This is a genomic window from Paenibacillus sp. LT-B23 (assembly GCF_059417685.1).
In genome coordinates this window covers 1-115,343 of the sequence record NZ_JBSQBM010000022.1, presented here as the reverse complement: position 1 = coordinate 115,343, position 115,343 = coordinate 1, and the positions used below count along the sequence as shown (strand labels likewise).

General features: G+C 45.0%; 106 protein-coding genes and 3 pseudogenes. 36 read left to right on the top strand and 73 right to left on the bottom strand.

Annotated features, from left to right (window positions below):
* Positions 1-7 precede the first annotated feature (7 nt).
* The 4 genes and pseudogenes from ACWXW9_RS23445 to ACWXW9_RS23430 all read right to left on the bottom strand — a co-directional run.
* Positions 8-922: a MurR/RpiR family transcriptional regulator gene (locus ACWXW9_RS23445; RefSeq protein ID WP_494931399.1), complete on the bottom strand. Its 915-nt coding sequence runs from the start codon at positions 920-922 to the stop codon at positions 8-10.
* A 91-nt stretch (positions 923-1,013) separates the two neighbouring features.
* A pseudogene (locus ACWXW9_RS23440) lies at positions 1,014-2,363 on the bottom strand (6-phospho-beta-glucosidase); the annotation flags it as partial.
* The gene (locus ACWXW9_RS23435; protein ID WP_494931398.1) at positions 2,309-2,515 is read right to left on the bottom strand and encodes a hypothetical protein; all 207 of its coding nucleotides are present in this window, start codon (positions 2,513-2,515) and stop codon (positions 2,309-2,311) included. The gene ACWXW9_RS23435 and the pseudogene ACWXW9_RS23440, both read right to left, overlap by 55 nt.
* A gap of 77 nt (positions 2,516-2,592) precedes the next feature.
* Positions 2,593-2,985: pseudogene (locus tag ACWXW9_RS23430) on the bottom strand (transposase); the annotation flags it as partial.
* A 300-nt stretch (positions 2,986-3,285) separates the two neighbouring features.
* Between ACWXW9_RS23430 and ACWXW9_RS23425 the strand changes: the two are divergent.
* The gene (locus tag ACWXW9_RS23425) at positions 3,286-3,657 is read left to right on the top strand and encodes an iron chaperone (RefSeq protein ID WP_494931397.1); all 372 of its coding nucleotides are present in this window, start codon (positions 3,286-3,288) and stop codon (positions 3,655-3,657) included.
* Between the two features lie 178 nt (positions 3,658-3,835).
* Here the strand turns inward: ACWXW9_RS23425 and ACWXW9_RS23420 are convergent, their stop codons facing one another.
* Together ACWXW9_RS23420 and sigW are read right to left on the bottom strand one after the other, a co-directional pair.
* Positions 3,836-4,117 carry a hypothetical protein gene (locus ACWXW9_RS23420; protein ID WP_494931396.1) on the bottom strand — a complete coding sequence of 94 codons (282 nt, stop codon included), beginning with the start codon at positions 4,115-4,117 and terminating at the stop codon, positions 3,836-3,838.
* 261 nt (positions 4,118-4,378) lie between these two features.
* Complete coding sequence (gene sigW, locus ACWXW9_RS23415; protein ID WP_494931415.1) at positions 4,379-4,951, bottom strand: RNA polymerase sigma factor SigW; 573 nt, start codon at positions 4,949-4,951, stop codon at positions 4,379-4,381.
* Positions 4,952-5,054: 103 nt separating this feature from the next.
* On the opposite strand from sigW, the gene ACWXW9_RS23410 reads away from it, so the two are divergent.
* Entirely contained in the window at positions 5,055-5,177 is a 123-nt protein-coding gene (locus ACWXW9_RS23410) for a hypothetical protein (protein ID WP_494931395.1), read from the top strand.
* A gap of 415 nt (positions 5,178-5,592) precedes the next feature.
* On the opposite strand, the gene ACWXW9_RS23405 is transcribed toward ACWXW9_RS23410, so the two are convergent.
* Positions 5,593-6,198 carry a TetR/AcrR family transcriptional regulator gene (locus ACWXW9_RS23405; RefSeq protein WP_494931394.1) on the bottom strand — a complete coding sequence of 202 codons (606 nt, stop codon included), beginning with the start codon at positions 6,196-6,198 and terminating at the stop codon, positions 5,593-5,595.
* Positions 6,199-6,479: 281 nt separating this feature from the next.
* Here ACWXW9_RS23405 and ACWXW9_RS23400 point away from each other — a divergent pair, with 281 nt between their 5' ends.
* Positions 6,480-7,919 (top strand): DHA2 family efflux MFS transporter permease subunit, encoded by a 1,440-nt coding sequence (locus ACWXW9_RS23400; protein WP_494931414.1) that lies wholly within the window; start codon positions 6,480-6,482, stop codon positions 7,917-7,919.
* Positions 7,920-8,738: 819 nt separating this feature from the next.
* On the opposite strand, the gene ACWXW9_RS23395 is transcribed toward ACWXW9_RS23400, so the two are convergent.
* The 3 genes from ACWXW9_RS23395 to ACWXW9_RS23385 all read right to left on the bottom strand — a co-directional run bounded on the left by ACWXW9_RS23395 (position 8,739) and on the right by ACWXW9_RS23385 (position 11,974).
* Positions 8,739-9,719, bottom strand: coding sequence for an alpha/beta fold hydrolase (locus ACWXW9_RS23395; protein ID WP_494931393.1), 981 nt, complete (start codon positions 9,717-9,719; stop codon positions 8,739-8,741).
* Between the two features lie 216 nt (positions 9,720-9,935).
* Entirely contained in the window at positions 9,936-11,303 is a 1,368-nt protein-coding gene (locus ACWXW9_RS23390) for a sensor histidine kinase (RefSeq protein WP_494931392.1), read from the bottom strand.
* Positions 11,300-11,974, bottom strand: coding sequence for a response regulator transcription factor (locus ACWXW9_RS23385; RefSeq protein ID WP_137063941.1), 675 nt, complete (start codon positions 11,972-11,974; stop codon positions 11,300-11,302). Before ACWXW9_RS23385 ends, ACWXW9_RS23390 begins: the two co-directional genes overlap by 4 nt.
* Before the next feature lie 482 nt (positions 11,975-12,456).
* Here ACWXW9_RS23385 and ACWXW9_RS23380 point away from each other — a divergent pair, with 482 nt between their 5' ends.
* Both ACWXW9_RS23380 and ACWXW9_RS23375 read left to right on the top strand, forming a co-directional pair.
* The gene (locus ACWXW9_RS23380; RefSeq protein WP_494931391.1) at positions 12,457-12,855 is read left to right on the top strand and encodes a helix-turn-helix domain-containing protein; all 399 of its coding nucleotides are present in this window, start codon (positions 12,457-12,459) and stop codon (positions 12,853-12,855) included.
* Positions 12,771-13,607, top strand: a complete 837-nt coding sequence (locus ACWXW9_RS23375; protein WP_494931413.1) for an IS3 family transposase — start codon at positions 12,771-12,773, stop codon at positions 13,605-13,607. The genes ACWXW9_RS23380 and ACWXW9_RS23375 overlap by 85 nt, the downstream gene beginning before the upstream one ends.
* A gap of 136 nt (positions 13,608-13,743) precedes the next feature.
* Here the strand turns inward: ACWXW9_RS23375 and ACWXW9_RS23370 are convergent, their stop codons facing one another.
* The 10 genes from ACWXW9_RS23370 to ACWXW9_RS23325 form a co-directional block, all read right to left on the bottom strand.
* Positions 13,744-14,223: a PTS sugar transporter subunit IIA gene (locus ACWXW9_RS23370; protein WP_494931390.1), complete on the bottom strand. Its 480-nt coding sequence runs from the start codon at positions 14,221-14,223 to the stop codon at positions 13,744-13,746.
* A 57-nt stretch (positions 14,224-14,280) separates the two neighbouring features.
* Positions 14,281-15,297: a sugar kinase gene (locus ACWXW9_RS23365; RefSeq protein WP_494931389.1), complete on the bottom strand. Its 1,017-nt coding sequence runs from the start codon at positions 15,295-15,297 to the stop codon at positions 14,281-14,283.
* On the bottom strand, positions 15,290-16,045 hold the full coding sequence (gene dagF / locus ACWXW9_RS23360) for a 2-dehydro-3-deoxy-phosphogluconate aldolase (RefSeq protein WP_494931388.1): 756 nt from the start codon (positions 16,043-16,045) through the stop codon (positions 15,290-15,292). Before dagF ends, ACWXW9_RS23365 begins: the two co-directional genes overlap by 8 nt.
* Before the next feature lies 1 nt (position 16,046).
* A complete protein-coding gene (locus ACWXW9_RS23355; RefSeq protein WP_494931387.1) occupies positions 16,047-17,150 on the bottom strand; it encodes a DgaE family pyridoxal phosphate-dependent ammonia lyase in 1,104 nt (367 codons plus the stop codon).
* On the bottom strand, positions 17,116-18,228 hold the full coding sequence (locus ACWXW9_RS23350; RefSeq protein ID WP_494931386.1) for an amidohydrolase/deacetylase family metallohydrolase: 1,113 nt from the start codon (positions 18,226-18,228) through the stop codon (positions 17,116-17,118). Before ACWXW9_RS23350 ends, ACWXW9_RS23355 begins: the two co-directional genes overlap by 35 nt.
* Before the next feature lie 29 nt (positions 18,229-18,257).
* Positions 18,258-19,136, bottom strand: coding sequence for a MurR/RpiR family transcriptional regulator (locus ACWXW9_RS23345; protein WP_494931385.1), 879 nt, complete (start codon positions 19,134-19,136; stop codon positions 18,258-18,260).
* Positions 19,137-19,177: 41 nt separating this feature from the next.
* Complete coding sequence (locus ACWXW9_RS23340; RefSeq protein WP_494931384.1) at positions 19,178-20,233, bottom strand: DUF871 domain-containing protein; 1,056 nt, start codon at positions 20,231-20,233, stop codon at positions 19,178-19,180.
* A 183-nt stretch (positions 20,234-20,416) separates the two neighbouring features.
* On the bottom strand, positions 20,417-21,889 hold the full coding sequence (locus ACWXW9_RS23335) for a PTS transporter subunit EIIC (protein WP_494931383.1): 1,473 nt from the start codon (positions 21,887-21,889) through the stop codon (positions 20,417-20,419).
* A gap of 2 nt (positions 21,890-21,891) precedes the next feature.
* Entirely contained in the window at positions 21,892-22,803 is a 912-nt protein-coding gene (murQ, locus tag ACWXW9_RS23330; protein ID WP_494931382.1) for an N-acetylmuramic acid 6-phosphate etherase, read from the bottom strand.
* 130 nt (positions 22,804-22,933) lie between these two features.
* Positions 22,934-23,200 carry a hypothetical protein gene (locus ACWXW9_RS23325; RefSeq protein WP_494931381.1) on the bottom strand — a complete coding sequence of 89 codons (267 nt, stop codon included), beginning with the start codon at positions 23,198-23,200 and terminating at the stop codon, positions 22,934-22,936.
* On the opposite strand from ACWXW9_RS23325, the gene ACWXW9_RS23320 reads away from it, so the two are divergent.
* The gene (locus ACWXW9_RS23320; protein ID WP_494931380.1) at positions 23,190-23,420 is read left to right on the top strand and encodes a MerR family transcriptional regulator; all 231 of its coding nucleotides are present in this window, start codon (positions 23,190-23,192) and stop codon (positions 23,418-23,420) included. The two genes, ACWXW9_RS23325 and ACWXW9_RS23320, sit on opposite strands and share 11 nt — an antisense overlap.
* Before the next feature lie 126 nt (positions 23,421-23,546).
* Here ACWXW9_RS23320 and ACWXW9_RS23315 read toward each other — a convergent pair whose 3' ends face one another.
* Both ACWXW9_RS23315 and ACWXW9_RS23310 read right to left on the bottom strand, forming a co-directional pair.
* Entirely contained in the window at positions 23,547-24,548 is a 1,002-nt protein-coding gene (locus ACWXW9_RS23315) for a Gfo/Idh/MocA family protein (protein ID WP_494931379.1), read from the bottom strand.
* Between the two features lies 1 nt (position 24,549).
* Entirely contained in the window at positions 24,550-25,569 is a 1,020-nt protein-coding gene (locus ACWXW9_RS23310; protein WP_494931378.1) for a Gfo/Idh/MocA family oxidoreductase, read from the bottom strand.
* A 182-nt stretch (positions 25,570-25,751) separates the two neighbouring features.
* Between ACWXW9_RS23310 and ACWXW9_RS23305 the strand changes: the two genes are divergently transcribed.
* Positions 25,752-26,618 carry a MurR/RpiR family transcriptional regulator gene (locus ACWXW9_RS23305; protein ID WP_494931377.1) on the top strand — a complete coding sequence of 289 codons (867 nt, stop codon included), beginning with the start codon at positions 25,752-25,754 and terminating at the stop codon, positions 26,616-26,618.
* Between the two features lie 171 nt (positions 26,619-26,789).
* Here the strand turns inward: ACWXW9_RS23305 and ACWXW9_RS23300 are convergent, their stop codons facing one another.
* Positions 26,790-27,917, bottom strand: a complete 1,128-nt coding sequence (locus ACWXW9_RS23300; protein WP_494931376.1) for an NAD(P)/FAD-dependent oxidoreductase — start codon at positions 27,915-27,917, stop codon at positions 26,790-26,792.
* A 116-nt stretch (positions 27,918-28,033) separates the two neighbouring features.
* On the opposite strand from ACWXW9_RS23300, the gene ACWXW9_RS23295 reads away from it, so the two are divergent.
* Positions 28,034-28,240: a hypothetical protein gene (locus tag ACWXW9_RS23295; RefSeq protein ID WP_494931375.1), complete on the top strand. Its 207-nt coding sequence runs from the start codon at positions 28,034-28,036 to the stop codon at positions 28,238-28,240.
* A gap of 163 nt (positions 28,241-28,403) precedes the next feature.
* On the opposite strand, the gene uvrA is transcribed toward ACWXW9_RS23295, so the two are convergent.
* From uvrA to ACWXW9_RS23265, 6 genes are all read right to left on the bottom strand, one after another.
* Positions 28,404-31,235 carry an excinuclease ABC subunit UvrA gene (uvrA, locus tag ACWXW9_RS23290; protein WP_494931374.1) on the bottom strand — a complete coding sequence of 944 codons (2,832 nt, stop codon included), beginning with the start codon at positions 31,233-31,235 and terminating at the stop codon, positions 28,404-28,406.
* 72 nt (positions 31,236-31,307) lie between these two features.
* Complete coding sequence (locus ACWXW9_RS23285; RefSeq protein ID WP_494931373.1) at positions 31,308-31,814, bottom strand: hypothetical protein; 507 nt, start codon at positions 31,812-31,814, stop codon at positions 31,308-31,310.
* Positions 31,815-31,833: 19 nt separating this feature from the next.
* Positions 31,834-32,439 (bottom strand): pentapeptide repeat-containing protein, encoded by a 606-nt coding sequence (locus ACWXW9_RS23280; protein WP_494931372.1) that lies wholly within the window; start codon positions 32,437-32,439, stop codon positions 31,834-31,836.
* 473 nt (positions 32,440-32,912) lie between these two features.
* The gene (locus tag ACWXW9_RS23275) at positions 32,913-33,164 is read right to left on the bottom strand and encodes a hypothetical protein (RefSeq protein WP_494931371.1); all 252 of its coding nucleotides are present in this window, start codon (positions 33,162-33,164) and stop codon (positions 32,913-32,915) included.
* A 73-nt stretch (positions 33,165-33,237) separates the two neighbouring features.
* Positions 33,238-34,200, bottom strand: coding sequence for an alpha/beta hydrolase (locus tag ACWXW9_RS23270; RefSeq protein ID WP_494931370.1), 963 nt, complete (start codon positions 34,198-34,200; stop codon positions 33,238-33,240).
* 41 nt (positions 34,201-34,241) lie between these two features.
* On the bottom strand, positions 34,242-35,264 hold the full coding sequence (locus tag ACWXW9_RS23265; protein ID WP_494931369.1) for a peptidoglycan DD-metalloendopeptidase family protein: 1,023 nt from the start codon (positions 35,262-35,264) through the stop codon (positions 34,242-34,244).
* 222 nt (positions 35,265-35,486) lie between these two features.
* On the opposite strand from ACWXW9_RS23265, the gene ACWXW9_RS23260 reads away from it, so the two are divergent.
* Both ACWXW9_RS23260 and ACWXW9_RS23255 read left to right on the top strand, forming a co-directional pair.
* On the top strand, positions 35,487-36,239 hold the full coding sequence (locus tag ACWXW9_RS23260) for a response regulator transcription factor (RefSeq protein ID WP_494931368.1): 753 nt from the start codon (positions 35,487-35,489) through the stop codon (positions 36,237-36,239).
* Positions 36,236-38,035 (top strand): sensor histidine kinase, encoded by a 1,800-nt coding sequence (locus ACWXW9_RS23255; RefSeq protein ID WP_494931367.1) that lies wholly within the window; start codon positions 36,236-36,238, stop codon positions 38,033-38,035. Before ACWXW9_RS23260 ends, ACWXW9_RS23255 begins: the two co-directional genes overlap by 4 nt.
* A 102-nt stretch (positions 38,036-38,137) precedes the next feature.
* Here the strand turns inward: ACWXW9_RS23255 and aguB are convergent, their stop codons facing one another.
* From aguB to ACWXW9_RS23215, 8 genes are all read right to left on the bottom strand, one after another.
* Positions 38,138-39,013 carry an N-carbamoylputrescine amidase gene (gene aguB, locus ACWXW9_RS23250; RefSeq protein WP_134914184.1) on the bottom strand — a complete coding sequence of 292 codons (876 nt, stop codon included), beginning with the start codon at positions 39,011-39,013 and terminating at the stop codon, positions 38,138-38,140.
* Between the two features lie 30 nt (positions 39,014-39,043).
* Entirely contained in the window at positions 39,044-40,075 is a 1,032-nt protein-coding gene (locus ACWXW9_RS23245; RefSeq protein WP_494931366.1) for an agmatine deiminase family protein, read from the bottom strand.
* Between the two features lie 166 nt (positions 40,076-40,241).
* Positions 40,242-40,793, bottom strand: coding sequence for a phosphodiesterase (gene yfcE, locus ACWXW9_RS23240; RefSeq protein ID WP_494931365.1), 552 nt, complete (start codon positions 40,791-40,793; stop codon positions 40,242-40,244).
* Between the two features lie 204 nt (positions 40,794-40,997).
* Entirely contained in the window at positions 40,998-42,416 is a 1,419-nt protein-coding gene (locus ACWXW9_RS23235; protein ID WP_494931364.1) for a glycoside hydrolase family 1 protein, read from the bottom strand.
* A gap of 174 nt (positions 42,417-42,590) precedes the next feature.
* A complete protein-coding gene (gene treR / locus ACWXW9_RS23230) occupies positions 42,591-43,346 on the bottom strand; it encodes a trehalose operon repressor (protein WP_494931363.1) in 756 nt (251 codons plus the stop codon).
* An 86-nt stretch (positions 43,347-43,432) separates the two neighbouring features.
* Complete coding sequence (gene treP, locus ACWXW9_RS23225) at positions 43,433-45,385, bottom strand: PTS system trehalose-specific EIIBC component (protein ID WP_494931362.1); 1,953 nt, start codon at positions 45,383-45,385, stop codon at positions 43,433-43,435.
* Positions 45,386-45,482: 97 nt separating this feature from the next.
* A complete protein-coding gene (gene treC / locus ACWXW9_RS23220; RefSeq protein ID WP_494931412.1) occupies positions 45,483-47,210 on the bottom strand; it encodes an alpha,alpha-phosphotrehalase in 1,728 nt (575 codons plus the stop codon).
* A 194-nt stretch (positions 47,211-47,404) separates the two neighbouring features.
* Positions 47,405-47,692 carry a hypothetical protein gene (locus tag ACWXW9_RS23215; protein WP_494931361.1) on the bottom strand — a complete coding sequence of 96 codons (288 nt, stop codon included), beginning with the start codon at positions 47,690-47,692 and terminating at the stop codon, positions 47,405-47,407.
* A gap of 142 nt (positions 47,693-47,834) precedes the next feature.
* Here ACWXW9_RS23215 and ACWXW9_RS23210 point away from each other — a divergent pair.
* The 4 genes and pseudogenes from ACWXW9_RS23210 to ACWXW9_RS23195 all read left to right on the top strand — a co-directional run.
* A pseudogene (locus ACWXW9_RS23210) lies at positions 47,835-48,268 on the top strand (winged helix-turn-helix domain-containing protein); the annotation flags it as partial.
* Positions 48,265-48,603 carry a hypothetical protein gene (locus ACWXW9_RS23205; RefSeq protein ID WP_494931360.1) on the top strand — a complete coding sequence of 113 codons (339 nt, stop codon included), beginning with the start codon at positions 48,265-48,267 and terminating at the stop codon, positions 48,601-48,603. The pseudogene ACWXW9_RS23210 and the gene ACWXW9_RS23205, both read left to right, overlap by 4 nt.
* A 142-nt stretch (positions 48,604-48,745) precedes the next feature.
* Positions 48,746-49,126, top strand: coding sequence for a hypothetical protein (locus ACWXW9_RS23200; RefSeq protein ID WP_494931359.1), 381 nt, complete (start codon positions 48,746-48,748; stop codon positions 49,124-49,126).
* The gene (locus ACWXW9_RS23195; RefSeq protein ID WP_494931358.1) at positions 49,108-49,332 is read left to right on the top strand and encodes an ATP-binding protein; all 225 of its coding nucleotides are present in this window, start codon (positions 49,108-49,110) and stop codon (positions 49,330-49,332) included. The genes ACWXW9_RS23200 and ACWXW9_RS23195 overlap by 19 nt, the downstream gene beginning before the upstream one ends.
* A 136-nt stretch (positions 49,333-49,468) precedes the next feature.
* Here the strand turns inward: ACWXW9_RS23195 and ACWXW9_RS23190 are convergent, their stop codons facing one another.
* Complete coding sequence (locus ACWXW9_RS23190; RefSeq protein WP_494931357.1) at positions 49,469-50,686, bottom strand: MalY/PatB family protein; 1,218 nt, start codon at positions 50,684-50,686, stop codon at positions 49,469-49,471.
* A gap of 238 nt (positions 50,687-50,924) precedes the next feature.
* Here ACWXW9_RS23190 and ACWXW9_RS23185 point away from each other — a divergent pair, with 238 nt between their 5' ends.
* The gene (locus tag ACWXW9_RS23185) at positions 50,925-51,632 is read left to right on the top strand and encodes a helix-turn-helix domain-containing protein (RefSeq protein ID WP_014281621.1); all 708 of its coding nucleotides are present in this window, start codon (positions 50,925-50,927) and stop codon (positions 51,630-51,632) included.
* Between the two features lie 102 nt (positions 51,633-51,734).
* On the opposite strand, the gene ACWXW9_RS23180 is transcribed toward ACWXW9_RS23185, so the two are convergent.
* From ACWXW9_RS23180 to ACWXW9_RS23170, 3 genes are read right to left on the bottom strand one after another with little or no spacing between them, the layout of a single operon-like run.
* Complete coding sequence (locus ACWXW9_RS23180; protein WP_494931411.1) at positions 51,735-52,337, bottom strand: sugar O-acetyltransferase; 603 nt, start codon at positions 52,335-52,337, stop codon at positions 51,735-51,737.
* A gap of 15 nt (positions 52,338-52,352) precedes the next feature.
* Positions 52,353-52,952 carry a DUF1349 domain-containing protein gene (locus ACWXW9_RS23175; RefSeq protein ID WP_494931356.1) on the bottom strand — a complete coding sequence of 200 codons (600 nt, stop codon included), beginning with the start codon at positions 52,950-52,952 and terminating at the stop codon, positions 52,353-52,355.
* Between the two features lie 43 nt (positions 52,953-52,995).
* Positions 52,996-53,904 (bottom strand): ROK family protein, encoded by a 909-nt coding sequence (locus tag ACWXW9_RS23170; RefSeq protein WP_494931410.1) that lies wholly within the window; start codon positions 53,902-53,904, stop codon positions 52,996-52,998.
* Positions 53,905-54,295: 391 nt separating this feature from the next.
* Between ACWXW9_RS23170 and ACWXW9_RS23165 the strand changes: the two genes are divergently transcribed.
* The 4 genes from ACWXW9_RS23165 (at position 54,296) to ACWXW9_RS23150 (ending at position 57,387) form a co-directional block, all read left to right on the top strand.
* A complete protein-coding gene (locus tag ACWXW9_RS23165; RefSeq protein ID WP_494931409.1) occupies positions 54,296-54,622 on the top strand; it encodes a ribosomal protein L7/L12 in 327 nt (108 codons plus the stop codon).
* Positions 54,623-54,703: 81 nt separating this feature from the next.
* A complete protein-coding gene (ybaK, locus tag ACWXW9_RS23160; RefSeq protein WP_494931355.1) occupies positions 54,704-55,183 on the top strand; it encodes a Cys-tRNA(Pro) deacylase in 480 nt (159 codons plus the stop codon).
* An 88-nt stretch (positions 55,184-55,271) separates the two neighbouring features.
* A complete protein-coding gene (locus tag ACWXW9_RS23155) occupies positions 55,272-56,465 on the top strand; it encodes an oxalate decarboxylase family bicupin (protein ID WP_494931408.1) in 1,194 nt (397 codons plus the stop codon).
* 166 nt (positions 56,466-56,631) lie between these two features.
* Positions 56,632-57,387, top strand: a complete 756-nt coding sequence (locus tag ACWXW9_RS23150) for a COG4705 family protein (RefSeq protein WP_494931354.1) — start codon at positions 56,632-56,634, stop codon at positions 57,385-57,387.
* 564 nt (positions 57,388-57,951) lie between these two features.
* On the opposite strand, the gene ACWXW9_RS23145 is transcribed toward ACWXW9_RS23150, so the two are convergent.
* Genes ACWXW9_RS23145 through ACWXW9_RS23135 form a run of 3 tightly spaced genes read right to left on the bottom strand, consistent with a single transcriptional unit; the run spans position 57,952 to position 60,443 of the window.
* Positions 57,952-58,626 (bottom strand): response regulator, encoded by a 675-nt coding sequence (locus ACWXW9_RS23145; protein WP_494931353.1) that lies wholly within the window; start codon positions 58,624-58,626, stop codon positions 57,952-57,954.
* Complete coding sequence (locus ACWXW9_RS23140; protein WP_494931352.1) at positions 58,623-59,969, bottom strand: sensor histidine kinase; 1,347 nt, start codon at positions 59,967-59,969, stop codon at positions 58,623-58,625. Before ACWXW9_RS23140 ends, ACWXW9_RS23145 begins: the two co-directional genes overlap by 4 nt.
* Before the next feature lie 27 nt (positions 59,970-59,996).
* Entirely contained in the window at positions 59,997-60,443 is a 447-nt protein-coding gene (locus ACWXW9_RS23135) for a hypothetical protein (RefSeq protein WP_494931351.1), read from the bottom strand.
* A 278-nt stretch (positions 60,444-60,721) separates the two neighbouring features.
* Here ACWXW9_RS23135 and ACWXW9_RS23130 point away from each other — a divergent pair, with 278 nt between their 5' ends.
* Both ACWXW9_RS23130 and ACWXW9_RS23125 read left to right on the top strand, forming a co-directional pair.
* Positions 60,722-61,558, top strand: a complete 837-nt coding sequence (locus tag ACWXW9_RS23130) for a COG4705 family protein (protein ID WP_494931350.1) — start codon at positions 60,722-60,724, stop codon at positions 61,556-61,558.
* A gap of 279 nt (positions 61,559-61,837) precedes the next feature.
* The gene (locus ACWXW9_RS23125; protein WP_494931349.1) at positions 61,838-63,397 is read left to right on the top strand and encodes a hypothetical protein; all 1,560 of its coding nucleotides are present in this window, start codon (positions 61,838-61,840) and stop codon (positions 63,395-63,397) included.
* A 153-nt stretch (positions 63,398-63,550) separates the two neighbouring features.
* Here the strand turns inward: ACWXW9_RS23125 and ACWXW9_RS23120 are convergent, their stop codons facing one another.
* From ACWXW9_RS23120 to ACWXW9_RS23110, 3 genes are all read right to left on the bottom strand, one after another.
* Positions 63,551-64,408 carry an ergot alkaloid biosynthesis protein gene (locus ACWXW9_RS23120; protein WP_494931407.1) on the bottom strand — a complete coding sequence of 286 codons (858 nt, stop codon included), beginning with the start codon at positions 64,406-64,408 and terminating at the stop codon, positions 63,551-63,553.
* Positions 64,408-64,992, bottom strand: a complete 585-nt coding sequence (locus tag ACWXW9_RS23115; protein ID WP_494931348.1) for a TetR/AcrR family transcriptional regulator — start codon at positions 64,990-64,992, stop codon at positions 64,408-64,410. Before ACWXW9_RS23115 ends, ACWXW9_RS23120 begins: the two co-directional genes overlap by 1 nt.
* 193 nt (positions 64,993-65,185) lie before the next feature.
* The gene (locus ACWXW9_RS23110; RefSeq protein ID WP_025686422.1) at positions 65,186-65,905 is read right to left on the bottom strand and encodes a YebC/PmpR family DNA-binding transcriptional regulator; all 720 of its coding nucleotides are present in this window, start codon (positions 65,903-65,905) and stop codon (positions 65,186-65,188) included.
* Between the two features lie 225 nt (positions 65,906-66,130).
* Between ACWXW9_RS23110 and ACWXW9_RS23105 the strand changes: the two genes are divergently transcribed.
* A complete protein-coding gene (locus tag ACWXW9_RS23105; RefSeq protein ID WP_494931347.1) occupies positions 66,131-66,742 on the top strand; it encodes an undecaprenyl-diphosphatase in 612 nt (203 codons plus the stop codon).
* A gap of 66 nt (positions 66,743-66,808) precedes the next feature.
* Here ACWXW9_RS23105 and ACWXW9_RS23100 read toward each other — a convergent pair whose 3' ends face one another.
* On the bottom strand, positions 66,809-68,215 hold the full coding sequence (locus ACWXW9_RS23100; protein WP_494931346.1) for a HAMP domain-containing sensor histidine kinase: 1,407 nt from the start codon (positions 68,213-68,215) through the stop codon (positions 66,809-66,811).
* On the bottom strand, positions 68,212-68,883 hold the full coding sequence (locus ACWXW9_RS23095) for a response regulator transcription factor (RefSeq protein WP_431088985.1): 672 nt from the start codon (positions 68,881-68,883) through the stop codon (positions 68,212-68,214). Before ACWXW9_RS23095 ends, ACWXW9_RS23100 begins: the two co-directional genes overlap by 4 nt.
* A gap of 202 nt (positions 68,884-69,085) precedes the next feature.
* On the opposite strand from ACWXW9_RS23095, the gene ACWXW9_RS23090 reads away from it, so the two are divergent.
* Both ACWXW9_RS23090 and ACWXW9_RS23085 read left to right on the top strand, forming a co-directional pair.
* Positions 69,086-70,009 carry an alkaline phosphatase family protein gene (locus tag ACWXW9_RS23090; protein ID WP_494931406.1) on the top strand — a complete coding sequence of 308 codons (924 nt, stop codon included), beginning with the start codon at positions 69,086-69,088 and terminating at the stop codon, positions 70,007-70,009.
* Between the two features lie 27 nt (positions 70,010-70,036).
* Positions 70,037-70,801, top strand: coding sequence for a spermidine synthase (locus tag ACWXW9_RS23085; protein WP_494931405.1), 765 nt, complete (start codon positions 70,037-70,039; stop codon positions 70,799-70,801).
* Positions 70,802-70,910: 109 nt separating this feature from the next.
* Here the strand turns inward: ACWXW9_RS23085 and ACWXW9_RS23080 are convergent, their stop codons facing one another.
* The 3 genes from ACWXW9_RS23080 to ACWXW9_RS23070 form a co-directional block, all read right to left on the bottom strand.
* Positions 70,911-72,617, bottom strand: a complete 1,707-nt coding sequence (locus ACWXW9_RS23080; protein WP_494931345.1) for a proline--tRNA ligase — start codon at positions 72,615-72,617, stop codon at positions 70,911-70,913.
* A 495-nt stretch (positions 72,618-73,112) separates the two neighbouring features.
* Positions 73,113-74,156 carry a carbohydrate kinase family protein gene (locus ACWXW9_RS23075; protein ID WP_494931344.1) on the bottom strand — a complete coding sequence of 348 codons (1,044 nt, stop codon included), beginning with the start codon at positions 74,154-74,156 and terminating at the stop codon, positions 73,113-73,115.
* Positions 74,157-74,544: 388 nt separating this feature from the next.
* Entirely contained in the window at positions 74,545-75,834 is a 1,290-nt protein-coding gene (locus ACWXW9_RS23070) for a glycoside hydrolase family 27 protein (protein ID WP_494931343.1), read from the bottom strand.
* A 221-nt stretch (positions 75,835-76,055) separates the two neighbouring features.
* On the opposite strand from ACWXW9_RS23070, the gene trhO reads away from it, so the two are divergent.
* Both trhO and ACWXW9_RS23060 read left to right on the top strand, forming a co-directional pair.
* The gene (trhO, locus tag ACWXW9_RS23065; RefSeq protein ID WP_494931342.1) at positions 76,056-76,949 is read left to right on the top strand and encodes an oxygen-dependent tRNA uridine(34) hydroxylase TrhO; all 894 of its coding nucleotides are present in this window, start codon (positions 76,056-76,058) and stop codon (positions 76,947-76,949) included.
* A 218-nt stretch (positions 76,950-77,167) separates the two neighbouring features.
* Complete coding sequence (locus tag ACWXW9_RS23060; RefSeq protein ID WP_494931341.1) at positions 77,168-78,094, top strand: AEC family transporter; 927 nt, start codon at positions 77,168-77,170, stop codon at positions 78,092-78,094.
* Positions 78,095-78,170: 76 nt separating this feature from the next.
* On the opposite strand, the gene ACWXW9_RS23055 is transcribed toward ACWXW9_RS23060, so the two are convergent.
* The 3 genes from ACWXW9_RS23055 to ACWXW9_RS23045 are packed head-to-tail and all read right to left on the bottom strand — an operon-like array spanning position 78,171 to position 83,386.
* On the bottom strand, positions 78,171-78,395 hold the full coding sequence (locus tag ACWXW9_RS23055; RefSeq protein ID WP_025686429.1) for a hypothetical protein: 225 nt from the start codon (positions 78,393-78,395) through the stop codon (positions 78,171-78,173).
* 13 nt (positions 78,396-78,408) lie between these two features.
* Complete coding sequence (locus tag ACWXW9_RS23050; RefSeq protein ID WP_025686430.1) at positions 78,409-78,672, bottom strand: hypothetical protein; 264 nt, start codon at positions 78,670-78,672, stop codon at positions 78,409-78,411.
* 37 nt (positions 78,673-78,709) lie between these two features.
* Positions 78,710-83,386, bottom strand: coding sequence for a cation-translocating P-type ATPase (locus ACWXW9_RS23045; protein ID WP_494931340.1), 4,677 nt, complete (start codon positions 83,384-83,386; stop codon positions 78,710-78,712).
* 153 nt (positions 83,387-83,539) lie between these two features.
* Between ACWXW9_RS23045 and ACWXW9_RS23040 the strand changes: the two genes are divergently transcribed.
* The 3 genes from ACWXW9_RS23040 to ppk1 all read left to right on the top strand — a co-directional run bounded on the left by ACWXW9_RS23040 (position 83,540) and on the right by ppk1 (position 86,572).
* Positions 83,540-83,755, top strand: coding sequence for a hypothetical protein (locus ACWXW9_RS23040; RefSeq protein ID WP_025686432.1), 216 nt, complete (start codon positions 83,540-83,542; stop codon positions 83,753-83,755).
* A 91-nt stretch (positions 83,756-83,846) separates the two neighbouring features.
* Complete coding sequence (locus tag ACWXW9_RS23035; protein ID WP_494931339.1) at positions 83,847-84,239, top strand: glycine zipper domain-containing protein; 393 nt, start codon at positions 83,847-83,849, stop codon at positions 84,237-84,239.
* 194 nt (positions 84,240-84,433) lie between these two features.
* On the top strand, positions 84,434-86,572 hold the full coding sequence (gene ppk1 / locus ACWXW9_RS23030; protein WP_494931404.1) for a polyphosphate kinase 1: 2,139 nt from the start codon (positions 84,434-84,436) through the stop codon (positions 86,570-86,572).
* On the opposite strand, the gene ytfJ is transcribed toward ppk1, so the two are convergent.
* The 5 genes from ytfJ to ACWXW9_RS23005 form a co-directional block, all read right to left on the bottom strand.
* Entirely contained in the window at positions 86,566-86,970 is a 405-nt protein-coding gene (gene ytfJ / locus ACWXW9_RS23025; RefSeq protein ID WP_494931338.1) for a GerW family sporulation protein, read from the bottom strand. The two genes, ppk1 and ytfJ, sit on opposite strands and share 7 nt — an antisense overlap.
* Before the next feature lie 98 nt (positions 86,971-87,068).
* The gene (locus tag ACWXW9_RS23020) at positions 87,069-87,848 is read right to left on the bottom strand and encodes an ABC transporter ATP-binding protein (protein WP_494931337.1); all 780 of its coding nucleotides are present in this window, start codon (positions 87,846-87,848) and stop codon (positions 87,069-87,071) included.
* A gap of 217 nt (positions 87,849-88,065) precedes the next feature.
* Positions 88,066-89,091: a cupin domain-containing protein gene (locus ACWXW9_RS23015; protein ID WP_494931336.1), complete on the bottom strand. Its 1,026-nt coding sequence runs from the start codon at positions 89,089-89,091 to the stop codon at positions 88,066-88,068.
* A 95-nt stretch (positions 89,092-89,186) separates the two neighbouring features.
* Positions 89,187-89,894 (bottom strand): DUF421 domain-containing protein, encoded by a 708-nt coding sequence (locus ACWXW9_RS23010; RefSeq protein ID WP_494931335.1) that lies wholly within the window; start codon positions 89,892-89,894, stop codon positions 89,187-89,189.
* Between the two features lie 206 nt (positions 89,895-90,100).
* On the bottom strand, positions 90,101-90,925 hold the full coding sequence (locus tag ACWXW9_RS23005; RefSeq protein ID WP_494931334.1) for a YheC/YheD family protein: 825 nt from the start codon (positions 90,923-90,925) through the stop codon (positions 90,101-90,103).
* 211 nt (positions 90,926-91,136) lie between these two features.
* On the opposite strand from ACWXW9_RS23005, the gene ACWXW9_RS23000 reads away from it, so the two are divergent.
* Both ACWXW9_RS23000 and ACWXW9_RS22995 read left to right on the top strand, forming a co-directional pair.
* The gene (locus tag ACWXW9_RS23000) at positions 91,137-92,018 is read left to right on the top strand and encodes a DUF6492 family protein (protein ID WP_494931333.1); all 882 of its coding nucleotides are present in this window, start codon (positions 91,137-91,139) and stop codon (positions 92,016-92,018) included.
* A 20-nt stretch (positions 92,019-92,038) separates the two neighbouring features.
* Entirely contained in the window at positions 92,039-93,382 is a 1,344-nt protein-coding gene (locus tag ACWXW9_RS22995; protein ID WP_494931403.1) for a sugar phosphate nucleotidyltransferase, read from the top strand.
* A gap of 131 nt (positions 93,383-93,513) precedes the next feature.
* On the opposite strand, the gene ACWXW9_RS22990 is transcribed toward ACWXW9_RS22995, so the two are convergent.
* Together ACWXW9_RS22990 and ACWXW9_RS22985 are read right to left on the bottom strand one after the other, a co-directional pair.
* Positions 93,514-94,242: a succinylglutamate desuccinylase/aspartoacylase family protein gene (locus tag ACWXW9_RS22990; RefSeq protein WP_494931332.1), complete on the bottom strand. Its 729-nt coding sequence runs from the start codon at positions 94,240-94,242 to the stop codon at positions 93,514-93,516.
* 15 nt (positions 94,243-94,257) lie between these two features.
* Positions 94,258-95,283 (bottom strand): glycosyltransferase, encoded by a 1,026-nt coding sequence (locus ACWXW9_RS22985; RefSeq protein ID WP_494931331.1) that lies wholly within the window; start codon positions 95,281-95,283, stop codon positions 94,258-94,260.
* Positions 95,284-95,632: 349 nt separating this feature from the next.
* On the opposite strand from ACWXW9_RS22985, the gene ACWXW9_RS22980 reads away from it, so the two are divergent.
* Positions 95,633-96,109: a C40 family peptidase gene (locus ACWXW9_RS22980; protein ID WP_494931330.1), complete on the top strand. Its 477-nt coding sequence runs from the start codon at positions 95,633-95,635 to the stop codon at positions 96,107-96,109.
* An 82-nt stretch (positions 96,110-96,191) separates the two neighbouring features.
* On the opposite strand, the gene ACWXW9_RS22975 is transcribed toward ACWXW9_RS22980, so the two are convergent.
* Positions 96,192-97,568, bottom strand: a complete 1,377-nt coding sequence (locus ACWXW9_RS22975) for a sensor histidine kinase (protein WP_494931329.1) — start codon at positions 97,566-97,568, stop codon at positions 96,192-96,194.
* The gene (locus tag ACWXW9_RS22970; RefSeq protein WP_494931402.1) at positions 97,565-98,278 is read right to left on the bottom strand and encodes a response regulator transcription factor; all 714 of its coding nucleotides are present in this window, start codon (positions 98,276-98,278) and stop codon (positions 97,565-97,567) included. Before ACWXW9_RS22970 ends, ACWXW9_RS22975 begins: the two co-directional genes overlap by 4 nt.
* 146 nt (positions 98,279-98,424) lie before the next feature.
* Here ACWXW9_RS22970 and ACWXW9_RS22965 point away from each other — a divergent pair, with 146 nt between their 5' ends.
* A complete protein-coding gene (locus ACWXW9_RS22965; protein WP_494931328.1) occupies positions 98,425-99,030 on the top strand; it encodes an undecaprenyl-diphosphatase in 606 nt (201 codons plus the stop codon).
* Positions 99,031-99,184: 154 nt separating this feature from the next.
* Here ACWXW9_RS22965 and ACWXW9_RS22960 read toward each other — a convergent pair whose 3' ends face one another.
* From ACWXW9_RS22960 to ACWXW9_RS22945, 4 genes are all read right to left on the bottom strand, one after another.
* Positions 99,185-99,856, bottom strand: a complete 672-nt coding sequence (locus ACWXW9_RS22960; protein ID WP_494931327.1) for a phosphatase PAP2 family protein — start codon at positions 99,854-99,856, stop codon at positions 99,185-99,187.
* Between the two features lie 172 nt (positions 99,857-100,028).
* Positions 100,029-100,799, bottom strand: a complete 771-nt coding sequence (locus ACWXW9_RS22955; RefSeq protein WP_494931326.1) for a GNAT family N-acetyltransferase — start codon at positions 100,797-100,799, stop codon at positions 100,029-100,031.
* A 259-nt stretch (positions 100,800-101,058) separates the two neighbouring features.
* A complete protein-coding gene (gene yidC / locus ACWXW9_RS22950; RefSeq protein WP_483871611.1) occupies positions 101,059-101,895 on the bottom strand; it encodes a membrane protein insertase YidC in 837 nt (278 codons plus the stop codon).
* Positions 101,861-102,190, bottom strand: a complete 330-nt coding sequence (locus ACWXW9_RS22945; RefSeq protein WP_252361770.1) for a hypothetical protein — start codon at positions 102,188-102,190, stop codon at positions 101,861-101,863. The genes yidC and ACWXW9_RS22945 overlap by 35 nt, the downstream gene beginning before the upstream one ends.
* 226 nt (positions 102,191-102,416) lie before the next feature.
* Between ACWXW9_RS22945 and ACWXW9_RS22940 the strand changes: the two genes are divergently transcribed.
* Positions 102,417-103,775 carry an outer membrane protein assembly factor BamB family protein gene (locus tag ACWXW9_RS22940; protein WP_494931325.1) on the top strand — a complete coding sequence of 453 codons (1,359 nt, stop codon included), beginning with the start codon at positions 102,417-102,419 and terminating at the stop codon, positions 103,773-103,775.
* Positions 103,776-103,784: 9 nt separating this feature from the next.
* On the opposite strand, the gene nadA is transcribed toward ACWXW9_RS22940, so the two are convergent.
* Positions 103,785-104,891: a quinolinate synthase NadA gene (gene nadA, locus ACWXW9_RS22935; RefSeq protein ID WP_494931324.1), complete on the bottom strand. Its 1,107-nt coding sequence runs from the start codon at positions 104,889-104,891 to the stop codon at positions 103,785-103,787.
* Positions 104,892-105,058: 167 nt separating this feature from the next.
* On the opposite strand from nadA, the gene ACWXW9_RS22930 reads away from it, so the two are divergent.
* Together ACWXW9_RS22930 and ACWXW9_RS22925 are read left to right on the top strand one after the other, a co-directional pair.
* Positions 105,059-106,213: an IscS subfamily cysteine desulfurase gene (locus ACWXW9_RS22930; RefSeq protein WP_494931323.1), complete on the top strand. Its 1,155-nt coding sequence runs from the start codon at positions 105,059-105,061 to the stop codon at positions 106,211-106,213.
* Entirely contained in the window at positions 106,210-106,749 is a 540-nt protein-coding gene (locus ACWXW9_RS22925; RefSeq protein ID WP_494931322.1) for a transcription repressor NadR, read from the top strand. The genes ACWXW9_RS22930 and ACWXW9_RS22925 overlap by 4 nt, the downstream gene beginning before the upstream one ends.
* A 159-nt stretch (positions 106,750-106,908) precedes the next feature.
* Here ACWXW9_RS22925 and greA read toward each other — a convergent pair whose 3' ends face one another.
* The 4 genes from greA to ACWXW9_RS22905 all read right to left on the bottom strand — a co-directional run.
* Positions 106,909-107,388 carry a transcription elongation factor GreA gene (gene greA, locus ACWXW9_RS22920; RefSeq protein WP_134914260.1) on the bottom strand — a complete coding sequence of 160 codons (480 nt, stop codon included), beginning with the start codon at positions 107,386-107,388 and terminating at the stop codon, positions 106,909-106,911.
* A gap of 215 nt (positions 107,389-107,603) precedes the next feature.
* Complete coding sequence (locus tag ACWXW9_RS22915; RefSeq protein ID WP_494931321.1) at positions 107,604-110,639, bottom strand: endonuclease; 3,036 nt, start codon at positions 110,637-110,639, stop codon at positions 107,604-107,606.
* Positions 110,640-110,805: 166 nt separating this feature from the next.
* Positions 110,806-112,707: a serine hydrolase domain-containing protein gene (locus ACWXW9_RS22910; RefSeq protein WP_494931320.1), complete on the bottom strand. Its 1,902-nt coding sequence runs from the start codon at positions 112,705-112,707 to the stop codon at positions 110,806-110,808.
* Between the two features lie 263 nt (positions 112,708-112,970).
* Positions 112,971-115,343, bottom strand: a 2,373-nt coding sequence (locus ACWXW9_RS22905; protein ID WP_494931319.1) for a non-ribosomal peptide synthetase, incomplete at its 5' end; no start/stop codon positions are given.

Below are 115,343 nucleotides of genomic sequence, written 5' to 3'. Positions count from 1 at the left end.
TTTATATTTAAGGACTCTCCTTGATATTATTGAGAGTTGAAAATCTTTGTCGTTCTATTTCCTTCGCATTAAAGATTTTATGATCAATGTTTACTTGATAATTTTGCTTAAAGTAACAGGAAAACAAAACATTTAAGAGAAAGTGTACAGATTCTTCAGTTGCGAAATTGGATATTTTACTATATAACCTTTCTCTAGAAGACATGGTCAACACACAATCAACATGTTTTCTAATAAAATTATCCCCAACGCTAGTTATACCAATTATCTTTACACCACGTTTTTCCAGCGCACTTATGTGCGATATCGGTTCTAGAATTTCATTGTTTCCAGAATAAGATATTAAAATTGCACAATCTCTCTCTGTTAATACTTGTGCTGACAAACTTGCCTCAAGAGGATTAGCAATTTCAACAATCACCCCGATTGTTAACATTTTACGCCGGAAAACTTCTGCTAAATAAATATAGGGACTTATACAAAATAATGTTATTTTGTTGGCATTGGTCAAAATTTGCACTGCTTGATTTAGCATATTTACATTAAGTATATTGAGCGTATCTGAAATACTTTCGGCTTGTAAGACCCCAATATTATTCGCAATTTTTTCGTAGGAATCTTGTTCCTGGAAAGGGAAATTCGGGTCTACTTCTGCACGAGATCTTTCCTCATACAAAACTTCTTCCATAAACGCCGTGATAAACTCACGCCATCCAGAATACCCGATCGTCTGAGCAAATCTTACTAAAGTTGCTTTCGATGTATACGTCCCTTTTGCTACTTCATTCATACTCATATGGCGTAAATTCAATTTTTCTTTAAGTACAAATTCGCCAATGGCTCTTCTCGTATCATTATATTGTAAAATAACTTCTTCTATTTGTTGAAAAAGATACATAAATTCATCACAACCTTTTGTCAACTATAGCACAGTTCGATGTATCATTTACAATTAAATAACCACCTGCTCATAGCAGGTGGATTTGGGCCTCACATTTGTGGATTTTTAATGGTTATGATAAATCTTCTCCGTTGCTTTGAATAACTTTTTGGTACCAATAAAATGATTTTTTCTTACTACGTTTCAGCGTCCCTCCCCCTTCATCATTACGATCAACATAAATGAATCCATAACGTTTACTCATTTCGCCCTTACTAGCACTAACTAGATCAATACATCCCCAAGTTGTATACCCCATCAACTCAACGCCATCTTCTTCGACTGCTGCTTTGAATGCCTTAATATGTTCACGCAGGTAATCGATTCGATAATCATCTTCTACATAGCCGTTTTCATCTGGAGTATCTATTGCGCCAAGCCCATTTTCCACAATAAATAGTGGTTTTTGATAGCGATCATATATAACATTCAGCGCTGATCTCAATCCTAATGGGTCAATCTGCCACCCCCATTCGGAAGATTCCAAATAAGGATTTTTAATGGATTTATATATATTTCCAGCCGTTTCATTCGTAACAGATGAATCAGTGGCAACAACCCGTGAAGAGTAATAGGAGAAAGAAATAAAATCAACAGTATACTGTTTTAAGACTTCCTGATCCCCTTTTTCCATTTCGATGTGGATGTTCTCTCGTTCAAATTTTTTAATTGCATAATTCGGATAGGCGCCTCGAGATTGAATGTCAATAAAGAGATAATTTTCTCGATCTTTTTCGATTGCTTTGGCGTAATCCTCTGGACGACAAGAAAATGGATAATTATTTCCTCCAGCTAGCATACAGCCAATCATATTCTTTGGATCAACTTCATGCGCTATTTTAGTTGCAATAGCACTGGATACTAATTGATGGTGCATCGCTTGATATTTTACTTGCTCTTCATTCTCATCTGGTTCAAAACACAAGCCTGCGCCAATAAAAGGTGCATGCAGAATCATATTTACTTCATTAAAAGTCAACCAATATCTGACTAGCCCTTTGTATCGATTGAAGACGGTACGACAGTAATTTTCATAAAAAACGATCATTTTACGATTACGCCATGAACCGTACTTTTGGATAAGAGTAACGGGTACATCAAAATGAGTCAAAGTTACTAGTGGCTCGATATTGTACTTTCGTAATTCTAGAAATATATCCTCATAAAATTTCAAACCATCTTCATTTGCTTTTTCATCATCACCATTCGGAAAAATTCTAGACCATGATATCGACATACGATAGGTTTTAAACCCCATCTCTGCAAATAATTTGATATCCTCAAAATAATGATGATACATATCAATGGCTTCTTTGGCTGGATAAAAGTGTTGATCATCAAATTCAAGCATTTTAATTTTACCAGCGACTATTCCTGCTCGATCTTCGCCTGTAGGCAACAAATCAACATTTGCCAAACCACGTATACCAAGACTCGAGTACCGCCAACAGAAGTAGGAACGATGACTTCCTGCATTTGTAAGGAGATACTTGCACTAGGTTGCAGCGCGAAGCCAGTACCCACGACATTTTCATGCAATTTTTGTACCATTTCAAGTTGTTGCTTTTGATCCATTGTTTAACCTTTTATTTGATCTACACGTAGATAAATAGTAAGGATTACGGCTCAACCTCATAATCAGTGCTTGACAGCTAACCGAGCATCCGATAACAGTTACATTCGATGAGAGAATGCCTGCTTTATAGCGGCTGTAATTTCGTGTGAAGTAATGGCGACGTTGAAAGGCTTTAATACGACTATGGCGCACTTCGGACAGCAGCATGGTCAAGTTGATCGCCTCGCTCACACCAACGCTCAAATCCCAGTTTGGCAACGCCAAAGCTCGGCGAGCAGTCATACTAAGTCGTGAACGCTTCTTTCCACACCCATACGCTGTGGAGCAGCACAGAGTAGTTCAGCAGCAGTTCCAGCCGTTCTCTACTTTCTTCATCCAACGATTCCATAGGCGGATTTAGCAAGCGATGATGGGTTTTCAGATAGGTCTTCGCCCGTGGAGTTAGCGTGTTCTGGACGGTTTTTCGAATGGGCGTGTTTTTTCTTATCTTGATTAAATGGGGGTAATTGTTTTGTTTTTATTGTTTTTTTATCTGACATGTAGTTAGATACTTTTAGACAGACCAGTTATCGCTAGCGATACAAGTTAGATACTTCTTAAAGCCTCTAATGTGCGTTTTAAGCCATTTTGACTACCTAGGTTGTTAAATATGTATATTTGGAAATAGATGTTATTTAAGAACGTGTCTGAGCGATTCTAGGAGGAGTTTTAACGATGGGTTTGAGGAACTTCTATGAACGACATAATTTTTATTTTAGGAGGGAACAACATGGAAGTTTTCGCAGAATATTTATCGCATATTGATAGCCCGCAACATCGGGCCCGAACGGAAGAAGTTTTGGCTTGGGTAACCAAGAAATTTCCAAATTTAATGCCAAAAATTGCGTGGAATCAGCCTATGTTTACCGATCACGGCACATTTATTATTGGCTTTAGCGTAGCCAAGCATCATTTGGCTGTCGCCCCTGAAAGGGCAGGGATTAATCATTTTTCTGATGAAATTGTACAGGCTGGCTATGATCACACCAAGCAGTTGGTACGTATCCAGTGGGATAGTCCGGTTGATTTCTCATTACTTGAGAAATTGATCGAGTTTAATATTTTGGATAAGGCAGACTGTTCGACTTTTTGGCGGCAATAAAAAATAGGATAGCCCTTAGAGGCTCATATTTGCATTTTAAGGCCTTTTGGGTTTGTTGAAAAGGGTAAAGAAAGTATAAAATTAGGGGCTGCAGCAGTGCTCGCCATTGTGGCATTCCTAGGCCAGTTTCTTGACTTCATTCGCCACGACGGCAAATCCCGCTCTTGAGGCTTCAATATTAGCATTTAAGGTTTAATTCCTGAACCGTGGCCAATGAATCCGTTACCGTTGAGTTAATGATATTCATTTGTTTGCCCATTTGGAGAATTCGATCTGAGCTTTGGCGAACGACCTGACCGTTTTTTTCCGAGATGTTGGCGAGGCTATGTAACATTTGATGGATCTCGGACATTTTCCCATCGGCCTTGTTCACCATTTCACTGATATGTGTAATGCTTCCGAATTGATCGCGAATCCCTTCCGTCACTTCCTGTATGTTCGCCGTTATCGTGTTGCTCATATTCTTTAAGACACCAATATCGTTATTGCAGCTGGCAATATTCGTATTTAAAGTAGATGTGTTCTCGCGAATAACACTTCGATTCTAACCTAGTTGCTGCCAATGAAGAAACATGAGCCAATCCTTTCTAATATTCTTCCGTGTTTCTCTGCATAACATGCTCCGGCTTAGAAACTTTGCTCACTTTACATACCCTACAACGAGCAATATGTTCCACAAAAACATCTGTGCACGCACTTTCCAAGATCCTGAATATATGATTTACAGCTTGTGCTCCAATTTTTTGTGTAGAAAATCCCGGCCCCTGTGAACCCTTGTCTTAATGGTAGTGACCGGAAGATTAAGCACATCGCTAATTTCCTGCAAGGAAAGCTCCTGCAAGTAACGCAAAACCATAATCTTCCTGTATTTGTCTGGAAGGCTGTCAATGGCATTATGAATTAAGGATTGTGTCTCGGACAACAGCGTATGGCCTTCAGGTGTGAGCTCTTCGCTGGCGAGCACTGCATACCCATCCACACCTTCCTGCTCATTCATCTCAGCATCCAGTGAATATGTAGGCTTTCTCCTTCGCAGATGATCAATGCACAGATTCGTCGCAATCCGATAAATCCAGGTTGAAAACTTCTGCCCATGATCATATTTTTCCAAATTACGATATACACGCAAAAAAGTTTCCTGCACCAGATCCTCCGCCTCATGGCGATTACCTAGCATCCGGTAGGAAAGATGAAAAATCCGATCTTTATATAATTCGACTAACTCCGCAAAAGCTCGCTGATCCCCTTTCTGCACCAGCCTAACCAAGCGGCTTTCCTTATAAAGATGTAGCATATTTGCAAGAGCAAATACGGAGCCAGCCATGAACGCTGTTCCGACAATACCGATCGCATGGGCAACGGCAGAGGCACCCATGATCTTGGAACGTTCCAACGTTTTGATTTCCATAACACAGGCTTCAAACCGTCGTTGCAAAACGGGTCAGTTCAGCTTTATTGCGGATCTGGCGATCACGCTTGAACTTCATGGTCACGGAACCCATGTTCTGAAATGGAGTTGAAGTGCCTTCCAGCGTCCAGCCAAAATGGGTATAGCCATCGGCATACACCGACTCGGAGTCTTGGTTTATCGTAACGTCCTTGTACTCACAGCCTAAAATATTACAAAAAAATTAAAAATTCGAAATACTGGCTACAACAATGGTGGCTTCATGGATCAATTTCTTCCGAGAAAATAATGGGGGCGATCCTTGATTAGATGGATTGTGTGAGACAGATCTTTATCTGAACCTCAGCAAAATCCAGCACTTTCGAAGGAGACTACTCCAGAATTTCCAAACGTACGGTAAAAGCAGATCTAACCTCATTTAAAACAAATTAGGGGAGGATTCCAGATCACAGGCAATCTTTACTACCTTATAACGCGGTATTCTGCACATTTAACGTTATGAGCTGCGAATGACTTTTCGTATGTTTTTATATCAAATCATTGTACGCATGAGACCGGATTAAAGAGAACTGTTTGGCCAGAAAATGCGGTGTAAAGGGCATGTCATTTCGAAGCCAGGCTACAATGGTACCAATCAGGGATGATGAACTGTACCATATGGCAATTTCCTTATGAATACCTGCTTGAGCAAGTGCACTCGCTACTTCCATACTCTCGATCTTGGCTGTAACGATTTTCGTTAGCAATTTCAAGAGACGCTCTGTAAAAATTGGAGTTCGTTTTGAAGTTAGAACCACTTGATAGAATTTGGGATGTTCAGAAAAATGTTCAAGCAATTTAACAAGTACTGGCCAACCATCGTCTGTTACTGCATTTTCGATCTGAGGAGGATTTTCATCGAAAATCCGTTCAATGTGTTCAATCATATCATCAGCCATCTGCTCCATCATGTCTGTAATGTCACGATAATGCAGATAAAAGGTCACTCGATTTATAGTCGCTCGTTCGGCAATCCTGTTGACGGATAATTTTTCGATGTCAACTTCCTGCAGCAGTTCAACAAATGCATCCCGAATCAACTGACGTGTACGGAGTATCCGAGGATCTGTAGGAGACTTCCTTTCATTTTTCATGGGCATTCTCTCCTTAAAATTTGAAAACTACAATTTTAAATAATCCGTTGTTTATTTTTAAAATGAGCGACATAATTGGTTTTTGTGTCAAATAAACAACGTAAACACCTAAAATCGTAAATTGTAATCTTCGAGAATAAGTATATAATTCAATAAATACATTGTAAACTATACAACACATTGTAAATTTAGTCACGAGTGGATTGAAAGGATGGAATGGATTGAGCCAGGCCAGAGTAAAAGATGAAAAAGACGTAAAAAAAGGGCCCATACTGTTTATTATGATTTTGGGTGCATTTCTTGCGACGTTAAATCAAACCGTTATGAGTGTGGCGGTTCCGGAACTGATGGGTGATTTTAATATCTCGGCTACAACGGCCCAATGGTTAACAACAGGCTACATGCTGGTGAATGGGGTTCTTATTCCCATCACGGCCTATTTCATGCAACACTTTTCGACAAGACAGCTTTTTCAGGCTTCAATGTTCATTTTTCTGATCGGTACGATTGTATCGGCCCTTGCGACCACTTTTGGTACGCTGCTGACAGGACGTATGATACAAGCAGCAGGTGCGGGCATTATCATGCCTCTACTGATGCATGTAATTCTGACCCTGTTCCCTCCCGATAAAAGGGGAGCTGCCATGGGTATGGTCGGTTTTGCCGTCATTTTCGCCCCGGCGATTGGGCCTACCCTTGCTGGTTATATTCTTGAAAACTATTCATGGCAAACGATGTTTTATGGTATGATCCCATTTACCGTTATTGTCATTGGCTGCGCGTTTGTTTATCTGAAGAATGTATCGGAACGAGTCAATACCAAGTTCGACACGCTCAGTGTGACTTTGTCGACGATTGGATTTGGCGCATTGCTATATGGATTCAGCCGAGCGGGAAGTCTGGGCTGGTCGAGTGCAGAGGTACTCTTTTGCCTTACAACTGGAATCGTTGCTCTTGCCCTGTTCACTTGGCGGCAGCTCGTTTCCGCAACACCTCTGCTCGATCTGCGGGCTTTCAAGTATAATATGTTCTCACTAACCACGATTATCAATATTGCAATCACGATGGTCATGTACGCTGACATGATGTTGCTTCCTTTGTACCTCCAAAATGCACGTGGTTATACCGCTCTGGAGTCCGGGTTATTGTTGCTTCCGGGAGCGCTGGTCATGGGCTTTCTGATGCCTGTAGCTGGACGACTGTTTGATCGGTTTGGAGCGAAGTGGCTGGCCATTATCGGAATGGTCATCACAATCGTGACAACCATCGGCTTCATCGACTTAACCGATTCCACCAGTTATGGTTACTTGGTATTGATGTCAACTGGCCGCCGAATTGGAATGGCTTTACTTATGATGCCAATCCAAACTGCAGGCTTGAATCAACTGCCAGCAAGGCTTGCTCCACACGGCACAGCGATATCCAACACGGTCAGACAAGTAGCTGGCGCTGTAGGTACTTCATTGCTCGTGAGTGTAATGACCAGTCGCACTGCGACACACGTACAGGAAATGGCAGCGTCTGGCGCAGCAAAAGGTCTAACTCAGGAGCAGCTGATGATGGAGTCCATGATCCAGGGAATAAACGATGCTTACATTGTCATTATAGGCATTGCCGTCCTCGGATTAGTACTTTCCTTCTTTATTAAACGTACTAAACAAGCAACGGAGGAAGAATCCAAACTACCTGTGAGACAAAAAGTTTCAATGAATTCAAATTAAGAAAAAGCAATGTGCAGTAAGCGTACGATAATTAGTCTATGGTTTTTCATACAAAAAGCGACAGATCAGGACGTTACTTTCAGGTCCGATCTGCCGCTTTTTGTATTATCTTCAATTTGGCTTTTCCCCTATTGGACGATCTTTACCAGCAAATGAGTCAATGACTGGCCTGTGCGGAAGTCGACAGATTACTCCCCAGGTCAAATGATTCAACAGCTTCGATCCCGGCAATCTTGTCAACAAATGCGGTTAATTCCATTCTTGCCTGCGGTGCGCCCAGACAAAAGTGTGGACCTTTGGAAGGATCCGATAACTTTGTGTATCTGAAAGTTATCCCACTCAATTTCCGAAAAATGATGGAACATTTAAGCAAAGTCAACAAGATCATTGTGATGTCCGGAACATCCCTTTTAAAGTTTCTAAAGCCAACTGCCTGAAGGGTTTCAATTACGAGATGACTATTGTCTAAATACATCCAAGATTGTTAGCTGATTGAATAGCAATATGAATCCATGCTGGAGCAGATCGTATCCACAGCTTATACTATGACAATTATATATAACATCAATTCGGAATGCAGCTTGTATGATTTAATTGAAAATTATCGTTAGCCGATGCCCCTGCCTGTTGTTGTCTCTACTTTTATAACTGCCAGTGATTTCAATCTTAACTCAAACAGCGCGCACCGATTCAGTATCGGCACGCGCTGGCTGCATAGTTTTTTTCATCTGTCCACTTGACAGGGATATGACCGAAGTACGGTTTTTTATATCACTTATACATTTGTAGAAAATAGTGAAGGTGCCTTTTTCAGTGCACTTATTTTATTTCTTTCATAAAGCTCCTGAAGTTTTCAGCGATTTCCTTTGATTTGGTATGGTGTAAATAATGTTCTCCTTCAAGTGTCATTACTTTTCCATGAACAGAATCTTTGACTTGCTCTTCATGCAGTGGTATCCATCTCTCCACACCTGTATTATTCGCTTGTATAAAGAAAATAAGGGGCAGATTTTTTGGGAATGTTAAATTTTTAGCTGCTTTAAAATTAAGATAAATATTTTCCATTTCGTTTGAGGTGCTGGAATTATACATGTTTTTGAGAGAAAGAATTCTCATTTGTTCTTTTGTTTCATCATCATATGGTAGTCCAGCATATGGGTCACCAGTTAGTTTCATTACCAATCTGGCTAAACCTGATTTTTTGAGAAATTTAAACGTTTTTATTGGTAATTCAGCATCCATACCACCTTGTGTTGGAACACTGCTATCAATCCCGACAAAAGCACTCACTTCGTTTTCATATTTATTCACATAATCCAGTCCGTAAATGCCTGCAATGGAATGACCCATTAGAATATATCGGTCAATTTTAAGACTCTGTAAAGCTTCATGAATTTCACTTACAATATTCTCCGTGTTTCGTTCCTTTTCGGTTAGATCACTTAATCCATAACCAAAAGGCTCAATAACGACGACTTTGTAAAATGGAGATAGCTCTTCTACTAGCGGCATAAAATCAAGTGCTGGTGCTGCTGTTCCATAACCTGGTAGTAACACAACGGTCTCTTCGCCTTTTCCTTGAATCAAAACATTCATATTTTTCCCATCTACAGGTACGAACTGACCATAGGATTGTATTTTTCCTTGCTCTGATTTGCTGCTGATAATATTAACTGTATAAACAATGGCTAGAAAAAGCACGATTGCTATAATTATTGTTCCTATTATTTTAAGCAAAATGCTTCGTACTTTATTTGTTCTCGTTCCATTTCTCGTTTTCATTACCTCTCTTCGTTTCACGCTCAACTTCTCCTGTCCTCATCTGTTTGTTGGGCTACCTTAACGAGCCGCTAATGAAAGCTTAACCAAAGAAGATGTACTCCCTATGACGACAATATGAACGGAGTATGAACAAGCAAAAAAAATGCTACGTCGTCACATGCAAGGAAGCTGCACACAATGCTGTATCATGGAAAATGCGGTTTAGATAATCCGAATGATACCCTATGAATCTAACTAATCTGGTGGCGTTGTGATTGGCAAGGTAACAATGACGGTCGTTCCTTGGCCGGGTTCACTTTCCACTCGAATGTCGCCTTGATGAAGCGATACGATCTGTTTAACGATGGCGAGTCCCATACCGCTACCGCCATATTTACGACTGTGGGAACGATCAGCTTTAAAAAATCGCTCGAATATACGCTTCTGGTCCTCAAGGGAAATACCAATGCCCGTATCGGATATTCGGACTGTTACGCTTTTAATATCTTGCTTGATGCTGACGTTAACAACGCCGCCATCCTTGGAAAATTTGATGCTATTACCGAGTATGTTTGTCCATACCTGGTTTAATTGATCTTGATCCGCCAATAGGCGAACGGCCTTCAAATTGAGCTCGAAACGGATGTTGCGAGCCGACCATTGCGGCTGGATCGCGACGATGACTCGTCTGATCTGTTCATCAAGGCTGAACGTGACCAACCGCATCTGCTGTGACTGCGATTCAAGCAAACTCAGCTTTAGCAGGCTATCGCTCATCTTCGACATCCGATCTGCTTCCGCAATGATGATATCGAGATAACGGCTTCGCTCGTTATCTGCTATGTCTACTTGCTTGAGTGCTATAGCATAACCGGATATCGAGGTGAGCGGCGACTGAACTTCATGCGACACATTCGTGACGAACTCCCTACGCATCTGCTCAAGTTGCTGTAGATCATGCATCATTTCTTCAAAGCTGCGAGCCAAAGTACCTAGCTCACCCTTTTGCTTAATATTCAGCTTGACGTTGAAATCTCCAGCTGCTATACGTCTGGTCGCTTTTGTCAGCTTTTTGATCGGTCTAACTAGGAATATAGAGGCAACCAAAATCAATAGGCTTCCTGTTACCAACGAATAGGTCAAAAAAGTAAATAACCATTTTTGGGTAAAAGAGGCGGAAGGATACATAAGCGGCTCCACAAACATCGCTTTCATTCCCATTTCCGTTTTCAACCTCAGTCCCAAGAGGTTCGTTGAAACACTACTCGGATTAACTTGAACAACTTCTCCACCCAATACTTTCCTTACTTGATCCATCGTCACAGTAGCAGGATTTTGTCCGTTAAGCGTTCCGTAAGACTGGAACTGCCCCGTTTCATCGAAAATTCGAATATAATAGGAATCGAGTTGTTTCATTCCACTTACGAATAAGTCCGCTTCACGTAACGGAATGGTTTCGTAAACCCGGACAATGTCCTGACCAAAGTTAAATAAGGTGGTTTGCAAATTTTCGTTCAATTTCTCTTCAAACACCCAAAATGTTACAAAAAAAGCAATGATCGTGCCCGCGAGGACGGAGACCAGAAATGTCAGGACAACACGTGTATATAAGGATCTGATCATTCGTAAACCTCAAGCCGGTAGCCAAGCCCACGCACCGTCTCAATACGAAAATCGGGTGTAGTCGCGAACCGTTCGCGCAGGCGTTTAATATGTACGTCTATCGTTCGATCATCTCCAGCGTAATCGATCCCCCAAATTTGATCGATCAACTGCTCGCGCGTATACACTTGTCCAGGTGTTCCAGCGAGCTTATACAGCAATTCGAACTCCTTGAGCGGCAACGTGAGCGACTCCGTCCCTCTCATCACCTTATAGGTCTGCCGATCAAGGATGACGTTGCCGAACTGGATCGTCTGCGTGGTGCCAATCCGATAGCGTTTCAGCAGTGCTCTGACCCGAACTGTCAATTCCAGTGGATCAAACGGTTTCGTCAAATAATCATCTGTTCCAAGTTCGAAACCTTTCACTTTCTCCCATGTTTCGCCTCTCGCAGTCAGCATAAGTAAGGGAAGATCAGGATTGGCTCTTCTGAGCTCCTTGCATAACGTCCAACCATCCATTATCGGCATCATAATATCGAGCACGACAAGATCGACATGCGTTGTAGCGTAGACGGTCAGTGCTTCCTTGCCGTCTGCGGCTTCGGCTGTTGCAAATCCGTCGTTGCGTAGAAATAAACAGACGAGTTCGCGAATGTTGGCATCGTCGTCAGCAACCAGTATAGTAGGCATTCGTTTCCTCTTTCCCTGTTTTCCATCCCATATTGAAGTAACCATTATACTATAAATAAAATTGAATTACTCCTATTCTCCCTATAATCTTACAGTGTTATTCCTCCCGGTATCCGCGGGCCTCAAAGCCCTCATCATGGCCCTGTTGTCCTGACAAGGCGCGGAATTCTTCTGTAGGTTTTTGTTCAATAATTTTCTCTTCGATACCAAAATCGAATCTTTACCAATACCCAAAGGGCGGGCACTGCGGGACGTCTTAAATCCCTGCCCCGGTTATACCTTCTGTGTCATCAACCTCCTTATTCATCGCTTATAAGTGACCGGGTGAACATGGCGAAAGTATTACGAAAGAGCAAAATAGGGCTGCATAGAAACAGCAAAAAACACCCTGATCAAGGAAAGAAAACTGAAGTGCACCCCTTAGAATAGACATTGGAAAAACCCCCTGGTTTGTCCGATGAAATTCTAGGGGGTGTATTGTTATGGCGATTAAAGGACAGAAGTTTAAAACATACTCGGATGAGATCAAAAAAGAGGCCATTCGTTTACATGTGGAGGAAAGATGGACTTATCGGAAAATTACGGAGCATTTTGAGATTCAAGACCACGGGCGAGTAAAGAAATGGATGAAGAGATACCGAGAGCTAGGGGAATTTGGGCTACTGGATCAACGGGGGCGTCGTAAAGAATATATCGATCAGGATAGATATGTTCAAAAGCTCAAACGGGAAAATGAAATGCTAAAAAAGTGTTTGGAAATCTGGATGCAGGAGGTGAAACGTCTAAATATAGAGTCATTGAGAGCGCCGCAAAAGATGATGCCGTTAGCGACCTCTGCAAGCTCTTTGCTGTCTCCAGAAGTGGATATTACGCTTTCCTGAAACGTAAAGGAGTAGAACGGGGCCAGGCTGCGAAAGAACTCATTCAGAAGGTATATGAACGGTATAACGGAGTCTTGGGCTATCGCCAAATTCAACTGTTCTTGCTACAAGACCATGGGGTTTGGATGAATCATAAGAAGGTACTCAGAATCATGCAGGATCCAGGAATTCGTTCGAGAATCCGCCGAAAGCATCGTTGTAATTATGTTTCTTCTGAAGGAGGTCGGGTGGCAAAAAATATATTGAAACGGGATTTCAAGGCGGATGCCCCCAACCAAAAATGGGTGACAGACATTACGCAATATCGTGTAGGCGAGAAGTGGCTCTATCTCTCAGCCGTGAAGGATTTGTTCAATAACAAAATTATCGCTTATCAAATGAGCACTAGGAACGACAATGAACTGGTTCTCCGAACCTTTCAGCAGGCGTGGACTCAGCAAAAAGACGTGACCGGACTGATCGTTCACAGCAATCAGGGATTCCAGTACACCTCCCATGCATACCACGACATGCTGTCAAAGGTTGGCACCCGAAATCAGCTGTCTCGCCGAGGCAATTGTTATGACAATGCCTCCATGGAGAGCTTCTTCTCGCATCTCAAAACGGAAGGACTCTATCCTTATGATATCCGAGATATGGATGAGGCACAAAGGAAAATTGAAGATTACATTCGATTTTATAACCAACATCGGCCACAACGAAGGCTAAATAAACTGCCCCCGGTAGAGTACCGGAAGCGGCTTATAGCCTAGGTCTTTTTTCATTGTCTATAAAATGGGGTCTTGACCATTGAGAAATTGGGCTTTTTTCGTTTTCCTTATCGTTGTAAATTCGTGTTTTGCTGGTGGTACCCCTACCTCTAGTTGTCGTTTACTTTGGACTCATTTTCTAATAATAAATACGTAACATAGCTTCCGATTCCAGTAATCCTTCAATCCGCTGTACCTTCTCTTGACCGGAGGGTACAATTACTAAGGTGATATCGGATAACCCTGCTTCTTTAATTTTGGCGATATCAAATTCCAACAGCAGTTGACCCTGCTCAACCGTTTGCCCTGTTACGACATGGGACGTAAACCCTTCACCTTTTAACGATACCGTATCTACCCCAACATGAATAAGAATCTGAATGCCAGCCTCATTTTCCAGCAAAAGTGCATGCTTGCTTTTATTCATAATATGGGATATTGCACCTGAAAAAGGGGCCCTAACCTCGCCTTTGACAGGTCGAACAGCAAAACCTTCCCCCATGGCTTTGGTGGAAAACGCTTCATCCGGTACTTGCTCAAGACCCACTACTTGTCCGGGTACAGGGGATATAATGTCAAGGGTATTAGCTTCGACTTTCTTCTTTTTCCATCCAAACATATAATCCTCTCCTGTTTTTGCAAATATGCCGATTAACTATTGGTATAATTCACTTGATCATCTCTCAATATCCCTTATGGCTGGGGACATGGCCCGGATAATATCCGCTTCAGATGCCATTGGTGAATCACCAGGAATAGTATGGGCCAACATTCCTGCAGTGACAGCAAATTGCACAATCTCCTCCGTGGAATAACCCGCAAGCTCACCATGGATAACTCCGCTTGCAAATGCGTCCCCAGCGCCAATCCGGTCATAAACCGGAAATGTAAGCGTAGGAGAAAATACAAGGCTCTGATTTTTCCATATAAAACCTTGCAAAGAATGGGAGTTGTCCCCGTTAATCCCGCGAAACGTGCCCGCAATGACAGAGATATGAAACTGCTTGGCCACCTGTGGCATCAAGTCCGCAAGTTGATCCTCCCGCTTGGTCTCAACAGACTTCAAACCCAAGATAAAAAGGGCATCTTTTTCGTTCATCAGGACGATATCGGCCAACTCCAACATATCCTCATAATGTGGCTTCGCCTTGCGATGCCCATCTTCTCCCCACAAGGCAGGGCGATAATTCGCATCAAATATAACCAGTCCGCCTCGTCTTTTGACAGCCTGGGCTAATGTCTTCATTTGGCAGCGAACCTCTTCATTCATAGCTAGCGTAATCCCGCAAAAATGAATGACATCTGCTTGTTTCGCAATTTGTTCATAATCGTAAAATCCCGCGGGGGCACGATTAAAGCTGCTCTCAAGGCGATTGGTATAAGTGACTCGGCTGGGTCTTCCCCCGAATCCCTGTTCTAGGAAATACATCCCAAGGTATTCCCCGCCACGCATAACAAGCTCAGTCGATACCCCCAATTTTCTAACCTCTGCTATGGCTGCATCACCCAACGGTCCCAAGGGTAATCTGGAGATTAAATAACCGGCATGCCCCAAACGGACTAATGCAGCCAGAACATTAACCCCTGTCCCGGAAAATGAATAATTTAGGGAATTGCTTTGGGAAAGCAGGGCATAGCCCGGAACTTGAAGGCGCATCATCACTTCGCCAAAGGCAGCGATAACCTTAGGCATATTGATCCGCCAATCTTTTCATAATGGCCGTTAACTTACGCACTTGCTCAATATTGGTGTTTCCCGTATCCTTATCAATAATTGAGGAATACACGTGCGGAATTACCTGAGGCACGCCGGCTTCAAGAGCAATGTTCATAATCGTCTCGAAATTATCCATATCGATTCCTCCGGTTGGCTCCAGAGCAAAGCCAGCCGCTGCGCAGCTTTGGGCTACAGCACGGAACTCCTGCTCCCTGCTGAGGCCTTCCATCGGATAATATTTCAAGGCATTGCCCCCCATGTCACGAACCAAAGCAATCGCAGATGACACGGGAACGACCGCACTCTCCTGTTCGGCAGCGCTTATAGGGCCAGTCGAAATGTTTACTTTCCCCACTTGTCCGGTTGGAGATACCAAGCTGTTAATCCAGCTATCCTTCGTCCCCAAATTCGCCCAGGTTGCCCCTACTGCCGGAAACACCTGATTGATGTGACTACCGGAATAATATTTGGCAATCTCGGCTACAACAGCAGCCTGACGATTATCACCTGCACCAAGTCCAATGGATACGGCATCTTCCAACTCTTCACCATATTCACGCATTGCGGTTACGGCTTCCTGCACAGTGGCATAATTTTTGGAAAGGACGCCCACCACTACATAACCTTCTGCTGCTTCAAAGATTTCTTTGGCATTGGCAATATCCTTGGCCAATACATTTAGTGCAACGCGGTTTCTGTAAAATCGTTGTGAAATCAAGGACAAGTTAATTCCTCCCTATCAAATTCCGTATTTGTCTCACAATGATCGTCATATCATCACCAAGCAGTGGTCTTGGATCAATATCAAAATACCCTTGCCTTACTCCGTAATCACGCGTATAAATGGCTATTTCGTCTTGCCGGAGATGCTTAACAAGCTCTTCGGCTGTAATTCCAGCCTGTTGCGGATCGATATGCACCCGCCCGCGATAAATGCTTCTTCCCGCTTCATCCTGTACGATGGATATTTTGACACCGGCAATATCATTTAACTCAAGCAGTAATTGAAGGCTTTGCCGTTCCTCTTCGCTGCGATCGGGCTTATTCATATATTCATCCAAGGCTTCCAGCAGGCCAAAGGTTGTCTCCTTGCCTACCTTCATGCTTCTTCCAATGCCGGACAATTGCACCTTAAGCCATTCAATATAGCTTCGCCGCCCGGCTACGATCCCGGAGGTAGGTCCTTCTATCGCCTTGGAGCCGCTATAAATAGCCAGATCGGCATACTGGACATACTTGCGAAGATCTTCTTCCGCCGCAGCATCAATAATCAGCGGTACGCCATTACGATTGGCTATTTGCGCCGCTTCCTCCACCGCAATCATGTTTTTCTGGACAGCATGGTGAGATTTTACATACAAAATACCCGCCGTTCTATCGGAAATGGCGTCCTCAATATGCTCGCAGCGTCCCTCGTTGGCGTATCCTACCTCTACCAGCTTACCGCCTCCCAGATAGACCATCGTCTCTACAGGCGCACCATATTGAACATTGTGACCCTTCAGAATAATAATCTCATTGCGGACTATCTCCTCCTGATGCAACCGTTCGCTCAGTCGGCGATTCCCCTGCGTTACCAGAGCCGCAACGGACAAAGCAATGCCGCTTGAGGCAGAATTGACTATGACTGCTGCTTCCGCACCAAGAATTCGTGCTGTGTAATCACCAGCTTTGTTTACCAAATCGGCGATTTCCACATAGCTTTGCGCTCCCTGCCTCATCGCCTCCATTACAGTATCGCTTGGCGCGGATACACCAAGAATACTCATTCGCCCGCTGGCATTTATGACCCGTTTAAGCCCGTACTTCGCATTTAATGAATTCTCCACCAGTAACGACTCCTTCCGCTCTGATTATTTGATCAGTCACTCTTTGTTGACCTTGTGAATCACTGAATATCAACTGATTCGGACGCAGTGAAAATAATGTTAGATTGGCCGGTTCTCCAACCTGAATACGGCCCAGCTCAGGGCGCTGTAACCAACTGGCGGCTCTTGTCGTAACTGCTGCAATCGTGTCCTCCAGCGAATAACCCAAGCAAATAAATTTGGATAGGACACAAGACATACTGTATACGGGTCCATTTAGACGATTGCCACGGTAAATATCTGTGCTGATCGTATCCGGATGGATTCCGTGCTTTTTGGCAGCTTCAGCCACTCTGAAAGAGAAGCTCGCCGTGCCATGACCTACATCCAGGTGAACTCCTCTGGCAATAGCCTCTTCAAGAACCTCCAATGGCTCATCCAATTCATTAAACAAGTTATTGTTTTTGCCATTGAGATAGTGAGTAATGATATCTTTGTGACGTAATAAAGGAACGATTTCTTTTATATCCGGGGGAGCTGAGCCAATATGGACCATTAGAGGCAACCCCGTCTCATCCGACATTTCAAGCGCAATTTTAAGCGGTTTAATACCTTGATCGCCAACTACGCTGCTGCTGATTCTTGCCTTGAGTCCTACAATAAAACCTTCATCCTGCTGAAGAGTCTGGATTACCTTTTCCTTGTTAATCCATGCCAGAGAAGATAATTCATCGATTCGCTGCAGTCCAATTTCCGATATATTAAGGAATGCGAATACGCGGGTTTTGGATTGCTTGGCATGCGCCGCCAATTCGAAGATCCGTTCTGCACCGCAACTTCCCGCGTCTACAATCGTGGTTACCCCTTGATTCACGCCAATGAGATCAATCTCATCACCGTAAGGAGTGAATTCCTGGAAAGCATGGACATGCATATCAATCCAACCGCTGGACACGTATATACCTGAGCCATCCCATTCTACAGGAGCTTGGCCTTTGCCCGATTCAGTGATTTCTGCAATAATGCCATTATCTACAACAATATCAATTATTTCTCCGCCGATTTGCTTAAGATGACGGAGCACAAAGTTATTTTTCACTTGCCTCACCTTTTTCGGATGATGCCGAGTTATGTCTCCGGCTCCAAATTTTTTAATTCATAAGTCGCCTTACGAGTTCTCGTAATCTTATCGATCGAATCGTCAATATTAATTGAGGCATATACATAGTACAGCAGATCCACGATAAGAAACTGGCTGTGCTTGGAACTGGTCGCTGCACTTCTTACCTTTGCTTCAGGAGCAAGCGAGGTGAATAGATTAAAATCGCTTATATCCGATAATTCGCTGCGACCAAACCCCGTAAAGCTAACGGTGGTCAACCCACTTTTTTTGGAAAATTTCATCAATTGCAGCACTTCCTTGGTGGCGGCGCTATAGGAAATTCCGATAAATACGCTTCCTTTAGGTGCATTCGCCATGCTCATCGTCAATACATGGATATCATGAAACGCAAACACGTTTTTCCCCATCCGCAGCCATTTTTGGGCAATGTCCTCTGCAACCAATGCCGATGCACCAATACCGTAAGCAAATATGGCGGGTGCCTTGTACAAGCTGTGAGCCACCCGTTCAATCATTTCTACGTCAAGCTGGCCTACTGTATCCTTTAGAGACTGGATCACATTAGACAAAATTTTATCAACCAACTCCGTCGAATTTGAATTTTTATCCAGATCGAAATACCCTGTTTTTTGCTCCTGAGCCAGATCAGCCGACAAGGCTACCTTTAATTCGGGGAAACCCTTCAGGCCTATGGAACGGCAAAAACGTACAACAGATGCACTGCTGGAAAGAGAACGTGAAGCCATTTCCTGTACGGACATAAACATCACTTCATCCGGAGCTTCCAGTACAAAGCGAGCTACCTTTTGCTCGCTTTGTGTTAATTTTGGCATCAAATTTTCAATTCTTGATAAAATTTGACCCACTCCCATTCCCATTCCCATACAAACGCCTCCATTATCACGTGAACTATTAATTTTATATATTAATATAATTCACGAGAGGATGTTGTTGCAAGGAAACGGAAGGGTATACCACTACTTTGCAAGAACGTCAGGAGAGGGATATCTCCTTGTGTGACATACCCGATTACGTTAACCCGTTCATCGGCAGGCAAAGGATAGAGTACAATTTGAAATTCACCGGAATACCGCAAATATTTATCATTATCGATGGTCAGGGCTCCGACTGGACGTTCCACGGTATGCTCTGGAAGAATACTTCCTTTATAATCACGACGTGCATCCTCCGAACGAATAACGTCACGTGCTATATCAGGACGGTTATGGTGGACGGCATCCCATACATGTGATGGTCGTTGCTTCTCAACGCCCAATAACACTGTTCCTTCATTCCAGGCAAGAAATTGCTGCATCGTCCATGGGCTTATCGATAGATCGCCAATGAGAACATGATCCACAAAGCACTCTTGCACCAATTCCAAGTAGCTGGCAAATGGAGACATATGACGATGCTTCTCCAGGCTTGGCAACCCCTCATGCAGCGGGCCTCTTAAATCTCCGTCTCCCGGAATAAAGGCCGCAACGGTTAGGCCTTGGGATTGTAACCAGCGATTCTGGTTCTGGAAAACGGTCAGTTCAAGACCCGTCTCCGGTCTAGGGTAATAATTGTGCCAAGCCTCTAAGGAAGCGAAATTCGCCTGCTGCTCGCGCAAGCCGTCCAAAAATGCCTGATCGATCGTACTCGCATTCAAAGCAACGCGCCACTCGTGGGACAGCTCGGCAATTTCCGGAATCTCCATTCCGTTATCAATTCTTAATCCCGTAACACCGCTGGCCTTCAACTGTTGTAACGAGAAATGATTAAATGTTCTTGGAGACACATCCACCATGAAGAGCATATCGTGTCTGAGGGCAAACTCCCCGATCCGCGTTAGTGGCTCTAGCAGCTCCCGTGGGTCCTCCTCCGGAATCTGCAGAGAAGTAAAAATGGATTTGAATCCATTTTTTTGCATATAGTTCAAATATTCCATCGTCTTATCAAGACTCTGCTCAGTTAGTGACACCAATACTCCACTCATTTTACTAACACTCCTTTTCATCAAAAACGTTATTTAACTACATGAATCAAACTTGCTGGTGCAGCATAAGACTAAATCATAAGTCCGTTTGTCCATCTCCATCTGCTTCAAAACTCCAACAGCAAGACGAAATCTGCTCTTGCCAGCTTAAGAGAAGCGATAAAAAGAGTTTTGTTTGTTGTCTCAGGCTTCCTTTGGTTCACGTGCTTCCTTTGGCGTACCAAACACATAGGTGCAGCCAAATCCAAAGATGTACGCTGTAACTAAACCCAGCAGGTACACCCACCATTTACCGTCAGCAATCAGCAGCAGCATTTCAATGCCAGACGCACCAATGGACATGGCGCCTACATTGCCAAAATATCCAATCACTGCACCACCAAATGCCCCGCCCAGACACGCAGTTACGAATGGCTTGCCCAAAGGAAGAGTTACGCCATAAATCAACGGTTCGCCAATGCCAAGCACGCCTACAGGCAAAGCTCCTTTAATAATACCCGTAAGCTGCTTATTCTTACGACAGCGGATCCAAAGTGCCAGTCCCGCACCTACCTGACCTGCTCCAGCCATGGCCAGAATCGGAAGCAATATGGTCATCCCTGTCTGTGCAATCAATTCGATATGAATAGGTGTCATTATATGATGCAAGCCAAACATAACCATAACGAGCCAGATTCCACCGAGGAAAAAGCCTGCAAACGCCCCGCCTACAGATAATATCCAGTTAACGGCCATTAGCAGATTGTCAGCAACAAACCCGGCAAATGGCATGATCAAAAAGATGGTCAGCAATCCGGTTGCTAGTACACTCAGAAACGAAGTAACAATCAGATCGATGGAATTAGGCATAATTTTATGCAATCTTTTTTCAATCACGGATAAAATCCAAACCGCCAACACAACACCAATGATACCGCCTTGCCCGGCAATCAGAGGTTCTCCCGTAAATAAATTGTGGATAGGCAGTTCCGGCTTCATACCGGTGAGAAGAGTCGCACCGCCAATAACACCACCTAATGATGGGCTTGCACCAAATACTCTGGCAGAGTTGATGCCCACAAAAATAGCCATATAGGAGAAGATGCCGTTTTTGATGACATTGAGAATAAGGTTAAATTGCGCCCAGCCTTCACCGGACAGATGCCCCGCTGTAATGAAATTGCCAATAACGGAGGTAATCCCCGCCAAGAGACCAGCCGCAACAAATGCGGGTGCCAGCGGAATAAAAATGTTTGAAATCGATTTCAAGAAGTTTTTCACAGGAGTATTGTTTTTTTTCTTATACTTCTCCTTATTTTGAGCCGCAAGCTGCTCCGCCTTCTCCTTGTCACTTAATCCGCCAGTCTCACTTGCCGGGTTAGTCTGAATGGCATGGACATTCTGTAATGGAATCACTTCTCCCAAGTCCACACCACTGATGTCTGCAATCACCCGGGAGACCTTCTCCACCAAACCAGGGCCTACAATAATTTGCAGTGTTGATTCCTCAATCACGCCAAGCACACCGGGAATACGTTTCAATTCTTCAACGCTCGCCAAGCTTTCGTCTCTTAAAGTGATTCGGACTCGTGTCATACAGTGGGTAATCAATTCTACATTTTGAATCCCTCCCACTTTACCCAAAATGCCAAATGCCAAGTCCTTTTCTTTTGACATGGTTATTCCCCCTCGTGATGTTGTACCGCTTGACGAATAAATCCTCCCGATTCCTGCAATCTTTGCTGCGCTTCTTCATAACCAAGTCCCGCAAGCAGCATCACTACAGCTACTTTCACCTGATGATGGCTTTTTTCATAATAAATGGAGGCAGTATCCATATCGCAGCCTGTGATCTCACTGATGATCGATTTCGCTCTGAGCACCAGCTTCTCATTGGTTGGCTGCACATCCACCATCAGATTGCTGTATACCTTGCCTATGCCGATCATAGCTGCAGTGGAAATCATGTTCAGCACCATCTTCTGAGCTGTTCCAGCCTTCAAGCGAGTAGAGCCCGTTAATATCTCCGCCCCTGTCAAGATTTCAATCGGGTATTGTGCATATTTGCTGATCTCTGCATTCTGATTGCAGGACAAGCTGGCTGTAGACGCCCCAATCCGGGCAGCATATTTCAGGGCGCCAATGACGTATGGTGTTCGCCCGCTAGCGGCAATCCCTACTACAGTATCATTAGGCGTCAGATTTAGCTGCTTAAGATCGTTTTCTCCTTGTTCAATGGAATCCTCAGCACCTTCTACCGCCCGTCTGATTGCTGTTTCTCCACCTGCGATCAACCCCTGAACCATGTCCGGATTGGTTCCAAATGTAGGCACACACTCTACTGCATCGAGAATCCCCATTCTTCCACTAGTTCCTGCCCCGGTATAAATCAGGCGTCCGCCCTGCTTGAAGCTTCGGATGACAGCGGTTACCACCTTTTCGATATCTTCCAGCTTTTCTTTCACTGCCAAGGATACCTTCTCATCCTCCTCCTGCATAAGCTGAAGAGTAGAAGCAGTTGATAGCTGGTCTAACTCCAAAGTGCGTTGATTCCTTTTCTCTGTGATCAAATTTTCTAGCACATTATTCATCCTTTCTTCTAAACTAATCATTCATCCAATCGTCTTTGTACCTTGTGACAATTTTCTTTGTTCATGTTCTTGGTCTTATTATATCTCAAGTGTAATATTATTACCATATGTTTGTTTGATTCATGTAATATTATTTCAAAATATTTACGTGTCGATGATCTTCTCCAGAATCCTCACGAGCATAATTTAACAGATACGGTCGAGGGGCTTTGCCTTGCTCATAAACTGCCAAAGCAAGCAGCTCATAACCAAAACGCAGAGCAGCGACTCCCCCATAACGGAGAATCGCTGCTCTGCTTTCTTTTTTGACGTTTTTAGAATGATCCGCACTATTCAGTAGAAAAGTTACGTTTGGGGCAACCTCGTTCTTGCTAACGGTCAGCAAAGTGGAAAACATCAAAACCTATGTAGAACTATGTTTGGAAGGCGACTCTACTATTCAGAAACGCTATGAAATCATCCTGGAACAAAAAGCCGCTGCACTGGCTCAGTTGGAGGAAGCGAAGCTAAGGGCCGAATACATGGAAGACAAAGCAAATCACTACTTAGATATAATCAATCATATGATCCCGGATGATACGAATCCCGGAAAATGGAATAAAGCAGATATTCTATAGAGCTGTTTTGTATATGAAGCAGGAACTTTCTTCAATGATATTTTTAGTCTACATAAGCGTAAAGATATCCATCCTAGCTAAAAGTTAGTTAGGTTCTTTGCGCTTATGTAGCTCAAATGAAAAAAATTATCTGGAATGAAATGGTTTGTCGGGACCAAATACAAGATTGGCGGACTGCTTGGCTTTCTCAATGACATTCATGACCTTCTCGCTATGTTCAAGCATATCCGAGACTTTTTCCAAATCTTTTTCTCTGATAATACGGTCAAATTCAACGAATTCGTCATACATACGATGCGGATGATCTTTCAGGTCCACCCGAATTGGCGTTTCCTTATTCGCAGTGTAATCAAAGCAGTCGCATACATTAGCCGGACTTGCCATGTGTATATAGCCCTTATTACCTTGAATGTTCACTGCATTAGGGGCCGTACTGTCTTTTGAACCTATGCAGACACACTTGAAATCACCGTAATCCAGCAGCAGCATACCTGAAGTATCAATTCCACGCTCCATGTTTGCCCAATACTCCACCTTCTTAGGACTCCCGAAGAAACCAACAACCAAATGAATATTATATAAATTAATATCCATCAAGGCTCCACCAGACATTTCCGGATTAAAGGCAGGCCGGATTATTCCCGCTTTGAAAGCCTCATACCGAGATGAATATTGAGAATAGTTGCATTCAACCATTTTGATCTCACCCAGCTTAGGAAGATACTCCTTCATTGACAAATAATTTTTCAAATATTGATTCGTAATGGCTTCCACCAATACCAGTTTTCTTTGCTGAGCAATTTCTTTTAGCTCTAGAAATTCATGCAAATTGGAAGTAAACGGCTTCTCACAAATGACATGTTTACCACTCAATAATGCTTCTTTGGCATATGAATAATGAAGATGATTAGGCAGTCCGATATAGACTGTATCTACATCACTATTCATCAACATCTCACTGTAATCCGAATAAATCTGAGATATACCATATTTATTTTGCCAATCCAGTAATTTCTCCTCGTGGCTAGGTCTAGAACAAATGGCCTTTAATAAAATGGTGGGGATTTCCTGAATAAAGCTCAATAGATCCCCTACGATCATCCCTGCTCCGACAATTCCCAACTTCATTTTAGTTACACTCCTCTATACCTTTTTCTAGTATTTCCATAGAAGCTATCGTTTCTTCGTCTTTAATCACTTTTTCTTTGCCAAGTACGATCGACTGATAGATATCGTCATACACTCGGGCATAGTCTCCCTTTTCAGAAACGACTTTTTCTTCATGGTACTCGCCTTTATCATCCAGATATGTTAAGATGCCGTAATGCTCGGGCTGGTCGATGCCGAAATCGGCGTGTCCCTTAGGCAGATAGTATAATTTCAGATGCTCCTCCTGACGATCCTTCGTTTGCTTTATAAAAACGCCTTTTTTACCGTATACAACAAAACTCGGCCGCTCTTTTAAGCGAAAAAAGCTGGATTTGATGGATACCTTGAGCGAGGGATAATAAAAATCCAGATCAAAGTAATCATTCATTCTCCCAGCACCCAGCAATTGACGAACATCGTAATGGATTGTGTCCGGCTTCCCAAAATAGGAAAGAACCTGGTCAATGGTATGAACGCCATGTCCATATAGGTAACTGTTATATTTGGAAAAATGAGAAGTGGAGTTCGGGATCTCAGGGCGATAATAATCGTAATGCATCTCCACCTCCAGCAAATCTCCAAGCTTTCCTGATTCAATAACCTTCTTGGTAGTGAGGAAATCCGAATCGTAACGTCTATTCTGATAGCATTGTATAACCAGATTTTTCTCTTTAGCGTATTGGAAGATCGACACAGCTTCTTCTTTGGTTAACATAAATGGTTTCTCAACAAGTACATTTTTCCCGTGGTCAAGCGCCATTTTCGCATAAGAGTAGTGGGATTCTACAGGTGTACAGATAACAATCAACTGAATCTCCTTATCGTTCACTAGAGATTCAATATTATCTGTATACAGCACGCCAGGGATTTTTCCCCACTCCCCTTTATCTGGATTACGGGCGTATATGGTCTTCACTTTCAAATCAGCTCTGGTCAATGAAAAAGGAAGATGATAACGGTTCGTGCTTTTCCCATTCCCAATATAACCGATGGTAAGCATATTATTTCCCCCTTAGGCTCTTTTTCATTTATTATAGAAGAAGAACGTCGATCGTAAAGGATTTATCGCCAAAATGGTACATTCAACCGATTATTTTTAAAAATGGTTGTTTATTTTTAAACAAAATGTTTATTTCATATTATTTATCAAACGTTATATTCAATTGAGCCGGGGTGAACCTGTTGAAAATACTGATGCAATTATCAGAAATGCAAAACTTTACACCAAACGAAAAAAGCATTGCATCCTATATTTTGATTCACAAGGAAAGTATCCTACACTTAAATATTCAGGAGCTTGCAAAGGCTACGTATACTTCGCATTCCGCGATTAATCGATTAACGCATAAACTTGGGTTATCTGGCTTCAAGGAGTTTATAATCAAACTTGCTCGGGAGTTTCAGCAGAATACCCAAAACATTTCCAATGTGGACCCCAACTATCCATTCGGTTTTGATGAATCCCCACTTCAAGTGGCAAAAGAAATTGCAGAATTAATGAAGGAAACGATCGAAAAAAACTTTACATTCATGGATGACGACTTGCTGTCGCAAACAGCCCAGTTGCTGGATCAAGCGAAAAGGATCTTTATATATGCGTTAGGCGATTCACAAATCCGAGCGAAAAGTTTTCAAAATAAATTAGTAAAAATAAACAAGTACGTGGTTATAGCCACGGAGCTGTCTGAATGGGCTTACCATACGGCTAATCTTACGACACAGGATTGCGCTGTTTTTTTAACTTACCACGGAAAGTCGCCGATTTTTTTAAAAGCAGCACAGCATTTTACACATGAAAATATCCCTTTTATCACAATAACAGCAACTAATCAAAGTGAATTGGCCAAACTCAGTAATATCTGTATACAGGTGCCTAATGACGAAGTAAAACATGCCAAGATTGGTACATTTTCGTCGCAAATTGCCTTTGACTATGTATTAAATGTGATTTACTCCTGTATCTATAAAATCGACTACTCGAAAAACATGCAAACCACAACACAATCGTTGAAGAAATTCCATATCAATGACATGATGAATGACGTATAGAATGAATAGCTAGGCTTCTTCGGTGACTCCAGGCCATTAGTCAAGCTTCTAATCGGCTATGAATACATGTTCTTGTCCCACCCTAAGGACAAGAACTTATATCGCTAAAACAAAAAAAGCCGCCAATATGGCGACTTCTTAAGCATTTATGGTGTTGTCTGCAGGTAAGGATCAACTTTCATCTATTGCTTTTCGAATATCATAATCATTTATATCGATATCCAAAGCCATTCCAAGTGCCAACTTTGCCAGCTGACTTCCAATATATGGACCCATAGTCAACCCGGATGCTCCAAGTCCGTTTGCCGCTATAAGGCCATCCCACCCAGGAACAGCGCCTATCACCGGAAGAAAACCGGGTGTAAAAGGACGGAAACCAACTCTTACCTCCTGAAAATTGCTGTTTGCTAAACCAGGTGCCAATTCTAGACCTTTATTCAGAATTTCCTGCATCCCGCCTGCTGTTACTCTCGTATCGTAACCTTCGATTTCATTTTCGTGAGTCGCCCCTATTACGATCTTCTGTTTATCAAAAGCCAGCAGATATTGATCAGAAGGCGGCATGATCACAGGCCAGGTGCCTGTGTCTTGCCTATTAGGAACCTGTAAATGCATGATTTGTGCTTTTTGAAAACTAACCTTAAAGTGAATGCCTAAAGGCTGCAGCAGTTGATTTGCCCATGCACCTGCACAAACAATGACTTCGTCAGACGAGAAGCTTTTTGCACCGACTGCTACTCCTGTTACATGGTCGGATTCATATTGAAGCGCAGCATCCCCATGTACAAGGATGGCCCCGTTTCTTTGTGCTGATCGGAGCAACGCATCGCGCAGCGCACGACCATCTATACGGGCGGCACCACTAATATGAACAGAATGATAGCCTTCTACTAACAAAGGAAACCGTTCATGGGTTTCTTTTTCATTTAGGCGGGTAATTTCACCGATTTCCGGTGCATCCGCTTGTCGTATGTGTGCCCGCTCTTCCATCTTTCTGATTTTCTCCAAATCATCACGGATACTAAGAGCACCCACTTGAGCATAGCCTGTTTCTGTTTCTCCCTCGCTTTTGAGTTCTTCAATCAGTCCAGGGTAAAAACGTGCACCAGCTTTTGCCAGCCGATACCAAGCCTGATTGCGTCGCTGTGATAGCCAGGGACAGATAATGCCAGCAGCGGCATCAGTAGCCTGTCCTTTATCTTTGCGGTCTACAATAATGACATTAGCACCCATTTTGGCTAACTGATATGCTGTTGATGCCCCAAGAATCCCTGATCCAATTACGATGATCTTCTTCATAATTACATTCCTTCCCCAAATCACTGTATCCATTATAGCGAATACTGCATGAATGCATAATATTAACAATTTATTACAATTGAGATAAATGTGTTAGACGATCATTAACATCACCTATGAGTACAATCCTATCCGAAGTCGAACAAATTGTTGACCCTGTCGGCATCATCGCCGGAGTACAGCGAGATCAGGTTGATCGTGGAGACGGTGGAAGACCGTATTCGGTTCAGTGTCATAGACGAAGGCTGGGCATCACCAATTCCACCCAGACTGGAGGCGGACGAGTAAGCATTGAAATTCCGATCAGTTCATTACCGACATGAACGCCAACAAATATCAAAAATAAATCATCTACTATTCAGGTTGGTTCGATTTCATGAGGTACACACACCTAGACAAACAACTAATAAAATTCACAAGTCTATTTAGGAAAAAAATACAGGCACCCAATTTCGGGTCGCCCGTATCTCAGTCGAAATCATAAAATCAACTGTCTCTAAGTTCTTTACATAAATATTGCCCCGTGTAGCTCTGCTTAAAGTCGGCCACTTGTTCCGGAGTCCCCGTACATATGACGTTTCCTCCATTACTTCCACCCTCGGGTCCCAGATCAATAATATAGTCCGCATTCTTGATTACATCCAGATTATGTTCGATAACGACGACGGTGTTGCCATCATCGGCCAACACATGAAGAATGTTGATCAACTGCTGCACATCCGCCACGTGAAGCCCTGTAGTGGGTTCATCCATGACATATAGCGTCGAACCCGTAGCGGGCTTCAGCAATTCTGATGCAAGTTTCACTCGCTGTGCTTCTCCACCTGATAGCGTTGTAGAAGACTGGCCCAACTTCACGTAACCCAACCCCACTTTACAAAGCGCCTCGATTTTCTTCCGTATTTTTGGAACATTCTCAAAAAAAATAACAGCTTCATCCGCAGTCATCTCCAAAACATCTGCAATGCTTTTTCCTTTATAGTGAACTTCCAGAGTCTCCCGATTATATCGTTTCCCTTTACAGACGTCACAAGGCACATATACATCGGGCAGGAAATGCATCCCGATTCTCATCAGTCCATCTCCGGTACAGGCTTCACAGCGGCCACCCTTAATATTAAACGAAAACCGACCTGGGCCATATGCACGCACCTTGGCTTCGTTTGTCAGGGCAAACAGGGAGCGGATATTGTCAAAAAGACCTGTATACGTGGCCGGATTGGAACGAGGAGTCCGCCCAATCGGGCTCTGATCAATGTTAATGATCTTATCCAAATGCTGAATGCCATCGATTTGCAAATGTTTGCCTGCACGAGTGTGAGCTCGATTTAGTGTCGCCGCCAGCTTTTTATAAAGTATCTCGTTAACAAGACTGGACTTACCGGACCCGGAAACGCCCGTAACACACGTGATCGTTCCTAATGGGATAGATACATTGATGTCTTTCAGATTGTTTTCCGCTGCCCCTACTATAGTCAGATGATGTCCATTGCCTGGTCTGCGGTTCTCCGGCACCGCGATCCACCTTTGATGCGACAAGTATTGGCCGGTTATCGAACGTTCTTCTGCGGTGATCTGATCAAGTTCTCCCTGAGCGACCACTTCTCCTCCATGCATACCAGCGCCCGGACCAATGTCCACAATCCAGTCTGCTTGTCGGATCGTTTCTTCGTCGTGTTCCACAACGATAACGGTATTGCCCAGATCACGCATTTCCTTCAAAGCGGATATCAGCCGATCATTGTCTCGCTGATGCAAGCCGATCGAGGGCTCGTCGAGAATGTACAGTACTCCCGTTAAGCGGGATCCAATCTGGGTGGCCAAACGAATGCGCTGACTCTCCCCGCCTGAAAGTGTTCCGGCAGATCGGTATAACGTCAAATATTCCAAACCGACATTTTTCAAAAATATAAGCCTGTCGACAATCTCCGTCGTAATCGGGCCGGCAATCATTGCCTTAGCCAGGGCCAGATGCATGTTTTCGATAAAATGAAGGGCCTCGGTAACAGACAGCTTGCAGAAATCTGAAATGTTCATATCACAGACGGTTACCGCAAGCAGCATCGGTGCCAGCCGATCACCATGACAATCGTGGCAAGGCAAAGCGGACATATAGCCTTCAAGTTCTTTCCGCATCGTATCAGACTGGGTTTCCCGGTAGCGTCGGTCCAGATTGTTAACAATCCCTTCGAACGCCTGGTATAGCACCTTCTCCTGATGATTGTTCTCCCATCTGAGTTCAAGTTTTTCACCCTGTGTTCCATACAGGAGCATGTCGAATGCTGCCTGTGAAAGCTGATCAAGAGGGGTATCCAGATCAAATCCAGCCTTTTTCCCAATCGCTTCAAAATACATTTTGCAAAAGGAGTTGGTCTCGACATTCCCCCATCCGGTAGCCTTAATTGCGCCCGAGTTCAGCGATTGACTGCGATCGGGTGCGACTTTGATCGGGTCAACCTTAAGATGAAACCCAAGTCCCGTGCAAGTCGGACAGGCGCCGTACTGATTGTTGAAAGAGAACATGCGAGGAGACAGCTCCTGTAAGGAAAAGCCGCAACGGGCACAAGCAAAACTTTTGGAAAACAGCATGTCCTCTCCGCTATCCATCCGGTGAATCAATACGGTATCGCCAGACAAAGAAATGGCTGTTTCAATAGAGTCTGTCAGTCTCTGAGTATCTTCCTCTTTCACTACCAGTCGGTCCACCACAATAGCGATGGTATGTTTCCTATTTTTATCGAGCAGGATCTCTTCCGATAGATTCATAACGGTGCCGTCTACTCGCACACGCGCATAACCGTTCGTTCTCGCTTGTTCAAAAATGTGCTGGTGCTCCCCTTTTTTATCTTCTACTATGGGTGCGAGCACCATATATTTTGTGCCATTAGGAAGTTTATATATTTGATCTACAATTTGATCGACAGACTGGCGTGTAACTTCACCTTTACAGGCTGGACAATGTGGCGTTCCAACCCTTGCCCACAATAACCTCAAAAAATCGTAAATTTCAGTTACAGTGCCCACGGTGGAACGTGGATTGTTAGATGTCGTTTTTTGTTCAATGGCAATTGCAGGCGAGAGTCCTTCGATCGAGTCGACATCTGGTTTATTGATCTGCCCGAGAAATTGTCTTGCATAGGAAGATAGTGATTCGACATAACGCATTTGCCCCTCAGCATATAGTGTATCGAATGCCAGGCTAGATTTTCCCGAGCCGCTCACCCCGGTGATCACAACAATTTGGTCACGAGGAATTTGAATATCAATATTTTTCAGATTATTCTCCCGGGCTCCGTGAACGTTAATAAAATTTTGCATGTACTGCTCCTCCTACTTATTCCATCCAAATACATACTGAATATTCAACCTGTAATATTTCTGTTAAAGTTCCTATTGAAGACTGAACTCAAGCTGACGCTTTTCAATATCCTCTTTCAAATACCTGCCTGCATCGTCCGCTGAAATATTCAAAATATACATTAGTTCACTTACCAGCATCTCCCGAGCCATACTTAGAATGGACCTATCATGAGAATTCATTTTCAAATTGTAGGCTTTGGCGCAAATCATATCCCTGATGATGCCAAAATGATCATGAAGAAACCCTGACTCAATCTTGGCCTGCAAAAGGGAACGACGTTCAGAAGGGTTCAAAGGAAGTTGAGCATATTTTCCAAAAAACTGAGCTCTGGAACTCAATAAGGAATCCGCACTGGACAAAGGACGGATACATTTTTGCAATGCTCTCTGTTGCGGAATGAAAATGCGAAGTTCTTGTTTAGGAAAATACAAGTTATAAGAGCATTGCAGGTTTTCCAAGTCGTCTTCTTTCTCTACAGATTCGAGAATACATACACCATACATTGGATAAAAAAGAAGTTTTTTAGACTGTTCCATGAAAAGCCTCCACTTTACTTCAATCTACCTTTGCACCATAGGAGCGTACAAACAGGATTGCTTGCTCTCTATCCATTCGTGCACCTTTAATATTTAATGATTTCAAATCAATTCCTTCAAGATTGGCACCTCGCAGATCGGCTCCTTGCAAGTTGGCTCTGCTCAAAATTACTCTCGTTAGGTCACAGTCTCTCAGGTCAGCTTTTGCCAAATCCGTATCAGTAAAATCTGCTTCATAAAAACGAATCCTTCTCAAATCCTGTTTTCCCAGCTTAGTATGCCTTAGATTAGTGTAGGACCAGTCTCCTTGACTCAAAGTGACACCGTCCATTTGAGCACCCGCAAAGTCCGATCCTGTCATTTTACAGGAGCTAAATTTGGAGACAAAGAGGTTGGCACCATTAAAAGTACAATTTTCAAAAGCTGATTCCGTATGGACAGATCCACATAGAGCAGCACCTTTAAAGTCACATTCAATAAAACGACAATTGCTTGTCTCGATCTCATCCAATGAAGTATTCATGAATGTACACTTTTTGAAAGTGCAGCGTACAAGTTCTCCATACCGTAAATCTTGTCCATCAAAATGAACAGCTTCATAATTTTGGTCTTTGTATTGATACACTATATATCCCCGCCATTAAATTGATTTTTAATTCTTATGAGTAGGCAAACATGATCTAAGTCTATTAAGGGACATTGAATTTCCCGTCTTGTTGATTTATCAATTGTTTTCCCAAATCTCAACTTTTTTTAATATATCATATACCTGTCAAGTACCTGTCTAAAATGGAAGTAAAGTCAAGCCCCTTTTTTTTTGAAACAAATATTCAGTAGTTCATAGTCTAAGTTCCTTTGTCGACATAGGAAGGAAAACCCTTCTGACAACAGTGTGTCAGCAGGGTTGTAGTACATTTTAGATATACAAGAAAGAGAGGTACAAAAACACCTGTGTATCCTGCATTTGTAACAAAAATCTATTCTTATTTAGGAACTATATGTATGGGAATTCGTAATTTCAAACCAAATAGAATTAACCGACAGGTCTTAACTAAGACACCAGTCGGTTTTTATAAGGATCGTTGGGTGAATCGATGATTATGTGTCTTGCTGGACGGATGATGTTTCTTTACGAAAAACTGTAAAATAAAAAATAGCAAACGCTATGATCCATATGCCCAAAATCAAAAAAATAGAACCGAACACAGTCTGGCTTTGTGCTCCTTGATCAAGTACGGATCCAAGCATAGACGTTCCGATAGCACCCGCCATCAAACTCCCCATCATATTGATCCCCATACCAACTCCGGTTTGCTTGCCGCTTAATGTTCGAGAAATGGTGTTTGCCATTGTAATCTGAGCAAACGTCAAAAGAGTCGAGCAATTCACAATATTCTGTGAATCGTTCGACTCTTGAAATTTTTCATAGTGGAGGGGTCTTTTTCAGTTTCACTTCTTCCATAAAGCTTCTAAAGTCTTTAACGATTTCTTTGGATTGGGTATGGTGTAAATAATGTCCTCCTTCAAGCTCCACTACTTTTCCATGTACAGAATCTTTTATCTGTTCTTCATGTTTTGGTTTCCAGCCTTCAACATCCGTATTATTTTTTTGTAAAAAGAATATAACAGGAAGATTTTTAGGGAATTTAAAGTTTTCAGCGGATTTAAAATTATTTTTAAAATTTTCTCCTTCGCTTATAATATTTGGATTCAACGCGTTCTTGAGAGAAATTATTCTAATTTGTTCTCTCGTTTCATCATCTACTTTAGGTGCAACAAGTTGGTCAGGATTTAGTTTCATTAGCAATCTGTTAAAACCTGAATTCTTAATCAGTTTATAGGCTTCTGTTGGAAACTCATCATCCATGCCACCTTGCGTTGGAAAACTGCTATCAATCCCAACAAATGCACGGACTTCTTTTTCGTATTTGTTCACATATTCTAGTCCGTAAATGCCAGCAATGGAGTGACCCATCAGAGTGTATCGGTCAATATTTAGTTTTTGTAAACATTCATGAATTTCAGCTACAATATTTTCAACGGTTCGTTCTTTTTCGGTTACATCACTTAATCCATAACCAAAAGGCTCAATCACGACTACTTTGTAAAATGGAGATAGCTCTTCCACTAATGGCTTAAAATCAATACCTGGCGCTCCTGTTCCATAACCTGGTAGTAGTACGATCGTTTCCTTGCCCTTTCCTTGGATCAAAACATTCATATTTTTTCCATCTACTGGTACAAGCTGACCATAGGGTTCTATTTTTCCTTTCTCCAATTGGTTACAGATAATATTAACTGTAAAAACAATAACCAGAAAAATCCCTATTGCTGTAAGCATTATTCCTAGTGATTTAAGTATAAAGAAAAGCGTTTTTTTCATCATTTAATTCCTTCCCTAACGTTTCATTTAATTTGCTAAGCGGGTTACTCGGCCTTTATCGTCTCGCCCTGTACAGGAGCGATGTCATCCTTCCAATGAATGTTAATCGAACGAGACTTGAATAAATCCGCACCGTCTGACACCTGAAAATGAAGATGCGCTTCGCTAGAATTACCTGAATTACCAAGCAAACCAACTTCATCGCCGCTCTTCACCTTATCTCCTACCTTTACTTTAACGGAGCCGTTCTTCATGTGAGCCAGCACGCTATATTCCCCGCCATGATCAATGACAACTTCATTCCCCGCAGGTACCTTCTCGTTCATAACACCGACAGGCTCGTTATCTGGAATATGATTTACGACTGATACCACAGTACCACTTGCTGGAGCAAGAACGGGCTGACCGAAGGCATAATAGCTTTCATTTTTCAGCCGATCACCTTTATACGAATAGCCATCCTTGCTCTGTATAATATCATAGGCATATCGCTGGCTTTCATATTCATAATGATAATTAACCAGTGCATTTGTTCCTCCCCATACAATAAACCAATCCCCTTTTAAAGGCCAATCGTATTTGATTTTGGTCAGGATATGATCTGTTTGTGGGAAAGGAGAAAGTTGCTTGGCCTGAAGACCTGATATCTCTCCCTTTTCATCAAAAACAGTGGTCAGTCCCATTTTCCCGGAATCGCTTATCCATGTACGCTGATCGCTGCCATTGAATTGGATGACCGACGCCTGCTTAAACGACTTGACCCCTTTTAGAGAATCAGCAGCCTTGCTTACAAAATCAGCTTTGCTGACCTGTTTTTTAAACTCATCACTAAAGTGGCCATACACCTCAGCATATTTGCCATCAAGAAGCTCTACCGGGATCTCCTCAGGCTTCAACGTTTGAGTCTTTGTGTTTGTTTTTTCAGTTTTTTCTTTCGGAATGTCTGTTGCCACTTCCGGATTTGCTCCTCCACATGCCGTGATCAGAGCAGCAAGCGCACCCATGACCCATATCATTTTGCTATAGTGGATGATTTCCATTCTGTGCTTTCTATTTGGTCTCTTCATTCCACACCCCCGCAAGTATGTTTGTTCATAATATAGTATTTGTCTAACCCATTCTAACAAACCACTCTTAGGTCACGTGTAACCCTACTTTAACCGTGTCTTAACTCTTATCCATGACTACAGTCCACAATTAAGCTTTCGTTAAGACAACATCATAAGATCACGCTAAAGAAAGCATGATATGATGGTAGGAAAGATTACGGTGAAGAAAGGAACAAAAGCATGAACCATGCGTCAATTTTACTTGTCGATGATGAGCACTCCATTCTTGAACTCTTGCTGACTGTACTCCGCAAGGAAGGCTACACGAATGTAGACACGGTCATGACAGGTGAAGCAGCGATTGCTGCCTGTGAAGAAAAAAAATATGATCTGATCCTATTAGATGTCCTTCTGCCTGGACGCAGCGGAATCGAAATTTGTCCGTTTCTCCGTCAAACGACGGATGCTCCCATCTTATTTCTTACGGCTCGGGAATCTGATTTTGATAAACTGACCGGTTTTGCCGTTGGTGGCGATGACTATATTACCAAGCCGTTTAATCCTTTGGAAGTTGTGGCACGTATACGCTCCCAGCTACGTCGTTACTTGGCACCCAATCGTGCAATCAGACCATTTGGATCTGAGCAACCCACCAGTAGAATGAATGTTATTTATGATTACGGGCGTTTTCAGGTCGATGAAGCAGCGTGCGAGCTTCGCGTTGAGCAAAAGCTGGTAAGCTGTCCGGCGCTCGTCTTCCAATTACTGCTGTTCTTATGTAAAAACCCCAATCGTATCTTCAGCAAAAGCGAGCTTTATGAATCGGTATGGGGCGAAGAAGCGCTGCGTGATGACAATACCGTCATGGTTCATATTCATCGCATCCGGGAAAGAATTGAGCCTGACCCCGCAAACCCGAGCTTTATCGTAAATGTTAGAGGACTGGGTTATAAGCTTGTACAAGCGGAAATAGGGAGCTCCCAGCGATCATGAACATCAAACGGAGGCTAACCATACGATTCGTGCTTCAACTGGCTACTGCCGGCGCATTCGTGCTTCTCATTGTTGCGGCTACATTCTTTTGGGCTTTACAACGTGTTATTGATATCCGCATCTCCAGTGACTTCGCTTCTGTGGGATTAAACCAGCTTGTAGAGTCCTCCGAAATGGGTAAGGATGGCATTCATTTTGATCCCCAATTGCTAGAACAGGTCAAGAAAAATGGAGGATGGCTTCAAAGTCTTGATGAATACGGCCAGGTGGAGCAGTCCTACAACACGCCAAAAGATGTGCCGAAAAGCTATGCACCAGGCGAACTCGTCTCCTATTGGACAGGCGATCTTCCCTTCCCTTATGGGCTGTCTCTGTGGATACAAGAGAAGAATGGTCGTCCCTTCACTCTTCTCTATGGCGAGCCTAATCATCTAGGCCCGTTATTAAAAAAAATAAGAAGTCAGGGGATACTTTCCTCTAATGGATTACTGGTGCTGCCTACCGATGTTACCGACCGGCTCAAACAGCTTGGTGGTTACGTTCAATTGCTGGATTCAAAAGGCTCTGAGCTTGCCTCCTACAATCGGCCCGCATCTGCACCGACAGCCTATACCCTTTATGGACTTGCTCTTCGTAACGTATACAATGAAAGATACGGCTTCCATTTGACATCCACTTATGATAAGGAAACCGGACATACCTGGGTCGTTAGTCTTCCCAATAGCAGTGGCAATGCCATCGGCGATAAATGGCTTCCGCCTGAGGAGGAAAGAATAATACTCATTGCCATGCTCGCCATGTTCACAGCTATTTTTGCATCCTTCCTACTTCTCTCGTTATGGCAGGCGCATCGTTTTGGAGTTCCGTTGCTTCATATGCTCACATGGCTCGACTCGCTTGGCAGGGCTGTATACCAGGAACCTGTGGATCATAGAGGCATTCACCGCAGCCGAATGCGTTCAGGAAAATGGAAGCGTCGTTACCGCATTTTTGTCGATGTGATGCATTCGATTGATAAGCTATCAGGTACTCTACAGAGAGATCAGGCACTGCGTCAGCAAACCGAAAGCCTGAGAGAAGAATGGATTGCCGGGATAACCCATGATCTGAAAACACCGCTCGTTTCAATTAAAGGCTATGCGCACCTGCTGGCTGAACCTCAATATGATTGGACCGTGGCGGAGGTTCGTAAATTTTCCTGCACAATGCTGGAGAAATCTGCACATATGGAGATGCTGATTAATGATCTTGCGATGACTTATCGGTTAAAAAGCGGTGCCCGTCCGCCAGAATCCGAGGACATTGAACTCAATAGCTGGCTAGAGGACGCATTAAAGCAAGCGGCTGCCGACCCTTTTTATAAAAAAGAAACCATTTTGTTTCAGGCCGCTCCTTTTGACGTAACCGTTAGGCTGTATACTCCTTGGCTGGAAAGAATCATTAACAATTTGGTAGCCAATGCTCTGCTGCATAATCCGCCGGATACGGTACTTATCGTCTCGGTTATACCGGGCGAAGGTGGCAAAGGACTCACCATTCAGTTCGCTGATAATGGCACGGGAATGGATGAAAATACAGTAAACCGATTGTTTGAGCGTTACTACCGGGGAACCGCTACCTCTGCGGCGGTGAATGGAACAGGACTTGGCATGGCTATATCCAAAGGGCTGATCGAAGCCATGGGTGGTAAAATTACGGTGGAAACAACTTTGGGGAATGGCACTGTCATTCGCCTTATTTGGGAAGAAGCTGTTGCTGGAAACGGAATAGAAAAGGACATTAATGAAAACTTGTGATCACAAACTAAAAATCCCCTTCCCGAACAGCCGGGCGAATCCGAATAAGGGAAACGCCTTGGCTTGCCGGCAAGGGGAACTTTGTCTGTGTCCGTATAAAGATTATACTTTTAAATCACCGTCATAGGTAGCAATCGTTTTGTATAGCTCCGGGCGACGGTCACGGAAAATACCCCATTCAATCCGCCCCACTTCCAGCTCGTCCAGATCAAATTCAGCAGTAAGCACTTCCTGATCGGTACGACCAGCTTCTGCAATCTTGTTACCCTGTGGCCCGGCAATAAAAGATGAGCCGTAGAACGTGATACTGGAGTCCTCATCTGTTTCCATTCCAATGCGGTTGGAAGCAATAACTGGCATCAGATTGGAAGCAGCATGACCGAGCATGCAGGTCTGCCAGTGATCCTTGGAGTCAATGGAAGAATCCTGCGGTTCCGAACCAATGGCTGTTGGATAGAACAATATTTCTGCACCCATCAGCGCCATACAACGGGCAGCTTCAGGATACCATTGATCCCAACAAACGCCTATTCCAATTTTGGCATATCGTGTATTCCATACTTTAAAGCCGGTATCGCCTGGATTAAAATAGAACTTTTCCTCATAACCGGGACCGTCCGGGATATGGCTCTTGCGGTATTTACCCAACACTTCACCGTCTGCATCAATTACAGCAAGACTGTTGTAGCGGGCGTAATTTTTTTTCTCATAAAAACTGATTGGCAGCACAACCTGCAATTCTTTGGCAATCTTCTTAAAATGGTTAACCGCCTTGTTATGCTCCAGCTCGGTTGCATATGCAAAATAATCGGACTTTTCCTTCTGGCAGAAGTATGGAGTCTCGAACAATTCTTGCAGTAAAATAATCTGCGCGCCTTGCGCAGCCGCTTCACGTACCAGCTTCTCAGCTTTGCTTATATTTTCATCAATGTTGGTAGAGCAGCTCATTTGGGTTGCCGCCACTTTTACTTTTCTCACGTCAGTCCTCCTCTTGGATATTTATATCATTTATTGATTTACAGCAGGCATCTGCTGGGTAGTGCAGTGTACATTACCGCCTTCGCGGATAACCGCCATACCGTCCACGGTACGAATAGTACGGTCCGGGAATACATTTGCCAGCACCTGCTCGGCTGCGCGGTCGCTTTCAGCCGCAGTGCCGCCAAACACCGGCAAAATAATGCCGCCGTTCACAAAATAGAAGTTGATATAGCTCAGCGTTAACCGGCTGTCTTCATAATCCACGCGCGGCGGTTGCCCGATTTGGATCACTTCCAGCTTGCGGCCTTTTGCATCCGTTGCCTGCTCCAGAATACGCAGGTTTTCCTGTGTGATTTCGTAATTTTCATCCCCAGGATCATCGCATACTTGCACAATGACCTTACCTGGAGCAGCAAAGCAAGCAATATTGTCTACATGCCCATCCGTTTCGTCACCACTAAGTCCACGTTTCAGCCAGATAATCTTCTCAACGCCTGTATATTCGCACACATACCGTTCGATTTCTTCCCTGCTTAATTCCGGGTTGCGGTTCGGATTCAGCAAACACTCTTCTGTTGTAATTAATGTGCCTTCACCGTCTACATGCAGTGAGCCGCCTTCCATCACAAGCGGTGCATCAAACCTCGGTAATCCAAGCTTGTCCAAAATTTGCGGCGCTACCTGATCATCCAGGTCCCACGGAGCGTATTTGCCGCCCCAGGCATTAAACTTCCAGTTCACACCTGCCAACTGTCCATGCTCATTCGTTAGAAAAGTAGGACCGTTGTCGCGCAGCCACGCATCGCTATGCTCTATTGGAAGCAGTTCCACCCGTTCCCCAAGCTCAAATGCCTGGACGCTCTCCAGATCATCTGGATTTACGACCACGGTAACTGGTTCAAACTCAGCCATGGCACGTACAATTCCAGCGTAGCCCTTGCATACATCGGCATGCATATCCGGGTAAACCATCGAAGATTGTACAGGCCAGGAAATATACGTACGTTCATGCGGTGCCCATTCAGGCGGCATCTTATAATGTGAATCCTTAATTTGCATGTATTGAAGCTCTCTTTCTTCATCATAATGTTGAGTCTTATCTGTAGCTGAAAAACGTTGTCTAATAAACGACGGACAGACTCCGTTCCTATCATACAATAATATGATCTTTGTCTCAATCAGATCGGAAAAGTTTTGAACGGATTCCATTCAAGTTAAAAATGAATTACATTGAAAATGTGATCTTTTTAATCGTGTCGCCATCAAAACCCTTAACCGTGAATTGCACTCCCTCCAGTATGCCGTAGGATGGAGGATAGTTTTCCTTTGGCAGTGCTATCGAACCGGGGTTCAGCACAAAGACACCCTTTTCCACATCCGCTACCGGAATATGGGTATGTCCCTGAATGAACACATCCCCTGTTTCCAGTGGTGGCAAGTTCCCCATGCTAAAGCCATGTCCGTGCGTTACATAGATACGTCGACCTTCATGGTACAATAATGCATAATCGCCCATCATCGGGAACTCCAGTAGCATCTGATCCACTTCTGCATCGCAATTACCGCGAACTGCTACTGCAATATGGGACTTGTACTGATTCAACACAGCCGCCACCTCCGCCGGATTATACCCTTCCGGTAGCCGATTACGCGGTCCATGGTACATATAATCCCCGAGCAGGACAAGACGGTCCGCTTTTTCCTCCCTGAACTTTTCCAGTACCAGTTGTAACCAGTGTAGCGAGCCGTGAATATCCGATACAAACATAAGTTTCATAATGGTTCATTCCTTTCTCAATATACGTGCTCATTACCGTATCATAGCCTTACTGACAAGCGCTCGTCAGTAATAAAATTATCAGCTAAAGGCTTGATCGTGATAAAAAACTAAGCGACCGCTTCCCTGTACAATAGCAGGAAGCGGTCGCTGTATAACATCTTTTTTTGTTGAATAAGCTGCCCTTATCAAGCAAGCATCATTTTATTTCCGTCGCAAGCTTGCACCATTGGTCGAAATAACATCTTTGTACCAATGGAACGATTTTTTCCGGTATCTTTCAAGTGTGCCGCTACCGTCATCATGACGATCTACATAAATGTAACCATAGCGTTTTTTAAGCTGAGCGGTCGATGCACTGACAACGTCGATGCAACCCCAAGACGTATAGCCCATAACTTCTACTCCGTCGTCAATGGCTTCCCCAACTTGAACCAGATGATCATTCAGATAGTTGATCCGGTAGTCATCTTCAACGGTTTTCTCGCCTTGTTCGTTGGTGATAAGTTCGTCAACGGCGCCCAAACCATTTTCCACAATGAATAATGGTTTTTGGAAACGGTCATAGAACGTGTTCAGCACATAACGCAATCCTTGAGGATCGATTTGCCAGCCCCACTCGCTTGCCTCAAGATGCGGATTGCTGACACCACCGAGGATGTTGCCTTCACCTTTCGTTTTTTTAGCTTCGTCAGCCGTCTCACAAGTACTCATGTAATAACTGAACGAGATAAAGTCAACCGTATGCTTCAAATCTTCTGCATCGCCTGGTTCAAAGTGAATAGAGATTCCGTTTTCTCTAAAGAAACGTTTCATGTAGCCTGGGTATTGACCTCTGGCATGAATATCAGCAAACGCCATATTTCTGTGGTCAAATTCCATCGCAGCAATCACATCGTCCGGATTAGGTGTCAACGGATAAGTAGGCATACTCAGCACCATACAGCCGATTTTGAAATCCGGGTTAATCTGATGACCGATTTTTACCGCTCTTGCACTTGCTACAAGCTCATGGTGAATGGCTTGATAAAGGTCTTGTTCACTAAGCTGATCTTTAGGTGTGCTAATGCCTCCGCTCATGAATGGAGCTTCCAGAATGGAGTTGATTTCATTGAAAGTCAACCAGTATTTCACTTTATTTTTGTAGCGGTTAAATACTGTTGTAGCATAACGCTCATAAAAACCAACAAGCTTACGGTTCACCCAGCCATCGTATTCTCTGGACAGATGTAAAGGTGTTTCATAGTGAGATAATGTAACGAGTGGTTCAATTCCATATTTGTGAAGTTCATCAAACAAATCATCATAAAATTGCAGGCCTTGTTCGTTCGGTTCAAGTTCGTCGCCTTTAGGAAAAATCCGTGACCACGCGATGGAAGTCCGGAACACTTTGAAACCCATTTCTGCAAAAAGTTTAATATCTTCTTTATATTTGTGATAGAAATCAATACCGATCAACTTCATATTATCTTCTGTTGGTACATCCGTAACTGGTCCCCAACCACCACGAGGGGTTACATCCTGAATAGACCAGCCTTTTCCATCTTCTTGATAAGCGCCTTCGAGCTGGTTAGCAGCAACTGCTCCGCCCCACAGGAAATCTTTTGGAAACTGTGTACTCATATTCTCTCCGCCTTTACTATTGTGTTATAAAATACTTCTATATCAATACTAAGTTTTGTAACGCGTTTCATGTCAAGTATTTTTTTATATTATTCTTTTCTCCGTTCATGAAGGTTTATCCGTTTTAATGTGCATTTTTCGAGTTCAACTTATACAGAAAAGAAACCCTCGTCTCTAAAGAGAGGGTTTCTCAGTCGTTTTTTTCTCTTCCCCGTGGACACGTCGGGCAAAGTTGACAAATTGAAATTTATCCAGCCGATGCCGTGACTCGGTGTACTGGAACAAGGTAGTGTCTTCCAGATAAACATAATTACGCACTACTACCACATGAATATAGCCTTTGAGATCCATCAGTTTATGATCCTCTTCGCTTGCATCTTCTACAGAGACTACTTTTTTGGCATAACTGATTTGAAGGTGAAGCTCATTCTCCAGATATTCATAAATGGATCCGCTGCTAATCTCCTTGGTAAGTACAGGCACGATGTCTGATCGAAAATAGTCTTTATCCAGAATTACGGATTCGTCCTCAATCATACGCGCGCGAATCACTTCCCAGACAAGATGCCTATGCTTGTCAAGCTCAAGATGACCGGCTATTTCTTCTGAAACCGGAATCAGGCGATTCTCATGCACAATCGTACGTGATTTACGCCCGATTCGTTCGGACATCTCTTTGAAGCTGACCAATCCGCCAACTGGAAAATCCATACGCCCGATATCCAGTACAAAGGAACCTTTAGCTTTTATTTTATGGATATACCCATTTTGTGCAAGCAAGTGAAGTGCCTTACGTACAGTCTCGCGGGAAGTATTATATTCCCTGGCCAATTCATTCTCAGAGAGTATCTTTGTGCCTGGGGCCAATTCACCTGCCCGGATTCGTTCCACATAATCCTGATAAATTTGCAGAAATATATTCGTTGTCAATTTTCATCACCACGTTTATTGTAGCATTCTTTCACTTTGGCGACCTGTATGCTTTTAAAGTTTGTGATTAATCCTTTTCAAACAGATCAAGACTTGAAGTGAATTCTCATCGAGATATATTGCAAATCGTTCGCCTCGCCTGGCAATTCTTCAATCGATTCAATCATTTCTTGACCATCCGGAACAATTACAGGTGTAATAACCGGATATCCAGATTTTTGGATCAGATCACGGTCGAATTCCATCAGCAATTGTCCTTGCTCGACGGTTTGGCCTGTCTCCACGTGCATAGTGAATCCTTCTCCCTTTAGGGATACAGTGTTAACACCCACATGCACCAGAATCTGTACACCTGTCGCATGCTCCAAAATCAGGGCATGCTTGCTTTTCATCATAATATGGATGACTTGGCCGCTGAAAGGAGCAAAAATCTGACCTTCTTCCGGTTCGACCGCAATGCCTTGTCCCATCTGACGCTCGGCAAAGGCCGGATCAGGAACCTGTTCCAGAGGCACGATGCGACCCTGCACCGGAGTCATAACTTCAAGCACATCGAGTGCAGAGGTCTTGTGGTTAGTGCTTTTTGGTGCGGAAGCATTTGCCGTCTTGGCAGGCGGATTATTTTGCTGGCGCTTATTTAGTAATTTTCCATACGCTAAAGTTAAGCTAAACGGCAGAATTAACACGATCGCCATTCCAATGAAGAATACGCCCCAGTTCATAGGGAAAATAGACAGGAAACCTGGAATCCCCCCAACACCGATTGAAGAAGCCATGACATGATTCACCGTTAGCAATACACCCGCAATACCGGAACCGATCATTCCGAACACAAATGGATATTTATAACGGATATTTACCCCAAAGATCGCCGGTTCCGTGACACCCAGAAAAGCAGACACGGATGAAGTAAAGGCTAGCCCTTTGCCCTTCTGATCCTTTAATACCAGCATCATAGCCAGTGCACCAGCACCCTGAGCAATATTGGAAAGCGCCAGCATCGGCCATAGGAAGGTACCGCCCTGTGTTCCAATTAATTGTACGTCTACGGCCAAGAAAGTATGGTGCATTCCCGTAATGACGAGCAGCGCGTAAAGACCTCCATAAATCAGCCCTCCCAGCGCAGGAGCCAGAGCGAAAACGTATACAAGACCGCCCGTAATCGCATTACCGATTATAAAAGTAACCGGTCCGATAACCGTAAATGCAAGAAATCCCGTAATTAATAATGTAATCGGTGCGACTAATAACAGCTTAAATGAATCGGCTATTCTTTTGTTCAAGAATTTTTCAATTTGTGCCAACACGTAAGCGGATACAAGAACCGGCAGAACCTGGCCTTGATAACCGATTTTGTTCACTTCCCAGCCGAACAGATTCCATACTGGAACCGTTCCCTTCGTAACTGCATCTGCATAACTGTAAGCACTGAGCAAGTCTGGATGAACCAAAATCAGGCCAAGTACAATCCCGAGTAACGGGCTACCACCAAACCGTATAACTGCCGACCATCCGATCAAGGCAGGCAGGAATGTAAAGGCGGTACTGGCGATCGTATTAATAATAGCAGCAAAATCAGTCCATTGTGGATAGACCTGAACCAGAGACATTCCCTCGAAGAAAATCCCCTGGCCTGTCAAAATATTATTAATTCCAAGCAGTAAGCCTGCTGTCACAATGGCGGGCAGTATAGGGATAAAAATATCTGCCAGTGTCTTGATGGCACGCTGAATCGGATTCTGTTTCTTGCTGGCCGCATTTTTAACATCATCTTTGGAAGCCCGGTTGCCGCCTGTGATTGCAATCATTTCGTCATACACCTTATCGACCAGACCTGGCCCAATGACGACCTGATACTGTCCTTGTGAGGAAAATTGGCCTTTGACCAAATCATTTTGATCCAATGCATCTTTATCGACCAGCTTGTCGTCATAGAGGGCGAACCTCAGACGGGTTACACAATGGGTAGCAGCCTCAATATTATCTTTGCCGCCAACGGCTTCTATAATTCGTTCCACCTGTGCTCTTTCAATCGGCATTTAACTCACTCCCTTAATTTTAATGAAGTAGCAGCCCCGGTCGCCATGACAGTAAGGAACCTGGGGCTATTGGTTGTTGCCACACTATAAACTGCGTCTAACGAAGTAGCCACATATAGGAAGCATATGGGGACAATGTGATAGACTGCTTTAATTCCGGCACTTGCTCGGTATTGCCAATTAACAGTTCCGCAGAAGCCAATACCTGAGCTTGTAGTTGTGAGTAAAATGAATCAGGTAAATCGAATTCAGCCTCCTGCCCGCTAAAATTAGAGATGACGATCAGAGTCTCCTTTTCATTGCTGCGTTGGTAGGCATATATCTGAGGATGGGCTTCATCCAGCCGTTGATAATTTCCATCGGTAATGACTTGCACCGTCTTGCGCAATCTGATCAGCTTTTGGTAATGATGGTAGATGGAGTTCGGTTCCTTTAACTGTGCCTGGACATTGATCTGTGGATATCGTTCATCTACCTTGATCCAGGGTGTACCTGAAGTGAAACCCGCATTTGGACTATCATCCCATTGCATTGGTGTTCTCGAATTATCACGGGATCGCTCACGGATCATATTTAATGCTTCTTCAGCGCTCTTGCCCTGCTCCTGCAAAATACGATACATATTCAGAGATTCCACGTCCCGGAATTCTTCGATATCTGACCACTTCGGATTGGCCATACCAATCTCTTCGCCTTGGAATATATAGGGCGTTCCTTGAAGTCCGTGAAGGGTCGTCGCCAGCAGCTTAGCACTTTCGGCGTGATATGCGCCATCATCCAGAAAACGGGAGATCGCTCGTGGCTGGTCATGATTGTTAAAGAACAATGCACTCCAGCCGCCTCCCTGTTGGATGCCAATCTGCCATTCCGAGAATAGGCTTTTCAGCATTTCAAAATCATAGCGCATCAGTTCCCACTTCTGACCCTTCGGATAATCTACTTTCAAATGATGAAAATTGAAGGTCATGGACAGTTCTTTTTGCTCTGGATTGGAGTAACGGATACAGTGCTCCAGCGACGTAGAGGACATCTCCCCCACAGTCACGTTATTATACTTACGGAATACCTTCTCATATAACTCGTGAATGTACTCATGTACGCGTGGACCGTCCGTATAGTACTTGCGTCCGTCACCCGGAGCCATGCTGTGATCATCACTCAGGAATCGTTGATCCTTGGAAATTAAATTAATCACATCCAGTCGGAATCCGCTGACTCCCTTTTCAGCCCAAAACTCCAGCAGATTTACGACTTCCTCACGTACCTTTGGATTCTCCCAATTAAGATCTGCCTGAGTTTTGTCAAACAGGGTTAGAAAATATTGATCTGTCCTTGGGTCATATTGCCATGCAGGCCCACCGAATTTAGACTTCCAGTTGTTAGGTGGCCCGCCATCAGGCGCAGGATCACGCCAGATATAATAATCCCTGTACGCATTATCCCTTGATTGTCGTGCCTCCTCAAACCAGGCATGCTCTATCGAAGAATGATTTACCACAATATCTATCATCAGACGCATTCCACGCGCCTTGATTTCCCGACTCAATTCCTCGAAGTCCTCCATGGTCCCAAAATCTGGGTTAATCCTGCAATAATCCGCTACATCATACCCGTTATCACGCTGCGGGGAGACATATACCGGCTGTAACCAGATAATATCAACACCCAACTCATGTAAATAATCCAGCTTTTGCGTCAGTCCTCGGATGTCACCTGTTCCGTTGCCCGTTGTATCATGAAAGCTTTTGGGATAAACCTGATAGACCACCGATTTGCGCCACCAGTCCTTATCTTGGTGAAACAAGCCTTTGCTTGTCGTTTGCATCATACTCATTCCTTTCTCTCTAAATTAAATATTACAACGCTTTCATCACTCTTGTATATACAAGAATATATCATGTATATACAGGTTGTCAACGGATTTAAAATCGCATTCTGGTTTGTAATGAGGACGATATTTTTCAATAACTTGTTGTTGGATAACAAAAAAACAAAGGTTGATCATCATAAAACTGAAGATCAACCTTTGTCTGAGAGTTTGAATTTTTTTGAAATTACTCGGCTGTTATTGTCTCTCCCTGCACAGGAGCAATGCGATTCTTCCAATTGATGTTGATCAAACGAGACTTGAATAAATCTGCACACCGTTTGGTCCTTTGTATTTGTTGTTTCATTCGGTATATCTTTGGCCACTTCCGAGTTCCCTCCTCCGCATGCCGTTATAAAAGCAGCAAACGCACTTGTCACCAGTACCATTTTGCCATAGTGGAAGATTTCTATCCTGTTCTTTCTAGTTGCCTTCTTCACTGCTGCACCCCCGTTTTTGTGTGTATTATTTTATCTACCCCATTCTAACAAGACGGTCTTAGATCCCGTGTAACATCACTTTAACTAAACCTTAACTCTTTTTCAGATCTACAGAGCACAATTAAGCTTCCGTTTAAACAACATTACCAAACCATTTAATCCGTTAGAGGTTGTCGCACGCATACGTTCACAACTACGGCGTTACTTGACCGTTAATAATACATCTGCACAGCCCTCCGGCAAAATGAACACCATTTATGACTATGGACATTTTCAGATCGATGAAATAGCCGGCGAGCTTCGTGTTGAGCAAACAGTCGTAGCCTGTCCTGCGCTGGTCTTCCAATTATTGATTTTCTTATGCAAAACCCCAATCGAATTTTTAGCAAAAGCGAGCTATATGAAGCCGTCTGGGGAGAAGAAGCATTAACCGATAACAATACCGTCATGGTACATATTCATCGCATCCGAGAACGAATTGAACCTGATCCTGCCAATCCAAGCTTTATCGTAAATGTTAGAGGACTTGGCTATAAGCTCGTACAAGCGAAAAAAGGGAGTTCCCAACGATTATGAATATCAAACGCAAGCTAATGATACGATTCGTGCTTCAGTTGGCTACCGCTGAAGCTCTCGCGTTCCTGATTGCTGCTGTTACGTTCTTTTGGGCGTATCAACGCTTGGTCGATATCCGCCTCTCCAATGATTTTGCCTCTACTGGATTAGCTCAGCTTGTAGCGTCCTCCGAAATAGGCAAGGACGGCATGCGATTTGATCCACTTTTGCTAGAGCAGGTCAAGAAAAACGGCGGCTGGCTGCAAAGTCTTGACGAAAACGGGCAGGTGAATCAGTCCTACAATACGCCGCAAGATGTACCGAAGAAATATGCGCCCGGCGAGTTCGTCTCTTAATTGGACATGTACCCACTCCTTCCCCTATGGGCTTTCTCTTTGGGTTCAGGAGAAGGATGGTCGAACTTTCACGCTGCTATATGGTCAGCCTAATCCTATGGGAACCCTATTAAAAACAGTAAGCAGTCAGGGAACATTGTCTTTGGATGGAAAGCTGATATTGCCCCATGAAGTCACTGCCCGTCTCAAACAGCTTGGTGGCTACGTACAGTTACTGGATGCAACCGGGTCGGAGCTTGCTTCCTACAATCGCCCAACATCTGCATCCATAGCCTATACTCTTCAAGAGCTTTCCCTTCGCACCATGTACAGTGAAAGATATGGCTTCCATCTTTCCTCCGAATATATGGAAGAAACAGGTCGTACATTCAGCCGGATGGGTTCAGGCAAATGGAAGCGACGTTACCTCATTTTTGCGGATGTGATGGATTCTATTGATAAGCTCTCAGGTACCCTGCAAAGAGATCAGGTACTGCGTCAGCAAACCGATAGTCTCAGAGAGGAATGGATGAAAATACGGTAAGCCGATTATTTGAGCGTTATTACCGGGGAACCAATACCTCTACTACGCCGAATCGGACAGGTCTTGGCATGGCTGTATCCAAAGGGCTGATTGAGGCCATGGGAGGGCAAATTACGGTCGACACGTCTTTAGGGAAAGGCACGGTCATACGCCTTATTTGGCATGACGTTATGGCTAACAATGAAAGTCGAATGGAAAGGAAATAAAAAGTTTAGGATGCACACGTATAAAGGCCGCCCTCGATCGATTTGAGGACGGCTCTTTTCATGGGTACGATTTTATCGTTTCTATAGGGATCTATATTTTGGAATGATTCATACATATCTATATATTAATAAGGAATTAGGTGAGATTAAGGATTAATGGATTTTCAGTTAGCACCTTGCATATTCTTCTTAGGCCTTCTTCCAGCATGGACCTCGGACAAGCCAGATTCAGACGAATGTATCCCTCAGCGTTGGCAACAAACATCTTCCCGTCTTCCAATAACACTCCGGCATGATTGGCAAAAAACAAAGGTAAATTCTCTTCTTTCGGTACATAGGCGCTGATATCAACCCATGCCAGATAAGTCGCCTCTGGAATATGGAATATAGCTTCTGGCAAGTAACGGTTCAAATATTGCTTGGTAAATTTAAAATTCTCGTCCAAATAATTTTTTAATTGCCGCAGCCACTCATCTCCATGCAAGTATGCAGCTTGTGTTGCGACAATACTAAGCGGATTTTTAAAGCCGTAATGACGCGCTTTCCAGGTTCCCCTGAGCGTTTCATTGGGAATGATGACATTCGAAAACATCAACCCGGCCATATTAAAGGTTTTACTAGGAGCCATGCAAGTGATAATCCGATCTGAGTCCGGGAAAAGTTTGGCCATCGGGGTGTGGACTTGCCCGTTCCTCAACAAATCGCAGTGTATTTCATCCGATATAATCCAGACCTCATTTTCAAGACAAATCTCCCCTACTCTCTGTAACTCTTCCTTGGTCCATACACGGCCAGATGGATTATGCGGATTACAGAAAATGCATAGAGACACCTTTTCATCTCTTGCTTTCGCTTCCAGGTCTTCATAATTAATCGTATAATGCCCCTCTTGATTGATTAGTTCTGAACACACCAGTTCCAAGCCGTTATAATCCGCCGCAGCCTTGAAGAAGGCATAGGATGGTGTAAGGATCAGCACTTTTTCATCCGACTTGCAAATGTATTCGGCCAGCTCATAGAGAGCAGGAATGATCCCCGGTGAAGTAACCAGCTGCACCTCTGAAAAAGTCCAGTTATAATACCGCTGCGTCCAGCCGACCACAGCAAGGTAATAGTTAGGATCAAACACCTGACTATAGCCAAAAATCCGTTTATCCAGCCGTTCCTTGATTGCTTTAATAATCTCAGGAGGTGTGGCAAACTCCATGTCAGCGATCCACATGCGAATAAATTCATCATCCTTATAAGGAAAAACCATATCGCCCTCGGCCTTAAAAATATACTCCCGGAAGCCGTCAGTGTTCATGGCGTTGGTGCCTCTACGGTCAATAACCTCATCAAAATTATAATTCACGCTTTCTGTTCCCCTTCCTGTTTCCGTCCCTGCTTCTCATGAATGGATTCATTATGGCATACAGCTCTTCATAGACTCAAACGTAATAAAATCTATTGATATGAAACAAATCATCATTTTTGTTTCGTCAGAATACTTAAATCACGTATAAAATGGTATAATAATTATAAATATATCGAAACGTATACAAAATCATCATTTGTAATATTCTCAGGAAACATGATTGGGAGAGTGAACAATGCATAATATTAATCAGGAAGTGGGTAAAAAAATCAGAAGCTTCCGAAAAATTAAGGGATTGACCGTTCAACAATTGGCGGACATGATTTACAAAAGCAAAGCTACGTTATCCAAATATGAGAGTGGCGATATTACCATTGACCTCGTCATCTTGTACAGCATTGCAGAAGCGTTAAACGTTCAGGTAGAGCAGCTTCTCTATATCGAACCGAGACAGCCCTCCACGCTGATTCATACACTTCCCTCCACTTTTTTCAAGAACTCCACCCGGTTTTATTCTTATTTTTATGATGGACGAATTAATAAGCTGGTAAGATGTGTAGTGGACATGCTGGCACAGCCGGATGACAATCGTTATAAGACGATGTTATATATGAATGTTAAAAATTTTGAACATTATCAGGAATGCGAAAATACATATTGGGGGCATACGGAGCACTATGACACATTGACCACTCTTATGCTCAAAAATCAGGCTACCCCTCTCGAAAATCTGACCATCAATATTCTGGCTTCTTTTCTGGAATCTGAGCAGAAGTGGGGTCTCATGTCCGGCGTTTCCTTCCGCCCCTTTATGCCAATTGCTTTAAAAATGCTTTTTTCGAGAACACCCATTCCAGAAACTCCCGAGCTAATTCATGAGCTTAAAATTTCCAAAGATGATGTGCGAACCATGAAAATATACAATATGCTTGCTGTGACCTGATATTATCTGAGGTTCGTATATATAAAAAAAGGCTATCCCAAAGGCCACAAAAATGGCGAACGGGACAGCCTCCTTTAGGTGAGCTGATAGTTGTTATGAAATCTAGTTGTCGTCCAAATGAGCAAATTGCTTCTTATCCTCATCTGTAATTTTACGCAGTACTCTACATGGATTTCCAACGGCTATTACATTGGCTGGTATATCCTTAGTTACCACACTTCCAGAACCTATAATGGTATTGTCTCCAATACTTACTCCCATATTAATAATTGCGCCTCCACCAATCCATACATTGTTTCCGATAGTTACCGGGAGTGCATATTCATACTCTTGAACTCTCAATTCATGATGTGTGGGATGGTTCACTGCATAGATGCTGACATTTGGCCCGAGCAATACATGATCTCCAAACGTAATTGGAGCACAGTCCAATACTGTAAAATTATAATTGGAGTAGAAATTCTCACCCAACGTAATATTGTATCCATAATCACAACGAAATGGAGGTTCAATAAAAAAGGTCTTGCCCGTTTTACCTAATATCTGCTTCAGCAGTTCGTTGCGTTTTTCTATTTCTCTAGGACGCAGAGTATTGAAGTCAAACAACACTTCCTTAGCGTATTGCCGATCATTCAGAAGCTCCTCGCTCATCCCTTTATAGGGCTTACCCGCTAACATTTTTTCTTTTTCACTCTGATTTTTCATCATAAGAATGTTCCTTTACATAGGTGGATCTATATGAAGATCGGCATCCGGCATTGTAGTTACCCAGCGTGTAAAAGTAACCTCAAAGCCGACACGAGTTGGCGAACATAAAAAAGGACCAGCTTGTTTTGCAGATTTATAAGGAAAAGGCGCCACACGCACTGTGCGCCAACCGTGGGATTCTGTCCGGGCACGGATAATCACTGCATCGTTCATCCGCGAAGCGCGCAAGGTCACTTCCTTACCGACCCAATCCGGCACAGCGGACAATGACCAATCTGAATAGCCGTTAGTTACCACGACAGCCAATTGGGGAATATTGTCATTGATTTCAATCCCCGCTTTAATCCATTGCTCAGGTCCTTGATACAGCATAATTCCAGCCTGGTCATAGAGTTCATTAAAGGATGCAAGCTGAAATGTGACCTCTATGGCCTCAGAATCTTCCCAATTTGCCAATAAAGCATGTCCGCTGCTGCGATCAAATCCGTATAATGTGTTTTTCCAGTAGTCACTTCCCTCTTTGGCTGTCACCTTGAGGGCGTCGCCATCTTGACAAGTTGACAATGGAGCATTGGTCCATGTTCCCGTTTCCCATAATAATGTTTTTTTCATAATAGATATTATCCTCTCCGGAATTATAGATGTATGCCGCTCTCTATTTTCTTTTTTCCACCAATTGCAAATTGTACGTAAGACTTTCAAGGGTCACCGAAATCAACCCGTTCATGTATTCGTCATACGTATCGTTTTTCACAAAAATCTCAGGCATATGCTCTGCTGGTATATCCTTAAGACAGCCAGTATAAATATCGTTCAATACAGCAGGCTTGGATAATTCTCCGGTCAAAGCGATAGATACAGGATCAATAACAGCAATAATGGAAGTGATCGTCTTTATAGCCAGTGGAACGAATCCCTGAGCACTTTTTATCTGCTTGAGCTGTTCTTCTCTTGTCATATCAAAGGGTAAAAAGGAAACTTCGCCTGCAAATTTAGTATTTCCTTTTAACAAGTGTCCATCGACAATAAAGCCCGCTCCCGGGAAATTATCCTTGGGAAAAGTAACAATGGCAAAGGTTTTGTCCTCATCATAATTTTGCATCTTATAAAATCCGTAGACTGTTAAATGCATATCATTTTCAATAGTGATTTCCAGTTCGTATTTGTTGTAAAGCAGCGGGCCCAGAGGAATTCCTATGAGTGGGTCGATATCACACACACCGATAACCCCTTGATGTACAACCCCAGGAATGCCAATGCCAACCGCTTTGACATTTGCATAGATGTTAATGAGTTCTCCAATTTGGTTCTCTATGACCTCATAATCAATATAAGGCACAATCGAGGTCTTCTCTACAATGATGTCGCCCAGTAAATTGGCAACTGCATAAGTGAGAGTATGCACTCCGCCTTCTGTTTTCACATGTAAACAGAGAATATAGGAATAATCGGCGTTATATTTGTACCGCCTTGCCGGGCGTCCACCGTTGGATTCCTCCAGCTCTGTCTCTAACACTTCCCCGGTTTGAAGAAGCTCCTTCAGAATATTGCCGCAAGTTGCCACACTGAGTCCAGTTATGCTCGCTATGGACGACTTGGTCGCATATTCAAGAGACTTCAGTGTGTTTTTGACTAACTCCACATTAATTTGTTTGACTCGGATTGCATTATTGGAGACTGGCAGTATTTGAATCCTCTCCTTTTGCGACACTTATTAAAAGCATTACAATATGCTGTAATATAACGCTCTGTCTGCAAAAAGTCAATTCGTAGCCTTCTATGGATTCGGAGTAGCAACGGGTTCAAGAATATTCCCCACTCCGTACTCATGTAAATTCAGCGATTCCAGATAATATAACGTAAATCATCATGCTATACTATTTATATTGAAAAGATTCCAGTGTGGCATCTCTGGGATAAAATCAAGTGAAAAAGGGGGAACTTTAGTGGAAACTATGGAATTTATAGCATTGATCGCTTTGATCATCTCCGTCATACTTTTGATCAAAGTCTACAGCTTGCAAGCTCGACTTAATGATTTGAAATCCGATGTAGAGCGTCTTGAGAATCGTTCTGGAGCGTCGGGAATATCACTATCTGGCCCAACTGCTACTACACCACCACATGTGCTAAACACAGAAGTTTCAGAGGATATCAATGAAAGACTGCTCATGCTGATTAGAGAAGGCAAAAAGATTCAGGCAATAAAAGAGCTAAGAGTAGCTAAAGACCTCTCTTTAAAGGAAGCAAAGGACTATGTAGATGACTTGCAACGCCTCTAAGTAAGAGTAGAATGATTCTGCCGGGGTATAGGATTGCAACAATTGCCTCGGCAAGAGCTTTAGAAAGGACGACGAAATAAGATGAGTGTGAGCAAAACAAACGCAATGCGAATATTGGATGGTCAGGACATTTACTACAACATGCTGAGTTATGAGCATCAGGATGGAAAAATAGATGGTATGAACGTAGCTGAGAAAATTGGGAAATCCCCGGAAGCCGTTTTCAAAACGTTGGTTGCACATAGCAAACAACATCTGTTTGTTTTTGTGATTCCTGTACATAAAGAGCTTGATCTCAAAAAGGCAGCTAAATCAGCGGGCGAGAAGAAAATCGAAATGCTTCCAGTCAAAGAACTGCAAAAGCATACCGGGTATATCCGGGGTGGCTGCTCTCCCATAGGAATGAAAAAGCTCTATCCTACTTTTATTGACCAACCTGCAGTAGAGTTGGAAACCATTGTTGTGAGCGCCGGAAAAATTGGAACCCAACTGGAGTTAAGTCCGCAGGATTTAGCCCGGCTCATTGATGCACAGTTTGCGGATCTGACTCAGAAAGCATAAAACCCTCCAACAATTCATAAAATCTTTATGCGGATTTTCTCTAATTCTAAGATAGATGAAGCTTCAACTTGGAGAGGAAGATCAAATGATGCATAATGATTCCCCGAAAAATGCCAGTGTGCCGCAGCCCATCAGAAGTGATGGTGCTGGAGGCATTGATAATGGCCCCCGTGATGTGATGAGGGATTTGCAAAATCCCGACATGCTGGTTCCGCCCGTAACAGATAATGGACTCATTCCGAACATGAGATTTTCTTTTTCAGATGCCCATATGGAGTTGAATCACGGTGGATGGTCAAGAGAAGTAACCGTAAGGGAGCTACCAATTGCCACAACTCTTGCCGGAGTTAATATGAGTTTGACACCGGGCGGCGTGCGCGAACTTCATTGGCACCAGCAGGCGGAATGGTCTTATATGCTGTTGGGGAGTGCCCGTATTACTGCCGTCGACCAAGAAGGAAGAAATTTTATTGCTGATGTGGGCCCTGGTGATCTCTGGTATTTTCCACCCGGCATTCCACACTCAATACAAGGTCTTGAGGAAGGCTGCGAATTTTTGCTGGTTTTTGATGACGGCAGCTTCTCTGATTTGAACACTTTATCCATCTCCGATTGGTTTGCACATACTCCAAAAAATGTACTGTCTGCCAATTTTGGCGTTCCTGAAGCTGCTTTTTCATCCATCCCTCAAGAACAAGTATATATCTATCAGGATGCCGTTCCCGGTTCAATCCAAAGTCAAGCGGTTTCTTCTCCCTATGGTACGTTGCCTCAATCCTTTAAATATGAATTACTCGCTCAGCCTCCCATCAAAACGCCGGGTGGAAGCGTACGAATCGTCGATTCCTCCAATTTTCCGATATCCCAAACGATCGCGGCTGCTCTCGTTGAGATTGAGCCTGGTGCAATGAGAGAAATGCACTGGCATCCCAATAATGACGAATGGCAATACTATCTTGCCGGGCAAGGCCGAATGACTGTTTTTGGCGGAAATGGTGCGGCGCGCACATTTGATTTCAGAGCCGGGGATGTTGGATATGTACCTTTTGCTTTCGGTCATTACATCCAAAATACAGGCTCAAGCACGCTATGGTTTCTTGAAATGTTTAAAAGTGACCATTTTGCAGATGTTTCCTTGAATCAATGGATGGCACTTACACCGACAGAGCTCATTCAGAGCAATTTACATGTTGGCGCAGATGTGACCTCTAAATTGCGGAAGGTAAAATGGCCCGTCGTCAAGTATCCCGGTTATTCTTTTTATCCAAAGGATGAACTCTGAAGAATCTGGTGAACGTGCGTCTTGTCCGTGCTCTCAGAAAAAAGCACATCCTCATGCTTTTCTTACTGCTTTCTAATGTGAATTTAATTATCTCCGAATATATTAAAGCAAATAGCACTTTATAAACATAAAAGGCTGTTAAAATTCGGGGAGTGAGAAATGAAAGATGCAAAAAATTGCACAAGTCACGGCCTTTTTTTGGATTATGAAGATTTGCGCTACTACGCTGGGTGAAACCGCAGGTGACTTATTGTCACAAACCCTTAATGTAGGCTATGCCATTAGCTCCATGATTTTGTTTAGTGTTTTTTTAATTAGTCTTATTTTTCAACTTTCTTCTAAGAAGTACCATCCATTTCTTTATTGGACTGTAATTCTCACAACGAGCACTGCTGGCACGACCATGTCAGACTACATGGATCGTAGCCTAGGGTTGGGTTATGCAACGGGATCATTAATTTTAGTATGTATATTGTTAGCCATTTTTTCATTTTGGTATTTTAGTGAGCGATCATTGAACGTCAATAATATTACTACACGGAAAGTAGAATTGATTTATTGGATTGCCATCTTGTTCTCAAACACTTTAGGTACTGCTTTAGGTGATTTTTTGGCGGATAGTTCCGGTCTTGGTTTTGTAGGAGGAGCGGTTTTAATAGGGAGCTTGCTGGGTATTATTCTACTATTAACTTATTTCACAAATATTTCACGAGTATTTTTATTCTGGCTAGCATTTGTATTAACACGTCCTTTTGGAGCGACATTTGGAGACCTTCTTACCAAATCCCACGCAAAGGGAGGATTGGATTTAGGGACTATGGGATCTTCGCTGGTACTGGTTACAATTCTTATAGCTTTAATTATCTACACTACTCTAAACGCATCTAAAATGAAACAAACACCGGAGTTAAACGCAAGTTAATCATTTAACGAACAGATATAAAGAGCTGTTCCAAAGCGCCGACTGCATCCCTGTACCGTTATTAGTTATCCATAGCTACTTAGTATACAAAGATATAGGCTCCGACTTTAGCCGGCAGCCTATATCTTTGTAGCATTATAACTGGGGCGGACTTCATCCCTCCCCTAATCATATACTGTATAAAATTTCGTAAAGGTGGCAGACGACGTGAAGCAGCTTGAAATAAAACTTGTCTTGTTCCAAAGAGATTATTTTGCACGAAGAAGAAGAGTGTTCAATCGTGTGCGGTTGATAAACCAAAATTAAATAAACTATCTTTCCTTTAGCAGTGTATTGGAGATTCTCGAGTATGATGTTTTAAGGTCAAATCGGAAAGACCTGTCGGTTACGGACGGTTCCCAATTTCTTACCATCCCCATACAAGGTGCTACAGCCTGACGGGAAGGTGTCTCGTTTGAAATCGATCCTTTCCTGATCACCAACGATATTGGGAAACGTCTGGTCACGCGCAACACCATATCGGTAATGTCAACGAGTGGAGTCCAATGAACGCTCCGTGTTTATCTACTTTACAATTCCGTTACGAATGGCAAATACAACCGCTTGCGTGCGATCTTCAACCGCGCATTTTTGAAGAATTCGATGAACATGTGTCTTAACTGTGCTCTCACCGATATAAAGCCTGGCGGCGATCTCTTCGTTACGTAGTCCGTAAGCCATCTGTTGCAAAACTTCCAGTTCTCTATCTGTAAATGGTTCAGGCGGCATAGTAACTGATATCTGATCTGGTGCCCGAAATTCATGCGCTGAACGGATGGCCTTTCCAATAACTTTGGCGGCAATCGCAGTTCTGAAGATCGCTTCTCCCCGGCTGGCTGCCCGAACTGCATCTACAAGTTCATCAGGTGCCGCGTCCTTTAATAAATACCCGATTGCTCCCGCACGGATGCCATCATACACATAATCCTCCTGATCGAATGTGGTCAGAATGACAACCTTGCAATCCGGTATAGCGTCTACGATGTCACGGGTTGCTTCAATTCCTCCCCCTTCTGACATTTGAACATCCATTAGCACCACATGTGGCCGGACACGTGCCGCCAGTTCGACGGCTTCGCGGCCGCCTGATGCTTCACCCGTTACTTCCATGTCTTCCTGAGCGTTAATGATAAATCGTAAGCCATGCCGGACCAAATGCTGATCGTCCACAAGGATTACTCGGATCAATGGTCCTGTCATTCCTCTTCACCTTTCATTTCAGTTTTCCCAACGGCCGTCGGCACCTGAATCACGAGCTTCATTCCATGCGGATCAGCCGTTAGAATCTCTAAAGATCCTCCTGCCCGTTCGCATCGTGCCTTCATGCCTGAAAGCCCAAAACCCGAATGGTTCTGATTGGTCCCTGTCCATCCTCCATTATCAGTTACGATCATAGTCAATTTCCCTGTATGTTCTGAGACTGTAATATCAACCCGGGACGCTTGCGCATGCCGAATAACATTGGTGAGTGCCTCCTGAAGAATCCGATACAGTAATTCAGATAGGGTAGATTCCCACCTTCCCGTTCGTCCATCTACGGAGAAGCTGATATGAAATTCGACTTGCTCTTGAACTTGCTTAACCAAACTTCGCAGGGCAACCAGACCAAGCCCCGTTTTATCGATGGCCATCTGATGCACGACGGAACGCACTTCCTGAAGACAACCACGTGCCACCTCCAAAACAGTCCGTAAAGCTGTCTCGGCTTCATTGGCATCCATTTTCATCATATAAGGCAATGCCTGAAGCTGAACAATGACGGAGGTTAAACCGTGTCCGATGCTATCATGAAGATCATGGGATATCCGGCTTCGTTCTTCCAGGACAGCATAATGTAATAAACGATTCGTAGCCGATTCCAGTTCACGATGCGTTTCTTGAAGCTCTAGGTGGGCTTCCTCTAATTCCGCATGAATTTCCCGCAATTGCTCATAGTGCCATTTGCTCGTTTCGGCTGCTTCCCGCTTGATTCTCGTTCCCCAGAATAGGACGTATATACCTGCATGCATTACGGAATACGCAACAATATCACTTGAGTACACATGCTGCATGTGGAGAATGACTGCATCCGCTGTAATGATCGCGAGGGTCAGTAAAACAGAGCGCAGGATCGGCAATCGCAGCACGCTATAAGCAATAAGGTAGCAAAGCAGGGCAAACACTAATTCACCCGCGTCGAACGCTATCCAGTAAAAGGTTGTTAATAGCCAGATTCCAATGACAATAATCGTGCGTTTTCCGCTATGATGCAACCACTTTGTACTCCAAAGCAAGGCCAGGTAAACGATTCCTAATAACAGACCTGCTATCGCATTCCATAATGAAGGCGTTTTGAACATTCCTGCAAGAGCATATAACAAAATCAGACTTAAAATCATGTTTCGGGAGTGGGCTACTATATATTTCCAAATCGCTGCCAACTTTTGTTGAATGGGCATAGGGAACATACCCGTCAGAACGCTCCTATTGGGTACAAGCTGTCCCGCATTCGTTTCGTCATTTTCATTGTGACACCTTCTCCAGTATTTTGTTTTTCTGCTCACATTATAGCAGCTGGTCATCCCTAATATCTAACGGCGTTGTCCCTGCAATTGCTGGTACTTTAGATAAATAATATATCGACGTGCAATGACACTGCCCAACGGAATAAATAAGACAGCCGTACTTAAAGACAGAAAAATATGATGCGCTCCCCATAAACCCGCCAATACACGAAGAAGCATAACCGCTATGAAAAGAATAACACCGACAATGGAGCCTTGAGAGGTTGCTTTTCCGGTCACAGGATGGATTCGAACCTTTTCCAGCTTCCCTCTCCATGCGCCGATGGCAAGCCCGACAAGCAAACAAATCAAGTACAGAAAGAAGCTTGCTGCTGTCAGGGTGTTTCCAGTCATGCTTGAAAAAGTTAAATAAGCAAACAACACTGGTGTAATCCATAAGCGGGACGGGAGGATTTCTTTCTCTTTTAGCATTAAAAAAACGATGATAACCAAAATGATGACATAGCTGCCCATGTTCTTCCCTCACATTCCTTATTTTACTCAACTACACGTAACCAGTTTAACCAATAGCAGTCGCTTTGAAGTCCATCTACAGGTTGATTTCCCCCTCCGCCCCTAGACAGGGCATTGGATACATTGAAATCCCTCATTTCTAATCAGTTTCTAATCTAAGCTTAAATGTTCTATGGTTTTTCACATGTAATTCTCACTATCATTTCATGATCTTTATGTACATTGTTCAGGAGGGAGAAGCATTTAAGAAGGTTTCCAGTATATGAGGAGGATTATGAATGAAACAAGAGGATCGGGATCAGAACATGAAAAGCGAGAGTCGGCCCATTTCCACAGAGGATTTGGTTAAACCATCTATAGGCTGGCAAATGCTAAACAAGGTGCCGGAGGTCACCATTTTCTTTTGGATTATTAAGATTATGACGACTACCGTGGGAGAAACCGCTGCCGACTTTTTGAACTTCAATCTACATTGGGGTTTGACTCGTACAACTGTGGCCATGGTTGTTCTCTTACTCGTCACACTTCTATTCCAGTTCAGGTCACGCAAATATATTCCCGGGATCTACTGGCTCGTAGTGACTCTCGTCAGTGTTGTGGGCACGCTCGTTTCAGATAACCTTGTGGATCACATAGGGATCTCGCTGCAAGTTACGACAACCGTCTTTGCTCTTGCTCTACTGGGGACTTTTACGCTTTGGTATGGGAGCGAAAAAACATTATCCATTCATTCTATTTACACGATCAAGCGTGAAATATTCTACTGGGCAACGATATTCTTTACCTTTGCCTTGGGTACAGCAGCTGGTGATCTTATATCAGAGGGCCTTGACTTAGGTTATTGGAGGTCGGCGTTTATGTTTGCGTCACTGATTGGTATCATTACGCTTGCCCACTATCGGCTTAAATTCAATGCCGTATGGTCCTTCTGGTTGGCGTACATTGTGACCCGGCCTCTCGGCGCCTCACTTGGGGATTATCTGTCACAATCTCACATTGATGGCGGGCTTGGCCTGGGTACGGCTGGAACTAGCGTGATTTTTCTCGTAACTATTTTAATCTTGGTGATCTACCTGACGAAATCCGGAATAGATCAAACCCAACCATCATCATAATCAGCTAAAAAGCATAGAAGAAAACTTACCCGGGACATAGCCGGAATAATCCCGGGTAGATTGCATCTTGACTCTAATGCTATATTTTCACAATAAAAACTTAGTAAAAATATTGAAATTAATAACCAAATATCTTATAATTACAACAAATAATCTCTTCTAACAATTAAAATTCGCAAATCTCAGCCAAATTTATGTTCAGGTTTTTCTTTCTCTCACATCGCTAAATTTATACTATTTTTGCGTTATTATTCCATTATCAGGAGAGTGGCTGTAATTATGTTTAAAAAAGAGATTTTAACAGGCTCACTACAGGAGCGCAAACTGATCGTAATCGACGATGTAGCAGCATTGGGCTACCCTTACAGTGAGTATGATCAGGGCCGAAAGGTCGGTGGTTATGCCGCTATGGCGCAATTTTCCAAAGGAGATATCAGCACTGGACTTGCCTACGTCAACATTCATTTGGATCGGAATAAAGACATGTTCTGGGGAATTAACGTAATGGAAGCTTATATGAAGTATAAAGAGTATTACACACCCGCATTAAAGGATAAAGTAAAAGCAAAAATGCTCAGTTTTAACATTTTGAATGCCGATGGGACGGCTCTGTCGGGAAATACAGAAAATCAACGGCTCATGTATGCGGCAGTCGGGGTTGTCGGAGCGGAAGAATGGCCAGATTATCCGGTGAATTATGCTACCATCGCCAGAAGTTATCTGCTGTCCGAACTTCCCACAATTACAAAACAGGGGTACTTTGAATACGACTCCCCAACATATTTTATCCATCATGTAGGACCGCTATTGTTCATTACTGAACACTTGAAAGATGCGACATTGCGGAATATGGCCAAACTGACGTTGGAGTGGTATTTTGCCAGTATCGTAGGGGAGTGGCTGCATGGGTACTGGGTGACCAGTCAGGCCAGAACATATAATGCGCAGCAAGAGCCGGGATATACACTTGATGAGAGTGCAGTGCTACTGTGGATGTTGTTTGGAGACAGTCGTAAGCCGATATATCTCGGCAATGAAACCAATCTGAAATTTACCACGATTCCATTTACGGTTGCGAACTACGAGTTACCAGACATTTTCAAGAGTATAGCGACAGCCCGTTCTACAACTTACACACATAAGGAACGGATGCCTAGAAACAGTAACAAACCGTATAAGACAAGCTACATCACCCCAGATTACGCCGTATTCAGTCAAAAGGACAATCGGCTCGCACAAAACCAGCTTCATCGTTGGGGCATCAAATGGGTGGGAGATACATACAGTGACGAACCAAATACGTTCTTCATGAAGCAACACTTCAGTGAGCCGATTAACTTGAATCCGTCCAACTCGGAATATTGGATTGGCGGAACAAATATGGAGGAAGTGCTTCAGGACGACGGTGCACTCATTGCGGTATACAATATCACAAATTCAAATACATGGATCGACGGCCCTGTTTCATATAACGGAATCAAAGCAACGATCGAACAGGACCCATTCAATAGGAACGGCTGGATATTCTTCCATACAGGTAAAATGCTGATGGCTGTCAGGACGGCACAACCTTACGATTGGCCTTATGACACGGAATCGTGGAAATACGGAGGTTATCAGAGAGCGTTGCGGAGTGACGGGGCAAAAAATGCGGTCATCGTTGAAACAGCGCCTCTTATGGACTACGCAGGCGGTTCTTGCATTAGAGAGCTTGACTGCTTTGCTGAGGCTGTGCTGACGAAAACCGTAGTGGATTTCAGCGGTGTTAACGATACCAATCCCCGGGTCTATTACAAAGGATTAACAGGTAAAGAGATGGAAATCGTATATGCCACCTAATGGAAATAAACTCGATTTGGTTCATGACAGAGAGAGACGGACCTATGATTTCAATAACTGGAAGGTAACATCAAGCATTATGTAAAGTGTCTGTCGCCAACTGACAAGGGCGTCTCAACCAGGCTATCAGATCTGTTTGAGACGCCCCTACATTTACTTCCAGGTGCCTACATGGGTTTGCACAAACTGATCAAATGAGATCGGGCTGCGCCCAGTGACACGCTCCACGGTATCGGTAACTTGGTCTTCACTTCCATTTTCACGTATCCTTTGATCCAATCCCGCTAGCATGGCAGCGTAGTTCGCAGGCATACCTGCCTGAATCATGCCAACTTTCAGTTCTTCGTCAGACAACGAGATGTGCTGAATCGTTTTTCCTATAACATGGCTGATAAACTGAGCAGCTTCACCATAGGTCAACGAATGAGGTCCAGTAATCACATGAGCTGTGTTATGCGGCTTATCATCAATCAAAGCTCTTACCCCCACTTCTGCAATGTCATCTGCGCTGACGAAACCCACTCTCCCATCCCCTGTCGCACTATAAATCGTGCCGGTGTTTTTGATGGTGCTTACATGCTGGCCTTCGGTAAAGTTCTGCATAAAATAGGATGGCTGTAATACTGCCCACTCAGGAGCTAAATTTCTGATGGCTTGATGCACCGGTCCGAATACCGGGCCATCCGTAGGGACAGATGCGCTGCCCAGAAGCACGAACCTTTTCACGCCTTCATGAATGGCTTTTTCAATAAAAGGAATCATGACTTTGGCGGGATTTACGTCCAATACAGGCACAACCAAATAAATTTTATCTACATTCGTCAGCGCTTTTATATGTGTTGATTCATCGTACCAATCGAAATGTACATGATCTGAGCCGGGCAAATTTGTCGATTTACTTCGTCCCGCTAAGCGGACAGGATGCTGAAGCTGCGTAAGTCTGGCAGCAATGCGACTACCGGTTTTACCGCTTGCCCCTGTAATTAACGCTATAGAGCGCTCATAAAAAATCAATCCAAAATCGACAGCGTCGTACGCACGATATCTTTAAGCACCTCAGGGCTTGCGCCTGTCTTGGCGGTAAATGTCAACGATAGCCGGGCATGATTTAGAAATCTGGCGATCGACCGTAGCTCAGACTCCGTGGAATGAATCTCTCCCTCTTTATGAGAACGGACCAGGGCGTTGTAGAAAGCAAGCTCAAGCCTTTCTGTACTCGCAGTTATAAAAACTTTGATTTCATGATGATGCGGAACCTGTTCAATAGCACTGTTCATAATAAAGCATTCCTTGGATAGCTTGGGATCCGTCAAAACCCTGACAGATTCATTAAAAATCATCGCTATGGCTTCCTTAATGCTCACTGGTTGACTTAGAAGATGAACTACGGCGTCGGTTTTGTCACCTATATAGAGCTGAATAGCCGAGAAGAATAAATCATATTTCGTCCCATAGGTATCGTAAAGACTCTGCCGTGCTATACCCAACTGATCCAGTAAAATCGTCAGAGAAGTTCCCTCATAACCATGCTCTCCAAATACAGCCATGGCTTTTCGCAGTACACTCTCCGTATCAAATTCTTTAGCTCTTCCCAATCCCCATGTTCACCACCTTGCCTAAGATCATACTTTTATCAGACTAATCAGTCAAGAAAAAAAAGGCTATTCTCCCATTCAACAAACCAAGGCCGTTGCCTAATTACACAGAAATAGCTGCAAATACGCAAAAAAACACCGTATCGGAATACGATGTTTTTTGTCGTACGAATTCAGGTGGTTCAGCTTGAAGCTATTCATCAGAATCTACATTATGGTAAACCTGCTGAACGTCTTCCAAATCTTCTAATGCATCAATCAATTTATCAAATTGAAGCTGTGCATCTTCTGGAAGAGTAATATCATTTTGGGCAAGCATGGTAAGTTCGGCCACTGTAAATTCTGTAACTCCCGCCTGCTTGAAGGCTTCCTGCACAGCATGAAACTGGTCAGGCTCAGCATATACGATAACAGCCTCATCTTCTTCGATGATATCACGCACCTCTACATCTGCCTCCATCAACAGCTCCAACACTTCATCAGCGGTTTTACCTACCAGACCAATAACCGCCGTTGAATCAAACATATAGGCTACAGATCCGCTTACACCCAGGCTACCGCCATTTTTAGTAAAAGCAGAACGTACATCAGATGCCGTGCGGTTTACGTTATTGGTGAGTGCATCTACAATGACCATAGAACCGTTTGGTCCGAAGCCTTCATAGCGAAGCTCAACATAGTTTTCATCTCCGGCGCCTTTTGCTTTTTCAATCGCCCGGTCAATGATCGCTTTCGGTACATTGTACGTTTTTGCACGTTCTAGTACGACTCTGAGAACCCGATTGGATTCAGGATCAGGCTCACCCTGTTTGGCTGCTACATAAATTTCTACGCCAAATTTAGCATATATACGACTCGTATTAGCATCCTTGGATGCCTTTTTTTCTTTAATATTGTTCCACTTACGTCCCATAATATCCCGCTCTCTTTCTATATGAATATACACAACGGTATTCATTATATCCTTGTATATTATATCTCCTTAAGGACGCTTGAACAAGTTCAAAGGATTTAGTGATAAAAAATGTCCTTTTCTCATGGAATTCTAATTTTCATCTAAAGATACTCCCATGTTCAAGAGTTAAGATCATATTACTTTCTACTTTTGAATCACATAAGAAAAGGAGTAATCCCTAATATGTTATCTAACCTGGACTATCAGATTTTTCACCTCATTAATGAACAAGCGAACAACTATTCTGTTCTGAACGGGCTGATGCGTTTTTTCGCCGAAGATGCCCAATATGTGTTCGCTTTAGCCTTGCTCCTGTACTGGTTCTCAAGAAATAAACTCAACCGTAAGATGACCACATCGGCGGTGGTATCCGTATGTCTGGGCATGGGGATCAGCTTTATCATCGGGCATCTTGTGTACCGGGATCGTCCCTTCGTCACCCACGCCGTCATTCAACTAATCAAGCATCCGGCCAACGCCTCTTTCCCGAGCGACCACGCCATTGGAGCTTTTGCGCTGGCGGCCACGTTTTGGCTGTACGGTAAGAGGTTTAGATTGATGTGGCTCGCCGCAGCTTTACTTATCGGTTTTTCCCGTATCTGGGCTGGCGTTCATTACCCGTCAGATATTGCCGCTGGTGCGCTGATTGGCACCTTGTGTGCAGTTAGTACCCGATATCTGCTCCAGCGCTTCAAACGTCCTCAGAAACTGGTAAACTCTTGCTTGAACCTGTACGAAAAAATGGAACATAAAATCTGGAACAGATCAAACAAACCACAAGCTGACGATGCTTGAGTGTGAAAGAAGCTCCGTAAACCATGGGATATGGGTTACGGAGCTTCTTTGATTTATCTAACCTATTTAGACTCTGTATATTGGAAAACAAAGCGTTACGGTTGTCCCGGTATTTTCAACACTGCTGACTCGGATATCACCGTTATACCGCTTGACAAGCTGCTTGGCTATCGCAAGACCCAATCCCGTCCCGCCCTGCTCGCGGCTTCTGGCCTTATCTACCCGGTAAAATCGATCGAACAAATAAGGCAAATCCTCCGCCGGAATTCCGATTCCGTAATCGGTTATATGAATATAAACCTCGTCTCGATCCAGCATACCAGCTACGAAGATTTCTTTCGAAGAACCAGAATATTTGACAGCGTTATCCAGCACGATCAATAATAATTGTTCCAGATGCTGGGGCGTTATGTGAATCTGTACCTTTTCGAGGGGAATCAATTCTTCCCGGAATATCATATCAGGATGCAGCATGGCAAAATTGGTAAGTGTATACTGAACAGTGTGAAGGATGTCTATTGCAGGCACATTTTGCTCAAGGGTACCCGATTCCGCCCTGGTTAACTCCAGAAGATCGTTTACAATGCCTTTCAAACGCTCAAGCTCCTGAACGGAAACACTGAGCGACTCGTCCAATATAGCCGGATCATGTTTGCCCCAACGGTTTAATAAGGAGATATGGCCTTCAATAATCGAAATAGGTGTGCGTAATTCATGGGAGGCATCCTCTACAAACTGCTTCTGCTGTTGGAAAGATCGCTCCAACTGATCAATCAGCCCATTAAACACTCTTCCCAGATTTGACAGCTCATCATTGTTATCGGATACTTGCACACGTTCCTCATGCAGCCCTTTTTTCCGTATTCTTGTCATCGTATCCGTCATGGATTGAATCGGCCGGATCAACTGGCGTGACAGAAAAATTCCTCCTAAGGCGCTTAATAGAATAGCTCCTATACCACCCGCAATCATGACACCCTTTATTTTGTCACTCACCTTCTCTAAATTCTCCATGTTATTGATGATTTCAACCGTTCCCTTAAAGCGACCTGAATTCAGCGGACTTCGCATGATCAAGACCTGATCCTCCAGATGCCATGCAGTCATAATCCTGGCGCTTTGCGCTGTTTGCGGCGGAAACCAATCCTCAGGCATTTCGTCACTGACACTCAATAGCGGGGCTCCTTGCTCATTCAAAATTCGGATCATTTGATGCGGATCATTCATATCCTCAATAAATCGTCGATTGTTCACGATTTCCTGTGCGGATATGTGTTTTTCCTGAAAAAAACTTTGGATTTCGTTCATACTCTTGCGGATACTCACTTCTCCCTCGCTGATCATCCATTGGTTAATCGTAAAATATTGGACACCGTTGTACAAAACAAACAAAATGCATAGCAGCAACGAAGACCACACCGACAATTTCCAACGAATAGGCAACCGGGAGAATATGGATTTTAACGTTGTCATTTTCGGATCACATACCCCAATCCGCGTAGTGTCTGAATAAAGCTCGGTTCCCCAGGCTCGTCGATTTTGCTTCGCAGGTATCGAATATACACATCGACGACATTCGTCTCCACCTCTGAATCATAGCCCCATATGAGTTCCAGTAATCTCTCCCGGGTCATAACGCGCCCAATATTCTGCATTAATATGGACAGCAGATCAAATTCACGCTTCGTCAATTCTACAATTTTCTGGTCTTTTGTCAGAACGCGGGCCTCGCTGTCCAGCACCAGTCCATTGTAGATAATCTGGGTGGTATCCTCCACAGAACCACTGCGTCGCAGCAAAGAACGCATCCGTGCCAGCAACTCCTCAATGGCAAAAGGCTTGGGGATGTAGTCATCTGCGCCGCTGTCCAGCCCCATTACTTTGTCCATCACACCGTCTCTGGCAGTTAGCATAATGATTGGAGTTTGTTTCGTTTTGCGAATCCGTCGGCATACTTCGATTCCGTTGAGGCCTGGGAGCATTAAATCCAGCAGGATGATATCCCATTCCTCGTTTAACGCAGACTCCAGCCCCTTCCGCCCTTCATAGTTGACGGTTACCTCGTAAGATTCATGCTTTAGTTCCAGCTCAATGAAACGGGCCAAATTTTTCTCATCTTCGATCAGCAGTATCTTCTTCATAGCTATCCTTTCTATGCTTGGGGCGTCTTTTCCTAGTATGCTTGATATAGAAACCAGTTTACTCTATGTACATTAAAAAATAATGATCTTTTCATTTTATTTTTCTCATGATATTTTAATGTGTCCTGAGTAAGCTTAATCATGAATCTATGAACACAGTTCTGTGATCAATTTATCATGAAATGAGGTTCTTCTGTTGAAAATGAAAATACTGTTGACCGCCATCGCTCTAACGGCAGCCTTTTGTATAATGTCCCATTCCGGCTGGTTTACGAACCGTTCTGACGCTAAGGGCGTTCAACCCTCGGCTTTGGCGGTCACACCCGTCAAGTCTGAAACAACGCAGTCCAATGCCGCCAAATCTCCGCACCGCATTGATCATATCGTCATTGTTGTGGAAGAAAATCATTCGTCAAAAAAAATATCAGGCAATTCCTCCGCGCCCTTTATGAATGACCTGATGAAAAACGGTGTCTCTCTGATGGATCATTATGCAATCGAACACCCGAGTCAACCGAACTATCTGGATTTGTTTTCCGGTTCCAATCAAGGGGTGAACAATGATCTGACTCCCAAGAAGATGAACGCCAACAGTCTGGCATTGGAGCTTATGAAACATGGATATACGTTCGGGGGCTACTCAGAGGGATTACCCAAAACCGGATTTACAGGCCCTTATGATCTGAAAACCCTGTATGCCAGAAAACATAATCCTTGGGTGAATTTCACCACCCTGCCTGCCTCGATCAATATGCCTTTAACCAGCTTTCCGCAAAATTTTAATCAGTTGCCGACTGTTTCTTTTGTCATTCCCAACCTGAACCACGATATGCACGACGGCACGATTCGGGAAGCAGATCAATGGCTGCAAGCTCACTTGTCCTCTTATGCCCGCTGGGCACCGCAGCATAATAGTCTTTTAATCGTAACATGGGACGAAGATGACATGAGCAACAAAAACAAAATCCCGACTATGATTATAGGTCCTCATTTGAAAAACGGCCCTTACAACGGGAAAAGCAATCATTTCTCCGTGCTGCGCATGATCGAACAATTATACGGATTGGAGCTGCTGGGCAAGAGCAGAACGGCACCGCCGCTTAATATATGGACAACAGGCTCATAAATGTCTAATATGATGGTGGAGTATGACTTGAAGGGGATAGATCACTTGGATGTACTATATAAAAAGTTGAGCAATAATCATGAAATAATGGTATACGACACCACAGAGCTCTATGGTGAAAAGGGATTATTCCGGGTGATGCAGTTTTCAAATGCAGCCGTACAAGGCGCGATGGATTTGAATCATCCGCAACGCATTCTGTTCGAATATCCGAGAGCTATCATCCATCTGATGGAGCTGAACGATCCGTCATTTGAAGACGTGTTTGTGATTGGGCATGGTATAGGGACGATTGCGGGTCATTTTACAGATAAACGCTTCAAGATTGCAGAGCTGGATGCACAAGTCGTGGAATTCAGCCGAACATTCTTTGGATACGATAAGGACAACGTGACCGTTGGTGATGGACGTTGCATGTTGGAGAAGGAAGCGCTGGATGCATATGATTATATTATTTTGGACGCCTTCACAGATCAGGGAACGCCGCCACATTTAATATCCCGGGAATTTTTCAGGATGGCCAAAGAAAAGCTGGATTCCGAAGGCTCCGTGATCATGAATGTAATGGGCAAAAGTGAGCACGATCATCTGATGAATGCCATTCATACAACGTTGCGTGAGGAATTCGCTTATGTCACAGCTTTCTCCCTCCCCTCGGAAGGCGCTGCCGACATTCAAAATATCATTATGATAGGTCGGGACAAGCCAATCCGGTTTCAGGCACGTCATATGGCAGGCTTTTATGAAATTGCACTTGGAGAAGGTCACATTCTACAGGACACAGACACGTAATGCTTGTACAATAATTGTTGGTAAAGATACGCCCAAACGATTGTAGTCCGGGCGTATTGGATTGTAGAACCGTATAGGGTGCAGGCTTGTAATTTATTAAGCCGAGTGACTATTGCTGAATAAGTTCCAATATCCGTCGCTCTACATCTTGGATATGAATGGTTTCTTTGTTGCTGGTTCTTCGCTCCACAAACTCTATTTTCCCGTGCTCAGCATCTTTACTAACGACGATGCGTACGGGAATACCCACTAAATCCGAATCTTTGAATTTAACCCCGGGGCGTTCCTCCCGATCATCCATCAACACTTCCACACCGTGATCCTGTAGCTGGTTATACAAATCCTCGGCCATCTGCATTTGCAAGCTGTCTTTAACAGAGATCGGAATAATATGAACTTGAAACGGTGCCAGCGCATGGGGCCATATGATTCCGTTCTGGTCGTGATTTTGCTCCACAATGGCAGAAAGGATTCGGGAAATGCCAATGCCGTAGCAGCCCATAATCATCGCCTGATCTGTTCCGGACGCATCCAGAAAAGTCGCGCCCAGCTTCTCGCTGTATTTAGTGCCCAGTTTAAACACGTGTCCAATCTCAATCCCACGATGAAACTTCAACTTCCCTTTGTCACAGCGAGGACATGGTTCCCCTTCCATGACGTTGCGTAAATCCGCCACATGGCAAAGATCCATATCGCGTCTTGGATTCACATGCCGATAATGGGTTTCCAGCTCGTTCGCGCCTGCGATGCCACTGGACATTTGAACGACGGCGTAATCCACCCACACAGGGATCGTCAAGCCGCATGGGCCTACGAACCCCGAGGGGGCCCCAGTCGCCTTTGATACGGCATCTGAACTTGCTATTTCGAATTTTTCACTACCTAAAATATGTTTCACTTTCACTTCGTTGACCTCATGATCTCCCCTGACGACTACAGCAATGGGTTGATCGTCACTCATATAAATCAGTGTTTTGATCACATCCTGTGGCTGTATTTGCAGCGATTTGACCAGTTGATCTATCGTGCGCAGACCTGGAGTATGAAACTTTTCCATTTTATCTGCGGCAGTTAATGCTTCTGATTTTTCCATGCTTCGTGGCTCGGCTTTTTCAAGATTAGCGGCATAGTCACAGCAATTACAAGAGGCAATCGTATCCTCTCCAATGTCAGCCAGCGCCATAAATTCATGGGTTCCGCCTTCGCCGCCAATAGTACCCGCATCTGCTTCTACTGCACGAAAGTTCAGGCCACAACGGGTAAAAATGCGTTGGTAGGCCTTGAACATGGTCCAATAGGCTTGATCCAGTCCTTCCCAGCTCGTATCAAACGAATAGGCATCCTTCATCAAAAATTCCCTACTACGAAGCAAGCCAAATCGTGGACGTCGTTCATCTCGGAATTTGGTTTGAATTTGATATAGCATTACAGGTAATTTTCGATAGGAGTTCACTTCATTCCGTACTAATGACGTAATGACCTCTTCATGAGTAGGACCCAAAGCGAATTCCCGATCATGCCGGTCTTGAAGACGTATCAGCTCTGGACCGTACACATCGTATCTCCCTGATTCTTGCCACAGCTCGGCAGGCTGCAATGCAGGCATTAACAGCTCTCCAGCCCCTGCACGATCCATTTCATCCCGTACGATTTGCTCCACTTTCCGGAGAACGCGTCTTCCAAGTGGCATGTAGCTATACACTCCGGCTGCGAGTTGGCGGATCAACCCTGCACGTAGCATAAGCTGATGACTGATCACTTCGGCTTCTGCGGGCGATTCACGTAATGTTGTCAGTAATAATCGACTTTGGCGCATATGTGGCTGCCTCCTTGTATGGACGATAAATTGTACGCAAAAAAGACACATCCGTCAGGGACGAATGTGTCGTGGTACCACCCTTAATTTGACCATATCCATAGTATGGAACGGCCCTTCATCAGATAACGGCGTCTAACCGGTAACGGTTTAAAATACATTCCGCTACAGCTCACAAGGCAGGAAAACGTTCATTCGCGGCGGAGAAACCTTTCAGCCCATGGGTTTCTTCTCTGTACGGCGATTGTTGAACCTTTGGTCCTTGGTCTACACTATTCCTGTATATTACAATTTTTGTTATCATACACGAAACGGAAGCCGTGATCAAGGAGCTTTTTTTGAAATTCATCCTGGGACATGAAACGGTTCAGCGAACGTGTCAACACCCCGTCATTGCTTCTCAAAAAACGACGACGTATCTCACGTTATTCATCAGGCAACCTGCTCCTTATACCATTCTGAATGGACCTCGAACATCCTTGAACAAATACTGGTTTATGTATCTTTCTTTTTAAAATACACACCCTTAAAAACCATAAAGTTTTGCGCATACCTGCCGTACAGCTCGTTGAACTTGGAACGGAGTGTATTCGAAGAGAGCATGTCTGAAACTGTCCGGTCGGTTTGGAGCGTTAATACGGCACAACTGATTCCAAATTGGCAAATCTGTTCCATCGGATAGCCCTGAATAATTCCATATATCATCCCGGCAATAAAAGCATCCCCTGCGCCCGTGACATCAACGATCCCTTGAACAGGCTGCACGGGAATTTGTCCGTGAGTTCCACCTTGAGATGCAAATAAGACGCTGTCTGCACCACCAGTAAGAACGACATGTTTAACTCCGAGCTTATGAAAAACTTGCGCTGCCTCCAGCATCTGCTGATCATCAGTTATCTTCAATCCCAAATAAGCTTCTGCCTCCACAACATTACATACCAGCCATTCTACTCCATTCAGATTACGGGGCAGCTTTCTCATTTTGGAAGCCGATACAGAAGAAACAACCAACGGAACTTGATGTTCGTGGCATAATCGGATTGTGGAAGCAAGTACGTTCGCGGAAAAATTAGTATCCAGCAGCACCAATCCGGATGAGGTGATCAAAGGGGCGTTATCAAGGATAGCTGAGGCACGGATCTGGTCGTAAATCTCCATTTCTGCAGTTGCTACAATCATTTCACCCTGCTCGTCCAGCAGAGCGGTGTAGACCCCGGTAGATGGTTCGCCTTTGACTTGAAGAGGGACCACGTGGATGTAACGGCTGGACTGTTCAACTACAAATTCACCTTCCGCATCATCTCCAACTGCGGTCAGCAGACTGACCCACTGCCTCAGCCGTCCCAAATTTTCAGCCACATTCCGAGCTACCCCTCCGCAAGATTGCTGTCTGGTGCTGCTTGGATTGGAGGTGTGAAGCTGAAATGTACCTTTAATCATAATTTTACGATCAATATTGGCCCCCCCGATACATAATATATGTTTTCGAACAGGCCAAGGCTCGTTCTGGCCATTTTTATGGAGCTGTTTAAAACTCATTACTTGACTCCTTTCGCGAGTCCATTCGCATTGGATGATATATTTGTTGACTTTATAAATTGTCGCTTTATAAAATTAGCACGTTTCCAATGTCAAATTCCTGAGAATAATGTCGAGCTCATCAAATTAGTCCTTTAGATACATACAAGGCTAAACACAATTCAAAAAAAGTTTGTTTAAACCTTGTTATGAGATATATATATATAATATTTTTCAATATCTATGTTTTTGCAATACATATCTCTCCACTTATTTGTATCATAGTATAACAAAATGTTCACGTAGCCAAACAAAAAATCGCCCGTGGTAAAATGGAAGTGCTACCGTCCACTTTAAAAGAGCGATTTCATTTAGAACATCTAAGATCAATTCAATCATTGCATGATAACTATTTTAACATAAATAAAGCGGCTCCATGAGAGGGTAAATCTGCGGACAATTCTTGCTCAAAAGTGCCCAGATCCACACGGTTCCATAAGTCTCTGCCACTTGTCTGTCCTTCTATGCCAAGGTCTTGCAGCGATACACGGACCCGCGAAGCTTCATCTCCAGCATTAAACAAAGCCGCATATATGTGACCCTCCTCGTTATGCGAAGTCCAAACAATATGCTCATCCTTTCTGTACACCTGCTGCGCATCCAAGCCGTTGCGGTGAGCATCCAGCACCTCTTCATTGGTCAGCAGAGAAAGTGTCCATGCATCGTTATCCCGCAGTTCTCCCCCAAACATCAGTGGGGACCGGAAAATACTCCACAAGGTCATCATCGTCAGTTGTTCATCCTTCGTAAAGCGTGTCCAGCGGTCATGGCTACCGGAATCTACAGAATCGACCGAGCGAATACCCAGATGACCCAGTGGCAGCATGTCGCAATCCGGCCAGTGGCCCGGGCCCACGTGCTCTGCCCACTTCTCACAGCGCTCAAACATGCCGTGCAGCAAAGGCCATACATCCCAGAAATCGTCGGTCATGCGCCACATATTGGCGTTGGCGATTAATTCGGATGCATGCTCCAGCGGTGCCGGACCTGGCGATAGACTCAAAACCATCGGACGTCCGCATTGGGCGATGGCCTGCCTAATCAATTCAATTTCCGCCAAGTGAGTATCATAGAGTCGGGAAGCTGCAATGTCATCCACTTTGACAAAATCGACACCCCATTCCGCGTACAGGTCAAACAGCGAATTATAATATTCTTGTGCGCCTTCCTTGGTAGCATCTACCCCATACATATCTGTATTCCAGGGACAAATGGAGTTGGGATGCGCAATCTGTCTCGCTGTTGCCTGGGTTTCCAAAATCGGCGTATCCTGATGCACCGCCTGTCTCGGAATTCCTCTCATAATATGTATACCGAATTTCAAGCCCAGACTGTGTACATAATCCGCAAGAGCCTGGAAGCCGTGTCCATCCGCTGCGGAAGGAAATCGATTCGTCGCTGGAATAAGGCGCGAAAATGAATCCATTTCCAGTGGAACGAAAGAACGATACTGTGAAGATACAGCCCCCGGCTCATACCACTGAATATCTACCACGATATATTCCCAACCGTATTCCTTCAAGTGCTCCGCCATATACTGCGCATTTCCCCGCACTTCTTCCTCACGCACTGCTGCGCCGTAGCAATCCCAGCTATTCCACCCCATAGGCGGTGTATGCGCTGTCAAATGATGCTTCATTTTGATTCATCCTTTCGTCTAAGAGAACTAAACCTGCTGCAAAAATCCACCTCGTCACTACGGTATTATTATAATGTAAACCCTTACTTTTGTCGCTCGTCACCTGTTTCTTTATTTTCCATTCCCACTTTTTATACAAATAAGTTGACTAACTTAGAGAATGTGGTACATTTAAAATTGTATGTTAAAAAACTTTGACTTGAATCAGAGGGTGATTTTACGTGTGCGAGCATGCTTATCGAATTTTGTTGTTTTACAAATATGTCAATATTGAAGATCCTGCCACCTTTACGGCAGAGCATCTGGCTTACTGCAAGGAATTGGGCGTCAAGGGAAGAATTTTGATCGCTCAGGAAGGAATTAACGGAACACTGTCTGGTACGGTAGAGCAAACCGAGCAATATATCCGTGATTTGCGCGCCAATCCGAAATTCCACGATATCGTTATTAAAATAGATGAGTCTGACAGTCATGCGTTCAAGAAAATATTTGTACGCCATCGTCAGGAGCTGGTTACGTTGCGCCATGAGGATGAGCTGGACCCTAACGTAATCAGTGGCAAGCGTTTGTCACCGAAGGAGTTTTACGAACAGCTTCAAGGTGAAGATGTGGTTGTGCTGGACGGACGTAACGACTATGAATATGATATCGGTCATTTCCGTGGTGCCATTCGTCCGGAAGTCGAATCTTTCCGTGAATTTCCACAGTGGATTCGCGACAATATGAATCGGTTTAAGGACAAGAAAATACTGACATATTGCACGGGTGGTATCCGCTGTGAGAAGCTGTCCGGTCTTCTGATAAAAGAAGGCTTTGATGATGTGGGCCAACTGGATGGTGGTATTGTAACCTACAGCAAGGACCCGGAAGTCCAAGGACGTTTGTTTGATGGTAAGTGCTATGTGTTTGACGAACGCATCTCAATCCCGATCAACCATACAGATGAAGACGTTGTTGTCGGTCATTGCTTCCATTGTGAAACGTCGAACGATCACTATATCAATTGTCCGGTGTGCAATCTCCAGCATATCGTATGTCCGGACTGCGAAGAGCAGCATCAACACTATTGCTCTGACGATTGCCGAACCAAAGCAGAAACTGCAGCTTCTGCATAAGTATAATTCAGTAAGATCATTAGTTTCGTAGTAAAAAAGGGATGTTCCTACTAGCCTTTCAACATGGCTGTGGACATCCCTTTTTATTGTACACAAAATATTTGCTGGAAGCTTCATAGTGTATTCCTATGGCCTTGATCGTTTTTTCATCTTGGACGGGCTCGAAAGCTGCCTCTTATAATGGAAAAAGTCATTACAGAAAGGATTGGTGGATTTGCATGATTGAAATTGTTCTTTCAACCCTTCTATCCGTTATCGTTCCGCTGTCCATTCCGGTAATCGCCGGTTTTTTACTCGGCAAATTCATGAAGCTGGAGACGAAGCCGCTCTCGACTCTATACTTATATTTTTTAAGTCCCGCGATGATTCTGGACACGCTGCTGAAGGCACAGTTATCCTGGCATGATGTGGCGCAGACGGCCGCTTTTTCGATCCTGAATCTGCTGCTGTTATGGGGAATTGCACAAATTGCAGGAAAAATGTTTAAGCTGAGCGCCCCGGAAACAGCCGGACTCACCCTAATCTCCACACTGACCAATAGCGCGAATTATGGCCTGCCCCTAATTTTACTTGCCTTTGGGCAGCTCGGTCTGGATAAAGCCTCCGTGTATGTCGTCATCCAGATGATCCTGGTCAATACGATTGGAGTTTATTTTGCGGCCCGCTCTGAGTTTTCCGTCCAAAGCGCCGTCAAGTCGGTATTTTCACTTCCGGCGATCTATGCAGCTCTGCTGGCGATAGGACTTCGACTGCTGGACTTGCATCTGCCCTCCGGCATCCAAGCGGGCGTTTCGATGATTGCTGCCGCCTATTCTCCAGTCGTACTGGCGATTCTGGGCACCCAAATGGCTTATGTGAAAATATTCAAGCTGGAGCCGTCCATTAAAAAAGCCAGCTACGCAGGACTAACAATCCGGCTACTGCTCTCTCCGCTTGCTGCCTGTCTTGCCATGCTGATACTGGGGATATCAGGCCTTTTGTTCTCCGTCCTTTTCATTCTGGCGTCAATGCCGGTGGCCGTAAATGCCGTCATCTTAGCAGAAAAATTTAATGCATCACCCAAGCTCGTATCCACTTGTATTTTGTGGAGTACGCTTGCCTCATTCCTGATTTTGCCCGTGTTGATTATGATTGTCGCAGGATAGCTATAAAAAAAGACTCTCTATGGTGTAGAGAATCCAATATGCAGCCTTCTGTCAACCTCAGGCTGCATACAATTGGTTAGCGTATTCGGGGAAAACTGATCCAGCCCAGCAGATTTAATCTTGATTTTTTTCCCTTTTCCCGGATTTGTCCCATAAATTCTCCAAGAAATCGTTCCCACTTTAAGCCTATTTCTTTTTTCGCGCTATCGTTTTCAAGCACACATCTTACGCTTTGGTTTAAGGCCGATTCCAGGTGCGTTAAAGCTTCGCGTAAATGATTATCTATATTTTGTTCGCTCATCTATCCGTGCTCCTCACTTTTCGGTATCGTCAAGCAATGCAATTTCTTGGTCAAGCTGCTTTTTCATTCTTTCAAATTGGGCTTCGGCAACGATATCTTCCACTTCTTGCCGGGCTAATTCAATGTAAGATTTGCTCCGATTGATCAAGTTGGCTCCGCCTTGCATACCAGCTTCGGCAAGAGGGCGGAAAGTAGTTTTAGCAATAGGAAGCAAAGCAGAAGCGGCAAAGGCGAGCGCAGTGCCGATTACAATTTTGTCAAAGTTATTTTGCAGCATCGTAATCCTCCTTGTAATTGAGTATTACTGCGGCCGTTTAAGCCGCAGCGTAGGTGTCGTTTGCAGGAATAGCCCTGATTGCTTGCTTTTTTGAAATCAGAGCCAAAATCGGTTTGGACAAAAGAGATACCGAGCCGGCTACGCCAAGGATGGGAACCCAATATTGCAGCGGCAGACGGGCGGTATGGAAAAACCCGGTCAATGGTGGGATATATAGGGCTCCTAGTAGAGCAAGCCAGGACACGCAAAGTGCCCCGATCAAGAAGCGATCTTTCGTCCAATCGCGCACCGTTTCTTCAGAGCCTTCCTGCCGCCACGAAAAGGTTTGTATTAATTGCCCCGCGACCAATGTTGCAAAAGCAACGCTTTGAGCCACAGGCACGGGCGCACCGACTGCAAGGCTTGCGGCAAATAAGCCGAGCGATCCCAATCCCAGCAGAACCCCTCTGGTAATCACTTTTTGGTACAGGTCTTTATCGATGAAATCCGTTCGTTTCTGCTGCTTCGTTTTCTGGCCCGGATTTACAGCAAGAACCATTGCTGGCAAAGCATCAGTCAACAAATTCATTAGCAGAATTTGAATAGGAACCAAAGGAATTGGCAATCCCACCATCACGGCGACACTGGTTACGATAATCTCGGCCAGATTTCCGGTTAATAAACAGCCGAGTGCTTTACGAATATTGCCGATAATGGTTCGGCCTTCCTTAACCCCCTCCAGAATCGTGCCGAATTGATCTTCCGTCAGTACCATATCCGCCGTTTCTTTCGTTACTTCCGTTCCTGTTCTTCCCATTGCGATACCAACATTGGCTTGTTTGATAGCAGGTGTATCGTTGACGCCATCGCCAGTCATGGCAACGATTTGTCCGCTTTTCTGCAGCGCTGTTACAATCCGGAGCTTGTGCTCAGGCGTGACTCTGGCAAATATGGATACTTGCTCCACAATCTGGCTCAATTCTTCATCTGATAAACGGTCAAGCTCATGCCCAGTTACAACACTCTGCGCATCACTGTAAATTCCGAGTTGCTTCGCGATGGCAATGGCGGTAATCGGGTGATCGCCTGTGATCATCACAGGTTTTAACCCGAGTGCAAAAGCTTCCTGAATATTTTGTTCTACTTCAGGTTTGGGAGGGTCCATCATTCCGGTCATGCCGACATAAATTAATTCATGCTCGTCATCAATGGACTCGTTGTCGACGCTCCCATCCAAAGGTCGATACGCGAAAGCAAGCACACGCAACGCTGCGGCTGAAAACCTTTCATTTTGCTGCATAATGTGCTGCTTCTGTTCTTCGGATAGAGGCAATATTTCCCCGTTTTTTTGATATCGATTGCAATGGCGGAGAATCGTCTCAACGGCTCCTTTGGAAAAGAGATAGCATTCCTGCTCCGTCTGAACGTCCTTGCAAACCACGCTCATTTTCGCGGTTTTAGAATCAAATGGAATTTCATGCCCGCGATGCCAATGGGTCATATCGTTAAGCCACAGTCCGTTTTTGGCTGCAAGGGTCAAAAGCGCGCCCTCAGTCGGATCCCCTTTGGTCATCCACTGTCCTTCCTGCTGCTCAAGCTTGCTGTTATTGCATAGCAAGCAGATTTGCAGCAAGCGAGTCAAATCAGGATCTTCTGAAGGGTTTTCGTAACTTCCTGCATTTTTGAGCCCTGCCGCTGCAGCGGCAGCCTCTGGAGCAAGCTCCTCCAATGCTCCCGTCGGTTCGTAACCATCGCCTGTTACAGTCCACGCGCGATCCGCGGTAGAGAGCGCTTTTACCGTCATTTCATTTTTGGTTAACGTGCCTGTCTTGTCCGTGCAAATAACCGTAGTCCTTCCTAATGTTTCCAATGAGGAGAGCTTTCGGATCAGCGCGTTTTTCTTCGCCATACGGAAGATACCTGCGCTGAGGGCAATAGTGATGGTAACCGGAAGCCCTTCAGGGATGGCAGAAGCCGCCAGTGTGATCGAAGTCGAAATCATTTGTGGAAAAGGGATGCCACGGAGCATACCAATTGCGAATACAAGTCCACCCACAATGAGAGCGCCTTTCACAAATTTTTTGCTAATTGACGTTACTTTTTCCTGTAAAGGGGTCACTTCTTTTTCCTGTTGCTTCAGAAGCGACATTAAATGCCCCATCTCGGTATTCATCCCGGTTTGTACAACAATACCAGTTCCCTTGCCTCCGCATACGTCGGTTCCCATGAAGAGCATGTTCTTTCTCTCAGATAAAGCACAATCCTCTGGCAAAGGGGACTCACTCTTTTCGACGGGAAGAGATTCCCCCGTCAGGGTCGACTCGTTGACTCGTATGTTCCATGAGCTGATCAACCGGATATCGGCCGGAACGCGGTCCCCTGCTTCCAGGGAAACGATATCGCCGGGTACTAATTCCACAGCGTTTAGCTCTACGTGTTGACCTTGTCTGATGACTTTGCATACCGGGGGTTGAAATTGATTCAGCTTGTCCACAATTTTTTCCGCTTTGCGTTCCTGAATCGTGCCAATTGCAGCATTCGCGAGCAGGATTGCCCCCATTGCAAGTCCATCGAATATTCCACCCGTAAGAAAGGCCAGTGCACTTGTCCCAAGGAGGATCAGAGTTGTGAATTCCTTGAATTGGCCCAAATATGCAATGAGCCAAGGAGTAGGTTTTTTACTCTCAAGCCGATTTGAACCATATTGGTTTCTTATAGAAAGAACCTGATCAGAGGTTAACCCACTTTGCTGGTTTGTTTGAAACCTGGCGATGATCTGTTCGTTAGGCAGTTGATGCCAGGTAAAAGCTTCGGAAGCGACCGCAGCCTCGTCCTTATACGCCATTTCCGGTGGAGATGGCAAGGCTTCACTCCTGTTTTTCGTTCTGGATATAAACACAAGCGATAAAGCATCTCCGATCAAATTGGCCACTGGGGCACTGATCATACCTAACGTAGCAAAAGCGGACCCTACAAGATTCCACTTTTTAGCAATTGAAGCATGCTCGTTTACGATTTGCTCTGTTTTCTCGGCATACAGAGCGCTTTCCTGAATATGTTGCAGCTCATGAATGGAAATCGTCTGGATTCCGGCTTCTTTATAAAACTCATTGAGCGGATTTTGTTCCAGACCTGAAACAAATAAAACCTCTTCGCCATGCTGCTTCAGCACAGCGATCCGTTCAATCACTTCGCCTTGTTCAAAAGAGGACCAGCTTGTATCCATGCCGTATTGCGAAAGCTTGTCAGCACTGATATGCAGGCTGTTATGCAACAGTCCAAGCCTCCAGCCTTTCTCGCTGAATGAAAAGGCGGCAGAGCCGTATTCGTTGACCGTTGATTGCCGATGTCTGGCAATTAACCCAAGACATTCGCCTTTGGCATTCCCCTGGCTTCCGACCAAAATAACATCGTATTCATTTCTTGCAAGCCTCTTTGATCTAAGCTCATAGGAACTGCAATCAATACCGTGCTCCTCCATATATTTGTAGCTGCCAATGATAATCTGTCTATCATTGACTTTTCCTTTTATTCCCTCTGGCTCTTCTTCCACATGAAAAGCAGTGCGGATCGTTCGGCAAGTTCGTTTCGCCTTGCTGAACACCTCTTCTTTCCATGGATGTTCTGTTTTCTCCATTAATGAAGCCGCCAAACATATCACTTTATCCGTATCTTGCTCCTTCTCCGCCATGCATTGAATTTCTTCAATCTCTGGACGATTAAACAGGAGTGACGAATCTTCGAATAAAATCGTTTTCGTTCGAGCGAGTTGAGATAATGAGCCTTTTTCCGGAACTACGTATTTTCTTTCTCCTGAAACGAGCTCGGCCTGTTTCCAGGCATACTGGGCAGGTACGGTCATCACCCGCGGATTTGCAGCCAGAAGCACGGCGATTGCTCGAAACGGATTCCGCGTAATGGCCCAAGTCATTCCGGCTCCAATTAATCCTAATCTGCCTGCTTTTTCGCTATATGCTTGAATTTCTGGTGACAAAGAAGCCTCTTGCTGTCCATTTAAAACAGAGCGGCTTCGCTTCCAGTTCACATATTGCAAAATGCTGAGTCCGGCAAGCACTACAAGATTCTCGCGCATAAGCGCGAGGGCGAAAGCGCTTGTACCTAAAATAAGATCGGAGTTTATTTTTTTCTTTTCCGAATAGGTCTGAATTCCTCGTTTGAGAAAAGGGTAGCCGGTTACGACAGATACGAGCGCCGATAAAAAGAAAGGAGCTGGACTTCTTGCCAGTACCGAACGTCCGAAAAAGACCTGCTTGATTCCCAACACGGCTAAACCACTCATGGAAATAGCCAATGCAATGGGGACTTTTTCCCTTGGCTCGCCCGTATTGGTCTTAGGCGTCGTTGGGATCATCGGCAGATCACAAGGAATATCCAATTCAGCCTGAGCAGCGGCAGCTTCTCGCTTCGCTTCCTTCGACCCGGTAACCTCGTTGTGGATATCCGGGCGGGCTGTTAGATTGGCCGAACAGATCCGATCTTCTATTTCGCGGAGTATATGGAAAATGTGCTGCTCAGAAACAAGTTTTACATCGTAAAGGAGCAGCACTCTGCCCGTCACTGTACAGGGTTCCGCTCTGTAAATTCCACTACAAGCGGACAGACTTTTGGCTAAAAGCTTTGCGGCGGCTTTGCTTCCCTGCAAGCCGTAAATTTCCATCCGTATCCTTCCAGGTAGAACATGAAGAAACCTGTTTTTGTTTCGCAGCGATACCATATCTAACCTCCCTTTTCCATAATCAAAAAATCAACTTTACTTATGATTAACAATAGTTAGCAAAATATGCATTTTGTTTTCTGAATGTAAACCTGTATAAAAATTTCATATAATGGAATTATTTTATTAACAACTTTTTAAGGAGAGGGTATTGTGGTCAAATCACCGCTTGGTATTATTTTCGCTGCTGCGGCCATAGCACTTGCTGTGTCCCCCGAAGCCCGAAAAGCCGCACGCAAACTTGCCGTTAAAGGAGCAGGAATTGTGCTTGAGCTCGCGGATCAAGTCAAAGACGGCACTAGAGAGCAACAATCCACAGAAGCAATAAAAAATGAAGAAAAAAATACACAACAGCTTTTGCTTCCGTAACAATTGGCAAATGTTCAATAGTTAAAAAAACGCATAATGGGGAACTACTATCTCGGAGTAATAAAAAAATTCAAACAAAGGAGAGATCAGCATGCTTCAAGGCGGTTCATTATGGGGAGGTCTTATCTCCGGAGGTATAACCCAACTGCAGAATACCATTAGCTTGACGAAAGGACAAATGGATAACAAAGATTATATGGTTCATACGTCGGGGAATCTGACAGGAGCACTCGGCGTCATGGCCGGTATTGAGTATGGGGCTATCCTTGGAACTTCGTTGCTGCCAGGAGTAGGGACAGTCCTTGGTTCCGTTGTTGGTGGGTTGTTAGGGAACAGTGTGGGCCAAACAGTTGGAATGCAAGCAGGCAATATGCTTCTTAACAACCGTTTGGTCACCAACATGACACAGTACGCATCGAAAGTAACCGAGTCCATAACGAGCCCGGTCGTGGATGCAATGCAGACGACAGCATCTCACGAATAAATAACAAAATATCCATATAACTCGCTAACTTCGTTTAGCGAGTTTTCCCCATTTTAATAACGAGAGGAACCTGAGAATCATGACTAAAAACGAACATGAGAATATTCCCGACACGATTACGATTCGCCTCAGTGCCACATGGCAATTGTTCCAAAAAATACGGTATTTATTATTTAGAAAAAAAGAATAGACAGATGGAGGCGTGCTCCGTGAACTATATTAATCGTGAAATAAGCTGGCTTCAATTTAACAGACGTGTTCTTGAGGAAGCGCAAGACGAAAGTACTCCTCTGTTGGAGCGAACAAAGTTCTTATCGATTGTTTCCACCAATCTGGATGAGTTTGTCAGCGTCAGGGTCGCAGGACTTATGGATAAAATTAGAGCAGGCAATCAAGAGGTCGATTTCACGGGCTTTACTCCGCAACAGTTACAAGATAAAGTAATCATCATGATTGAGCAATTAGTAGCCGATCAGTATGCAACCCATGCGCGGATTCTTCTACTGTTAAAGGAAGAAGGCCTTGTTTTTACTGATTTTGGCGAGCTTAATCCTGCGCAGAAGAAAGAAATGGAAACCTATTATCTTGAAAAGGTATTTCCCGTGCTAACTCCTCTAGCTATCGATAAAAGCCGCCCTTTTCCTCTGATTCGTTCGAAAAGTGTATATTTGGCCGTCGGTTTAAAGCCGCCTTCGGATGCATCAGGCAAGGAGGTTTATATTGCCTTGGTTGAAATTCCGTCCAATCTTCCTCGCTATATAAAGGTTCCGTCTCTATCGGATCATGATCATTGGCAGTTTATTTTGCTCGAGGATTTGATTAAGCAGCATATACACACTTTGTTTACTACGTATACTCCTGCAACTTTCCATACATTCCGTTTAACTCGAAATGCAGACCTTGATTTAAACGAGGAAGAAGCCGAAGATATCCTTGATGAAGTGGAAAAAGTATTGCGCGCAAGAAAATGGGGTACTCCGGTTCGTTTGGAAATAGAAAAGGGGTTTGATCCATTTGCACTGGAATTGCTAGAAAAAGAACTGGAAATAGAAAGCCGGTTTGTAATTACGAATGATGGACCTATTGACTTGAGCTACTTCATGTCATTCGCCAATTCGGTCGAGGGTTATGAGCATCTCAAGCATTCGAGATTTGATCCTCTATATCCGTGGGAGTTCACGAAAACGGACGATTTTTTTTCAGTGCTGCGAAAAAGAGATGTTCTCTTATTTCATCCGTATGAATCATTTGACGTTGTTAACGATTTTATCGAACATGCTGCTGCCGATCCATCCGTCATGGCTATCAAAATGACCTTGTATCGCGTAAACGGCAATTCACGGATTATCCGATCTTTGAATCAAGCTGCCGAAGCAGGAAAGCAGGTCACTGTAGTCGTCGAATTGAAAGCACGGTTCGATGAAGCCCGAAATATCGAATGGGCAAAAGAATTGGAAAAATCAGGATGCCATGTCGTCTACGGCCTGTCCGGGTTGAAAATTCATTCCAAAATGGTTTTGGTTGTACGTAAGGAAGCGGATTCTCTTAGACGCTACATTCATGTCGCCACCGGAAATTACAATGAAGTGTCGGCGCAAATATTTACAGATATCGGACTGTTCTCTTCCTATCCGGAGATCGGCGAAGATGTCTCCAATTTATTCAACAAGATTACAGGATTTTCCGCCCCGAGCCAGTGGCATTACCTCAGCGTAGCTCCGGCGCATTTGAAACAACGGTTGTTGGGCTGCATTCAGCGCGAAGTGGAAAATGCCTTAATCGGTAAACCTGCAAGGATTATAGCCAAAATGAACTCACTATCGAATAAACAGTTGGTCGACGAACTATACGCTGCATCCCAGGCAGGCGTCCGAATTGATCTGATCGTTCGCGGCATCTGCTGCTTGCGCCCAGGAATTCCCGGACTGAGCGACAATATTACCGTTCGCAGCATTGTCGGCCGATTTTTGGAACATTCCCGAATTTTTTATTTTGAGAATGCCGGCACGCCCCAATTGTGGCTATCCAGTGCGGACTGGATGACCAGAAATATGGACAAGCGGATTGAATTGATGTGTCCGCTATTGAATGAAGAACATCAATCTATTGTCATCCAATATTTATTGCTGCTGCTAAGTGATAATATTAAAGCCCGACAGCTGCTTCCCGATGGACGATATGTCATGGCGCACAATGAACAGCCCCCCTGCTGTAGCCAGATAGAGGCCAAAAATCTTGTAGTAAGGAAAAACAACTCCTTTTCTGTTCAAAACGACTTTATAATCCCGTTGGTACCCTCTGCAAACACAAACGGGTCAGACCTGATTCACTGACTGTTATCATCTCCTGTTTGGTATTGCTTCATAAGATTGTGCAATTTATCCAAAAGATGTGGCGCCATATCCAGAATCTTGTCGTATACAGTAGGAGAGTTATCCAGGTAGATCGTTTGAATGCCCATTTTGCCGATAATTAAAATTGCGAGAGGTGTTACGGACACACCTCCGCCCATACCTCCGCCGAATGACGGCATCACCCTTACGGATTCCTGATTGTGCCTGTCCAAATCGCTTCCACCTGCCGCAAAACCATAGCTTACTTTGCAAACAGGTATGATAGTGGTGCCGTCAGACGCGGCAATCGGTTCTCCAATAATCGTATTAACGTCTACCATGCCCTTTAAATGATCCATCGCCGTTTTGACAAAAGATTGTAATGGGGACTCTGTCATTCAATTCACCTCGCTACAACTGTTTTCTTATGTCATTGTAGTCAGGATTAAACAAGAATAAACCGCGTTCGGTACAGTCAGCAGAAATTTGGAACTCTCTAAACCATAGAGAGCCAAGCCCGATCCTGTCTCCACTCCACCTGCACTGGTGTTTCAAAAAAATCGCTAAGCGTTTCGCTGCTCAGAATATCAGTCGTTTTGCCTTTGGCAAAAACAGTACCCCGTCGTATCAGAATGGTATGCGTGTACATAGGTAGAATTTCTTCTATGTGATGCGTGACATACAGCAAATTCGGCGCACCCGGCGACTCGGACAACTGACGGATACTAGTTAGTAAAGCTTCCCGGGAAAAGAAGTCCAGTCCATTACACGCCTCGTCCAAAATCAGCAACTTGGGCGAGGCCATTAATGCGCGGGCGATAAGTACCTTTTGCTTCTCTCCCTGTGAGCAGCCCTGATACAAGCGATCTACGAGGTGAGCGCAGCCCAATTGGGTCATGAGCCGAACTGCCTGTTCATCATCGGTATCCGTCGTCTGATCGTAAAGCCCGATAGAAGCAAATTTGCCGCTAATGACAACATCTTGCGTGCGCTGGCTACCATTGATTCTTTCCTGTAAAGAAGAACTGACCCAGCCGATGGATTTACGCAGTTCCCTCAGATCCACTTCCCCGAAGGTGTGACCCAGCACACTGACACTGCCTGTAGTTGGCCATATGTAACCATTAATCATGTTAAGCATCGTTGTTTTGCCCGACCCATTCAATCCGAGTACAGCCCAATGCTCTCCTTCGGCTACTTGCCAGTTGATTTGATCCAGTATCGTACGGTTATCTCTTTTCCAGCTTACATTGTTCAGTTCAATGACAGAGGTCATGGCTGTACACTCCTTCTATTCATCATATCATCAGATGTTTATGAATGCAGAGAAAATCATCTTTGCTACGTTTATCTTCTCTTTAATATAAGGATAGCACAGGGTTACAGGTTGTTCAATTTCAAATTCATAAATACATTAGAAGCGAAACCATGACTAACAGCCCGCTCTCTGCCCCTTTTTGGGAGTAGAAGCGGGCTGTTTAGTTGTTATACTATCAGGATTTTGGAGAGATGAACACCGATTTATGCGGCAGCTTTTTTGCGATTTCCCGAGGGAGACTCAGGTTGGTCGCTAGTACATCCACAGGATTCCCTGCCAGCCATTCACTCAGATCTATGGCTTCGTAATGCCCGCTGTTAAAACCAATTAAAATGTGGCATACCCCCGAGCCCGTATTTTTGATATAGTGGCCCGATCCCATTGGTACATAGCCTACGTCACCAGCTTCAAACTGCTCTGTCACTGCATTACCTTCAGCAAGAAATACAGTCATTTCTGCGTTACCATCCAAATAATATTGCCATTCGTCTGCATTGGGATGCCAGTGCATTTCTCGCAATCCGCCCGGTTCCAGCTCAATTACGGACCCGGCCATGGTCGAAGAAATCGGAAAATCTTCTACAGTAACCGTCCGCTGCGTCCCGCCACCTGGTGCCAATCTGGGCTGTTTGGCCATTAAAGGATACCGATGTTTAGTGATCAGATCAGAAGAAATACGAGGATATGCATCATGAGATCCGTTAGAAGGTACAGGTCCTTTTACAAAATAGGCTTCCTTATCTGGCAAAAGAGCCAGCTCATCGGCTGCAAGCCCCAGGTTCTGCATGACAACCTCCGCAGGAGTCTGAGCGATGAAATCAGTTACGCTGAACGTGTGATCCTCTGAAAAATCTCCATTATCAAAGATCAGGATAAAATGACATTCCCCAGGACCAAGACCTTGAATGGAATGACCATAACCACGCGGAAAATACCATACATCACCAGGATTGAAGATATCGACATAGGAAGATCCGTCCGGATGGATTATGGTTGTCCGACAGGAACCGCTTACCACATAGGCCCATTCAGCCGCATTAGCATGCCAGTGGAGCTCACGCATCCCACCCGGTTCCAAACGCATGGAAACCCCGGCTATTCCTGTAGATACGGGAAAATCATGTACCGAAGCTCCGCGTGTGATGCCTCCCGGTCCGGTTCTGGGTTCCTTTTTCTCCAAAGCATACTTAAATGATTTCATAGCCGATTCCTCCTCAAAACCATTCTATATGTCCATTTTTACTTATTTGAAACATATCTATTATATACCTTTAATGTGAATAAAATCAAATACATTCATTCTTTATCAATAGGATGTTCAATTTGATCCTCATATTCATCAAAATATACATTTCCATCAGAACTAATTACGGCATAATTGATATTTTCAATAGAAAGCCCTTTCTTTTTTATCTGCGAATGTAGCCACTCTGTTGTAATGTCATTCTGCTTTAAATTTGCTTCCACGATGTTCCCGTCCATGACTAATTCAATGGGAAAAGTCTGTTTGGAACGAACGTCCAAATGCAAATCTTTTCTGGTTACAGGCATACGATCCGGCTTGGGTAATACGGAAATGCTTCCATTCAGCTCGAGTACGGCATACTGAACATCTTGAATATTAAAAATATTTTTCCCCCTTAGCTCCTGATTCAGAGTATCCAGCGTAATTTTAAGCTTTCTCATATTACTCTCCAAAATTTTTCCTTCTTGGATTAACACGGTTGGTTTTCCCGAAAACCAGTTTCGCAGCGTGCGGTTCTTCATGGAAAAAAACATCAGCAAGTAAGAAATCCCAGTAAATGTAAGCAAAGATGTTAGTAAAATCCTTATACTTATTGTGTTATTAAAGGCAAGATTCGCAGTAATGGCCCCCAATGTAATGACAGCTACAAAATCATGGTAGGTCATTTGTGCAATAGTCGATTTACCCAATATACGTGCTATAAGCATCATTAGAGTAAATGCAGAAATTGACCTTAAAATGGTTTCCCATAGTTCCATATATCAAGACCTCCGTTCTCATTGTTTTCATATAGCTTTTCCAATTCCATTTTTCTCATTACATTCATTTTAGATCAGCAATAAAACAGGAAAATCAAGTATGTAAAAAGGATGAATCGACAAGGCATTCATCCTTTTATTTCTCCATTCAGAGCTACAGTCACCGAAGTAATTCCTCGCTCATGAACTTTTTGCTTTTTTAGAGTCTATTTTTTAGCCTTATCCTCATTCTCATTCTTATTTTTATCCTTATCTTTGCTTGGAACTGTAGCCTTTCTCTTTTCATTGGCCAGTCGCCAATAGCTTAATACTTTGCGGTACATGGACTTATCTTTTAATTGATTAAAAATATACGGATCAGGTTTCGTATTCACCTCAATAATCCATGGGGTAAAGCTACGATCCAGTCCAATGTCCACTCCTATTTGCCGGAAATTCGGATATGTTTTTTGCAGCTGTGCGGCAACGGTAATACCCAAGGCATTCAGCTTCTTTATCAGCTCAGCCTGCTTGCTTTGGGATAAATGGGACTTTAGCAGCTCCCCCAATGCCATTGGCTTGCCGCCGCTATGATAGTTGGTTACGATTTTGCGGGGATGACCGAGCCGACCAATAATTCCGGTAGATTCCCATGGCCCTTTTGCATTGCGCTGCACCATGACCCGGACATCAAAGTAACGCTTCTGATGGCGCAGTAAATGGATTCCCTTTTGAATGAGATAGCTTTTCTTCCCCGTTTTCTTCGACAGACTGATATACAGTCCATCCAAACTTTTGAACTCCAGACGCTTTTCCTCGTATTGATAGGCAAAACGCTGCCCTTCTTCCTGCTCTACTCTCATCACACCTTTGCCAAACGTGCCTCGCTCGGGTTTTACATAGACCATGCCGTATTGCTCAAGCATCGACTTCAGATTTGCTTTGTTGTATTTTTGAGTATTCGGTATAAAAGGCTTGATGCCGCGATGCTGGAGCAGCAATCTGGTTTTGTGCCACTTGCTGCGCAAGGCCTGCGCTTGTGAAGATTTCACTTGCCCCTCTCCTCTCTGCTTTCAGGGTAGAACGCTCCTGTATGAAAAGATCAATCCATCGTATGCGCCAAATCCCCATCCGAAAGCTCCATCAGCCCTATCCACCGTATAAATGGACTACTGACCTTGCCCGGTCGAAAGCGCCTGTCCGGACATACAATAATATAAGACGCCGAACGCGTACATTTTGCATAAATAGGGAGTGAATAACATGTCAGCACCATCGGATGGGCCACGGAAAGGTTCCCTAACGATTGATGTTCTGATTCCTGCAATTGATAAGGATATTGCTACGCTTCCACTGGTGATTGACAGCCTACACCGCCACGTTCAGCATCAGATTGGAACCATTTACATTATTTCACCGCAAAGTGCCGGTCTCCGCCGTCTGTGCGTACGCAAGAAGTGTACGTTTGTAGACGAAAAGATCGTTCTGCCCATCACGAAAAAGGATATTCGCTACGGAACAACGCGTTGGGATCGCTCAGGCTGGCTGTATCAGCAATTGCTTAAAATGAACGGTGACAAAATCAGCAAAGCCTCTTTTTTTCTGGTCATTGACGCAGATACCGTCCTGATTCGTCCACATGTGTTCCGCAAAGACGGCAAGACAATATTTTACTATCGCACCTGGAGCCAGCCGGAGTATTTCCGAACCTACCACAAGCTGATGGGCGTTAAAGCCCCCTCACCGAAGTCCTTTGTTACCCACTATATGCTGTTTGAAAAAGCGCGGCTCACCCGGCTCAAGCAAGTCATTGAAGCCCGCCACGGGATTCCCTGGTACAAAGCGATTATCCGCAGTATAGACCGGACGAAGCAGTTTGGATTTTCTGAATATGAAACATATGCCAACCACCTCTACAGCAGTGATCCCTCCCGAATGATTTTACGCAAGTCACTCAATAAAGGGCTTCATAGTCGTGCAGACTCCCTGTCACAAAAACAACTGGATACATTCGCTAAAAGCCATCGTTCCTTATCTTTTCATCAACGCAAGGTATACCAACGGGCTGCTAAAACAAAAGCAGAAGCATCTGTGAAAACGAAAGCGCTCAACATGGTTTCAACTCATGATCCAAAATGGATCTGAAATCGAAGGAGGAAGCGCCTGTGCGCATCATACTGTTATGCGGCGGTGTTGGACAACGGCTGTGGCCGTTGTCCAACGCTATCCGCTCGAAGCTGTTTCTTCGGCTCCTGCCTGCCCCGGATGGGCAGAAAGAATCCATGCTTGGGCGGGTGTATCGTCAGCTTGCTGTGGCAGGACTGGATACCTCTGCCCTGCTGCTGACCCATCGGAATCAGGTAAATCTGGCCTTTCGCCATACGGAAGGTCGTCTGCCTGTTCTGGGCGAGCCTGCCAAGCGGGGCACCTTCACCGCTGCTGCACTCGCAGCTGCCTATTTGCACACCAGAGGTACAGGATTGAACGAAATCCTCTGTATCGCTCCGGCTGATATGTTTGCAGGAGAGGATTTCTTTCACAGTGTGGCAGCGCTCCCCGACCTGCTGCTCGATAGTGGAGCTGATCTGGCCATGCTTGGGACAAGGCCCAGCCATCCCTCTGACCAATACGGCTATATCGTGCCGGATCAGGAGATAACACGGGCGCATAAGGCTTCTTATGCGTTGATTGCCCGCTTCACAGAGAAGCCGGATCGCATCGGGGCACAGCAGCTCATTAGCCAAGGTGCATTTTGGAACTGCGGCATCTACGCTTTTACGCTGAGATATATGCTGTCCTGTATGAAGCGCTGCGATTTGCCGCTGAATGATAAGGAGCTGTGCGCAATGTATGACGACCTCCCTGTTCGCAGCTTCGACGAGGAGGTAGCGGAGCGTGCCAAACATGCCGTTGTCCTGCCTTACGATGGTGAATGGTGTGATATCGGAAGTTGGCAGACGTTAACGGAACAGCTCAGCAGTCGGGTGATCGGGCGCGGACAGATCTGCGGTCCTGCTCAAGGAACGCATATCGTCAATGAGCTGCCCTATCCGCTTCATGTCATTGGCGTGGAGGATATTATCGCTGCTGCCAGTCCTGACGGCATCCTCATTGCCGCCAAGAGCTATGCCCACGCGATCAAGGAGCAGCTAGGGGCGCTTCCGCTATATCCTATGCATGGTGAAACCGCTTGGGGCAGCTATCGTGTGCTGGACGAATTCGATCACCGCAGCCTGAATGATATCCTGGCTATACGCTTGACGGTACTGCCAGATCAACGCCTGAATGGCCGTATCCACGGCAGCGGGCTTAAAGTGTGGACGATTGTTTCCGGCCGGGGAGAGGTCATGCTGAATGGGGAACGGTTTTCGGCGGCAAGCGGCTCCGTGTTCAGCATTCCAACGGATACGTATCATACCGTCAGGGCCAGTCTGGATACGTCGCTGGAACTGATCGAGGTACGCTTGGGCAACAGTCTGGTGAGTGCCTTCTATAAGTCTGATTCCTGACAACACTACAGTAGGACTTACTAACGTAACTACTCCTTCATGAACCCACCAAACAAATAATCGCTTCTGTAGTCAGGGGAATAAACTTCCCTTGCTTCAGGAGCGATTTTGCGTAGTAATGTTTTGCCTGCCTAGGTTACACCTACACCTCTGACCTGAGCGGATAAATATACTTTGTTAGTCTTAATCATCCCTGCTTCTCTCAAAAAATGCTGTACGATCTGCATTTGATAATTTATGCGCACTTTCTTGGGCAGACTCCAGCCTGTTTCCACGGTAACCGAGCGTGCTTTTAAAATACGGGCTGCCGCCGTTCGAGAGGAACCTGGAAGCTCGCGCAGCCGAATGTTGAAATGTTGGTCTTTCACCTTGATGGAACAATTCATTCGCTTTATAATCCGGTGCACCGTAGGGACCGCCGAATTGCCGCTATTGGTAATCAACGTCTGACCAAGTACCTTCGCATCCTTTTGAGATAATCCGTTGGCTTCATGCAGATCCAGATACCACTCGGGTCGATGCACTTGTGCTAATTCGAACACAGCCGCTGCTAGCGGTTGCGTGGCCGCTTTCTTTTTCGTACGCGGAAAGGTCCTGTTCAGATCAGGCACTCCTCTGATTCGCTTCTGGTAAGCCTCCTGATTCACAATGGGTATGATAATGAGCTTGCCTTGGCTGATCCGCAGCTTCTGTTGATTCAACAGCTCCACCAGCTTCTCAGCGGCCCGAATGCTTGCGATTTCCTTGCCGTGTATGCCCGCAACCACCATCACATGCGGCCGGCCCTGTCCCTCTGTGGCTATATAATAAGGAGTAGCCCAGGAGGAACCCTTCCCAAGCATATGCTTTGTGACCTTCATTTCCTCCACCTCCGTTTAGGCTCTCGATGACCCGCTCCTCTTTTCTTCCCGGCGAATGATTTCACGGTACAGCTTTAAATATTTATCGGTCATCTGCTTGTTGGTAAATCTTTGCGTGACATACAAGCGAAGCTCGGCTGGAGACGGATAGTTTTTTTGCCGCGCCTTTCGTACCATCTGGCCAACCGACTTGCAAATCAGCTGTGGAAAGCCTGCCAGCACCTCGGGGACCGAACCGTTTTTCAAAGCCAGCACAGGTGTCCCGCAAGCCATCGCCTCCACCATCACGAGTCCAAACGGCTCTTCCCACAACGTCGGAAACAACAGACACTCCGCGTGCTTGAGTAGCTTTTGCTTCTGTTGGCCCCCCACTGCTCCCATATAACGAATATTGGGATTGTGCTGAATCCGTTTTTGAATCTCCTGGCGAAAAAAAACCGGAGCTTTGATCGGCCCGGCAATCAGTAGCCTTTTTCCTGTTTGTTCTGCAACCTGAATGGCCTGCAAAACGCCTTTATTCCGTATTATTCTGCCCATGAACAGTAAATAGCCGTGCTTTTTGTCGCTAAACTCGTAATCATGTGTGTTGATGCCGTTATATACATAATAGCCTTTTCCCTCGCCCATCAACTGCCGTGCCCGCTTGCTAACATATACCGGATTGTTGCCATGCTTCTTCACAGGAAGATGAACCGTGGATACCGCCGGACAAGGGAGCTTCCTGTTTCCCATAGCCGAACGAAAGGTATGATCATGAATCATTTGTGTTCCGGGTGGCATGTGCTTTAATACGAATTGGGGGATTTGGCTGTGCTTCAAGCCCTTGGGAAAGGTAATCAGCCGGGCGCTGCTCCTGCTCCCACGGGCGGCAAACAGAGATACATGATGCCCCCGTTTTACCAGTTCTTCTGTTAATTCATACACAACCTTTTCCGTTCCGCCCTTGATGGAGGGCACCGGCTGTGCATTCGGAGAGTTGGAAATGACCTGAACAATGGTCAGACGTTCGCCTTTGGTCGTTTTATCCTGCTTTGGAGCCATATGAATTCCCCTTCCTGACCGGAAATACATTGTGACTATTACAATGAGACGGAAGCCTGAACCTACTTCCGTACAAGTTATATATGTAGTATATAGGTATGTATATTTTGCATCATTGCTTGTGCGAATCATCTGCAAGTCGCCTTTTGTCATACAGGCCCAGTGATAAGGGGAAGCTGTGCATTTTGTCAATCCAGAATTAAGGAGAAAATTCTCATCGTTTTCTAATAAATCAGGACAAAGCCTTGAGGTAACAGGATTGTAACCTTGAGTGGTAAATTCCGGATATTTTATTTATGTTATTGTCATTTCAGGACATCACCAAAATACGAAATAACGGAGGAACATCATGAAAAAACATACTACTAAAAAATTATGGATTGGCATTTGCGTTACGATGACATTGGCTTTCAGTGCAGGTAGCTTCGTTGTAGAACCAGCTACCATTCATGCGGCTTCCGCAGACACAGCAGACCAGGTCATCGCTACGGGCTCCCAGTTCATGGGCGTACGTTATCAGCATGGAGCACCGGCTGGCAATACAAGCTCTTTTGATTGCTCTTCTTTCACTCAATATGCTTTTGGACAAAATGGCATCAAGCTTCCACGCTCGTCCAGACAACAATCGACCGTAGGTACCTTTGTGCCACGCAGCCAGCTTCAAAAAGGCGATCTGGTCTTTTTCTATTCACCAATTCACCATGTAGCGATTTATATGGGAAATGGCAAGCTGCTGCACACGTTTGGTAAAGGCGGCGTAACGATTACCGATCTGAACTCAGGATGGTGGAATTCCCATTACACTACAGCACGCCGTGTCCTTTAGGACAAGCACCCGAGGGGCTATTCAACCATTCACTCACACTATACTAGAATCAACAAAAGGGCTGTTCCGCGAGTAGATATGTCTACTGGAGGGACAGCCTTTCCTGTTGATTCTGTGGCAGTGTTACGATGACCTCGCTTCCTTTTCCCTCCACACTCTCCATCCGGATCGTCCCCTGGTGGGCATCTGTAATAGCCTTGGCAATGGGCAACCCCAGCCCGGTTCCTCCCGTTTTACGGTGTCGGGAGCTGTCTACCCGGTAAAATCGTTCGAACACTCGCTTGACCTCTCCCTCAGGTATCCCGATTCCAGCATCCTTGACTCGAATTTGGACATGCTTTGCCTCTGTGGACAAAATGATTTCAATCTCATCCGAGCTGTATTTTAGGGCATTGTCCAGCAAGATAACCAGTAACTGCTTGATTTTTGCAAGATTGGCATCCAACCAGATTTCCGGTTCATCCATAAAAATGTTAATTTGCCGATCATGTACTGTCTTGAGATGAGCGACTACCTGCTGACAGCAGCCAACTAGCTCCATTCGTTCATGCGGTTCGGGATTTCCCTGCTGTGAGGAAGCCAGTGCCAGCAATTGCTGTGTCATGGTGCGCATCCGCTGTGTTTCTTCATAAATGGATTGAATGGATTCCTTGTAGATATCCTCGTCACGCGTGCCCCATCGTCGTAGCATGTTGGCGTAGCCCTCAATAATCATAAGCGTCGTATTCAGCTCATGCGAGGCATCAGAGACAAATTGCTGCTGGCTTTGAAAGCTTTCTTCCAGCCTGCCCATCATTCGGTTGAAAGTAGCCGTCATTTGGGACAATTCGTCATGATTATGACTGCCAACGGGGATCTTTTTAAACTTCAGACTTCTTTCAATCTCCTGCATCGTCTGGATGCTGCTCGAAATAGGCAGCAATATGGCGTTCGCCAAAATCGTGCTGCCTACCAGACTAAGTAACATGGCCCCTACGGTTGATGTGATTAGGATTGTATTCAGAATATCGAGATTGGTTTCGAGCGCATCCCATTTTTCCACGATTTCCAGCGTTCCCTTATGCTTGCCCTCAGGGGAGAGAACCGGGAGATGGATGACCAAAATTTTATGACCTTGTACATCCGTCAGCTCCGAGCTTTGAGAAGGGTTAAAACGTATATTACCCAGCTTGAAGCGGGACTGGCGGCTGACTTCATATAATAAGCGGGATTTCTGATCAAAAACTCTCAGGATCGTATCCCCTGAAAGCTCGTCCTTTAGTTTGGGGCTCCACGCATTTTTCAGGATCATGGTCGGACCGGCCTCGGCAATGATTTCAGTCCATTTATTTTGCAGCACTTCTCTTTCATTCCGGGTCGCAATTTTGACAAATAGCAGATGAACCGTTACGTCTACAAACAGGAGAATGGAGAGGACTAAAATAGAAGCAAGCAAAGTAATTTTCGTCCGCAGCTTCAATGCTCTTCCTCCCTGATGCAATATCCTACACCGCGTACGGTTTTGATCAGCTTCTTTTTGTAGCCATGGTCGATTTTTTTGCGGACATACCGGATATACACATCAACGACATTCGTATCGCCGACAAAATCAAATCCCCACACGTCCTGAATAATCTGATCCCGCTGCAAAACCTGATTTTGATGCTCCATGAGGTAGAGAAGCAGGTCAAATTCTTTGGGTGTTAACTCCATATGCTTCCCTTCACGCACCACAGACCGTGTCTTGCGGTCTAACACCAAACCATCGACCTGAAGCCGGGACGAGGGCTTGCTCTCTTCATGTGGAGGGATCGTCGCAGACTCCGGTTGATGTCTCATGCTCGCCCGCATCCGTGCCAACAGCTCCTCAATTTCAAAGGGCTTCGTAATATAATCATTCGCTCCCTCGTCCAAACCGGAAACCTTATCAGTTGTTGTGTTACGCGCGGTCACCATAATGACAGGTGTAAGTGTGTCGATTTTCCGTATCTCCCTTAACACCTCAACCCCGTTCATCTCAGGCAGCATTACATCCAGAATAATAATGTCCCAAGTGCGCGTTAAAGCCTTATCCAGTCCTTCTCTGCCGTTTTGGGCGATTTCGACCATATAGCCTTCATGGGATAGCTCCAATTGAAGCAGTCTGGAAATTTTCTCTTCATCATCGATCACCAGCACCAATTTCTTCACCACAAAATCACCTTTTTTCATAGAAAAAATAAATGATAAATGGAAATGACATTCATTTTTTATTTGATTTTAAGCTTTTAGTTGTCCGATCCCTATATAATATAACTTTGTAATTCAATTTTTTGATATTAAGGAGTATTTTATTCATGCTAATTAATGTAGACTATGCCTTGTTTCACTGGATCAATGGGTTGGCTGAACACATTGCCTTTTTGAATGGATTGATGCGTTTTATGGCGCAATATGCACCGTATTTGTTTGGGGCGGCATTACTTGTATACTGGTTCACCTTTAAAATGCCTAACCGGATGATGGTGCTGGAAGCGGTTCTGACGGTATGTATCGGGTTTGTGATCAGTTGGGGGCTTGGACATTTGTTTTATAGAGATCGGCCTTTTGTCGGACATGCTGTGATCCAGCTGATCCATCATGATGCCAATGCTTCGTTCCCGAGCAATCATGCACTTGGAGCCTTTGCATTGGCTTCTATATTGTGGCTTCACCATCAAAAATATCGTGTCCTCTGGGTTATACTGGCTGTACTCATTTCGGTGTCTCGAGTGTGGACGGGTGTACATTATCCTTCGGATATTTTGGCAGGCGCACTCATTGGAGCAGGCTGCGCTGTCGGCATTCATACATTCATTCGAAGCCGTAAGCTTCCTGCTATCTTCATACAGGCGGCTATTATTTTTTATGAGAATTGGGAGCAGAAACTGGGGCTCAAACCTGCCAAGCAGGCCAAAGGCTGATCGTTCTCAAACATATTTCTCGACTACAAAACAGACGCTGTTTGCGTCTGTTTTTCTCTTTTTAGAGTTTGATTCAAGCATTTTTTTGAAGTAACTTCATTCTTGTTTGACCCGTTTGTTTTTTTATTCCTGTTCGTACGCTTGCACTTTCCAGCTATGCTGTCGATTTGGAGCGGAGAGGTGGCATACGTTCTTCATAACGCTGATAAAACCAGATACAAGCCGCCATCCAGCTTCCGCTCATAAAATAACCCCCCAGTACGTCGCTCGGGTAGTGCACTCCCAGATAAATACGGCTTGTCCCTATGGTTACAATCAGTAGCACGCTGACCGCAACAAGCAGGATACGGCCCAGCCTGGATGGGACATGCTTCCATATGAGAAAAGTGAGCGCTACGTACATCGTAAAGGCAGTCATAGAATGTCCGCTGGGAAAGCTGTAGCCATTGGCTTCAATAATACGATTAATCTCGGGGCGTTCGCGCCGAAATAGCATTTTTAGTACGGTATTCAGCAGCACTGAGCCCACCACGGCAATGGCTAAAAATAGCAGCTCTCTACGATGTCCCAACACTCTGTATAGTACAATCATGGCGATCACCAGAATGATAATAACCGGAACCTCGCTCCCTATGGTGGTGAAAAATTCCATGATGCGAGTCATAGCAGGCGATTCCAGTTGATGCACGGCCGTAATAATTCTAAGGTCAAAATACCGCACTTGCTGGTCGCTGACCCACAAGGCGATTAAACCGAAAACGAGCGCACATACTGCGCAGGTAAGTAATGCCAAGGAAACAGGCAACTTCGTTTGCGTTTGCTTCATGATGTTATTTGTCCTCTCCGTAATATTCGTTTCGTGGTAAAACGGGTGTATTTCGTGCTGCTTAGCTTGTACAGTACCATTCCGCCTACACCGTTTTAAATGTGCGTTTTCAGCTTATATAGTGTATTTATTTACTGTACCCATATTTCGTTTATCCCTATCCTGAAGGGGATTATGTTTTAGAGTAAAGTAATTTCAGCTTTTTAGCAAAAGAGCGTGGAGTCAGCCTGTGATACGAAATTAGTTCTCCGTTAAAAATTACATGGAATACACCGTAAGGTGTCGGGGACAGTTCCATCAGTTGTGGACGGTTATCCATAAGAATGATTTGGGGCTGTATTCCCAAAAATTCGGCCGCTTCGATCACATTCTGTGTGGCAATCTCGAGATACGGGCATTGATGGGTTCGCAAGATGGTCAATCCTTGAGCAAAACGCTCCAAGCGTTGGGTCCAGTTATCAGGAAAATACGGATCAACGAATGTTGGATCAAGCTTGTACGTATATAACTGAAAAGAATGAGGTGCTTTGTCTGCAAGCTGAAATCCATTTTTAAGAAAAACATCAGGACTTGGCGCCCACGATGTATCCGTGTTGGTTACAACAGCTACTCCTTTTCGGCCCAGTTTCACTGCGTCCTCAATACAACGCTGAATGAGCTGAGAGCCTATACCCGCTCCCGTCACGCCAACCCATAAGCAATGAATCACAAGGTAGCCGTCCGCATGTACAGCTCTCCACGCCTGTTCTCCCGGCGTATATTCGACAAACCCTACCGGCTTGTTATCTTTTCTTAGTTGTATGTAAGTCAGACCACGGCTGAGTTCCTGTTCTGTCCAATTCACCTTTTGAATATATCCTGGTGCTTTTTGCATACTTCTCATGCAGTAACAGCCGCTCTCTCTAATTTGGTTCTCCTGCCATTCAAGGGTTGAAATGTTCATATAACCTCTCCCGACTTTAAAAATCTATACTATGAAAAACGGATGAATGTTATATAAGCTGAACTTAGAAGTTACTTTTCAGCTTATATACCATATAACCCCCCTAATTTTCCAGGTGGTCTGACTCAAGAGAGATGGAACTGATTAGTTCAATAAGAAGAGGACCGAAAATGAATAGATGCCTCCAACCTTAACGGTTCAAGAGGCATCTATTCATGATGTGACTAAATACGTGTACGCTAAAGCCACTATATTCGTTCTAAGTTGTTGGGGTTACTTCGCCGAGCTTGACCTTATCCTCTGCTTCCTCCGTTGGATAGCGTCTACGGAACCATAGCGACTGGAGCAGCAAAAAGGTACCACTTACCGTCCAGTATAACGGCATGGCAGCAGGCGCGTTAAAAGAAAAAACAGCCATCATGATGGGCGAAAGATATCCCATGATCGCAAACTGCTTGCGTTGCTCAGCCGTCATTTGAAGCTGGGATAGCTTAGCCTGTGCCAAGTAAACGACTGCGACGAAGATTGCCAAAATCCAGTCCGGCTGCCCGAGTCGGAACCATAGGAACGAATGAGACGCCAATTCCGGGGTAAGCCGGATGGCTGTGTACATACCACTCAATATGGGTAGCTGAATGAGAATAGGCAGACAGCCGATATTCAGCGGATTAAATTGATGCTCTTTGTAAAGTGACATCATTTCCTGCTGCATACTCTGCTGGCTGGCAGCATCCTTCTTATTTTCGTACTTCTTCTTAATTCGGTCTAAGTCGGGCTGCATAGCGCTCATTTTGCGCTTCATCCCCTGTTGAGCACGAGTTTGGCGCATCATAAGCGGCAGTAACGCCAGGCGGACGATTAACGTCAATGACATGATCGCCAGTCCAAAGCTTCCACCAAACCATTGCGCTAGTTGCTGAATAAGCCAGGATAGCGGGAACACCACATAATGATTAAAAAATCCGGGTGTCTGTGCATTAATCTCCGCAGCATTCGCGCCGCAGCCGGAAAGCAGCATAACCACCGCCAGCGCTACCATAATTCCGAATATCCGTTCTTTTTTACCCCAAAAGGTGAATCCCTTGAATCGTTTCATATGTTCCTCCTCGTTGATTGGCTGTGCCATCGTTCAACGAGGGGGAACAATCTGACGCATCTTCATCCGGCGCTTCCTTCCGCCGGATATGACGTGCCAGCCGGACAGGCATGTCCTGCCCGCGGGCAGTTAACGGCATCAGCGGAGAAGCATGCGACCGCACGGCCCCGCCTTCTATCCAGCACTCGGGCACATTGCCGTGCAAATGAGCGAGATATGCGTAGGTTACCGTACACAGCAAGCCGATTGTAAATAAGTAGGGGAGCAGGTCCTGAAGCTCAAACAAGGGATTCACCTCCTTCGGTTCGTTGCTACGATTATAGCACGAAACCAGGCAAGCGACTATTACATTAGAAAGAGATACAACAGGTTGTCGTACTACTGAATTTAAGCATCCCTCTTACTCAAAAAAGACTGAAAATGAAATGGATTATGAAACTTTTGGTTCTTTTTACAGTCTAATCAAAGGATGGCTTACCAAAGCCTTACACCCAATTTAACTATTAAAGGAGCAAGCATGAATGAAGAAAACGATACATAGCTCATTGCTAACAGGATTGGCGATAGTCAGCATCGGGCTGCCTTTGACTGGCGCTGGTTTTGCCTTAACAGCAAATGCAGAGCAAGCGATGGTCTCTATGAGCAACGGGGCTTATAGTTCTCCAATCCAAGCGCCTGTGATCAAGCCCTCCTGGTCTTTTCCCGTTATCCCAATCGATAGAAATCAGGTTTCAGATCAGACGGTTGCGGTTGCGGAAAACGGTAAGGTGTTCGCAGTGGATTCTAACCACAGACTGGTTGCCCTTGAAGGTACTTCGGGACGGAAATTGTGGCAATATGGCGATCAGCTTACCCCTGTTTTGATTCATAGCAACGACACCATCTACGGAATGACACAGAGCGGCTCCATCTATGCCGTTACAGAATCAGGCAAGAAAGCATGGACCACTTCATTAGGATTTACTAAGGCAGATCATATTTATAGAATCGACTCTACAGTATACATTACACAGTCGGAGCAAACGGCTGCCGTTGATGCTGCCAGCGGCAAGCTCAAATGGAAAATCAGTGAGGATAAGGACTCGTACCACGGTCTGAATAAGTTAATGGAAACTGATGGTGTCCTTATCCGCAATTATAACGTACAGGGCAGCCTAACCTTTGAACAGATCAATGCCTATGACGCTAAAACTGGCAAAAAGCTTTGGGAAAGCTTCAGAACTTCCTTTCCACTAACCGTTAAAGACGGGGTCGTCTACTCTGTTGTCAACACGTTTATGATTGATGACGACCCGGTAAACAGAAAGATTACGATAGCACAGTATAATCTCAAGACAGGAGAATCCAAAGGAGAGCGTCAATACCGCTGGACTGACCCTGAGAATAAAGACGGTATCTTCCGATCCGGAGGCATTCATGGCTCTGCTTTTCTGGACGGCAAAGACCTTTATGTTTTTCAGGGAAAGACACTGGCTTCCTATGACTTCTGGAACTACAAGCCAGACAGCAAACCTGCTCGCAAGTGGTCGCAAAATGGCTATGAGCAGCTTGTTCCTTTATGGTCCATTCATGAAGGTCGCATGTTCTACCAGGATTTTAGCACTGGTGGATTGATTGCCATGAAGCTGGCCTCCGGGCAATTCATCCATTATGATTACGGAGATAATCCAACCATTCAGGCTGACGTATTCAGCAAAGGGGTCTATGTTGGACAATCAGATGGCGTGTTTCATGGTTATGACCTGATGACCTTGAAACCCGTGTTTACCGTCAACATTGGATCACGCTCCTTCGGCCCAACGCTCAAATCCGGCGGGATGATATTTATTCAAAGCGGCAACCGTCTGCATGCTGTCAAGCTCCCTGCTTCTTTAAAATAATTTCAAACCTTAACGAATAGCTAGCATACGATTCAGGGCCAGCACAGCATCCTGCCTAACCTGATCGTTAACACGAATCACACCCACAGGCTCTCCACGGTCAATCTGCTCCATCGCCCACAGCAGATGGGGAAGATCAATCCGGTTCATCGTCAGGCAGGGACACATATCGGGATTGAGCGATTCAATTTGCTGTTCAGGGTACTGTTGCCGGATACGCTGCACGAGATTCATTTCCGTGCCAACAGCCCATTTTGTCCCCGGCTCTGCCGCATGGATCGTGTCGATGATGAATTTCGTGGAGCCTGCGCAATCTGCAAGCTGAACAACCTCATAAGAGCATTCGGGATGAACAATGACCCGAATGTTTTCGTCACGCTCACGGATACGATGGATATTCTCGACTGTAAATTTTTCATGAACAGAGCAATGCCCTTTCCATAAAATAATTTTTACGGCTGCCGGGTCACGGTCCGTCTCCAGTTGATCGGTCATTGGATTCCACACCGCCATTTCATTCAGCGGAATTCCAAGATCGTAAGCTGTGTTGCGGCCCAAGTGCTGATCCGGCAAAAACAAAATGCGTTCCTTCTGCTTCAGCGCCCAATCCAGCACTTGCTTGGCATTCGAAGAGGTCACCGTAGCCCCGCCATGTCTCCCCACAAAAGCTTTAATTTCTGCCGTGGAATTCACATAGGTCAGTGGGATGATCGTGTCGCCCACCATCTCCTGCAAATGCTTCCAGGCCCGCTCTGTCTGCTCCAAATTCGCCATATCTGCCATCGAGCAGCCTGCGCGCATATCCGGCAGCACGACCGTTTGCCGATCCGTAGTCAGCATATCCGCTGTTTCTGCCATAAAATGTACTCCACAAAACACAATAAATTCCGCTTCCTGATTTTGTGCCGCCATTTGGGCAAGCTGAAGGGAATCCCCTGTCATATCTGCAAACTGAATAACCTCATCCTTCTGATAGTGATGGCCCGGAATAAGCAGCTTTTGTCCCCATTTTTGCTTCAATTGGACGACACGCTGCTCCATATCAGCAACCGTCAGTGTCTTGTAGTACTCTGGCATGAGTCCACGATTTCCTTGTAAAACGTCAAGCATAGACATTTGAATCCCTCCATTATCTCTGCGCTGTCTGCCCCGTCTTCCCACGAACAGACAAGTGCTATGTGTACCAATATGTTTACAAGTGTCTTGACACTTATATTTACACATGCCTACAATAATCTCAAGGCTTTTTGGATGGAATTATTTTTAGCAGGGGGAGATTCGCCATGATTTATCTGGACTACGCCGCTTCTACACCGATGTGTGACGAAGCTTTGAATATGTATAACACATTAAATAAGGAAATGTTCGGAAATGCCAGCAGCCTCCATGATGCAGGCGGTCAAGCAGCTTATGCACTGGATTATAGCAGACAACGGATCGCAGACATGATTGGAGGTCAAAAGGAAGGAGTTTATTTTACAACAGGAGGAACAGAGTCTAACATGCTGGCTGTACAGTCCATCCTAAAAGCATTGCCACAGCATAAAAAGCACTGGATCATGAGCGCCCTGGAACACCATTCGATGTACAATCTGGCTGCTTTGCTGGAGCGGCAGGGCCATGAGCTGACCATTGTGCAGCCGGACAAGGAAGGACGAATCACCCGTGATATTCTCTTACCTTATCTCAGAGAAGACACCGGGCTTGTATCCATACAACACGCCAATTCAGAGACCGGACTTATTCAGGATCTTGCCACCTTGTCTCCCCTGCTACGGAAACGAGGGATTGTGCTGCACAGCGACGCAGTCCAGACCTTTGGGAACATTCCCATTGATGTAGTAGCCTTGGGGGTGGACGCTATCTCTATATCAAGCCATAAAGTGTATGGGCCTAAGGGTGTGGGGGCGGTATATCTCAAGCCGGGAACGCCGTGGCGCCCTGTGTATCCTGATACGCTGCATGAAAACGGATTTCGCCCCGGAACGGTCAACGTTCCCGGGATTGCGGCGTTTGTTGCGGCAGCGGAAATGATGACAGAACAAATGGAACTGCATCAGGAACAATATGCCGCGCTGAGACAGTATTTTTTTACCAAAATTCAGGAAAGATCAATCCCATTGCGTTTGGTCGTACAGGAAAACAATAGGATTGCCAGGCTCAGTCATATTCTGGGATGTTTTTTTCACGGTTATGAGGGACAATATGTTATGCTGGAATGTAACCGTAGCGGTGTCTGTATATCCACCGGAAGCGCCTGTGCCGCCGGACATCACGAGCCTTCACCTGCTTTACAGGCGCTTGGAGCATCCGGTCGGGAGGCATTGCAATTTATCCGTATCTCCTTCGGAAGAACAACAACCACCGGGGATCTGGATGTGTTGGTGGATATTTTAACAGACCTGACAAGCAGACAAGAAAGGAGCTTATCCCGTTGACTGAATCTTTAAAACGGATGGGCACGGAACGCCGCGAACAGCTATTACTGTGGCTTAAGGGCGAATCCCCGCTGACCGGGAGCGAACTGGCACGCAGGGCTTCCGTCTCCAGACAAGTAATCGTACAGGATATTTCGCTGTTAAAAGCAAGCCAAGAGCCTATTCTTGCGACAAGTCAAGGATACATTTATATGGAGCCCTCGGGTCAGGCGGCCCCTCCAGCCTCACGTATTATCGTATGCAAGCACCAACCTGAACAGACAGAAGAGGAACTAAAGCTGATCGTCGACTATGGCGTAAGTGTACAGGACGTTATTGTGGAGCATCCCGTATATGGTGATCTGACTGCTCCGATTCGGGTTGGAACCCGCAAGGAAGTAGACGATTTTATCCGCAAAATCAGCTCCACCCAAGCGATTTATCTGTCACAACTGACCGGAGGTATTCACCTTCATACCTTGCACGCCCCGGATGAAACCAAAATTGATGAAGCCTGTGCTGCATTGGAGAAAGCAGGCTTTCTAATAGCGGACTAGCTTGCAGTGTGTTATAGCAGCAGATAGTAAATACTATGTAGTCCCTGTCCCGCATGTGGAGCGCACTCTGCGCTCCGATAAAGGGGCTTACAGGATGAAAAATAATCTCCTTAAAAGGTAAAAATCCCGGCCCCCTCATACAAGGGAATCGGGAACGGATTACGTTAACTTAATTTCGAGCAATTCATATTTGATGACAGCCATAGGTGCATTCACATGAACGATACTGCCCACTTCTTTACCCAAAAGCTCCTTGCCTAGAGGGCTTTCATAGGAAATTTTGTTATCCAGCACGTCCGCCTCCGCAGGACTTACAATCTTGTATTCCATCTTTTCGGAAAATTCAATATCATTCAGAATAACTGTCGATCCGATACTAACGGTTCTAAGGTCCAAATTACTCTCATCCACGACCCGGGCTTTGGTCAACATTTTCTCCAATATGAGAATCCGGGTTTCCATAAACGCTTGGTCGTCCTTGGCTGAGTGATACTCACTATTTTCTTTCAAATCGCCGTAGCTGATAGCCAGTTTAAGCCGTTCGGCAAGCTCCTTGCGTTTGACAGTCTTCAGTTCCTTAAGCTCATCCTCCAGCTTGGCCAATCCCTCTTTAGTCAACAATACTTCTTCATTCGACATATTTTATCTACAACTCCTATTTGGCTTGCTTTATTGTAGTTTAACCTATATTGGAGCAACATGCGAAAAGAAATTACAGGGTAATAGGAGGCAGGGTCACTCAGCGAGGGTTATTTTTACAGTAATTAACGCTTTCTTGTTCGTAATCACGACAGCCCGAATAAGTAAAAAAGAGCATCTAGCGACTCTCAAAAAGTCAGTAGATGCTCTTACATTTAGCGTCCTTTCACTTCGACGATCATCGTTTTACTAGTTGTTTCTCCTGAAGCATTGACGAGTTCAGCCCGATACTCATATGTGCCCGGTTTGCGACCCAGGATATCTGTGAAGGCGCTTTGGGCCTGCGGCGTTTGGTTCCGCAGCTCTTGCGTATCGACCAGTTCTCCATTTTCATATAAATGGTATGTGGTCGCATTCGTGCCCCACCACATGTTCATAGCAACGGTGTAATTGCCGTCACCATCCCAGTTGTTGTGAGACAGCACCGGAATGCCTGGCGAAGCATCGGTCACTTCGACGGTTAATGGGTCACTCACCGTTTTACCGGAAGCGTTGATCAGCTCGGCGATGTACGTATAAGTGCCATTTGCCTTGCCCGTTACCGGGATGACTGCGTTCTGTGCCCCGGGGGAAGCGGGTTTCAGCGGTTGAGTTCCGATCAGCTCGCCGTTTTCATACAGCTTGAGTTCATCACCGTTCGTACCCCACCACAGATTCATGGTGATCTTATAATCGCCGTCCTTCAAACCGTTATCATGCCCATTGTCATGAGACAATACAGGCTTGCCCGGCACTTCGCCTGCAACAGCTTTCTGTACTGTAACGGTTACAGGATTGGATACGACCGTTTTACCGTCCAAGGTTACGCTAGCCGTAATTTCGGCGCTCCCCTCTTTTTCCGCCTTAATTTGTCCATACGTATCAAGGGTTACGGACTCACGGCTGCTGGCGTACTGGACGGAAGCATGACTTAAATCCGCTTCACTGCCATCTGTCAGCGTACCACTGAGATGTGTTAACGCTGTATCTCCAATGTTGAGAGTCGTTTGATCCAGCGAAAGCTTCACTTCTTGCAATGCCGCACCTGCCTGAACTGTAAAATCATCAAGACTACGCGGTTTTAACTGATAATTCCCTTTGAAAATCGCTGAAATTCCCTTGATCTTCACTTGCTGTCCTTCTTGATACGGAAAAGACGTCCGTGTTACGCCTGTACGTGCATCCACGCGTACATGTTGGCTTACCTCGCCGGACACCGCATCAAATTCGAACGAACCAGCGGGAGTCGCGTCTACTACATTACGAATAATGGCATGTGGAAGTTCGACCAACTGTCCTTGGTTCGTATCGCTAAGCTCGGTAATCTGTAGAGCTTTCGGAAGCTGTCCTTCTCCTGTTTTTTCAATGGCTACCGGATCGGTCAGCTCCAATTCGCTGTTATACAGCGCCAGGGTTGCCGTAACCTTCACCTGATCGCCTTGGTGAAAACCGCTTTGGTTTTGGTATACATAGATACCGCCGCTTTCATCCTGCACATAAAAGGCTTGTCCGCCAAATGCACCCGGTTCGGTCGTCACCGTGCCTTCCAGTGTAACCACTTTGCCAGCCGGGAGGCTCCGTGCTTCTGCAACACTGATACGAGCCGGAACAGTATTCCCTTCCTCGGGCAACGGCTGGGCCGGAACATCTGCCAGCACGACCGATTGGGTCAACAGGTTGCTGCCGTTTTGTCTCAGCCTAAGACTGGCCGAGCCACTGGTTCCCGGCTTAATCCGTACGGTGAGGTCTTTGTAGGCATATCCCTTGCTGTCGGACTCCAGGCTGAATGCTCCGCTATAGCCGTACGAGGTCGGCCAGGTGCCATCCTGGTTTTGAATCTGGGCAACTTGATTGCCGCCCGCTACATAAATGCCTGCGCTGAATCCACTAATCGTGGTATTCGGAGCCAGTTGGTCCGCAGTAATTCGAATTTGAAAAGGCTCTGCATTCGGCAGCTGATCCTGACGAACGATGCTGTAAACAGGCTGCGTACTGGCCGCAGAACTGCCATAGGCTCCGGGCTTGTACGTCTGCTGATCCCACCATTTGTAGCCTGCTGCGGGAGCGGACCAAGGCTCGGCTTGTGGCTCCGTCGAAGCCTGCGGCTCCTCAAAAGGCAGCAGTGATGTCGGCTGATCAAGCTGCAAGCTTTTCACATCCGTCAGACTGGTGTAGTTCTCCTTCTTGGATAACCAATCGACGATATTAACCAGCAACACGGCATCATCCTGCTCCTTAAAGCCGTCATACGTCGTCTTCTTGGTTCCGGTCTCTTCGCGCAGATATTTTGGCGTCGCATCTTCAACAGGAGATGAGTCCCCCAGAAAGGCAGCTTTACCGAGTCCTACTTTGGATACGGCTGCATAGGGTCCTTCCGGTATGCCGCCTCCGTTATAGACGCCCTGATCTACCGCGTTGCCCCAAGCCTGGTTTGTTTCAGGTAGGTATACGATGCCCTTGGCTTTCGACGGGTCGATAATCGCCAGTGTTGATCCTGCATGCATGGCGACATTGCTCACCCCAGCTGTAATGCCGAACGCCTGCGCAGGCTCTACAACTTGATTAGCGGTAATATCGCCTAATGCATTGTAGCGAAAACGCACGCCAAACTGGCTACCCAGCCAATCCGAGCTGACTACGCCCTGCATCGCTGCCGAGCTTCTTTCTTCCGCGCTCATTCCCTTGGCTGGATCTTCCCATGCTCCGCGACGGTAGCCGTTAATACTCTCCGATCCGTCCCAACGGTTCTTGTTGCGGTCCGCATTATAGTGATCTCCAATGAAGAAAATGCTATTGCCTGCTTTGACATACTGCTCCATCGCAGCCTGTTCGCTTTGTTTGAAAGGAATATTCGGCTCTGCTGTCACAAATACATCATAATCCTTCAGATCATTGTAAGTAATCGGCGTAGATTTGCGAAGCTCATGTACATCATAGCCACGATTCGCGAGGGCCTGTCCAAAGTCTGAAAAACCTCCGTCAATGACCCAGTCTGCAGCGCCAGCTGTCTGTCCGTGTGTATTATCGAACAATACTTTTTTGCCAGCATTCTCATTGACCACCTTGGCGGCGATAAAAGGGGCCGGATCAGCCGGACCTTCCGCCGATGCAGGGTTTAGGCTGCTCGCAACACCAGCGTACAATGACAAAGTGAACACCATAGCGGTTACATATTTGAAGCCACGGGATGTAAAACTGCGAAAGATTCCCATTCTATTCCTCCTGTATGTTAGTTTGCGCCCCCGGTTGATGGGGAACCAAGTATAAATTTTAGCATTCATTTATGATCGGACATGCAATGTTTTGTAAATTAGTTTCCATCTCTATATGGCTGATTAAAAAATGGCTCTTGGGATTTATGCAAAATGCTTAGAATGTTTAGGAATAATGGACAGGGAGAAAATTCCAATAAAAAAGATATACGGTATGCAGCAATGTGAGCACCGCAAACAGGATTTTGCCTGTGGCTCTACCTCTCCTTTCCCCCGTAATCAGCTTTGCACCATTCACGATCAATACCCATACAGCAATGAGCGCTGAAATCAGTGGGAGCGTACAAATCCCCCAGACATACCAGGCCGGATAGCCATATACAATCTGACTATTTCCATAAATAAACTGTACGCCGAGAAAAATCGTATTCAGTAACGCGATGAATGCAAGGGTTGAAGAAATGTGGGTTTTATCTTTGCGGATAGATCTTATTGCATACCTTACGACCCAAATCAGCAGGGTTGTGATAAAAAACAAGGAGGCAGCAGCGTAGTTGACAAGCAGCGTCCAGGTACGGTGCCAAAGTGCCGTCTGCTTCATGGTCTTGCTATCCGGGGCGACCATCATCCATGTACCGTTTTGCGGATACAGCAAAATTTTAAGCTGGCCCCCCTTTTCCACAAACAGCCCATCGCCTGCTGCTTGAAAAACTTTGTTCGTTGCTTCATTTTCATTCGGGTACACACCGTTAACAATTAACGTATGATCATCTTGAATCTGAACGGTGTATTTAATGCTTCCCAGCATCCGAATCCATTTCCCCCACCCATGAACGGGGTTCACATTCACCTGATATACGCCCTCGATCTCTGGCGGAAGCTTCACTTGGGTAGCAGAAGGAGCCAGTGACTGAGAATCGGCCTGCGGCTTTGCGGGCAGCATTTGGGCTATCGCATTTATGACTTCTCCATGAAGCAGGGTGTCCGTGTCAGTCGTATTGATGGTCACAAAAATACCAATCTTTTGAGACGGAATCAGTACCATTTCGGAAATAAAATCATCAATTTCCCCGGTAGCCCACAGCATAGGTACGCCCGTCTCCAGTTGGCCACGGAAAAATCCGTAGCCCACACCATCCAGACGTGGATCTGCTGCAAATTGCTGTGTATGCATGGCTTTTACCGTTTGGGGCTGGAGCACCGCCCTTCCCTCATATCTGCCTTCGTTTAAATGAGTAATCAGATAATGTGAAAATTCGTTGGGTGTGATGCTCAACGCTCCTGCTCCCGGCAGATTAATATACGAAAAAGGCTGTTTCAAATATGCTCCATGTTTCCATCGATACGATTGAGCCAGTGCCGGATTATTTAGCGGCAAATCCAGTGTCGCGCTAGGCATATTCATCGGCTGGAACAGATGTGTACGGAGGTAATCATTCAGTCCCTGACCGCTTACTTGCTCCACTATATTACCGACCAGACCGTAGGCGACATTACTGTAATCAAACTGAATTCCGGGCTCGCGAATGGGCGGCTGATTTTGAAAATAAGTGCTGAGATACTGCTCTGTAGGCAAAGAGCCTGCCTTGGTCGAGCTGTTAATGCCGTACAGCGCTTCGTCCAATCCCGAGGTATGTGTCAAAAGCTGATGTAGATTAAAAGGCTGATTTTGGTATTGCGAAGCTTTATAGCTGTGGAGATAGCTGTTCACGTCTTCATTCAAATCAAGCTTGTTTTGCTCGACCAGCTGCATCGTTGCGCTTGCACTAAATGATTTGGTTAGAGAGCCGACACGAACAATGGTCTTCCCCGGGTCGAATGCCATTTTCTGCTCCAGGTCTGCATATCCATACCCTTTACTAAAAAGTATTTGGTCTTCCTGGGTCACGACGACGGCAGCCCCCGGAATATGCCATTTTTCCAATTTTGTGTTCATGATGTGATCCACTGCTTTTTCCAATGAATTCGGCGTTATGCTGCCTGCTGCCCCTGACGGAGCAATGAGCAGATTCCAGAGAAACAACGATGCTATGAATGCGGATAGGCAACAAATGCCTTTATTCTTCATGTGAAGTACCATCCTTACGTATGAAGTTGGCTTCTCAATTGAACGGTGCGGTGATTGCATAGCGGAGCAGATGTTTTTACTCGGATTCGGAGCCATCAGCGTGGCGCTATGGAATCATCGCACTTCCCATAGGGGGAGTGCAGATGATAGAGCGAATCCTGATCGAATCGCGTAAGCAGTAGGGTTCTTACATGTTCGATCAGGATTCATGGGTTACAGATTAAAAATTAGTGAACTCCAGTCAAACCATCGACCGTAGATTTTCAAGAATTATGATGTGCCAAATCTTGTGCCATGTCTTTGTCCATGTTCCGGGTTATGTTTTGTATTGCGGAACGGATACTTTTTACATTTTCCTCAATAAATCCGGGTTCCAGCAGTTCATAATGATTGCCAATCAAGCTATGCTCTTCATAGCTTCCTTGTGTAGCGTCTTTCCATAAAAGTCGATTGTCTCCAGTTCCCCTAACTGTTTCCGATCCGACAGCAACAAAGCCGTGAATATTCGCCCGAACCGTCTCTGTATTCAGGAGATGGTTACCATACACCGCGTAAGCGATCATTTTACGCTGGTACGTTTCATTCAACAGCTCACGGTAGGATTCGGGAACCTGTTCCAGCATGGCATGAATTTCATGCTCTGTTTCTTCGACTGTGAAGGACAGGGCTTCCGTCCTTTTGACCGAATCGAGCATCAAAATGTCGGATACAGCATGACCTTGACGCTCCAGTGTGTCGGCAACCTTATGCGCCAGATTACCGCCTATGGAATAACCAAGCAGCACATACGGACCTTGCGCTTGTGTGCTGACGATCAAATCAACATATCGTGCCAACATTTCCTGCTCATCCGCAGCATCATCTACGAACTCCAATCCATACACGACTGCGTCCTGATCCAGTTGTTTCGCAAGCTCCGCGAACGACAGCCCGTATCCAAGCATAGGCGGAAAGCAGAAGATGGAGAAAGGACCGTGTTCATTCAACCGAATGATTGGACTATCTGCCTTGGATTGCAAATCCGATTTCAATAATGCGAGCGCCTGCTCTTCTATGGTCGGGAACTCCAGAACACTTCGGATTGGAAGCTCGATGTCTGTGGCAAGGTGAATTTTGCGTACAAGCTCCAGCACTTTCAAGGAATGTCCCCCCAACGTGAAAAAGTCATCCTGGATACCCACTTGCGGGATTTCGAGCACTTCCTGCCAAATGCCTGCCAGCAACTGCTCTACATCGGTTCGCGGTGCGACATATTCTATACCCGTGTGCAACGCTTTGTCCGGCACAGGTAACGCTTTGCGGTCGATTTTGCCGTTGGTCGTCAGCGGAAACCGATCTAGCTGTACAAATGCGGATGGAATCATATAGCTCGGCAGACTACCCGACAATACAGCCCGAATCTCGCGGATGGTCAGCTGTTCATCGGAAGTGAAGTAAGCACATAATTGCTGCTGGCCTGTTTCATCTGCACGGGCCATGACGACCGCTTCTCGTACCGACTCCACCTTCAACAACTGCGATTCGACCTCGCCCAGCTCGATCCGGTAGCCCCGGATTTTCACCTGATGGTCGATCCGGCCCAAATATTCGATGTTGCCGTCCGGCATCCATCTCGCCAAATCGCCCGTGCGGTACATCCGCTCATCGCCTGCTTCGCCACCGGCAAACGGATCAGCAACGAATTTCTCTGCCGTCAGTTCTGGACGGTTCAGATAGCCTCGCGCTACGCCTACACCGCCGATGCACAGCTCCCCTGCTACCCCAATCGGCTGCAATTGCTCCGTGCCTTCCTTCACGATGTACAGACGGATGTTCTGAATCGGTTTTCCGATTGGAATAACGGCATATTCCTCCGTCGGCTCGCAATCGAAATACGATACGTCCACCGTCGCTTCCGTCGGTCCGTACAGGTTGATCAGCTTCGCTCCAGCGATTCCTGACACGAGCCGTTGGAAACGTGCCACATGCTGCGGAGGCAACGCTTCCCCACTGGCAAATACATGACGCAGCGTTCCCAGCTTCGCTTGCATTACTTCCTGCGGCTGCTGCTCCACATACTCCAGGAATGCATGCAGCATCGCAGGCACAAAGTGCATCGTGCTTACGCTATCGCGGGCAATCGTTTCGACGATGTCCTCCGGATTCTTTTCCCCGCCAACCGACAACAGACTCACCTTCGAGCCAACCATCGACCACCAGAACAGTTCCCACACCGACACGTCAAATGTGAAGGCGGTCTTTTGCAGGATCGTATCCTCCGCACTCAAGCCGTAACGGTCATGCATCCACAAAATCCGGTTCAGCACGGAATGGTGTTCGACCATAACGCCCTTCGGTTTTCCAGTGGAGCCGGAGGTGTAGATGACATAGGCTACATGGTGCGGACCAGCCAGCGGTGCCAAATTCGAGCCGTCTTCTTGGTAAATTTCTTCGCTGTCCAGCACCAGCACCTTGCCGTCGAAGCTCAGCGACGCTTGCTCGGCCAAATGCGATTGCGTCAGCACCAGCTTCGCTCCCGAGTCCTCCAGCATGAAACGGATCCGGTCCGTCGGATATTCCGGGTCAATTGGTACATATGCGCCGCCTGCCTTGAGGATCGCATAGATGCCCACGATCATTTCCAGCGAGCGCTGTAA

Coding starts and splice junctions, on each gene's coding strand:
- ACWXW9_RS23060 (WP_494931341.1), top strand. CDS start 77,168: ATGATTGAAATTGTTCTTTCAACCCTTCTATCCGTTATCGTTCCGCTG.
- ACWXW9_RS23260 (WP_494931368.1), top strand. CDS start 35,487: ATGAACCATGCGTCAATTTTACTTGTCGATGATGAGCACTCCATTCTT.
- ACWXW9_RS23145 (WP_494931353.1), bottom strand. CDS start 58,626: ATGACAGGACCATTGATCCGAGTAATCCTTGTGGACGATCAGCATTTG.
- ACWXW9_RS23425 (WP_494931397.1), top strand. CDS start 3,286: ATGGAAGTTTTCGCAGAATATTTATCGCATATTGATAGCCCGCAACAT.
- ACWXW9_RS22985 (WP_494931331.1), bottom strand. CDS start 95,283: ATGGCTCCAAAGCAGGATAAAACGACCAAAGGCGAACGTCTGACCATT.
- ACWXW9_RS23340 (WP_494931384.1), bottom strand. CDS start 20,233: ATGAGTGGAGTATTGGTGTCACTAACTGAGCAGAGTCTTGATAAGACG.
- ACWXW9_RS23130 (WP_494931350.1), top strand. CDS start 60,722: ATGAAACAAGAGGATCGGGATCAGAACATGAAAAGCGAGAGTCGGCCC.
- yidC (WP_483871611.1), bottom strand. CDS start 101,895: ATGAAACGATTCAAGGGATTCACCTTTTGGGGTAAAAAAGAACGGATA.
- ACWXW9_RS22980 (WP_494931330.1), top strand. CDS start 95,633: ATGAAAAAACATACTACTAAAAAATTATGGATTGGCATTTGCGTTACG.
- ACWXW9_RS22955 (WP_494931326.1), bottom strand. CDS start 100,799: ATGAACATTTCAACCCTTGAATGGCAGGAGAACCAAATTAGAGAGAGC.
- ACWXW9_RS23295 (WP_494931375.1), top strand. CDS start 28,034: ATGAGTACAATCCTATCCGAAGTCGAACAAATTGTTGACCCTGTCGGC.
- treP (WP_494931362.1), bottom strand. CDS start 45,385: ATGCCGATTGAAAGAGCACAGGTGGAACGAATTATAGAAGCCGTTGGC.
- ACWXW9_RS23325 (WP_494931381.1), bottom strand. CDS start 23,200: ATGTTTTCCACTTTGCTGACCGTTAGCAAGAACGAGGTTGCCCCAAAC.
- ACWXW9_RS23175 (WP_494931356.1), bottom strand. CDS start 52,952: ATGAAAAAAACATTATTATGGGAAACGGGAACATGGACCAATGCTCCA.
- ACWXW9_RS23095 (WP_431088985.1), bottom strand. CDS start 68,883: ATGAAGAAGATACTGCTGATCGAAGATGAGAAAAATTTGGCCCGTTTC.
- ACWXW9_RS23285 (WP_494931373.1), bottom strand. CDS start 31,814: ATGGAACAGTCTAAAAAACTTCTTTTTTATCCAATGTATGGTGTATGT.
- ACWXW9_RS22915 (WP_494931321.1), bottom strand. CDS start 110,639: ATGGGAATCTTTCGCAGTTTTACATCCCGTGGCTTCAAATATGTAACC.
- ACWXW9_RS23125 (WP_494931349.1), top strand. CDS start 61,838: ATGTTTAAAAAAGAGATTTTAACAGGCTCACTACAGGAGCGCAAACTG.
- greA (WP_134914260.1), bottom strand. CDS start 107,388: ATGTCGAATGAAGAAGTATTGTTGACTAAAGAGGGATTGGCCAAGCTG.
- ACWXW9_RS23165 (WP_494931409.1), top strand. CDS start 54,296: ATGGAATTTATAGCATTGATCGCTTTGATCATCTCCGTCATACTTTTG.
- sigW (WP_494931415.1), bottom strand. CDS start 4,951: ATGCTACATCTTTATAAGGAAAGCCGCTTGGTTAGGCTGGTGCAGAAA.
- ACWXW9_RS23420 (WP_494931396.1), bottom strand. CDS start 4,117: ATGAGCAACACGATAACGGCGAACATACAGGAAGTGACGGAAGGGATT.
- ACWXW9_RS22965 (WP_494931328.1), top strand. CDS start 98,425: ATGCTAATTAATGTAGACTATGCCTTGTTTCACTGGATCAATGGGTTG.
- ACWXW9_RS23205 (WP_494931360.1), top strand. CDS start 48,265: ATGAATATCAAACGCAAGCTAATGATACGATTCGTGCTTCAGTTGGCT.
- ACWXW9_RS23015 (WP_494931336.1), bottom strand. CDS start 89,091: ATGAAATCATTTAAGTATGCTTTGGAGAAAAAGGAACCCAGAACCGGA.
- ACWXW9_RS23335 (WP_494931383.1), bottom strand. CDS start 21,889: ATGTCAAAAGAAAAGGACTTGGCATTTGGCATTTTGGGTAAAGTGGGA.
- ppk1 (WP_494931404.1), top strand. CDS start 84,434: ATGGAGGCGTGCTCCGTGAACTATATTAATCGTGAAATAAGCTGGCTT.
- ACWXW9_RS23075 (WP_494931344.1), bottom strand. CDS start 74,156: ATGAGTTTTAAACAGCTCCATAAAAATGGCCAGAACGAGCCTTGGCCT.
- ACWXW9_RS23300 (WP_494931376.1), bottom strand. CDS start 27,917: ATGAAGAAGATCATCGTAATTGGATCAGGGATTCTTGGGGCATCAACA.
- ACWXW9_RS23035 (WP_494931339.1), top strand. CDS start 83,847: ATGCTTCAAGGCGGTTCATTATGGGGAGGTCTTATCTCCGGAGGTATA.
- ACWXW9_RS23435 (WP_494931398.1), bottom strand. CDS start 2,515: ATGGATCAAAAGCAACAACTTGAAATGGTACAAAAATTGCATGAAAAT.
- ACWXW9_RS23185 (WP_014281621.1), top strand. CDS start 50,925: ATGCATAATATTAATCAGGAAGTGGGTAAAAAAATCAGAAGCTTCCGA.
- yfcE (WP_494931365.1), bottom strand. CDS start 40,793: ATGAAACTTATGTTTGTATCGGATATTCACGGCTCGCTACACTGGTTA.
- ACWXW9_RS23195 (WP_494931358.1), top strand. CDS start 49,108: ATGGATGAAAATACGGTAAGCCGATTATTTGAGCGTTATTACCGGGGA.
- ytfJ (WP_494931338.1), bottom strand. CDS start 86,970: ATGACAGAGTCCCCATTACAATCTTTTGTCAAAACGGCGATGGATCAT.
- ACWXW9_RS23020 (WP_494931337.1), bottom strand. CDS start 87,848: ATGACCTCTGTCATTGAACTGAACAATGTAAGCTGGAAAAGAGATAAC.
- ACWXW9_RS23155 (WP_494931408.1), top strand. CDS start 55,272: ATGCATAATGATTCCCCGAAAAATGCCAGTGTGCCGCAGCCCATCAGA.
- ACWXW9_RS23345 (WP_494931385.1), bottom strand. CDS start 19,136: ATGGGAATGGGAATGGGAGTGGGTCAAATTTTATCAAGAATTGAAAAT.
- ACWXW9_RS23370 (WP_494931390.1), bottom strand. CDS start 14,223: ATGTTTGGATGGAAAAAGAAGAAAGTCGAAGCTAATACCCTTGACATT.
- ACWXW9_RS23180 (WP_494931411.1), bottom strand. CDS start 52,337: ATGAAAAATCAGAGTGAAAAAGAAAAAATGTTAGCGGGTAAGCCCTAT.
- ACWXW9_RS23235 (WP_494931364.1), bottom strand. CDS start 42,416: ATGAGTACACAGTTTCCAAAAGATTTCCTGTGGGGCGGAGCAGTTGCT.
- ACWXW9_RS23315 (WP_494931379.1), bottom strand. CDS start 24,548: ATGAAGTTGGGAATTGTCGGAGCAGGGATGATCGTAGGGGATCTATTG.
- ACWXW9_RS23405 (WP_494931394.1), bottom strand. CDS start 6,198: ATGAAAAATGAAAGGAAGTCTCCTACAGATCCTCGGATACTCCGTACA.
- ACWXW9_RS22960 (WP_494931327.1), bottom strand. CDS start 99,856: ATGAAGCAAACGCAAACGAAGTTGCCTGTTTCCTTGGCATTACTTACC.
- ACWXW9_RS23150 (WP_494931354.1), top strand. CDS start 56,632: ATGCAAAAAATTGCACAAGTCACGGCCTTTTTTTGGATTATGAAGATT.
- ACWXW9_RS23010 (WP_494931335.1), bottom strand. CDS start 89,894: ATGGAACTATGGGAAACCATTTTAAGGTCAATTTCTGCATTTACTCTA.
- ACWXW9_RS22990 (WP_494931332.1), bottom strand. CDS start 94,242: ATGAAGGTCACAAAGCATATGCTTGGGAAGGGTTCCTCCTGGGCTACT.
- nadA (WP_494931324.1), bottom strand. CDS start 104,891: ATGTCTATGCTTGACGTTTTACAAGGAAATCGTGGACTCATGCCAGAG.
- ACWXW9_RS23365 (WP_494931389.1), bottom strand. CDS start 15,297: ATGCCTAAGGTTATCGCTGCCTTTGGCGAAGTGATGATGCGCCTTCAA.
- ACWXW9_RS23275 (WP_494931371.1), bottom strand. CDS start 33,164: ATGGCAAACACCATTTCTCGAACATTAAGCGGCAAGCAAACCGGAGTT.
- ACWXW9_RS23055 (WP_025686429.1), bottom strand. CDS start 78,395: ATGAGCGAACAAAATATAGATAATCATTTACGCGAAGCTTTAACGCAC.
- ACWXW9_RS23385 (WP_137063941.1), bottom strand. CDS start 11,974: ATGCCTACTATACTGGTTGCTGACGACGATGCCAACATTCGCGAACTC.
- ybaK (WP_494931355.1), top strand. CDS start 54,704: ATGAGTGTGAGCAAAACAAACGCAATGCGAATATTGGATGGTCAGGAC.
- ACWXW9_RS23255 (WP_494931367.1), top strand. CDS start 36,236: ATGAACATCAAACGGAGGCTAACCATACGATTCGTGCTTCAACTGGCT.
- ACWXW9_RS23070 (WP_494931343.1), bottom strand. CDS start 75,834: ATGAAGCATCATTTGACAGCGCATACACCGCCTATGGGGTGGAATAGC.
- ACWXW9_RS23000 (WP_494931333.1), top strand. CDS start 91,137: ATGTCAGCACCATCGGATGGGCCACGGAAAGGTTCCCTAACGATTGAT.
- ACWXW9_RS23105 (WP_494931347.1), top strand. CDS start 66,131: ATGTTATCTAACCTGGACTATCAGATTTTTCACCTCATTAATGAACAA.
- ACWXW9_RS23390 (WP_494931392.1), bottom strand. CDS start 11,303: ATGATCAGATCCTTATATACACGTGTTGTCCTGACATTTCTGGTCTCC.
- ACWXW9_RS23400 (WP_494931414.1), top strand. CDS start 6,480: ATGATTTTGGGTGCATTTCTTGCGACGTTAAATCAAACCGTTATGAGT.
- ACWXW9_RS23050 (WP_025686430.1), bottom strand. CDS start 78,672: ATGCTGCAAAATAACTTTGACAAAATTGTAATCGGCACTGCGCTCGCC.
- treC (WP_494931412.1), bottom strand. CDS start 47,210: ATGCAAACGACAAGCAAAGGCTTGTTTCACCAAGATAAGGACTGGTGG.
- ACWXW9_RS23310 (WP_494931378.1), bottom strand. CDS start 25,569: ATGCTTACCATCGGTTATATTGGGAATGGGAAAAGCACGAACCGTTAT.
- ACWXW9_RS23270 (WP_494931370.1), bottom strand. CDS start 34,200: ATGATGAAAAAAACGCTTTTCTTTATACTTAAATCACTAGGAATAATG.
- ACWXW9_RS23090 (WP_494931406.1), top strand. CDS start 69,086: ATGAAAATACTGTTGACCGCCATCGCTCTAACGGCAGCCTTTTGTATA.
- ACWXW9_RS23265 (WP_494931369.1), bottom strand. CDS start 35,264: ATGAAGAGACCAAATAGAAAGCACAGAATGGAAATCATCCACTATAGC.
- uvrA (WP_494931374.1), bottom strand. CDS start 31,235: ATGCAAAATTTTATTAACGTTCACGGAGCCCGGGAGAATAATCTGAAA.
- ACWXW9_RS22940 (WP_494931325.1), top strand. CDS start 102,417: ATGAAGAAAACGATACATAGCTCATTGCTAACAGGATTGGCGATAGTC.
- ACWXW9_RS22930 (WP_494931323.1), top strand. CDS start 105,059: ATGATTTATCTGGACTACGCCGCTTCTACACCGATGTGTGACGAAGCT.
- ACWXW9_RS22910 (WP_494931320.1), bottom strand. CDS start 112,707: ATGAAGAATAAAGGCATTTGTTGCCTATCCGCATTCATAGCATCGTTG.
- ACWXW9_RS23110 (WP_025686422.1), bottom strand. CDS start 65,905: ATGGGACGTAAGTGGAACAATATTAAAGAAAAAAAGGCATCCAAGGAT.
- ACWXW9_RS23380 (WP_494931391.1), top strand. CDS start 12,457: ATGGCGATTAAAGGACAGAAGTTTAAAACATACTCGGATGAGATCAAA.
- ACWXW9_RS23245 (WP_494931366.1), bottom strand. CDS start 40,075: ATGCAAATTAAGGATTCACATTATAAGATGCCGCCTGAATGGGCACCG.
- ACWXW9_RS23100 (WP_494931346.1), bottom strand. CDS start 68,215: ATGACAACGTTAAAATCCATATTCTCCCGGTTGCCTATTCGTTGGAAA.
- ACWXW9_RS23135 (WP_494931351.1), bottom strand. CDS start 60,443: ATGGGCAGCTATGTCATCATTTTGGTTATCATCGTTTTTTTAATGCTA.
- ACWXW9_RS23045 (WP_494931340.1), bottom strand. CDS start 83,386: ATGGTATCGCTGCGAAACAAAAACAGGTTTCTTCATGTTCTACCTGGA.
- ACWXW9_RS23080 (WP_494931345.1), bottom strand. CDS start 72,617: ATGCGCCAAAGTCGATTATTACTGACAACATTACGTGAATCGCCCGCA.
- murQ (WP_494931382.1), bottom strand. CDS start 22,803: ATGAATAATGTGCTAGAAAATTTGATCACAGAGAAAAGGAATCAACGC.